Annotated in this window: 108 protein-coding genes and 1 other RNA gene (2 of these 109 only partly in view); 73 read left to right on the forward strand and 36 right to left on the reverse strand. The window is 70.0% G+C overall.

The genetic code is table 11. From position 1 onward, the window contains the following. From DFR74_RS17910 to DFR74_RS17970, 13 genes are all read left to right on the forward strand, one after another. Positions 1-190, forward strand: the end of a protein-coding gene (locus tag DFR74_RS17910; protein ID WP_067511113.1) for an ROK family glucokinase. It extends 824 nt beyond the left edge of the window; the window shows 190 of its 1014 coding nt (coding positions 825-1014); its start codon lies beyond the left edge, outside the window; the stop codon is at positions 188-190. 137 nt (positions 191-327) lie between these two features. Next, complete coding sequence (locus tag DFR74_RS17915; protein ID WP_067511114.1) at positions 328-1071, forward strand: lysophospholipid acyltransferase family protein; 744 nt, start codon at positions 328-330, stop codon at positions 1069-1071. A gap of 354 nt (positions 1072-1425) precedes the next feature. Beyond that, positions 1426-2568, forward strand: a complete 1143-nt coding sequence (locus tag DFR74_RS17920) for a metallophosphoesterase (protein ID WP_113975168.1) — start codon at positions 1426-1428, stop codon at positions 2566-2568. A gap of 146 nt (positions 2569-2714) precedes the next feature. Next, positions 2715-3293 carry a pyridoxamine 5'-phosphate oxidase family protein gene (locus DFR74_RS17925; RefSeq protein WP_067511115.1) on the forward strand — a complete coding sequence of 193 codons (579 nt, stop codon included), beginning with the start codon at positions 2715-2717 and terminating at the stop codon, positions 3291-3293. Between the two features lie 612 nt (positions 3294-3905). After that, positions 3906-5699, forward strand: coding sequence for a BCCT family transporter (locus DFR74_RS17930; protein WP_084537874.1), 1794 nt, complete (start codon positions 3906-3908; stop codon positions 5697-5699). Positions 5700-5862: 163 nt separating this feature from the next. Then, positions 5863-6219, forward strand: a complete 357-nt coding sequence (locus DFR74_RS37645) for a sporulation protein (RefSeq protein WP_084537875.1) — start codon at positions 5863-5865, stop codon at positions 6217-6219. Beyond that, positions 6152-6715: a sporulation protein gene (locus DFR74_RS17940; RefSeq protein WP_170160773.1), complete on the forward strand. Its 564-nt coding sequence runs from the start codon at positions 6152-6154 to the stop codon at positions 6713-6715. Before DFR74_RS37645 ends, DFR74_RS17940 begins: the two co-directional genes overlap by 68 nt. 180 nt (positions 6716-6895) lie before the next feature. Then, a complete protein-coding gene (locus DFR74_RS17945) occupies positions 6896-8419 on the forward strand; it encodes an ABC1 kinase family protein (protein ID WP_067511117.1) in 1524 nt (507 codons plus the stop codon). A gap of 220 nt (positions 8420-8639) precedes the next feature. After that, the gene (locus tag DFR74_RS17950) at positions 8640-10202 is read left to right on the forward strand and encodes an alkaline phosphatase D family protein (protein WP_067511118.1); all 1563 of its coding nucleotides are present in this window, start codon (positions 8640-8642) and stop codon (positions 10200-10202) included. A 174-nt stretch (positions 10203-10376) separates the two neighbouring features. Further along, positions 10377-11651: an FAD-binding oxidoreductase gene (locus DFR74_RS17955; protein WP_067511119.1), complete on the forward strand. Its 1275-nt coding sequence runs from the start codon at positions 10377-10379 to the stop codon at positions 11649-11651. 71 nt (positions 11652-11722) lie between these two features. Continuing rightward, complete coding sequence (locus DFR74_RS17960) at positions 11723-12304, forward strand: hypothetical protein (protein WP_147265848.1); 582 nt, start codon at positions 11723-11725, stop codon at positions 12302-12304. Beyond that, entirely contained in the window at positions 12301-12609 is a 309-nt protein-coding gene (locus DFR74_RS17965) for a transcriptional regulator (protein WP_067511121.1), read from the forward strand. The genes DFR74_RS17960 and DFR74_RS17965 overlap by 4 nt, the downstream gene beginning before the upstream one ends. An 803-nt stretch (positions 12610-13412) precedes the next feature. Beyond that, complete coding sequence (locus DFR74_RS17970; RefSeq protein ID WP_067511122.1) at positions 13413-13913, forward strand: nucleoside deaminase; 501 nt, start codon at positions 13413-13415, stop codon at positions 13911-13913. Positions 13914-13950: 37 nt separating this feature from the next. Here DFR74_RS17970 and DFR74_RS17975 read toward each other — a convergent pair whose 3' ends face one another. From DFR74_RS17975 to ctaC, 3 genes are all read right to left on the reverse strand, one after another. Beyond that, positions 13951-14598 (reverse strand): GntR family transcriptional regulator, encoded by a 648-nt coding sequence (locus DFR74_RS17975; RefSeq protein WP_067511123.1) that lies wholly within the window; start codon positions 14596-14598, stop codon positions 13951-13953. A gap of 83 nt (positions 14599-14681) precedes the next feature. Next, the gene (locus DFR74_RS17980) at positions 14682-15098 is read right to left on the reverse strand and encodes a cytochrome c oxidase subunit 4 (protein WP_067511124.1); all 417 of its coding nucleotides are present in this window, start codon (positions 15096-15098) and stop codon (positions 14682-14684) included. Between the two features lie 13 nt (positions 15099-15111). Next, entirely contained in the window at positions 15112-16224 is a 1113-nt protein-coding gene (ctaC, locus tag DFR74_RS17985) for an aa3-type cytochrome oxidase subunit II (protein WP_084537877.1), read from the reverse strand. Positions 16225-16595: 371 nt separating this feature from the next. On the opposite strand from ctaC, the gene asnB reads away from it, so the two are divergent. Further along, the gene (gene asnB, locus DFR74_RS17990; RefSeq protein ID WP_067511125.1) at positions 16596-18539 is read left to right on the forward strand and encodes an asparagine synthase (glutamine-hydrolyzing); all 1944 of its coding nucleotides are present in this window, start codon (positions 16596-16598) and stop codon (positions 18537-18539) included. A 95-nt stretch (positions 18540-18634) separates the two neighbouring features. Here asnB and DFR74_RS17995 read toward each other — a convergent pair whose 3' ends face one another. Continuing rightward, positions 18635-19603, reverse strand: a complete 969-nt coding sequence (locus DFR74_RS17995; RefSeq protein WP_067511147.1) for a carbohydrate kinase family protein — start codon at positions 19601-19603, stop codon at positions 18635-18637. Positions 19604-19721: 118 nt separating this feature from the next. After that, positions 19722-20063 (reverse strand): HesB/IscA family protein, encoded by a 342-nt coding sequence (locus DFR74_RS18000; RefSeq protein WP_067511126.1) that lies wholly within the window; start codon positions 20061-20063, stop codon positions 19722-19724. A 186-nt stretch (positions 20064-20249) separates the two neighbouring features. Here DFR74_RS18000 and DFR74_RS18005 point away from each other — a divergent pair, with 186 nt between their 5' ends. Then, positions 20250-20921 carry a DUF3043 domain-containing protein gene (locus tag DFR74_RS18005; RefSeq protein ID WP_067511127.1) on the forward strand — a complete coding sequence of 224 codons (672 nt, stop codon included), beginning with the start codon at positions 20250-20252 and terminating at the stop codon, positions 20919-20921. A 57-nt stretch (positions 20922-20978) separates the two neighbouring features. Here the strand turns inward: DFR74_RS18005 and DFR74_RS36025 are convergent, their stop codons facing one another. Continuing rightward, positions 20979-21140 carry a hypothetical protein gene (locus DFR74_RS36025; RefSeq protein WP_157115855.1) on the reverse strand — a complete coding sequence of 54 codons (162 nt, stop codon included), beginning with the start codon at positions 21138-21140 and terminating at the stop codon, positions 20979-20981. Positions 21141-21226: 86 nt separating this feature from the next. On the opposite strand from DFR74_RS36025, the gene DFR74_RS18010 reads away from it, so the two are divergent. From DFR74_RS18010 to DFR74_RS18025, 4 genes are all read left to right on the forward strand, one after another. Further along, positions 21227-22201: a helix-turn-helix domain-containing protein gene (locus DFR74_RS18010; RefSeq protein WP_067511128.1), complete on the forward strand. Its 975-nt coding sequence runs from the start codon at positions 21227-21229 to the stop codon at positions 22199-22201. Between the two features lie 488 nt (positions 22202-22689). After that, positions 22690-23238, forward strand: coding sequence for a bifunctional adenosylcobinamide kinase/adenosylcobinamide-phosphate guanylyltransferase (cobU, locus tag DFR74_RS18015; RefSeq protein ID WP_232331812.1), 549 nt, complete (start codon positions 22690-22692; stop codon positions 23236-23238). 134 nt (positions 23239-23372) lie between these two features. After that, entirely contained in the window at positions 23373-24446 is a 1074-nt protein-coding gene (gene cobT / locus DFR74_RS18020) for a nicotinate-nucleotide--dimethylbenzimidazole phosphoribosyltransferase (RefSeq protein WP_067511129.1), read from the forward strand. Positions 24447-24483: 37 nt separating this feature from the next. Then, the gene (locus tag DFR74_RS18025; protein ID WP_067511149.1) at positions 24484-25236 is read left to right on the forward strand and encodes an adenosylcobinamide-GDP ribazoletransferase; all 753 of its coding nucleotides are present in this window, start codon (positions 24484-24486) and stop codon (positions 25234-25236) included. On the opposite strand, the gene DFR74_RS18030 is transcribed toward DFR74_RS18025, so the two are convergent. Further along, positions 25233-26642, reverse strand: a complete 1410-nt coding sequence (locus tag DFR74_RS18030; RefSeq protein WP_084537878.1) for an MFS transporter — start codon at positions 26640-26642, stop codon at positions 25233-25235. The genes DFR74_RS18025 and DFR74_RS18030 overlap by 4 nt on opposite strands. A gap of 83 nt (positions 26643-26725) precedes the next feature. Between DFR74_RS18030 and DFR74_RS18035 the strand changes: the two genes are divergently transcribed. After that, positions 26726-27118: a winged helix-turn-helix transcriptional regulator gene (locus DFR74_RS18035; protein WP_067511131.1), complete on the forward strand. Its 393-nt coding sequence runs from the start codon at positions 26726-26728 to the stop codon at positions 27116-27118. A 434-nt stretch (positions 27119-27552) separates the two neighbouring features. After that, a complete protein-coding gene (locus DFR74_RS18040) occupies positions 27553-28266 on the forward strand; it encodes an MBL fold metallo-hydrolase (protein WP_067511132.1) in 714 nt (237 codons plus the stop codon). 49 nt (positions 28267-28315) lie between these two features. Here the strand turns inward: DFR74_RS18040 and DFR74_RS18045 are convergent, their stop codons facing one another. From DFR74_RS18045 to DFR74_RS18055, 3 genes are read right to left on the reverse strand one after another with little or no spacing between them, the layout of a single operon-like run. Further along, positions 28316-29416 carry a branched-chain amino acid aminotransferase gene (locus DFR74_RS18045; RefSeq protein WP_067511133.1) on the reverse strand — a complete coding sequence of 367 codons (1101 nt, stop codon included), beginning with the start codon at positions 29414-29416 and terminating at the stop codon, positions 28316-28318. A gap of 27 nt (positions 29417-29443) precedes the next feature. After that, positions 29444-30544 carry a glycine cleavage system aminomethyltransferase GcvT gene (gene gcvT / locus DFR74_RS18050; RefSeq protein ID WP_067511134.1) on the reverse strand — a complete coding sequence of 367 codons (1101 nt, stop codon included), beginning with the start codon at positions 30542-30544 and terminating at the stop codon, positions 29444-29446. A 36-nt stretch (positions 30545-30580) separates the two neighbouring features. Continuing rightward, positions 30581-31192: a GNAT family N-acetyltransferase gene (locus DFR74_RS18055; protein ID WP_067511135.1), complete on the reverse strand. Its 612-nt coding sequence runs from the start codon at positions 31190-31192 to the stop codon at positions 30581-30583. An 89-nt stretch (positions 31193-31281) separates the two neighbouring features. Here DFR74_RS18055 and DFR74_RS18060 point away from each other — a divergent pair, with 89 nt between their 5' ends. Both DFR74_RS18060 and DFR74_RS18065 read left to right on the forward strand, forming a co-directional pair. Beyond that, complete coding sequence (locus DFR74_RS18060) at positions 31282-32097, forward strand: TetR/AcrR family transcriptional regulator (protein WP_067511136.1); 816 nt, start codon at positions 31282-31284, stop codon at positions 32095-32097. Between the two features lie 9 nt (positions 32098-32106). After that, complete coding sequence (locus tag DFR74_RS18065; RefSeq protein WP_067511150.1) at positions 32107-33618, forward strand: leucyl aminopeptidase; 1512 nt, start codon at positions 32107-32109, stop codon at positions 33616-33618. Between the two features lie 91 nt (positions 33619-33709). On the opposite strand, the gene DFR74_RS18070 is transcribed toward DFR74_RS18065, so the two are convergent. After that, positions 33710-34072: an oxidoreductase gene (locus DFR74_RS18070; protein WP_067511137.1), complete on the reverse strand. Its 363-nt coding sequence runs from the start codon at positions 34070-34072 to the stop codon at positions 33710-33712. Positions 34073-34356: 284 nt separating this feature from the next. On the opposite strand from DFR74_RS18070, the gene sucB reads away from it, so the two are divergent. The 7 genes from sucB (at position 34357) to DFR74_RS18105 (ending at position 41014) form a co-directional block, all read left to right on the forward strand. Next, on the forward strand, positions 34357-36147 hold the full coding sequence (gene sucB / locus DFR74_RS18075; RefSeq protein ID WP_113975169.1) for a 2-oxoglutarate dehydrogenase, E2 component, dihydrolipoamide succinyltransferase: 1791 nt from the start codon (positions 34357-34359) through the stop codon (positions 36145-36147). A 24-nt stretch (positions 36148-36171) separates the two neighbouring features. Beyond that, positions 36172-37080 (forward strand): TIGR01777 family oxidoreductase, encoded by a 909-nt coding sequence (locus DFR74_RS18080; RefSeq protein WP_067511300.1) that lies wholly within the window; start codon positions 36172-36174, stop codon positions 37078-37080. A gap of 203 nt (positions 37081-37283) precedes the next feature. Beyond that, a complete protein-coding gene (locus tag DFR74_RS18085; protein ID WP_232331825.1) occupies positions 37284-37823 on the forward strand; it encodes a GNAT family N-acetyltransferase in 540 nt (179 codons plus the stop codon). A 116-nt stretch (positions 37824-37939) separates the two neighbouring features. After that, a complete protein-coding gene (locus tag DFR74_RS18090) occupies positions 37940-38593 on the forward strand; it encodes a hypothetical protein (RefSeq protein ID WP_067511301.1) in 654 nt (217 codons plus the stop codon). A 55-nt stretch (positions 38594-38648) separates the two neighbouring features. Beyond that, positions 38649-39380, forward strand: coding sequence for a lipoyl(octanoyl) transferase LipB (lipB, locus tag DFR74_RS18095; RefSeq protein ID WP_067511302.1), 732 nt, complete (start codon positions 38649-38651; stop codon positions 39378-39380). A 167-nt stretch (positions 39381-39547) separates the two neighbouring features. Further along, positions 39548-40588: a lipoyl synthase gene (gene lipA / locus DFR74_RS18100; protein ID WP_067511361.1), complete on the forward strand. Its 1041-nt coding sequence runs from the start codon at positions 39548-39550 to the stop codon at positions 40586-40588. 204 nt (positions 40589-40792) lie between these two features. After that, positions 40793-41014, forward strand: coding sequence for a hypothetical protein (locus tag DFR74_RS18105; RefSeq protein WP_067511303.1), 222 nt, complete (start codon positions 40793-40795; stop codon positions 41012-41014). A 138-nt stretch (positions 41015-41152) separates the two neighbouring features. On the opposite strand, the gene DFR74_RS18110 is transcribed toward DFR74_RS18105, so the two are convergent. Beyond that, positions 41153-41503, reverse strand: coding sequence for a MerR family transcriptional regulator (locus tag DFR74_RS18110; RefSeq protein WP_067511304.1), 351 nt, complete (start codon positions 41501-41503; stop codon positions 41153-41155). Between the two features lie 93 nt (positions 41504-41596). Between DFR74_RS18110 and DFR74_RS18115 the strand changes: the two genes are divergently transcribed. The 6 genes from DFR74_RS18115 (at position 41597) to DFR74_RS18140 (ending at position 45881) form a co-directional block, all read left to right on the forward strand. Beyond that, positions 41597-42463, forward strand: coding sequence for an aldo/keto reductase (locus DFR74_RS18115; protein WP_067511362.1), 867 nt, complete (start codon positions 41597-41599; stop codon positions 42461-42463). 381 nt (positions 42464-42844) lie between these two features. After that, the gene (gene msrA, locus DFR74_RS18120) at positions 42845-43360 is read left to right on the forward strand and encodes a peptide-methionine (S)-S-oxide reductase MsrA (protein ID WP_067511305.1); all 516 of its coding nucleotides are present in this window, start codon (positions 42845-42847) and stop codon (positions 43358-43360) included. Between the two features lie 353 nt (positions 43361-43713). Then, on the forward strand, positions 43714-44034 hold the full coding sequence (locus DFR74_RS18125; protein WP_067511306.1) for a type VII secretion target: 321 nt from the start codon (positions 43714-43716) through the stop codon (positions 44032-44034). Continuing rightward, a complete protein-coding gene (locus DFR74_RS18130) occupies positions 44031-44762 on the forward strand; it encodes a WXG100 family type VII secretion target (RefSeq protein ID WP_067511307.1) in 732 nt (243 codons plus the stop codon). Before DFR74_RS18125 ends, DFR74_RS18130 begins: the two co-directional genes overlap by 4 nt. Next, complete coding sequence (locus DFR74_RS18135; RefSeq protein WP_067511308.1) at positions 44759-45232, forward strand: hypothetical protein; 474 nt, start codon at positions 44759-44761, stop codon at positions 45230-45232. Before DFR74_RS18130 ends, DFR74_RS18135 begins: the two co-directional genes overlap by 4 nt. Positions 45233-45290: 58 nt before the next feature. After that, entirely contained in the window at positions 45291-45881 is a 591-nt protein-coding gene (locus DFR74_RS18140; protein ID WP_067511309.1) for a hypothetical protein, read from the forward strand. A gap of 62 nt (positions 45882-45943) precedes the next feature. Here the strand turns inward: DFR74_RS18140 and DFR74_RS18145 are convergent, their stop codons facing one another. Then, positions 45944-47332, reverse strand: coding sequence for an outer membrane protein assembly factor BamB family protein (locus tag DFR74_RS18145; RefSeq protein WP_067511363.1), 1389 nt, complete (start codon positions 47330-47332; stop codon positions 45944-45946). Continuing rightward, positions 47332-48387, reverse strand: a complete 1056-nt coding sequence (locus tag DFR74_RS18150; RefSeq protein WP_228791592.1) for a hypothetical protein — start codon at positions 48385-48387, stop codon at positions 47332-47334. The genes DFR74_RS18145 and DFR74_RS18150 overlap by 1 nt, the downstream gene beginning before the upstream one ends. Before the next feature lie 747 nt (positions 48388-49134). Between DFR74_RS18150 and DFR74_RS18155 the strand changes: the two genes are divergently transcribed. Then, the gene (locus DFR74_RS18155) at positions 49135-49551 is read left to right on the forward strand and encodes a hypothetical protein (protein WP_084537913.1); all 417 of its coding nucleotides are present in this window, start codon (positions 49135-49137) and stop codon (positions 49549-49551) included. A 144-nt stretch (positions 49552-49695) separates the two neighbouring features. On the opposite strand, the gene DFR74_RS18160 is transcribed toward DFR74_RS18155, so the two are convergent. After that, positions 49696-51171 carry an AAA family ATPase gene (locus DFR74_RS18160; RefSeq protein WP_067511366.1) on the reverse strand — a complete coding sequence of 492 codons (1476 nt, stop codon included), beginning with the start codon at positions 51169-51171 and terminating at the stop codon, positions 49696-49698. A 156-nt stretch (positions 51172-51327) separates the two neighbouring features. On the opposite strand from DFR74_RS18160, the gene DFR74_RS18165 reads away from it, so the two are divergent. Beyond that, a complete protein-coding gene (locus DFR74_RS18165) occupies positions 51328-51960 on the forward strand; it encodes a DUF2397 family protein (protein WP_113975182.1) in 633 nt (210 codons plus the stop codon). A 122-nt stretch (positions 51961-52082) separates the two neighbouring features. Here DFR74_RS18165 and DFR74_RS18170 read toward each other — a convergent pair whose 3' ends face one another. Beyond that, positions 52083-53612, reverse strand: a complete 1530-nt coding sequence (locus DFR74_RS18170; RefSeq protein ID WP_438944315.1) for an endoglycoceramidase I — start codon at positions 53610-53612, stop codon at positions 52083-52085. Between the two features lie 312 nt (positions 53613-53924). Here DFR74_RS18170 and DFR74_RS18175 point away from each other — a divergent pair, with 312 nt between their 5' ends. From DFR74_RS18175 to DFR74_RS18205, 6 genes are all read left to right on the forward strand, one after another. Then, positions 53925-54173, forward strand: coding sequence for an excalibur calcium-binding domain-containing protein (locus DFR74_RS18175; RefSeq protein ID WP_067511311.1), 249 nt, complete (start codon positions 53925-53927; stop codon positions 54171-54173). A gap of 683 nt (positions 54174-54856) precedes the next feature. Further along, the gene (locus DFR74_RS18185) at positions 54857-55693 is read left to right on the forward strand and encodes a hypothetical protein (RefSeq protein WP_067511312.1); all 837 of its coding nucleotides are present in this window, start codon (positions 54857-54859) and stop codon (positions 55691-55693) included. Continuing rightward, positions 55690-56775 (forward strand): hypothetical protein, encoded by a 1086-nt coding sequence (locus DFR74_RS18190; protein ID WP_067511313.1) that lies wholly within the window; start codon positions 55690-55692, stop codon positions 56773-56775. The genes DFR74_RS18185 and DFR74_RS18190 overlap by 4 nt, the downstream gene beginning before the upstream one ends. Before the next feature lie 100 nt (positions 56776-56875). After that, positions 56876-58360: a hypothetical protein gene (locus DFR74_RS18195; protein WP_067511314.1), complete on the forward strand. Its 1485-nt coding sequence runs from the start codon at positions 56876-56878 to the stop codon at positions 58358-58360. Next, complete coding sequence (locus DFR74_RS18200; protein WP_067511315.1) at positions 58360-59655, forward strand: AAA domain-containing protein; 1296 nt, start codon at positions 58360-58362, stop codon at positions 59653-59655. The genes DFR74_RS18195 and DFR74_RS18200 overlap by 1 nt, the downstream gene beginning before the upstream one ends. Positions 59656-60390: 735 nt before the next feature. Then, positions 60391-61131, forward strand: coding sequence for a GntR family transcriptional regulator (locus DFR74_RS18205; RefSeq protein ID WP_067511316.1), 741 nt, complete (start codon positions 60391-60393; stop codon positions 61129-61131). Between the two features lie 76 nt (positions 61132-61207). On the opposite strand, the gene DFR74_RS18210 is transcribed toward DFR74_RS18205, so the two are convergent. Together DFR74_RS18210 and DFR74_RS18215 are read right to left on the reverse strand one after the other, a co-directional pair. Beyond that, positions 61208-61669, reverse strand: coding sequence for a PTS sugar transporter subunit IIA (locus DFR74_RS18210; RefSeq protein ID WP_067511317.1), 462 nt, complete (start codon positions 61667-61669; stop codon positions 61208-61210). Between the two features lie 40 nt (positions 61670-61709). Then, the gene (locus DFR74_RS18215; protein WP_067511318.1) at positions 61710-61940 is read right to left on the reverse strand and encodes a glucose PTS transporter subunit EIIB; all 231 of its coding nucleotides are present in this window, start codon (positions 61938-61940) and stop codon (positions 61710-61712) included. A gap of 241 nt (positions 61941-62181) precedes the next feature. On the opposite strand from DFR74_RS18215, the gene DFR74_RS18220 reads away from it, so the two are divergent. The 6 genes from DFR74_RS18220 to DFR74_RS18245 all read left to right on the forward strand — a co-directional run bounded on the left by DFR74_RS18220 (position 62182) and on the right by DFR74_RS18245 (position 68141). After that, on the forward strand, positions 62182-63525 hold the full coding sequence (locus DFR74_RS18220; RefSeq protein WP_084537914.1) for a PTS transporter subunit EIIC: 1344 nt from the start codon (positions 62182-62184) through the stop codon (positions 63523-63525). A gap of 2 nt (positions 63526-63527) precedes the next feature. Further along, complete coding sequence (locus tag DFR74_RS18225) at positions 63528-63797, forward strand: HPr family phosphocarrier protein (protein WP_067511319.1); 270 nt, start codon at positions 63528-63530, stop codon at positions 63795-63797. After that, positions 63797-65464, forward strand: coding sequence for a phosphoenolpyruvate--protein phosphotransferase (gene ptsP / locus DFR74_RS18230; RefSeq protein ID WP_067511320.1), 1668 nt, complete (start codon positions 63797-63799; stop codon positions 65462-65464). Before DFR74_RS18225 ends, ptsP begins: the two co-directional genes overlap by 1 nt. Next, positions 65461-66651: an N-acetylglucosamine-6-phosphate deacetylase gene (locus tag DFR74_RS18235; RefSeq protein WP_228791594.1), complete on the forward strand. Its 1191-nt coding sequence runs from the start codon at positions 65461-65463 to the stop codon at positions 66649-66651. Before ptsP ends, DFR74_RS18235 begins: the two co-directional genes overlap by 4 nt. A 112-nt stretch (positions 66652-66763) precedes the next feature. Continuing rightward, positions 66764-67543 carry a glucosamine-6-phosphate deaminase gene (gene nagB, locus DFR74_RS18240; protein WP_067511321.1) on the forward strand — a complete coding sequence of 260 codons (780 nt, stop codon included), beginning with the start codon at positions 66764-66766 and terminating at the stop codon, positions 67541-67543. A 142-nt stretch (positions 67544-67685) separates the two neighbouring features. Then, a complete protein-coding gene (locus DFR74_RS18245) occupies positions 67686-68141 on the forward strand; it encodes a hypothetical protein (RefSeq protein WP_147265849.1) in 456 nt (151 codons plus the stop codon). A 66-nt stretch (positions 68142-68207) separates the two neighbouring features. Here the strand turns inward: DFR74_RS18245 and DFR74_RS18250 are convergent, their stop codons facing one another. Both DFR74_RS18250 and DFR74_RS18255 read right to left on the reverse strand, forming a co-directional pair. Further along, positions 68208-69110 carry a WXG100 family type VII secretion target gene (locus DFR74_RS18250; protein ID WP_067511323.1) on the reverse strand — a complete coding sequence of 301 codons (903 nt, stop codon included), beginning with the start codon at positions 69108-69110 and terminating at the stop codon, positions 68208-68210. Beyond that, complete coding sequence (locus DFR74_RS18255; protein WP_067511324.1) at positions 69107-69460, reverse strand: hypothetical protein; 354 nt, start codon at positions 69458-69460, stop codon at positions 69107-69109. Before DFR74_RS18255 ends, DFR74_RS18250 begins: the two co-directional genes overlap by 4 nt. 232 nt (positions 69461-69692) lie before the next feature. Between DFR74_RS18255 and DFR74_RS18260 the strand changes: the two genes are divergently transcribed. Together DFR74_RS18260 and DFR74_RS18265 are read left to right on the forward strand one after the other, a co-directional pair. Further along, positions 69693-71891: an elongation factor G-like protein EF-G2 gene (locus DFR74_RS18260; protein WP_067511325.1), complete on the forward strand. Its 2199-nt coding sequence runs from the start codon at positions 69693-69695 to the stop codon at positions 71889-71891. A gap of 80 nt (positions 71892-71971) precedes the next feature. Beyond that, on the forward strand, positions 71972-72715 hold the full coding sequence (locus DFR74_RS18265) for a DUF4191 domain-containing protein (protein ID WP_067511326.1): 744 nt from the start codon (positions 71972-71974) through the stop codon (positions 72713-72715). 63 nt (positions 72716-72778) lie between these two features. Here the strand turns inward: DFR74_RS18265 and DFR74_RS18270 are convergent, their stop codons facing one another. Then, positions 72779-73231 (reverse strand): RDD family protein, encoded by a 453-nt coding sequence (locus DFR74_RS18270; protein ID WP_067511327.1) that lies wholly within the window; start codon positions 73229-73231, stop codon positions 72779-72781. Positions 73232-73652: 421 nt separating this feature from the next. Between DFR74_RS18270 and glnA the strand changes: the two genes are divergently transcribed. From glnA to DFR74_RS18310, 7 genes are all read left to right on the forward strand, one after another. Further along, a complete protein-coding gene (gene glnA, locus DFR74_RS18275; protein ID WP_067511328.1) occupies positions 73653-75089 on the forward strand; it encodes a type I glutamate--ammonia ligase in 1437 nt (478 codons plus the stop codon). 416 nt (positions 75090-75505) lie between these two features. Further along, positions 75506-75721 (forward strand): hypothetical protein, encoded by a 216-nt coding sequence (locus DFR74_RS18280; protein ID WP_067511329.1) that lies wholly within the window; start codon positions 75506-75508, stop codon positions 75719-75721. A 427-nt stretch (positions 75722-76148) separates the two neighbouring features. Next, positions 76149-77057 (forward strand): tyrosine-protein phosphatase, encoded by a 909-nt coding sequence (locus DFR74_RS18290; protein ID WP_067511330.1) that lies wholly within the window; start codon positions 76149-76151, stop codon positions 77055-77057. Between the two features lie 347 nt (positions 77058-77404). Next, on the forward strand, positions 77405-79048 hold the full coding sequence (locus tag DFR74_RS18295; protein WP_067511331.1) for a CocE/NonD family hydrolase: 1644 nt from the start codon (positions 77405-77407) through the stop codon (positions 79046-79048). A gap of 95 nt (positions 79049-79143) precedes the next feature. Further along, positions 79144-80523: a M20 family peptidase gene (locus tag DFR74_RS18300; protein WP_067511332.1), complete on the forward strand. Its 1380-nt coding sequence runs from the start codon at positions 79144-79146 to the stop codon at positions 80521-80523. Beyond that, positions 80520-81359 carry an alpha/beta hydrolase gene (locus tag DFR74_RS18305; RefSeq protein ID WP_067511333.1) on the forward strand — a complete coding sequence of 280 codons (840 nt, stop codon included), beginning with the start codon at positions 80520-80522 and terminating at the stop codon, positions 81357-81359. The genes DFR74_RS18300 and DFR74_RS18305 overlap by 4 nt, the downstream gene beginning before the upstream one ends. Positions 81360-81368: 9 nt before the next feature. After that, a complete protein-coding gene (locus DFR74_RS18310) occupies positions 81369-81833 on the forward strand; it encodes a 6,7-dimethyl-8-ribityllumazine synthase (RefSeq protein WP_067511334.1) in 465 nt (154 codons plus the stop codon). Between the two features lie 101 nt (positions 81834-81934). Here DFR74_RS18310 and DFR74_RS18315 read toward each other — a convergent pair whose 3' ends face one another. Continuing rightward, positions 81935-83371: a neutral zinc metallopeptidase gene (locus tag DFR74_RS18315; protein ID WP_067511369.1), complete on the reverse strand. Its 1437-nt coding sequence runs from the start codon at positions 83369-83371 to the stop codon at positions 81935-81937. A gap of 100 nt (positions 83372-83471) precedes the next feature. Then, the gene (locus DFR74_RS18320; RefSeq protein ID WP_067511335.1) at positions 83472-84416 is read right to left on the reverse strand and encodes an endonuclease/exonuclease/phosphatase family protein; all 945 of its coding nucleotides are present in this window, start codon (positions 84414-84416) and stop codon (positions 83472-83474) included. A 182-nt stretch (positions 84417-84598) separates the two neighbouring features. On the opposite strand from DFR74_RS18320, the gene DFR74_RS18325 reads away from it, so the two are divergent. Next, entirely contained in the window at positions 84599-84874 is a 276-nt protein-coding gene (locus DFR74_RS18325; RefSeq protein ID WP_147265850.1) for an HPr family phosphocarrier protein, read from the forward strand. A gap of 14 nt (positions 84875-84888) precedes the next feature. On the opposite strand, the gene DFR74_RS18330 is transcribed toward DFR74_RS18325, so the two are convergent. The 7 genes from DFR74_RS18330 to DFR74_RS18355 form a co-directional block, all read right to left on the reverse strand. Then, positions 84889-87924, reverse strand: a complete 3036-nt coding sequence (locus DFR74_RS18330) for a bifunctional [glutamine synthetase] adenylyltransferase/[glutamine synthetase]-adenylyl-L-tyrosine phosphorylase (RefSeq protein WP_067511337.1) — start codon at positions 87922-87924, stop codon at positions 84889-84891. 36 nt (positions 87925-87960) lie between these two features. Beyond that, positions 87961-89301, reverse strand: a complete 1341-nt coding sequence (locus tag DFR74_RS18335) for a glutamine synthetase family protein (protein WP_067511370.1) — start codon at positions 89299-89301, stop codon at positions 87961-87963. Between the two features lie 124 nt (positions 89302-89425). Then, positions 89426-90949: an alpha/beta hydrolase gene (locus DFR74_RS18340; RefSeq protein ID WP_067511338.1), complete on the reverse strand. Its 1524-nt coding sequence runs from the start codon at positions 90947-90949 to the stop codon at positions 89426-89428. 81 nt (positions 90950-91030) lie between these two features. Then, complete coding sequence (locus DFR74_RS18345; RefSeq protein ID WP_113975171.1) at positions 91031-92956, reverse strand: serine/threonine-protein kinase; 1926 nt, start codon at positions 92954-92956, stop codon at positions 91031-91033. Next, positions 92953-94833: a serine/threonine-protein kinase gene (locus DFR74_RS18350; RefSeq protein ID WP_067511340.1), complete on the reverse strand. Its 1881-nt coding sequence runs from the start codon at positions 94831-94833 to the stop codon at positions 92953-92955. The genes DFR74_RS18345 and DFR74_RS18350 overlap by 4 nt, the downstream gene beginning before the upstream one ends. 22 nt (positions 94834-94855) lie before the next feature. Continuing rightward, positions 94856-96007 carry a DUF7373 family lipoprotein gene (locus DFR74_RS36030; RefSeq protein WP_067511341.1) on the reverse strand — a complete coding sequence of 384 codons (1152 nt, stop codon included), beginning with the start codon at positions 96005-96007 and terminating at the stop codon, positions 94856-94858. A gap of 86 nt (positions 96008-96093) precedes the next feature. Continuing rightward, positions 96094-97950 (reverse strand): serine/threonine-protein kinase, encoded by a 1857-nt coding sequence (locus tag DFR74_RS18355; RefSeq protein WP_147265851.1) that lies wholly within the window; start codon positions 97948-97950, stop codon positions 96094-96096. Positions 97951-98200: 250 nt separating this feature from the next. Here DFR74_RS18355 and panB point away from each other — a divergent pair, with 250 nt between their 5' ends. The 5 genes from panB (at position 98201) to DFR74_RS18380 (ending at position 102299) form a co-directional block, all read left to right on the forward strand. Continuing rightward, positions 98201-99055 carry a 3-methyl-2-oxobutanoate hydroxymethyltransferase gene (panB, locus tag DFR74_RS18360; protein ID WP_067511343.1) on the forward strand — a complete coding sequence of 285 codons (855 nt, stop codon included), beginning with the start codon at positions 98201-98203 and terminating at the stop codon, positions 99053-99055. A gap of 4 nt (positions 99056-99059) precedes the next feature. Continuing rightward, complete coding sequence (locus DFR74_RS18365; RefSeq protein ID WP_067511344.1) at positions 99060-99911, forward strand: hypothetical protein; 852 nt, start codon at positions 99060-99062, stop codon at positions 99909-99911. Positions 99912-100005: 94 nt separating this feature from the next. Further along, entirely contained in the window at positions 100006-100464 is a 459-nt protein-coding gene (locus tag DFR74_RS18370) for a hypothetical protein (protein ID WP_067511345.1), read from the forward strand. After that, positions 100464-101429: a prolyl aminopeptidase gene (gene pip / locus DFR74_RS18375; protein WP_067511346.1), complete on the forward strand. Its 966-nt coding sequence runs from the start codon at positions 100464-100466 to the stop codon at positions 101427-101429. Before DFR74_RS18370 ends, pip begins: the two co-directional genes overlap by 1 nt. Positions 101430-101432: 3 nt before the next feature. After that, entirely contained in the window at positions 101433-102299 is an 867-nt protein-coding gene (locus tag DFR74_RS18380; protein ID WP_067511347.1) for a CHAD domain-containing protein, read from the forward strand. A gap of 197 nt (positions 102300-102496) precedes the next feature. On the opposite strand, the gene DFR74_RS18385 is transcribed toward DFR74_RS18380, so the two are convergent. Together DFR74_RS18385 and DFR74_RS18390 are read right to left on the reverse strand one after the other, a co-directional pair. Then, a complete protein-coding gene (locus DFR74_RS18385) occupies positions 102497-103927 on the reverse strand; it encodes an RNB domain-containing ribonuclease (protein WP_067511348.1) in 1431 nt (476 codons plus the stop codon). 10 nt (positions 103928-103937) lie between these two features. Continuing rightward, positions 103938-104270, reverse strand: coding sequence for a hypothetical protein (locus DFR74_RS18390; RefSeq protein ID WP_067511349.1), 333 nt, complete (start codon positions 104268-104270; stop codon positions 103938-103940). A gap of 423 nt (positions 104271-104693) precedes the next feature. Between DFR74_RS18390 and DFR74_RS18395 the strand changes: the two genes are divergently transcribed. The 5 genes from DFR74_RS18395 (at position 104694) to DFR74_RS18415 (ending at position 109276) form a co-directional block, all read left to right on the forward strand. Continuing rightward, positions 104694-105092 carry a hypothetical protein gene (locus tag DFR74_RS18395; protein ID WP_067511350.1) on the forward strand — a complete coding sequence of 133 codons (399 nt, stop codon included), beginning with the start codon at positions 104694-104696 and terminating at the stop codon, positions 105090-105092. Positions 105093-105352: 260 nt separating this feature from the next. Continuing rightward, on the forward strand, positions 105353-105985 hold the full coding sequence (locus DFR74_RS18400; RefSeq protein WP_067511351.1) for a hypothetical protein: 633 nt from the start codon (positions 105353-105355) through the stop codon (positions 105983-105985). Between the two features lie 161 nt (positions 105986-106146). Next, entirely contained in the window at positions 106147-106884 is a 738-nt protein-coding gene (locus DFR74_RS18405) for a zinc ribbon domain-containing protein (protein WP_067511371.1), read from the forward strand. 13 nt (positions 106885-106897) lie between these two features. Further along, positions 106898-108241, forward strand: coding sequence for a bifunctional RNase H/acid phosphatase (locus tag DFR74_RS18410; RefSeq protein ID WP_067511352.1), 1344 nt, complete (start codon positions 106898-106900; stop codon positions 108239-108241). A gap of 345 nt (positions 108242-108586) precedes the next feature. Then, positions 108587-109276, forward strand: a complete 690-nt coding sequence (locus DFR74_RS18415) for a chymotrypsin family serine protease (RefSeq protein WP_067511372.1) — start codon at positions 108587-108589, stop codon at positions 109274-109276. A gap of 75 nt (positions 109277-109351) precedes the next feature. Here DFR74_RS18415 and DFR74_RS18420 read toward each other — a convergent pair whose 3' ends face one another. Together DFR74_RS18420 and DFR74_RS18425 are read right to left on the reverse strand one after the other, a co-directional pair. Continuing rightward, positions 109352-109870, reverse strand: a complete 519-nt coding sequence (locus DFR74_RS18420) for a TrmH family RNA methyltransferase (RefSeq protein WP_067511353.1) — start codon at positions 109868-109870, stop codon at positions 109352-109354. A gap of 145 nt (positions 109871-110015) precedes the next feature. Further along, positions 110016-110903, reverse strand: coding sequence for an alpha/beta hydrolase (locus tag DFR74_RS18425; RefSeq protein WP_067511354.1), 888 nt, complete (start codon positions 110901-110903; stop codon positions 110016-110018). 75 nt (positions 110904-110978) lie between these two features. Here DFR74_RS18425 and rnpB point away from each other — a divergent pair. After that, positions 110979-111393, forward strand: an RNA gene (rnpB, locus tag DFR74_RS18430) — RNase P RNA component class A. A 211-nt stretch (positions 111394-111604) separates the two neighbouring features. On the opposite strand, the gene DFR74_RS18435 is transcribed toward rnpB, so the two are convergent. Together DFR74_RS18435 and cobC are read right to left on the reverse strand one after the other, a co-directional pair. Then, positions 111605-112726, reverse strand: coding sequence for a Nif3-like dinuclear metal center hexameric protein (locus DFR74_RS18435; protein ID WP_067511355.1), 1122 nt, complete (start codon positions 112724-112726; stop codon positions 111605-111607). A gap of 279 nt (positions 112727-113005) precedes the next feature. Beyond that, positions 113006-114043, reverse strand: a complete 1038-nt coding sequence (gene cobC / locus DFR74_RS18440; protein WP_067511356.1) for an Rv2231c family pyridoxal phosphate-dependent protein CobC — start codon at positions 114041-114043, stop codon at positions 113006-113008. Between the two features lie 103 nt (positions 114044-114146). On the opposite strand from cobC, the gene DFR74_RS18445 reads away from it, so the two are divergent. After that, positions 114147-114653, forward strand: a complete 507-nt coding sequence (locus DFR74_RS18445; RefSeq protein ID WP_067511373.1) for a low molecular weight protein-tyrosine-phosphatase — start codon at positions 114147-114149, stop codon at positions 114651-114653. Beyond that, positions 114653-115343, forward strand: the 5' portion of a protein-coding gene (locus DFR74_RS18450; protein ID WP_067511357.1) for an SURF1 family cytochrome oxidase biogenesis protein. It continues 182 nt past the right edge of the window; only the first 691 of its 873 coding nucleotides appear in the window; it begins with the start codon at positions 114653-114655; the stop codon falls past the right edge of the window. Before DFR74_RS18445 ends, DFR74_RS18450 begins: the two co-directional genes overlap by 1 nt.

A 115343-nucleotide genomic window follows, 5' to 3' on the forward strand; every position in this document is an offset into this window, starting at 1 on the left:
GCTGTTCCTGGACGAGGCGCGCGAGGAGTACGCGCGGTCGGTCACCGGCGCCGGGCACCGCCCGCTGGCCCGCATCCGCACCACCCAGCTCGGGGAGGCGGCGGGCATGATCGGCGCCGCCGAACTGGCGCGCGCGCTGCTCGTGGAGGCGGACCGGCGGCCGCCGAAGGTCGCGCGCAGCGGTCGCTGAGGGACCCGCGCGGAGCCGCCCGGCGCCGATTGTGGTGAGATACAGCGCTGCGCTTGGATGTGATCCACGCCCGGCGGTAGAGTCGCAAACGACGCAGGTTACCCGCCCACTCATCCCGGTCCCGGGGGAAGGACGTCATGTTCTACTGGCTGCTGAAGTTCGTGCTGCTGGGACCGTTCATTCATCTCTACAACCGGCCCACCGTCGAGGGTGTCGAGAACATCCCTGCCGACGGCCCCGCCATCATGGCGGGTAACCATCTGTCCTTCGCCGACTGGTTGTTCGCGCCGCTGCTGAGCCCGCGCCGCATCAACTACCTGGCCAAGGCTGAATACTTCAACACCCCCGGGTTCAAGGGCCGCCTGCAGAAGTTCTTCTTCAGCGGCACCGGGCAGTACCCGATCGACCGCAGCGGCGCCTCGGCCGCCGAGGACGCGCTCAACGCGGCCCGCAAGCTCCTCGACGAGGGCCGCCTCGTCGGCCTCTACCCCGAGGGCACCCGCTCCCCCGACGGCCGCCTCTACAAGGGCAAGACCGGTATGGCGCGCCTGGCGCTGGAGACCGGCGTCCCCGTCATCCCGGTCGCCGTGATCGGCACCGACCAGGTCTCCCCGCCCGGACCGTTCAAGTGGCGCCGCCGCAAGGTCACCCTCAAGTTCGGCGCCCCCATCGACTTCACCCGGTACGAGGGTCTGGCGGGCAACCGCTTCGTCGAGCGCGCCGTCACCGACGAGGTGATGTACGAGCTGATGCGCCTCACCGGCCAGGAGTACGTCGACGTCTACGCCCACAGCCTCAAGGGCGTCCCCTCCGGGTCCAAGCCGGAAGGGGCCAAGGCCGAGCCCACGCCCCGCCGCATCCCCGACACCGCCGCCAGCTGAGCGCTCGCGTTCGACGGCCCCGTGACTTCCAAAAGGTCCGGGGCCGTTGTCGTTCCGGGCGTGTGACGGCGCTCGGCTCGGGTTGTCCGCCGCACGGCGGTGCCGGCGTCCTGGACCACTCGGGCGAGCGTCCCACGCGACGGCGCGGCTCAGCACTCCTCCACCAGACGCGGTCGAGCGATCGGATGCGGCCGCCCGCCGCACGAGCCCACGCGCCTGCTCCGAAGTGGTCACGACGCTCGACTCCACCACCGCATACACTGCTTACATCTGACCGATTCGACACGGCGTCGCGACGCCTCCCCGCGAGTGTTCTCGCGGTGGGAGCCGGGTGCGCCACGAGGACGAAACCCCGTGAAGATCGCTGTGCGCCTGCTCCTCTTGCCGACCATCCCCGCGCTGCTGTTCGCGCTCCCCTGGTGGATCCTGGTCCACGCGCCCACCGGCGGATCCGGTGTGCTGTTCTGGCTCGGCACCGCCGTCTGCGCACTCGGCTTCGCGCTGCTCCCGCTGCTGCTGATCGCCGGGCACGGACCCGCGCACTCGGACCCGGCGTCGATCGTGGGTGACACCCTGCTCGGCATCGTCTGGATCGCGTTCAGCTGGTCGGCGATCGGGGCGCTCCTGCACGCGGTGCTCGCCGTCGCGGGGGTAGGCGACCCGGCTCGATCGCGGATGATCGCGGCCGGCGTCGCGGCTGTCTCGCTCGTGCTCGTCGCCTGGGGAATCGCGGAGGCCCGGCGGGTGCCGAGGGTACGTGCGGTCGACGTCTCGATCCCGGGGCTCGGCGCGGCGTTCGACGGCCTGCGCCTGGTGGTCGTCACCGATACGCACTTCGCCGCGCTCGACCGGTTGCGCTGGTCGGAGCGGGTGGTCGAGGTCGTCAACGCCCAGCGCCCCGACATCGCCTGCCACGCGGGCGATCTCGCCGACGGTCCGGTGCCCAGGCGCCGTCCCCAGGTCGACCCGCTCGGCAAGGTGGAGGCGCCGCTGGGCCGCTTCTACATCACCGGCAACCACGAGTACTTCGGCGACGCCCAAGGCTGGATCGACCACATGACCGGCCTCGGCTGGCAGCCCCTCCACAACGAACACCGCACGCTCACCCGAGGCTCCGACACCTTGGTGATCGCGGGCATCGACGACCCCACCGGCGCCTCCCTGCCCGGCCACGGCCCCGACCTCCCCGCCGCCCTGGCGGGCACACCGACCGAAGCCCCCGTCGTTCTCCTGGCCCACCAACCGAAACAGATCGCCGACAGTGCCGCCGCCGGCGTCGCCCTCCAGATCTCCGGCCACACCCACGGCGGCCAGATCTGGCCGTTCCACTACCTCGTCCGCCTCGATCAACCGGTGGTCGCCGGGCTCTCCACGCACGGGCGCACCCAGCTCTACACCAGTCGCGGCACCGGATTCTGGGGTCCCCAGCTCCGCGTCTTCGCACCGAGTGAGATCACCGTGCTCACTCTGCGGTCCGCCGCCCGGCCCGTCGGGTAATCCCGCCACAACCTTTCGGATCATCCCGATTCCGCCTCGGCGGCCGCCACTCTCGTGACCCGCGGCGACGCCGATCGAGAAAAATCTCACGCCGGCGAGCGAATCCGTCTGGTTACGCTGGAGCCCACACCACGTGGGAGGCGACGATGGGAAAAGTGTTTCCGCACTTGGACGACGCGCTACGCAAGTTCATCGGTGAGCAGGCCATGTTCTTCGTCGCGACCGCGCCGCTCGAAGGCGGGCGGATCAACCTGTCTCCCAAGGGATATCGCGACACCTTCGCGGTGCTGGACGACCACACCGTCGCCTACCTCGACCTGTTCGGCAGCGGCGCGGAAACCATCGCCCACCTGCGCGAGAACGGCCGCATCACGCTGATGTTCTGCTCGTTCACCCGCAACTCCCGCATCCTGCGCCTGTTCGGCACCGGGCGCATCGTCCGCCCCGACAGCGACGAATTCCACCGCCACAAGGGGTCTTTCGGACTCGACCACCCCGGCATCCGCGCCATGATCGTGATCGAGGTCGATCGCATCGCCGACTCCTGCGGGTACTCGGTCCCCTACTACGACCTCGTCGGCGAACGCCCCGTCCTCGACGCCCACCACGCCCGCCAGCCGGACGAGAAATACGCGGGTCGCATAGTCGGCGACAACGCCCACAGCCTCGACGGGCTCCCCGCCCTCGACCCCGACCACCCGCTCCCGTCGACGGTGGTGCGGTAGCTGGGCGAACGCCGGGCCTGACGACGCGGCTCCGACCGTGTCGGAGCCGTACACCGCGCCACCACCGCGCGCGATGTCGACGGTCCCGAGCCGGTGATGACAGACCCCGAGCGCGGGGAACCCGCACTCGACACCTGGCGATCCGCCGTTTCGGTGCCCCGCCAGGTGAAGCCCTCGCGGCCACCAGATGGAAAGGCGAGGTTTCAGTTTCTTCCGATTGGTAACTCTCCCGTCCGGAACGCGGACCGGATACCGCGCTATCGCGCCAGGGTGGCGCGAACGTCCGCAACGCCCATCCGCCTGCCCGGCGCTCGATTCCGAGCCGGGACACAGCTGCTATCTGCAGCACCGACAGCAACCGCCGAGCAATAATCCGAAGGTGCCTACCACCAACCCACCAACCCACACACCCGACGCCGAGCCACGACCCAGACCACACCTGGGGCACCGGCACTGAACGCAGGAAGCACAACCAACCAGCCCCCAACCCGAACGCCCGAGGCCGAGCCAGGACAGGCCACACCTATGGCACCGGCACTGAATGCCGAGCGATACGCCGAAGGCGTTGGCTTTCGCCGAAGGCGTTGGCTTCTCCGAAAGGATTCTGATCCGATGGCAAGCGATGTTTCGGACAGGACCGCAGCGTCTGGCGCCGATCCCGGCGAACCCGCCCGCAAACCCCGGCTGGACTGGTTGATCTTCGGGATCACCGCGCTCGGTTCGGTCGGCTTCGTGCTGTGGGGCGTGTTCGACAAGGAGGGGCTCGCCTCGGCCGCGTCGAACGCGCAGACGTGGGTGATCACCGACACCGGCTGGCTGTTCGTGCTGCTCGCGACGGCGTTCGTGGTCTACGTGATCTGGCTGGCGGCCAGCCGGTACGGCCGCATCCCGCTCGGCGCCGACGACGAGAAGCCCGAGTTCCGCACGGTGTCGTGGATCGCGATGATGTTCAGCGCCGGCATGGGCATCGGCCTGATGTTCTGGGGTGTGGCGGAGCCGTTGTCGCACTTCGTGACTCCGCCGCCGGGGACGGCCGCGCCCGGTTCCCCCGAAGCCGCCGAGATCGCGATGGCCACCACACTGTTCCACTGGACCTTGCACCCGTGGGCCATCTACGCCGTCGCGGGCCTCGCCATCGCCTACAGCACTTTCCGCAAAGGCCGTTCGCAACTGATCTCCTCGGTGTTCCGGCCGCTGCTGGGCCGCAGGGCGAACGGGCTCGGCGGACGGGTCATCGACATGATGGCGATCTTCGCGACCCTGTTCGGGTCGGCGGCCTCACTGGGCTTGGGCGCGTTGCAGATCGGCGCGGGCATGGAGTTCAACGGCTGGATCGATGCCGTCGGCAAGGCCGGGCTGGTCGCGATCATCGCCGGACTGACAGTCGCGTTCGTGATCTCGGCGGTGTCGGGCATCGAACGCGGCATCCAGTGGCTGTCCAATATCAACATGGTGCTGGCACTGGTCATCGCGGCGTTCGTGTTCGTCGCGGGACCGACGCTGTTGATGCTCAATTTGATCCCGACCGCCCTCGGCGACTACGTCAACATGCTGCCCACGATGGCTTCGCGCACCGGCGCCGGTGATACGGCCACGCAAGATTGGCTGTCACTGTGGACGATCTTCTACTGGGCGTGGTGGATCTCCTGGACTCCGTTCGTCGGCATGTTCATCGCCCGGATCAGCCGGGGCCGCACCATCCGCCAATTCGTGACGGGCGTGCTCTTGGTGCCCACCATCGTGAGCCTGGTGTGGTTCGTGGTGTTCGGCGGAGCGGGTATCGCGGAGCAGTCCCAGCACGGCGATCTGACCGAGGCAGACGGGTCGGTGAACGAGAACTTCGCCCTGTTCCACCTGCTGGATCACTACCCGATCGCCACCGCCACGACGATCCTGGTGATGATCCTGGTCGCCATCTTCTTCGTCTCCGGCGCCGACGCCGCCGCTCTGGTGATGGGCACGCTGTCCGAGCGGGGCGGCATCGAACCGTCCCGGCTCACCGTCACGTTCTGGGGCGCGGCCACCGGCGCCGTGGCGGCGATCATGCTGGTGATCGCCGATCCGGACGATCTCGGCGGAGCGCTGCGCGGCCTGCAAGCCCTGACCACCGTCGTAGCGTTGCCCTTCCTGCTGGTCATGGCCGCGATGTGCGTGTCGCTGTACAAGGATTTGCGCGAGGACCCACTCATCCTGCGCGCCGACCGCGGCGTGGAACTGGTGGAGGTCGCGGTGGAACTCGGCACCGAGATGCACGACGGCGACTTCGCCCTCGTCACCGAGCCCGTCCAGGTCGACGAGGCGACCACACTCGTCACCGAAACGCTGAAGACGGACGGGAAGGTCGACGGTCGCACCGGCCCGGGCGAAACACGCCGCGAGGACGAACCGGAACAACCCGCCACCTGACCCGCCCGGAACCCGCTCGCAGACAGCACCTTCGGCGCCGAGATCGCTCGTGGCCACGGGAGATCGTCCTTCGCCCTGACACGAAATCCACTCGCGGACAACGAGATACCCCCGCGTCTGCTTGCGCAGCAGGTACTGTGTCGGCGAAAAAGAAGGTTACTTCATGGTGTTCAGGAAGATGTTGGCGGCGGTCGGTGTCGGGCGCGCCGAGATCGAAGTCGAGATGTTCGCACCGCAGGTGCGGCCGGGCGACGTTCTCGAGGGCGTGATCCGGCTGACCGGCGGGCTGATCGGGCAGGACATCGATTGCGCCGGTATCGAATTCGTCGCCGGAGCCGACGTCGAGCCCGAGCAGCCGGGCCTGCTGGATCGTGCCGAGCAAGCCGAGTACGCCGCGACCTCCGGCCCGGCCGACCTGGTTCGAGAGCATCGTCGACGACGCCTCGGGCGGCGTGGCCGACGACGATGTCTGTTTCGGCAGCAACGTCGTGCACGGTCCGCTGCATCTCGACGGCGGTGACACGCAAGAGCTCCGGTTCACGGCCGGTGTGCCGTTCGAGACACCGATCACCCATCACTACGGTGGGCCGCTGCCCGCCATCTCGGTCGCGCTGCGCGCCGTGGCGGCGATTCCGTCCGCGGCCGACGCGAACGTGACCGTCCCGCTCGTCGTCGCGGCGACACCCGCCCAGGACGCCGTTCTCGAGGCGGTCGGACGTCTCGGATTCCCGCTGCTCGGCACCAGCGTCCGCGCGGGCTCGGACCTCGGCGGTCTCACGCCGGCGATCCAGCAGATCCGATTCGGAGGTTCACCGCAGTTCCCCGGGGCGGACCTGCTGTCGCTCTCCTTGCAGCCCGGATTCGACGTCACCAACGCGTACGTCGTCATCGGCAGTGAAGGCGCGCTGACCAGCCCCCGAAGCAGACCGGGTCATTTGCGCGTCGACCACAACCGCATCCACGGTGTGGACTCGGCACGCGAGCTGCACCACCTGATCAGCGGACTGTCGCGCTGATCGGCGCGGTGCCGGGAGCGTCCGCACGCTCGCCGCGCCAGGTGCGTGGATCGTGGTCGAACCGGTCGGGTCGCTCCGTCACCTTCGCGCGGCGGGGCGGGTTGGTAGCCTTGTTCCGCACGACGCCGGTGCGCGATCGCGGGCAGGGGCGGTCGGCGTCGGCGTCCGAGTGAGGTGAGCATGGTCCGCCGCGACAACGACGGTCGAATCCTGAAGCTGCCGAGGCGTGTCGACGCGGGCGGCGATCCGCCGACGGGCGGCTTCGCCCGCACCACGCGGCTGGCCGGTCTGCCGGTGGCGTTCGCGGGCCGCCGGATGGCCGGGGCGGGCAAGCGCATGCTCGGGCGTTCGGCGGAGGAGATCGACCGGGATATCCAGGCCAGGACCGCACAACACCTGTTCGAAGTGCTGGGGGAACTCAAGGGCTGCGTCGCCAAGCTGGGCCAGTTGATGGCGCTGTACGAGCTGGCGCTGCCCGCCGATTTCGCCGCGCCGTACCGGGACGCGCTCGGCCAACTCCAGGATTCCGCCCCCGCGATGTTGCCGCCGATGGTGCACCGCGTGCTGGCTCAGCAACTCGGCCCCACGTGGCGCACCCGGTTCCTGGAATTCGAGGACCGCCCGGCCGCGGCCGCCTCGGTGGGGCAGGTGCACCGCGCGGTGTGGCACGACGGGCGGCGCGTCGCGGTGAAGATCATGTACCCGGGCGCGCGCGAGGCCGTGCTGAGCGACTTGCAGGCGTTGCGCCGGATCGCGCCGCTGTTCACCGCCCTGCTGCCGGGCGCGGATTCCCGCGCCGTGATCGAGGCCCTGTGCGCCTACATCGGCGAGGAACTGGACTACGAGCTGGAGGCCGCGCACCAGCGCGCCTTCGCCGCCGCCTACGCCGACGATCCCGATTTCGTGGTGCCCGACGTGGTCGCGCGGATCGGCGACGTCCTGATCACCGATTGGCTGGACGGCGTCTCCCTCTCGCGGGTGCTGGGCCAGAACCAGCCGCTGGACCGCGACCGGGCGGGTCTGCTGGTGCTGCGGTTCCTGCTCTCCGGCCCGGTCCGGGCCGGACTGCTCTACGGCGACCCGCACCCCGGCAATTTCCGGATCATGCCCGACGGGCGGCTCGGCGTGGTCGATTTCGGCGCGTGCGCGCCTTTCCCGCCCGGCTACCTCGACGCGCTCACCGATATGGCGCGCGCGATCCTCTCCGAGGACCCGACCGATATCGAAGCGGCGATCCGCAGGCGCGGCTACATGGAACCCGATCGCGCCGTGGACATTCCGCGCGTGCTGCACCAGCTGGCCCCGATCCGCGACGCCATGCTCGACCCCACCTTCCGCATGACCACCACCTGGCTGCGCAAACGCGTCTCGGCGACCGTGGATCTGCGCCTGTCCAACGTCATCCGCCAGCTCACCATGCCCGCCGAGCACACCCCCATGCTGCGCACCTTCCTCGCGGGCATCAGCGTGATGTCGCAACTCCAGCCGGAACTGCCCCTGCGCGAAGAATGCAACCGCTGGTTCCCCGACGTCATCGCTGCCCTCGGACTCGACGACCTCCCTCCGGCCACCAAGCCCCTGCCCGCCTTGGCTTCGATGGAACTGCCTCTCCCCCAAGGCAATCCGCCACCGCCACGCCGAATCTCGGCCGTGCCGAACATTTCTCACGATTCCGCCGTGCCACGGCCGGACGACGATCGCTGACGGCGAACCGCGCGAGCCGATTCCGCAGCCCTCCGCCTGGCACCGCTATGTGCCGCAGAACTCGACGGTCGTTCCGCATCGGCCGCCACCCTCACTGAAAGCGAACGGCGGTTCCCACCGCGCGCCACGAGTTCGCTCGCACCACCCGCCGACCCGGAGTTGGCCAACAGTCCAGCACACGTTCACATCGCATTGGGATTGCTGGGCCAGGGTGGCGCGCATGGTTCACAGCGGTTCTGCATTCGGTATCTCCCGGCGCACGCTGTTGCGCGGGTCCGCGGTCGGGCTGGTCGCCGGTCCGGCGCTGGTGGCGTGCGGGTCGGACGACGGGCCTGCGTTGGTGCGGGCGCGGCCCTCGCTCACCCACGGCGTGGCGGTGGGCGATCCGCGCGTCGACGGCGCGCTGATCTGGGCGCGGTCGGATCAGCCCGCGACGCTGATCGTGGAGACCTCCGCCACCGAATCCTTCACCGACGCACGGCGATTCACCGGCCCGCAACTCACCCCCGACAGCGACGGCACCGGACGGGTGCGCCTGTCCGGCCTGCCCGCGGGCCAGACCGTGCATTATCGCGTCACGCTCGAAGGCGAGGACGGCGCCACCTCCGAACCCGTCACCGGCGTGTTCCGCACCGCGCCCGACAGCCCGTCCGACATCAAGCTGCACTGGTCGGGCGACGTGGCCGGCCAGGGCTACGGCATCAACCCCGACCTCGGCGGCATGACCATCTTCTCCACCATGGCCGCCCGCGACCCGCACCTGTTCCTGCATTCCGGCGACGTCGTATACGCCGACGGCCCGCTGAAGGAATCGGTCACGCTGCCCGACGGGCGGGTGTGGCGTAACACCGTCACCGAAGCCAAGAGCGCGGTCGCGCAGACCCTCGACGAGTTCCGCGGCCAGTACGCCTACAACCTCAGCGACCAGAACTACCGCGCGTTCAACGCCTCGGTGGCGCAGCTGGTGCAGTGGGACGACCACGAGGCGGTGAACAACTGGTACGAGGGCGGCACCGTCGCCGCCGACAAGGGCTACACCGAACGCGATATGAGCACGCTCGCGGCGCGCGGCTGGCAGGCGTTCCACGAGTGGATGCCGCTGGATCCGCGCGAGGCCGTGGACGGCAGGCTGTTCCGCAAGGTCTCCTACGGCCCGCTGCTGGACGTGTTCGTGCTCGACATGCGCACCTACAAGGACGCGAACGGCGCCAACACCTCGCCCGACGGCCGCATCTTCGGCCCGCAGCAGACGCGGTGGCTCATCGACGGGCTGCGCGATTCGCGCGCCACCTGGAAGATCGTGGCGAACGACCTGCCGCTGGGCGTGATCGTGCCCGACGGCAAGACCGCGTTCGAAGGCCCCGCCAACGCCGACCCGGGTGCGCCCTCGGGCCGCGAAACCGAGATCGCGCAGGTGCTTTCGGCGATCAAGGCGAACCGGGTGACGGGCGTGGTGTGGTTGACCGCCGACGTCCATTACACCGCCGCGCACCGCTACTCCCCCGAGCGCGCCGCGTTCACCGACTTCGACGAGTTCTGGGAGTTCGTTTCCGGACCGCTCAACGCGGGCGCGTTCGGCCCCAACGACCTCGACGCGACGTTCGGCCCGGAAGCGGTGTTCGTGCACGCCCCGCCGGAGCCGAACACCTCGCCGCTGGACGCGACGTTCCAACACTTCGGCGAGGTGCTGATCGACGGGCGCTCGGCCGAACTCACCGTGAACCTGTGCGACGGGACCGGCGCGGTGTTGTTCACCCAGAAGCTGCCCGCACCGGGACGGTGACGTTGGGGCCGATGCGGACACCTCGAGAGGTCGCTCGCGGCACCGTGCAGACCGTCCGGTTCGACCCCGATCACACCGCATCGCCGCAGGTCGGAGGGGGTGGGTGACGGGAGTGAAAACGGGGACGAAGTTCGGGTGCACACCACCGCCCGGACTGTGGTTAAGTGTCGTGCCATGAGCACGCCGCAGTCTGTCTCCTCCGAAGAATATCTCCCCCGCGACACGGCGGATGTCGTTCGCACAGTGCGGGATTCACGGGGTCGCTCGGAGCGGTTGACGGTCCGCGGCGGCGAACCGCTCGAGGACGGACTCGGCCTGCCCGATCCGCGGGCGGTGGTCTCGCTGCGGCGGATGAACCAGGTGCTCGACATCAACCTGGGGCGGCGCACGGTGCGGGTGCAGGCGGGCGCGAAGCTCTCCGACATCGACCGCAGGCTCGGCGCGCACGGCCTCGGCCTGCCGGTCGTCGGCGACCACCGCGACATCACCGCGGGCGGATTCGCCTCCGTCGGCGGCGTCAGCAGCGCCTCGCACCGCTACGGACTGTTCATCGACCAGATCGTGGACCTCGAGTACGTGGACACCGACGGCCGCATCGGCACCTGCGGGCGCAACCACCACACCGAGCGCTTCCACCGGATCCTGGGCGCGGGCGGGCGCGCGGGGATCATCACCGCGCTCACCCTGGACGCGATCGATATCGACAAGGACCACACCTGGCTCACCACCGAGGCCGACCGGTTCCTCGACTTCGACTCGTTCGTCGAGCACGCGCACACCGAGATCGTGCGCCCGCGCAACGCGGCGCTACAGGTGGGCCGCTGGGTCGACACCGCACCGCTGAAGGTGGCGCGGCCGGTCGGCACCGGGCACGTGCAGCTGGGGACGGTGCGGTTCGGGCAGTGGTCGAGCCTGTATCCCACCACGCCCACCCGGTCGCTGCGCGCTCGTCGCGAGGTGGGTGCGCGCACGCGTAAGTCGTTGGGCGCCATCGCCTCCCACGCGGGTGGTCGCGCGGGCATGCCGGTGCGCAACGCCGCCGCGGGCGCGCTGATGTTCGCGCCGAAGGTGCTCACCCTGCGCGACGCGGAGTACCTGGCCGACACCGTGATCAGCTCCTCGGAGCGCGGACCCGCCTACCGCGTGGGCGTCTTCGCGCCGCTGTCCACGTACGGGTCGGTGTTCTACCGGCTGCACGACCTGTTCTCCGGGCACCGGGAACGCACCGGCTGCTTCACCGTCATCTCCGCGATGACCTACGGCGTGCGCTCGACCTACCTGCGCGCCGAAGCGGCCGCCCGCAACCTTCCGGCCGAGGACCACGGCCTCATCACCTTCACCTGCCGCCTGCGGCCGTCGGCCCTGCCCTCCGAACTCCTGCGCGACATCGTGTCGGGGATCGACGAGATCTGCGCGTCGGAACACGCCATGCGCTACGACACGGCCTGATCGGAACCGGTACCGCACCGAGATGTGGGCGCCCTTGACGCGCCCTCACTTTGCGATGCAAAGTTGAAGGCATGAACTCTGCATCGCAAAGTTATCCGGATGCCGAGCGGGCGCGGCAACTCGTCGGCGATATCGAAGACCTCACCGCCCGCGGGTGGCGGATGGCGTCGGCGGCCTGGTTTCCGCTGCTGTGCGTGGCGGTGACGATCCTGGCGTCGGTGCCCGCGGGCATCCTGCTCGAAGGGCGGGGCAGCGTGGGGCTGTACTGGCTGTTCGTCGCGCCGCTCACCGCGGTGGCGTCGGGCTGGTACTTCGCCACCGGCCGCACCCAACTGCCCGAGATGCGCGGCCTGGTGCTGGGCGTCACGGGCCTGGCGATGCTCACCGGCACCTTGCTGCTCGGCCTGTTCATCGACGGCGATTGGGGATTCGCCGCGCCGTGGTTGACGATCGGCATCGGCTTCGCCGTGTTCGGTGTGGCGATGCGCTCGGTCACCCTCGCCGTGGTGGGCGCGGTGAGTTTCGTCGCCGCGATCGTCGTGACGCTGACCGACCCGGCCGACGGCTACGTGATCCTCGCCCTGGCGGTCGGCGCGACCGCCGCCCTGGCGACCTTCGCCGAACTGCTCCACACCGATCCCGCCCGCCGATGAGCGATCCGCACCCGACCGTCGGGCTCGACGACACCGTCCACCAGCGCACCCGCCTGGGCATCCTCGCCCTGCTGCGCAGCGGCGTGTCGATGGAGTTCGGCGCCCTGCGCGACACCCTGCACCTCACCGACGGCAACCTCAACCGCCACATCAAGGTCCTCGACGAGGCCGGCCTCATCGAAGGCAGCCGAACCACCGGCCGCGGCCGCCCCCGTACCTGGTTCACCATCACCGAAGCCGGCCGCGCCGCCCTCGACACCGAACTCACCGCCCTGCGCGCCCTCATCGCCGCCGCCGAGGAGTGAAGGGGCGCGGACCGCTCACACCGGCGCACTCATCGCGCGCCGACGAGCGGGTGGTGCCGGACCGATCGCGCGCACCGACCGGCGGCAGGCCCGAACCGAGATCGCCCGCCGCTCACGCGGATCACACTCCTTGTCAGATCACCCGCGGCGAGTCCGCGGGTGGGGAATGTGAGGGCGCGACGCTGTGTGAGAGGGCGCCTATCGGTAGTCAGCGAGGCGGACCGGCGCGGACGGTGGTCGCTGTCGGCACGAGTCGGTTCGCGCGGGCAGCCCTTCGTCACCGACACCGCTTGGCGGACAGTCGGTCCCGGTCGGGCTGGTCTCGGCGACGGCCAAGGGCCGAGCCGCGGTCCGCACAGTTCGGGGTTCGCACGGACGATTCGCCCCGTCGACGCTCCACCACACGGACCACACACCTCCGATGCCGCCCACCGCACGGACGAGCCCCAGCCGCGTCGACCTCGTCTTCGGTCCGAGGTCGGCGGACCGGGCGCGCCCTCGGGACTCTCGGACGTCGACGACCCGGCCGACACAGGCGCCGACACCGAATCCGATACGACCGATTCCCCGCACGCACCGACCGCCGCGGCAACCGCGACGAGAACTACAGCAGCACGGCGACCACGCGACAGCGTCGCACCGACGAGAGAAGGTCTCACTGGCCAACTCCTTTTGGTATGCCATTTCAGCGTGCCCAGACCAACGGACACCGGCAAGTCGCAGTACCAATCGCCCGAATCGACGCCGCCTATAGGTCAGAATCCGAATAATTGGCATACCAAAAGAGGGAGTAGCCTGAACCCATGCCCGACCACACCCACCTCACCGACACCGACCACGCCCACCTCCGGCGCTGCGTCGACCTCGCGCGCGAAGCCCTCGACGCCGGCGACCAGCCGTTCGGCTCCGTCCTCGTCGACGCCGACGGCCGGGTGCTGCGGGAGGCGCGCAACCGCGACAACACCGTCGACCACACCCAGCACCCGGAATTCGAACTGGCGCGGTGGGCCGCCGCCGAACTACCCCCGCAGCGCCGCGCGACCAGTGTCGTCTACACCTCCGGCGAACACTGCCCGATGTGCAGCGCCGCCCACGCCTGGGCCGGCCTCGGCCGCATCGTCTACGTCGCGAGCTCCGCTCAGCTCACCGAGTGGCGCGCCGGCTGGGGCGCCCCGGCGAGCCCGGTCGCCGCCCTCCCCATCAACGCCATCGCGCCGCACATCCCCGTCGCGGGCCCCGACCCGACCCTCACCGACGAGATCAAAGCCCTCCACGCCCGCAGCCTCGGCCTCCCCGAGAACTGACCTACCGGCCCCTCCCCGCTCCCTGCCGGAGAACCCCCTACTCCCCCACCCCTTCCCGCCCCGCCGCCAACTCCCGACTCGTCTCCACATGCTTCGCCGCCAACCGCGCCGCCCGCTCCCCATCCCGCGCCGCGACCGCCAGGAACAACTGCTCGTGCTCCTCCGCCACCAGCAGCAGATCGTCGTGCTGCGCCAATAACCACCGCATCCGGCTGCGCAACGTCCGCTCCAGCTCACCGAGCAGTTCGTTCGCGGCCAGCTCCACCACGATCTCGTGAAAATCCGCGGCCGCCCGTCGCGCCCCCACCGCGTCACCGGCCCGCGCCGCCGCCCACTCGTCGTCCAGCCGGGCGCGCAACCGGCGCAACCCTTCCCGGCTCGCCCGCTCGGCCGCCAACCGGAACGCCATCACCTCGAACGCCGTGCGCACCTCGTACAGATCGGAGATGTCGGCGGCGGTGAACTCCCGCACCACCGCCCAGCTGCGCGGGCGCGGCGTCACCAGCCCCTCGGCCACCAGCTCCCGCAGCGCGTCGCGAATCGGCAGGCGGCTCACGCCCAGTTCGGCGGCCAGCTCGCGTTCGATCAGCTTGCTGCCGGGCCGCCGGACACCCTCGATGATCTCCCCCCGCAACCGCCGGACCACCCGCCGCGACTCGGGCTCGAACACCTCAGCGCCACTCATGGCCGACAGTCTGACACGCCCCCGCACACACGAGAACGCCCGGCCGGAAAGGGGTTCCGGCCGGGCGTTCGCGAGAATTCGGATCAGTGCTTCTCGGGACCCAGGTGGTACTCGAACACCAGGCCCGCGGCGGCGACGATCACGCACACCACGCCGACGGCGATCAGCCAGGGCTCGAAGAACGCCAGGCCCAGCGCGGTGACCGAACCGGCGGCCGCGAGGGTGATCGGCCAGGGGCTGCCCGGGGAGAAGAAGCCCAGGTCGCCCGCGCCGTCGACGATCTCGGCGTCTTCGTAGTCCTCGGGACGCAGGTCGAGGCGGCGCGCGATGAACCGGAAGTAGGTGCCGACGATCAGCGACAGACCCGCGGTGAGCACGATGGCGGTGGTGCCCGCCCACTCCACGCCGGTGCGCGACTGCGCGGTGAAGAAGGCGTAGACGACGCCGACGAGGATGAAGAACACCGTCAGCAGTTCGAAAATGCGCGCTTCGATCTTCATGTCGGATCAGTCCTCACTTGCTCTCGGGCGCGCTCTTGGCCGAGCGATCGGTGTTGAACGGCTGGGTCGAGATGGAGACCGGCGACTCGCCGATCGCCTCGAGCGCCTGGGCGTTGGTCAGACCCGAGCGTCGCGCGTCCAGATACTCGGTGAACCGCTCCGGCGACACCGCCCTGACCTCGAAGTTCATCATCGAGTGGAAGGTACCGCACATCTCGGCGCAGCGGCCGACGAAGGCGCCTTCCTTCTCGATCTTCGTGATCTGGAAGACGTTGTCGGAGTTGTTCTCCTTCGGGTTCGGCATCACGTCGCGCTTGAACAGGAACTCCGGCACCCAGAAGGAGTGGATGACGTCGGTGGCGGCGAGCTCGAACTCGATGATCTTGCCGGTCGGCAGCACCAGGACCGGAACCTCGGTGGAGGTGCCGACGGTCTCGACGGTGTTGTACTTCAGGTAGGAGAGGATGTCCTGCTCCGGCTTGCCGTGCACCGGGCCGGGGTTCGGGTGGCCTTCCGCGTCCGTGCGCTTCTGGTAGCCCTCCAGCTGCGCCTGCGCGGCCGCCTGGCGGTCGGCGTCGACGCCGTCGAACTGGTAGCCGTCCTTGAAGTCGACGGTGCGGTAGCCGAACTTCCAGTTCCACTGGAAGGCGGTGACGTCGACGACCACGTCCGGGTTGTCCACCTTCTCGTGGACGTAGTTCTGCACCACCACGGTGAAGTAGAACAGCACCGCGATGATGACGAACGGGATGGCCGTGTAGGTCAGCTCGAGCGACACGTTGTAGCCGGTCTGGCGGGGGAACTCCGGGGAGTCCTTCTTCTTGCGGTGGAACGCGATGGTCCAGAAGGTCAGGCCCCAGACCAGCACGCCCATCGCCAGCGCGGCGATGACGGACCAGGTCCACAGCTCCCGCATCCGGGTGGCCTGCGGGGTGACACCCGAGGGCCAGCCGAACCGCAGCCAAACATTGTCGATCGAGCAGCCCGAGACGAGCAGCGCGGTGATCCCCAAGGACACCGCCAGCCCGGCCCGCCGAAGGATGCGGCCCTGACCCCGTACGGGTCGTGCCCCGATCTCTTCGCTCGCCTTGTGCGCCACGCTCACGCCTTCCTGGTCGCCACACATTCCGACAGTGTGCCGCCGCGAGCCGTGATCCGCCCCGGCGACACTTTCAAGCACATGTCAGGGCGTTCCCGGCACCGCGTGCGCCACCTGAGAACGACCTGAGTACTACGCAGCGTAGACCAAACCGGCGCCCGGTTCGCCGCCGGGTCACGTTCGACACTCCGCGCGAGCCGATCCCGGCGCGAACACCGGCGCATCCGCGCTGGATACGGTGGGCCCGAGGCGGATAGACCCCCTATGCGGCATACTCGGACGCGATATTCCGGCCGCGCGGCGCGCCGCTCGCGTGCGCGTGCGCCACGCACCATCCCGCAGAACATTTCCGGACGCCGACGCGGCGTCCCGACCGGAGAGACGAGGTTGCCGACACCGTGTGCGGACTGCTCGGATTCCTGACAGCTGACGCGGCGACATCCGATGTGGTCGACCAGGTGTACGACGCGCTGCACTGCATGCGCCACCGCGGCCCGGACGAGCGCGGAACCTGGCACGACGACCACCTGGTCTTCGGCTTCAACCGCCTGTCCATCATCGATATCGAGCATTCGCACCAGCCGCTGCGCTGGGGTCCCGCCGACAACCCGCAGCGCTACGCGCTGACCTTCAACGGCGAGATCTACAACTACATCGAGCTGCGCGAGGAGCTGAGCGCCGCGCACGGCGCCGAGTTCGCCGACGGCGCGATGTTCGCCACCGAGGGCGACAGCGAGACCATCGTCGCGGCCTTCCACTACTGGGGCGCCGACGCGGTGCGCCGCCTGCGCGGCATGTTCGCCTTCGCGATCTGGGACACCGAGACCGGCGAGCTGTTCCTGGCCCGCGACCCGTTCGGCATCAAGCCGCTGTTCCTGGCCACCGGCCCCGGCGGCACGGCGTTCGCCAGCGAGAAGAAGAGCCTGCTGGACCTGCTGCCCGCGCTCGGCCTCACCGACGATCTGGACCCGCGCGCGCTCGAGCACTACACGGTGCTCCAGTACGTGCCCGAGCCCGAAACCCTGCACAAGGCGATCCGCAGGCTCGAGTCCGGCACCTACGCCGTGGTGCGTCCGGGCGCGCGGCCCGAGATCACCCGCTACTTCCGCCCTGAGTTCCCGGTGCGGGCGTTCACCCCCGGCTCCGAGGCCGCTCGCTACCGCGAGATCGCGCAGGCCCTCGAGGACTCGGTCGCCAAGCACATGCGCGCCGATGTCACCGTCGGCTCGTTCCTGTCCGGCGGGATCGACTCCACCGCCGTCGCCGCGCTGGCCATGCGCCACAACCCGAACCTGATCACGTTCACCACCGGGTTCGAGCGCGAGGGCTACTCCGAGGTGGACGTGGCCGCCGAGAGCGCCGCCGCGATCGGCGCGCGCCACGTGGTCAAGGTGGTCTCCCCCGCCGAGTTCGCCGCCGCCATCCCCGAAATCGTCTGGTACCTCGACGATCCCGTGGCCGACCCGGCGCTGGTGCCGCTGTATTTCGTGGCGAAGGAGGCACGCAAGCACGTCAAGGTGGTGCTGTCGGGCGAGGGCGCCGACGAGCTGTTCGGCGGGTACACGATCTATCGGGAGCCGCTGTCGCTCAAGCCTTTCGAGTACCTTCCCGCCGGGCTGCGCAAGCTGGCCGGGCGGCTGTCGGATCGCATCCCCGACGGCAAGCGCGGCAAGAGCCTGCTGCACCGCGGCTCGCTGACGCTCGAGGAGCGCTACTACGGCAACGCCCGCAGCTTCAACGATGCCCAGCTGCGCGCCGTGCTGCGCGAATTCCGGCCCGAATGGACCCATCAGGACGTCACCGCCCCGATCTACGCGCAGTCGCGCGGCTGGGACCCGGTGGCGCGCATGCAGCACCTCGACCTGTTCACCTGGCTGCGCGGCGACATCCTGGTCAAGGCCGACAAGATGACCATGGCCAACTCGCTCGAGCTGCGGGTGCCGTTCCTGGACGCCGAGGTGCTGCGGGTCGCCGAGCAGATCCCGTTCGAGCAGAAGATCACCAAGGACACCACCAAGTACGCGCTGCGCCAGGCGCTGGAGGGCATCGTGCCCCCGCACGTGCTGCACCGCGCCAAGCTGGGATTCCCGGTGCCCCTGCGGCATTGGCTGCGCGGCACCGAACTGTTCGACTGGGCGCAGGCGCAGATCGCCGACTCCCAGACCGATCACCTGCTCGACAAGGCCGCCATCAAGACCATGCTCGACGACCACCGCGCGGGCCGCTCCGATCACAGCCGCCGCCTGTGGACGCTGCTGGTGTTCATGGTCTGGCACGGCATCTTCGTGGAGAACCGGATCAAGCCGGAGATCCAGGAGCCGGTCTACCCGGTCAGCCTGTAGCGCCAGCGAGACGGCGAACGCCCCTTCGTGTCCGGTCACCCGCTCTGGAGAGAGTGCGGCTCGGATTCGAAGGGGCGTTCGCTCGTCTCAGGTGCTTACAGCAGCGGCTTGATATCGGCGGCCGCTTCGGCGCCGTAGGCGGCGGTGAGGCGTTCCAGGGCGTCGTCCTTGTTCAGGGTCCACTCCTGGGTGCCCATGGTCTCCAGCACCAGCACCGCCACCAGCGAACCCAGCTGGGCGGAGCGCTCCAGGCTCAGCCCCGCGGTGTGGCCGGTCAGGAAGCCCGCGCGGAACGCGTCGCCGACGCCGGTGGGCTCGACCTTGGTGCGCTCGGGCACCACGCCGACGCGCACCTCGGTGCCGTCGCGGTCCACCACCAGCACGCCGTCGGCGCCCAGGGTGGTGACGCGGATGCCGACCCGTCGCGCCACCTCGGCCTCGTCGAGCCCGGTCTTCTGCAACAGCAGCGCCCACTCGTACTTGTTGGTGAAAAGGTATGCGGCGCCGTCTATCAGGCGCACGGACTGGTCGCCGTCGAGACGGGCCAGCTGCTGGGAGGGGTCGGCCGCGAACGGGATGCCCAGTTCCCTGGCCTCCTCGGTGTGGCGCAGCATCGCCTCGGGATCGTTCGCGCCGACCAGCACCAGGTCGATCTGCTTGCGCTCGGCCAGCTCGGCCAGGGAGATGTCGCGGGCCTCGCTCATCGCGCCCGGGTAGAACGACGCGATCTGGGCCATGTCGTCATCGGTGGTGCAGACGAAGCGGGCGGTGTGGGCGCGGTCGGAGACGTGCACCACCGAGCAGTCCACGCCGTGCTGTTCCAGCCAGGCACGGTAGTCGGCGAAGTCGGCGCCCACCGCGCCGACCAGCAGGGGTGTGCGATTCAGCACGCCCATGGCGAAGGCGATGTTGCCCGCGACGCCGCCACGGCGGATCTGCAGGTCGTCGACGAGGAAGCTCAGCGAGACGTGGTCGAGCTGATCGGCCAGAAGTGCCTCGGCGAACCGACCGGGGAAGCGCATGAGGTGATCGGTCGCGATGGACGCGGACACGGCGATGGACACGAGAGCGGAGTCCTTCAACGGTAGGCGGCAGACGGAAGAGAGCGGAGATCGAAACCCCCGCTCTCACCGTAGCCGATGCACCACCGCGCCCGGGCCGGTCCGGCCGGGCGAACACGCCTCAGTTGAAGGAGTCGCCGCAGGCGCAGGAGCCGGTGGCGTTCGGGTTGTCGATGGTGAAACCCTGCTTCTCGATGGTGTCGACGAAGTCGATCGAGGCACCCTGCACGTAGGGGGCGCTCATCCGGTCCACGGCCAGCGTCACGCCGCCGAAGTCGACGGTCAGGTCGCCGTCGAGGCTGCGGTCGTCGAAGAAGAGCTGGTAGCGCAGGCCGGCGCAGCCACCCGGCTGCACGGCGATGCGCAGGGCGAGGTCGTCGCGACCTTCCTGGTCCAGCAGGGCCTTCGCCTTGGCGGCGGCGGCATCGGTCAGAGTCACACCGTGGGTGATCGTCTCGGTCATGAAGTCTCCTCGAGGACAGCGTGGTCAACCCGTGAACTGCACGGCTCGTGGGTCAACACCGTCGGGCGGGCTGCTATTCCCCATCTTGCCACTCCCCGGCCGTTCGCGGTCAGCCGACCTCACGGTTCCGTGTCGGCGGGGCGGCCGCGTTTCCGGCACGTGGCGGGATCGAATAGCCTGGTTGCTGTGAAGTTGTTCCGTCGCGGCGAGTCCAGCACCACCGACGCGATCGCCGACACCCCGGCGGACGCGGAGGGCGGCTCGACCGCTACCACCACCAAGACCACCCAGACCGCCACCCCCGGCAAGGGCAGGCCCACGCCGAAACGCCGTGACGCGGAAGGCAAGCGGCGCGGCCCGGTCGCGCCCGCCCCGCTGACGGCGAAGGAGGCGCGGGCCCGGCGCAAGGCCAACCGCGGCAACAAAGAGGAGCGCAAGGCGGCCGCCGCCGAGCGCAGGCTCGCCACCCAGGAGCGCCGCGCGCGCATGCTGGCCGGGGAGGACAAGTACCTGCTGCCGCGCGACAAGGGCCCGGTCCGGGCCTACGTGCGAGATCTGGTCGACGCCCGCCGCAACCTGGTCGGGCTGTTCATGCCGATGGCGCTGGTGCTGATCATGTCGATGTTCGCGGCGCCCGGCCTGCAATCGCTGGTGACACTGATCATGCTGGTCATGATGCTGTTCATGGCCGTCGAGGGCGTGATCCTGGGCCGCATCGTGAACAACCGGGTGCGCGAGCGCTACCCCGACACCACCGACACCGGGTTCCGCCTGGGCTGGTACGCCTTCGTGCGCGCCTCCCAGATCCGCAAGATGCGGGCGCCGAAGCCGCGCGTGAAGCCCGGCGAAGCGGTCTGAGACCTGCCCCGAACTCCCCGTCCGTGACATCGATCACGGGCGGGGAGTTCGGCGCTTTCACCGGTGGTGGGAGATGGCGTCGAGTTCGGCGCGCAGGCGCTGGGCATCGCGGTCGACAACGTCGGACGAGCCGGCGTGGCCTTCGATCCTGGCGAGCAGGACGCCGACGGTGACAAGGAAGGCGAAGATCAGGACGAGGGTGACGATTACTCCGAACATGGCAGTAATTTTTCGCTCGTTGAATTACCGCCGAAAGTGGCAGTAGAGCCATTGTCCGTAAAGATCCGGCCAGCTACGCTGGGACGATGTTGTCCAAGGTCGCGGTGGTGCTCTACGAGCGGCTCGCCATGTTCGAATTCGGCGTCGTGTGCGAGGTGTTCGGCCTGGACCGCACCGCCGACGGGCTGCCCGGTTTCGACTTCAAGGTCTGCGGGGTCGAACCCGGAAAGCCGTTGCGCTCCACCACACCCGGCGTGTCCGTCACACCGGACCACGCGTTGGACGAGCTCGTGCGGGCCGATCTCGTCGCGGTGCCCGCGGCCCCCGCGTTCGCCGTCTCCGAAGGGCTCGACATCCGCATCGTCGAGGCGGTGCGCGCGGCGTCCGACGCGGGGGCGATCATCCTGACCGTGTGCTCGGGCGCATTCGTCGCGGGCGCGGCCGGGCTGCTCGACGGAAGGAAGTGCACGACGCACTGGCGCTATGTCGACCGGCTCGCCGAAATGTATCCGCAGGCGACCGTGGATCCCGACGTGCTGTTCGTCGACGAAGGCAACCTCATCACCAGCGCGGGCACCGCGGCCGGGATCGACGCGTGCCTGCACCTGGTGCGCCGGGAGATCGGCAGCGCCGCCGCCAACGGCATCGCCCGCCGCATGGTGGTGCCGCCGCAGCGCGACGGCGGGCAACGTCAGTTCATCGAACGCCCGGTCGCCCAGTGCTCCTCCGACGGGCTCGCCACCACGCTCCAGTGGATGAACGAGCACCTCGACCTGCCGCACACCGTGGACGAACTGGCCGCCCGCTCGAACATGTCCACCCGCACCTTCGCCCGCCGCTTCGCCGCCGAGACCGGCACCACCCCGGTGAAATGGCTCACCAACCAGCGCGTCCTGCACGCCAAACACCTGCTGGAGGACACCGACCAGGGCCTCGAGCAGATCGCCTCCCGCGCCGGCTTCGGCTCCGGCGCCCTCCTGCGCCACCACTTCCAGCGCCTGGTCGGCATCTCCCCCACCGAATACCGCCGCCGCTTCGGTCGGGCGATGTCGGGGTCCTGAGCGTCAGGCCGCACGGCCGACTGGCTCCCGGTGAACCCGTCCCGTCAGCAGCCGGAGCCGGACATCGGCGGGTTCGATCGCGTGCGGCAGGTCGTACCGGTTGACGTGGTCGAGGGCAGTGGCGGGTGGGTCTGCCGCCGAGCCGGGCGACTATCTCGCTCCGGCGCACGGTCACAGCGCGAGCCGCCCAGGGACCGGCCCCGTGTGCATTGTTCTCTCGCCGGTCCATCCCCGGCCGAAAATCCACGTCTCCCGACCTTCGGACCCACACCATCACGCCGGACAGCCGTGGTCCGACATGCTCGCCCAGCGAGACCGGAAGGTGGCGTGCCGACCTGCACAGCCCGCCGCCGGACCGGGGCTGCGATGGCCAGGGCTGTTCAGGTCGCCGACTTGGTGGCCGTGGTGGAACCTCGATCGCCGGGCACGAGCCGCTGTTCGTGCGCGGTGATGCCGACGTCGGGCCCGCTGTTGGTACCGTCACGCGGGTGTCCGCAGATTCCTCTGGTGCGCGTCCGAGGCGGACGCTGGTGCTCGGCGGGGCGCGGTCGGGCAAGTCCGCGTATGCCGAGAGGCTGGCGGAGGAGTCGGGCGCGGTCCGCTACGTGGCGACGTCGGTGCCCGATCCCGCCGATCTCGACTTCGCCGAGCGCATCGCGCGGCATCGGGAGCGCAGGCCCGCGACGTGGTCGGTGGTCGAAAGTGCCGACGCGGCGGCCGTTCTCGCCGACGCGACGCCCGGCGCGACGCTCGTCGACGATATCGGCACTTGGCTCACGGCCCGCATCGACGCCCTCGGGGCGTGGGAAGCCCCGCGCGGCACCGTCGCGCCCGACGCCGACGCACTCGCCGCCGCCGTCGCGGCGTACGCGCACCGCCTGATCCTGGTGAGTCCGGAGGTGGGGATGGGCGTCGTCCCCGCGACGCGCTCGGGCCGGCTGTTCCGCGACGAGATCGGCATGCTCAACCAGCGTTTGGCCGCCGCGTGCGACGAGGTGGTGCTGGTGGTCGCGGGACTTCCCCTGCGCCTGAAGTGATCCGCACCCGACACGGACGGGTGGGTGCGCCCCGCCGCGGACCGGCCGGGCAAGATTGGGCGCGGTGTTGCTCGCGGCGGACCGGCCGCGCCCCGCGGAGGGCGCCGCCCCCGCCCGACCGGAGAGGCTCGACAGTGACAGACGGATTCGGACCGGTTGCCGCCCCCGACGCGCAGATCCGCGCGGCCGCCGAACAGCGGCAGGCGCAGCTGACGAAGCCCGCCGGGGCGCTGGGACGGCTGGAGGAGCTGGGCAACTGGGTCGCCGCCTGCCAGGGTGTGTGCCCGCCCGCGCAGTTCCGCCGCGCCCGGGTGGTGGTGTTCGCGGGCGATCACGGCGTGGCCGCACACGGCGTCTCGGCGTATCCGAGCGAGGTGACCGCGCAGATGGTCGCCAACTTCCTGAGCGGCGGCGCGGCGGTGAACGCCCTGGCCGCGCTGGCCGGCGCGACGGTGCGAGTGGCCGATATCGCGGTCGACGCCGACACCGATCCGTCGATCTCCGCGCACAAGGTGCGCCGTTCCAGCGGCGCCATCGACCGCGAGGACGCCCTGTCCGACGACGAGGTCGCCACCGCGCTGGCCGCCGGGCGAGCCATCGCCGACGAGGAGATCGACGGCGGCGCGGATCTGCTGATCGCGGGCGATATGGGCATCGGCAACACCACGCCGGCCACCGTCCTGATCGCCTCGCTCACCGACACCGAACCGGTGGTCGCCGTGGGGCGCGGCACCGGCATCGACGATGCGGGCTGGTGCCGCAAGGTCGCGGCCGTGCGCGACGCCATGCGCCGGGCCCGCCCGGTGCTGAAGGATCCGGTCGATCTGCTGCGCGTCGCGGGTGGCGCCGACCTGGCCGCGATGGCCGGCTTCCTCGCCCAGGCGGCGGCGCGGCGGACGCCGGTGATCCTGGACGGCCTCGTCGTCACCGCCGCCGCGCTCGTCGCGGAGGACCTGGCGGCCGGTGCGAAGGCGTGGTGGCTGGCCGGGCACCGTTCCACCGAACCGTCCCACAACCTCGCCCTGAAGCAGTTGCGCCTGGAACCGCTGGTGGACCTGGAGATGCGCCTCGGCGAAGGGTCCGGCGCCCTCACCGCCCTGCCCATCCTCCGGGCCGCCGTCGCGGCACTGGCCGAGATGGCGACCTTCGGCGAAGCGGGGGTCAGCACCAAGGACGCCGAACCGGCCGCGCCGAATTTGCGGAAATGAATTCCACGGCCGGCGCCCCGCTCGAATGCGGTTCGCGGTGAACGGGTTACGCCTCGCGTTCTCCTGGCTGACCGTCCTTCCGGTGCGCGGGCCGGACGACGTGGACCGCCCCGCCGCCGCCCGTGCCATCGCCTTCGCCCCGGTGGTCGGCCTCGTGCTCGGCGCGGCGGCCACCGGGCTGCTGTGGGTGCTGGCGGGGGCCGGGGCGAGCGCTCCCCTGGCCGGGCTGCTCACCGTGGCCGCGCTGGCGCTGATCACACGCGGCATGCACCTGGACGGCCTCTCCGACACCATGGACGGCCTCGGCAGCTACGGTCCGCCGGAACGCGCCAGGGAGATCATGAAGGGCGGCGGCGCGGGACCGTTCGGTGTCGCCGCGATCGTGATCGCCGTTGGCGTCCAAGCGTTCTCGTTCGCCGCGCTGGCCTCGGAGGGGCGCTGGTTCGCGGTCGCGCTGGCGATCACGGGGGGCCGCGTCGTGGTGGTGCTCGCCTGTCTGCGCGGCACGGCCGCGGCTCCGGGCTCCGGATTCGGAACGCTGGTGGCGGGCACCCAGTCACCCCTGACCGCATCCCTGTGGATGCTGGCCGCGCTCCTGGCGGCGATCTTCGCGGTCCCCGACCGACCGTGGCTCGGCCCGGCAACGGTTGTTCTGGCCGTCGCCCTCACGGCGATCCTGGTGCGGCATACGGTAAGCCGGTTCGGCGGCCTCTCCGGCGACGTCCTCGGCGCCACCCTCGAAATCACCGTCGCCGCAACCGCCTTCGGCTTCTCCCTGGGCGGCCACTAGTACCGGCTTCGCACAGCAGACGGTTCAGCATCGACTTCCGCCTTCCGCACACGCGCGCCCCGATGCACGCGGGTGGTCACCCCACCCAGCACCGCGGCCACGGCGCACACGGCGGCCGCCGAAATCCACACGGCCGTGTACGAACCGTCCACTTCCCGGATCAATCCGCCGGTGAGCGCCATCGCGCCCGCGCCGATCTGGTGGAACACGCTGACGAAGCCGAAGGTGAGCGCGCTGTCCTCGGCGAAGTAGTGGCGGCACAGCGCGAGCGTCGGCGGCACGGTCGCGACGTCGAGGATCCCGAACACGACGGCGAACGCGACCAGATCGGGGGCGAGCCCGCTGCCGAACAGGAACGGCAGCGCCGCGAGCGCCACACCCCGCCCGAGGAAGAACACCGCGAGCAGCACCCGCGGCTCCACCCGATCGGTCAACCACCCCGCACCGACGGTGCCGAGGATATTGGCGACACCGATGACGGCGAGCAAGCTGGATGCGGCCGTCGCCCCCATCCCGTGATCGTGCGCGGCCGGCGTGAAGTGACTCCACATCAGCCCATTGGTGGTCGCCCCGCACAGCGCGAACATCACGGCGAGAATCCAGAACCGACGGTCCCGCAGGCTTTTCCCGAACGCCCGCACCGTCCGGGCGAACGGATCGGCGTCGCACTCCACTGCCGCACACGCACCGGAGCTCCGAACCACACCTCTCGCATCCACCCCATACGGATCCACCCCGATCGAATCCGGACTGTCCCGCAAGAACATTCGCACCACGATCAACGCCACCACGGCGAGCCCACCGCACACCAGCACCGGTCCGCGCCACTCGCCGTGTGCCAGTACCAAAGACAGCAGCGGGAGCAGGGCGAACTGCCCGAAGACGCTCGCCGCCGTGAGCAATCCGGTCGCGGTGCCGATCTTGCCGCGGAACCAGCGATTCGCGACCGTCGCGCCGAAAACCATGGTGAGCGAACCGGTTCCGACGCCGACCAGCAGTCCCCACCAGAGCACGAACCAGTACACCGAGGGCATCAGCATCGCCAGCGACAGCGAACTCACGACGAGCAGACCCAGTGCGTAGGAGGTGATCCGGCGCACCCCGTAGCGATCCATCAGCGCCGCGGTGAACGGCGCGACCACCCCGTACAGCACCATGTTGACAGCCACGCCGATCCCGATTCCGGTCCGCGTCCACCCGCGCGACTCGACGAGCGGCTCGGTGATCAGCCCGGCGAGGGTGGTGAACGACCCCGCCGCGACCAGCACGAGCGCCGCGACCCCCACCATCGTCCACGCCGGATGAACGCGCCGCCCGACACCGGCCTGGGTCTTGCTCCCGGAAATACTCACGTGCCTCCCTTCGAGTGCGCGGTGCGCACCTCGCCGACATATCCGGTCTAGCATCAAAGGAGCAGAATCGTGAGTATGCACAATTTCGTCCATATGGATGAGATGGATACTTACCCGCCACGAAGGAGGTGCCCGCGATGACGGTCGAGGACGAGGGCGTGCGCGGCCCGGTACGGCGCGCGATCGCGGTGTGCCCCGTGGAAGTGAGCATCGCGGTCCTGGGCGGGGCATGGAAGATGACCGTCGTCAAACACCTCCTGGACGGACCGCTGCGCTACGGGGAGCTGCGCCGCCGCGTCGGTGACGTCACCCCGCGCGTGCTCACCCGCCAACTGCGCGAACTCGAACAGGACGGCATCGTGTCCCGCCGCACCTTCGCGCAGGTGCCACCCCGCGTGGAGTACTCGCTCACCGCCACCGGCGAGGGACTGCGCGACTTCGTCGACGGACTGAATTCCTGGGGCGCCGCCTACATCGCCGGGCTCGAGGCCGAGGGGGCACACCCACGCCACCACGACATAGTGTTGTAGATCACAAATGCCTCATTCACCGGAATTCGCCGCGCCATTTCCGCACGCCACCGCCTGCGCCGACATATCCGGCCATCGCGGATATGAGCTTCGTCTCTTCGCGGCGCCGCTAATTCTCCGGGCACGGTTCGCCCGGACGAGCACCCGGCCCCGGACCGAAATTCGCGCAGCACCGGACCGGTCCACCACCCCGCGCGCGGGCCCACCACCCCGGAAACCCCCATTGACGTCGGAAAACGACTGGCGGACAACCATATTCGCAAACATCGCCCGCCCGCCGCGGCCCGGCAGAAATACCGGAACCACCGGTATCACCAATCTCGGCCCCGCCGACTGGGCTCCCGGACACCGCTCGCTACCTGTTTGCACAGACCCCGCGGAATATTTCGCACACCGGCGCGCAAACCGTCTGGGTCGGGCTCTACTGTGTGCGTATGTCTTCCGAACGCCTCTATTTTCGTCAGCTGTTGTCCGGACGGGACTACGCGGCCGGTGATCCGATCGCGACACAGATGCGGAATTTCGCGTACCTGATCGGCGATCGGGAGACGGGCGAATGCGTCGTGGTGGACCCGGCCTACGCGGCGGGCGATCTGGCCGACCTCGCCGAGGCCGACGGCCTGCGTCTCACCGGCGTGCTCGCCACCCACCACCACCCCGACCACGTCGGCGGCTCCATGCTCGGCTTCACCCTGCGCGGCGTGCGCGAACTCCTCGAGAAGACCAGCGTCCCCGTGCACGTGAACAAGCAGGAGCTGGACTGGGTCGCCAACGTCACCGGCATCGCGCCGAGCGAGCTGACCGGTCACGAGCACGGCGACAAGATCACGGTCGGCGCGTTCGAGATCGAACTACTACACACGCCCGGCCACACGCCGGGCAGCCAGTGCTTCCTGTTCGACAACCGCCTCATCGCGGGCGACACGCTGTTCGTGGACGGCTGCGGCCGCACCGATTTCCCGGGCGGCGATTCCGACGAGATGTTCCGCAGCCTGCGGTATCTGGCGGGCCTGTCGGGCGACCCGGTGGTGTACCCGGGCCACTGGTACTCGCAGGAACCCAGCGCGGCACTCTCGCACATCCGCGACAACAACTACGTCATGCGCCCGCAGACGCTGGAGCAGTGGCAGATGCTCATGCCCGGCTAGACGAGGCGAAGGCCCGCGCGGACGCTCCGCGCGGGCCATACCCCACCGCTCACATCCCGCGCATCCACCCGTGGATATCGGCGAACGTCCCGCGCTGGATGCCGGTCAACGTGTCCCGCAGCGCCATCGTCACCTCGCCCGGCTCCCCGCCGCCGATGGTGAACTCGCCCTCGGCCGAGCGCACCCAGCCGACGGGCGTGATCACGGCGGCCGTCCCGCACGCGAAAACCTCGGTGATCTCGCCGGATTCGGCGCCCTTGCGCCATTCCTCGACCGTGATCTTGCGCTCCTCCACCGGGTAGCCCGAATCGGCGGCCAGGGTGAGCAGCGAGTCGCGGGTGATACCGGGCAGCAGCGAGCCGGACAGCTCCGGCGTCACCAAGCGGGCCTCCGAACCGGACCCGAACACGAAGAAGAGGTTATTGGTGCCCATCTCCTCGACGTAGCGGCGGTCGCAGGCGTCCAGCCACACCACCTGGTCGCAGCCCTTCTCGGTGGCCTGCGCCTGCGCGAGCAGCGAGGCGGCGTAGTTGCCCGCCACCTTCGCCTCGCCGGTGCCGCCGGGCGCGGCCCGCACGTACTCGGTGGACAGCCACACCCGCACCGGCTTCACACCGCGCGGGAAGTACGCGCCCGCGGGCGAGCCGAGCAGCAGGTACTTGTAGGACTCGGCGGGCTTCACGCCGAGCCCGGCCTCGGTGGCGAACATGAAGGGCCGCAGGTACAGCGACTCCTCACCGCCCGCGGCGGGCACCCAGCGCTCGTCGACCTCGAGCAGCTGGCGCACCGACTCGATGAACAGTTCCTCGGGCAGCTCGGCCATCGCCATGCGGGCGGCGGAGCGGCGGAAGCGGGCGGCATTGGCGTCGATCCGGAAACAGGAGACGCTGCCGTCGGCCTGGCGGTAGGCCTTCAAGCCCTCGAAGATGGCCTGGCCGTAGTGGAACACCATGGTGGCCGGGTCCATCGGCAGCGGTCCGTACGGCTCGACGCGCGCGTTGGACCAGCCCTGGCCCTCGGTGTAGTCGATCGAGACCATGTGGTCGGTGAAGTACCGGCCGAATCCGGGTGCCGCCAAGATCTCCTGTACCCGCTGCGCCGGGACGGGCGCTGGATGGGGAACATGGACGAACTGTGCGGCGGCGGTCATGCGCTAGATCCTATCGGCCCCGGCCGGTCACGCCGTGCGGGCCCGGACGAACGGCGGCTTGACGACCTCGCAGCGCAGGCGGCGCCCGCGCACGTCGACCTCCACCTCGGTCCCCGGTTCCAGATCCGCGCCGGTGTCGAGCAGCGCGAGCGCGATGCCGATCTTGAGCGTCGGGGAGAACGTGCCGGAGGTGGTCTCGCCGACCGGTTCGCCGTCGCGCAGCACGGTCTGGCCCTGCCGCAGCACGCCGCGGTCGAGGGCGCGCAGGCCGAGCAGCGCGCGGCGCGGGCCGGCCACCTTCTCCGCCGTCAGCGCCTCGCGGCCCCAGAACTCGGGCTTCTTCCAGCCGACGGCCCAGCCGGCCCGCGCCTGCACCGGCGAAATGTCCAGGGACAGTTCGTGACCGTGCAGCGGGTAACCCATCTCGGTGCGCAAGGTGTCGCGCGCGCCGAGCCCGGCCGGCTGGCCGTCGGCCGCGCGCACCTGCTCCAGCAGCGCGCGGAACAGCGGGGTGGCGTCGGCCCAGCGCGGCAGCAGTTCGTAGCCGTGTTCGCCCGTGTAGCCCGTGCGGCAGACGCGGACGGGACGGCCGTCCCACTCCGCGTCGGCGTAGGCCATGTACTCCATCTCGGTGGGCAGGCCGAGCGCCGCGAGCACCTCGGCCGAGCGCGGGCCCTGCACGGCGAACACGGCGTAGTCGCGGTGCTCGTCGGTGACCGTGATCCCGTCGGGCGCGGTCTTCGACAGTTCGGCGACGACGGCGGCGGTGTTGGCCGCGTTCGGGACGAGGAAGATCTCGTCCTCGGACACGTAGTAGGCGATCAGGTCGTCGATCACGCCGCCCTCGGGCGTACAGCACAGCGTGTACTGCGCCTTGCCGGGACGGATGCGGTTCAGGTCGTTGGTCAGCGCCGCGTTCACGAACGCCGCCGCGCCGGGACCGCGCACCGTCGCCTTGCCGAGGTGGCTCACGTCGAACAGCCCCACGGCCGTGCGCACCGCCTGGTGCTCACCGACCGTCCCCGCGTACGAGACCGGCATCTCCCATCCGCCGAACGGCGCGAAGGTCGCGCCGAGCTCGACGTGGACGTCATGGATGGGGCCCTGCAGCAGGTTCGTATCGGTCACGCTGCGAAGCTTAGCCCCGCGTCGGGCCGCACGCCGTCAGCCGCGGAACCACATCGGGATGAGCGTCGGGCCGTCCTCGGGCAGGGTGTGGGTAACGCCGGTGCGGGCGAAGCCGTTGCGCGCGTAGAGCCGCGCCGACCGTTCGGTGCTCGCCTCCAGGAACGCCGTCTCCGACGCGTCGGAGTACGCCTTCAGCCGGTCGGCCACGATGGCGCCGCCCGCGCCCTTGCCGCGATGTTCGGGCAGCGTGACGATCGCCTGCAGGTAGCGGTGCGGGAACTCGCGCGGATGGTGCTCGGCCAGCAGCGATGTGACGTAGACGAGTTTGCGCAGCGGCCCCACATCCGGTCCGGCGGCGGCCATCTCGCGCGCCTCGGCCGCCTCGGCCAGCACCCGCTCCTCGGAGGTGACGTGCTGCCACAGCGACACGGCCCAGATCCGGTCCTCCTCCCCCGCGACCCACACCTCGTCGTCGCGCAGCGCCCGCTCCACCACGCGCGGGACGTAGTCCGCGCGATATCCCGCCGCGATATCGGGATGGCCCGCCATCACCCACGCCGCCACCGCCTCGTCGGCGCCGGCCGTCGCGAACGCGTCGGCCACCGCGTCCAGTTCCTCGATACCCGCCTTGCGCACCGTGATCGGCATGTCTTCTCCTCCCGAAGTGAACGATGTCCTCACCGGCCAATCTATGGATCACTCAGCTACGCAGCCATCATTTCGTCACACTTGTTCGTGTGTCGAAAACATCGCCGTGCCAGCACTGCGGCGGCGCCGTCGCACAGCCCGAGCGTGGGCGCCGCCGCCGCTACTGCTCGCGCTCCTGCCAGGCCCGCGCCTATCGCGCCCGCCGCGACCACCGCGCCCCGCAACCGCGCAGGCGCCCGTCGCGCCTGACCGCCGTCGGAATCACGCGCACGGCAGTGGAACTCGCCGACCGCGACGGTCTCGACGGCCTCACCATGCGCCGCCTCGCCGGGGAGCTGGGCGTCGCGACCGCCGCCCTCTACCGGCACTTCCCCGAACGGGAGGCCCTGCTCGGGGCGATGACCGAACTCGTCATCGCCGAAGCGCCCGAACCGCGGGCCGACCCGGCCGACTGGCGCGCGGCGATCACCGCCGAGGCCGAGGCCGAATGGCAGCTCTACCTCCATCACCCCTGGCTGCTGCCGGTGCTGGCCAGGGCGCAACCGCCGCTGGGGCCCGCATTGTTCGACACGTTGGAGCGCTCGTTCGCCGCCCTCGACGGCTTGGGCCTGTCCCACGAGGAGACCCTCACCGTCTACCTGACCTGCTCCGGCCTGGTGCAGGGACTCGCGCTGCTGTGGAGTTCCGAACGCGCGGAGCGGCTTTCCGGCGCGGAGGTCTACCGCCGGACCACGACCCGCGCCGAGGTCGCCGAACTGCTCGATCCGGCACTTCGACCCGCCCTGCACAAAATCTTCACCGCCGACCCGCCCGGCCCGGAACTCGACTTCGACGCCCTGTTGCGCCGCGGGGTGGGCCTGCTGCTGGACGGCGTCGCGCTGCACCACTCGAAGCCGACCGCTTAGCCTGTGCTGATGACCGCTGTTGCAGATCGCTCACTCGGACCGGAATTGGCGCGCACCGTAACTCTCGGGCCGGACACCGACGTGCTGGTGATCGGATTGACCTCCTCCGAGAACGGTCCGTCGATTGCGCCCGACGACCTGTTCGGCGACGTGCTCACCGCCGAGGTGCGCGCGGAACTGCTCGACCAGCTGGGCGCCGTCGGCGCCAAGGGCAAGGCCGAGGAACTCACCCGGGTGCCCGCGCCCGCGCTGCTCGACGGCGTCACCAGCGTGCTCGCCGTCGGTCTCGGCGCGCCCGACAAGGTCGACGCCGAACAGATCCGCCGCAGCGCCGGCGTCGCCGCGCGCTCGCTCAGCGGCACCGAGGTCGTCGCCACCACGCTGGGCGGCCTGGATCTCGGCGCCGCCGCGGAGGGCTTCTACCTCGGCGCGTACACGTTCACCCCGTTCCGTTCCCAGAAGTCCGCGCCCAAGCCCGACGAGCAGCCCGTCACGCGGGTCGAATTCCTGGTGCCCGAACCGGATTTCGGCGAGGAGGCGCTGCAGCGCGCCCAACTCGTCGCCGAAGCCGTCGCCACCGCGCGCGATTTCGTGAACACCCCGCCCAGCCACCTGTTCCCCGCCGAGTTCGCCGCGCGCGCCCAGGTGCTCGCCGAGGGCGCGGGCCTCGAGGTCGAGGTGCTCGACGAGAAGGCGCTGGAGGCCGGCGGTTACGGCGGCGTGCTCGGCGTGGGCAAGGGCTCCTCGCGTCCGCCGCGCCTGGTGCGGATCAGCTACCCCGGCGGCGAGAAGAAGGTCGCGCTGGTCGGCAAGGGCGTCACCTTCGACACCGGCGGCATCTCCATCAAGCCCGCGCAGAACATGGAGAACATGACCTCCGACATGGCGGGCGCGGCGGCGGTCGTGGCCACCGTGCTGCTCGCCGCGCGCCTCGGCGTTTCCGTCACCGTGACGGCGACCGTCCCGATGGCGGAGAACATGCCCTCGGCCACCGCGCAGCGCCCCGGCGACGTGCTCACCCAGTACGGCGGCACCACCGTCGAGGTGATCAACACCGACGCCGAGGGCCGCCTGATCCTGGCCGACGCCATCGTGCGCGCGGGCGAGGACGCGCCCGACTACCTGATCGATGTCGCCACCCTCACCGGCGCGCAGATGGTCGCGCTCGGCACCCGGACCCCCGGCGTGCTCGGCACCGACGATTTCCGCGACCGGGTGGCCCGCATCTCCCGCGAGGTGGGCGAGAACGGCTGGGCCATGCCGTTCCCGGCCGAACTGCGCGCCGACCTCAACTCCAAGATCGCCGACCTGGCCAACGTCACGCCGCACCGCTGGGGCGGCATGCTCTCGGCCGGGCTGTTCCTCGAGGAGTTCGTGCCCGAGGGTGTGCAGTGGGCGCACCTGGACGTGGCCGGGCCCGCGTACAACACCGGCGGACCGTTCGGCTACATCGGCAAGGGCGGCACCGGTGTGCCGGTGCGCACGCTGATCGCCGTGATCGAGGACATCGCCGCAGAATGAGTGATCCGGTGGCGTCGCTCCCGGCCGCGGGGCGACGCTACCGGTACTCCGCGCGCTACCGGTCCTTCGCGCGCTACCGGCCTTTCCGGCGCTACAGGTCCTTCAGCTCGTCTTCGAACGCGCGCTGGCGCTCTATACGCTTGCGCGCGTCGTAGTCGCGCATCCGTTGCGGGTAGCCGGTCTTGGCGACGTCGTACACCGGGATGCCGAGATCGCCCGCGAGCCGCCGCGCGCCGCGCTCGCCGACGATGCGGCGCGTCCATTCGCCGTCGGCCGCCACCAGCACCACGGTCACGTCGGTGATCGTGGTCTTCGGCTCTATGTAACCCTCCACGCCGATGTGGGTGCGCACCCACTCCGCGAGATACCGGGCGTCCTCGTTGCCCGAGGTGGCACGGCGTGTCGCACCGCCACCACCGCGGCCGGCGCCGCGGAAACGATCGAGCAGGCCCATCGGCGCCGACCTCCCTTTCCTCCCGGATTTCCGCTCACATCCGGTCCCTCCATGGTGCCAGCTTCCCGGTCGAACGCCGCGATGTTGCCGACAGAACACTGCCCTGTGCTACACGCCACGCGATCGAGTGCAAGGATGGACCGCGGTACAAGAACCGCACCGATCTCCGGTGCCGCGCGGAATTGTCCGGTGGCTTCCGGGTTCTCACCGCGACCAGTGGTGAGCGGCCCGCCGCGAGATCAACTGTTGTAGAACCCGTCGAGCAGTCAGAGGAGTCAACGGACATGGCCTTCTCCGTCCAGATGCCGGCTCTTGGTGAGAGCGTCACCGAGGGAACGGTGACCAGGTGGCTGAAGCAGGAAGGAGACACGGTCGAGGTCGACGAGCCGCTGCTCGAGGTCTCCACCGACAAGGTCGACACCGAGATCCCGTCCCCCGCGGCGGGCGTGCTGTCGAAGATCGTCGCCCAGGAAGACGATGTGGTCGAGATCGGCGGTGAGCTCGGCGTCATCAGCGAGGCCGGCGAAGCGCCCGCCGCCGCACCGGCTCCCGCTCCCGAAGCCGCCCCCGCCCCCGCGCAGGAAGCACCGGCCCCCGAGCCCGCCCCGGCCCCCGCCGCGCAGGCGCCCGAGCCCGAGCCCGCACCGGCCGCCGCCTCGGGTCCCGCCGAGGGCACCCCGGTGAAGATGCCCGAGCTGGGCGAGTCGGTCACCGAGGGCACCGTGACCCGGTGGCTGAAGTCGGTCGGCGACGACGTCGCGGTCGACGAGCCGCTGCTCGAGGTCTCCACCGACAAGGTCGACACCGAGATCCCCTCGCCCGTCGCCGGCACGCTGCTGGAGATCACCGCGCAGGAGGACGACGTCGTCGCGGTCGGTGGTCAGCTGGGTGTGATCGGCAGTGGCTCGCCGGCCGCCGCCGCGCCTGCTCCGGCACCCGCGCCCGCGCCGGCGCCTGCGCCCGCCCCTGCACCTGCTCCTGCTCCGGCCCCCGCGGCCGCCGCCCCTGCACCGGCGCCAGCACCTGCTCCGGCTCCTGCACCGGCACCCGCGCCTGCTCCGACACCGGCTCCCGCTCCTGCACCCGCCGCCGCGGCTCCGGCCCAGTCGTCGTCCGGCAACGGCGCGACCCCGTACGTCACCCCCTTGGTCCGCAAGCTGGCCGAGGAGAACGGCGTCGACCTGTCCACCCTCACCGGTTCCGGTGTCGGCGGACGCATCCGCAAGCAGGATGTGCTCGCCGCCGCCGAGGCCAAGAAGGCGCCCGCCCCGGCTCCGGCCCCCGCCGCCGCCCCGGCCGCGGCCGCGCCCGCCGCCAAGGCTCCGGCCGCACCGAGCCCGCGTCTGGCGCACCTGCGCGGCACCACGCAGAAGGCCAGCCGCATCCGGCAGATCACGGCCACCAAGACCCGCGAATCGCTGCAGACCACCGCGCAGCTGACCCAGGTCCACGAGGCCGACGTCACCAAGATCGCGGCGCTGCGGGCGCAGGCCAAGGCGGCCTTCTCCGAGCGCGAGGGCGTCAACCTGACGTTCCTGCCGTTCTTCGCCAAGGCGGTCGTCGAGGCGCTGGGTGTGCACCCCAATATCAACGCCTCCTACGACGAGGGCACCAAGGAGATCACCTACCACGCCTCGGTGCACCTCGGCATCGCCGTCGACACCGAGCAGGGCCTGCTCTCGCCGATCATCCACAACGCCAGCGACCTGTCGCTGGCCGGGCTGGCGCGCGCGATCGCCGATATCGCCAACCGCGCGCGCAACGGTGGCCTGAAGCCGGACGAGCTGTCGGGCGGCACCTTCACCATCACCAATATCGGCAGCCAGGGCGCGCTGTTCGACACCCCGATCCTGGTCCCGCCGCAGGCGGCCATGCTCGGCACCGGCGCGATCGTCAAGCGCCCGGTGGTGGTGACCGACGAGACCGGTGGCGAGTCCATCGGCGTGCGGTCGATGACCTACCTGCCGCTCACCTACGATCACCGCCTGATCGACGGCGCCGACGCCGGTCGCTTCCTGACCACCATCCGGCACCGGCTCGAGGAGGCGGCGTTCGAGGCCGATCTGGGCCTGTAACGACTGGGGAGGGTTCGTACCCGTATGAAGGTCGTGATCGCCGGTTCGTCCGGGCTGATCGGGACGGCGCTCGTCGCGGCCCTGCGCCGCGACGGGCACGAGGTGGCCCGTCTGGTGCGCCGTCCCGCCGCCGCCCCCGACGAGTTCGTCTGGGACCCCTCGCGCGCCGAACTCGACGCCAAGGCGTTGCGCGGCGCGGACGCGGTGGTCAACCTGTGCGGGGCCGGACTGGGCAGACGCCGCTGGAACGGCAGCTACAAACAGGAGCTGCGCGACAGCCGCATCACCCCGACCGACGTGCTCGCCGGGAAGGTGGCCGCCGCGGGCGTGCCGGTGCTGGTCAACGCCAGCGGCGTGCACTACTACGGCGGCGCCACCGGCGACCGCGTGGTGGACGAATCCTCGCCCGCCGGAACGGGTTTCCTGGCCACGCTGTGCAGGGACTGGGAAGCCGCGACCGAGCCCGCCGCCGCCGCGGGGGTGCGCACGGTGCTGTTGCGCAGCGCCGTCGTGCTCTCCCGCCACGGCGGGATGCTCGGCATGCTGCAACCCCTGTACTCGCTGGGCCTGGGCGGGCGGCTGGGCAGCGGACGCCAGTACACACCGTGGATCTCCATGGACGACGAGATCGGCGCCATCACCCGCGCCCTCACCGACGACGCGCTGAGCGGCCCCGTCAACGCGGTCGGTCCCGCGCCCGTCACCAACGCCGAATTCAACCGCGCCCTCGGGCGGGCGGTGCGGCGTCCCACGCCGCTGGTGGTGCCCGCGTTCGCGCTGCGCGCGGCGATGGGTGAGTTCGCCGAGGAGGCGATCCTGCGCGGGCCGCGCGCCATCCCGACCGCGCTCGAGGAGGCGGGGTACGAGTTCCGTCATCCGACGATCGGGGCGGCGCTGGCGGCCGCGGTCGGCGCCGACGACGATCACCGCTGAGCGGTCCGTTCGACCCCGGGTGAGCAGGCTCGCATTGCGGGTGGGCGGCCCGGCGCGCCATGATCGGGCTGGAGAATTCGCCTGTCCCGTGCCCGGCACAACCCGGTGCCCCGTGCACGCAGCACCGGACCCGTGCACGCATCACCGGAACGGACCGATCGGTTCGAACCGCTCCCGGCCCACCACCCACCGACGGAGATCCTGTGACCACGCTCGAAACCCGCCCCACCGCCGTGATCCGGGACGCGCGGGAGTCCGATCTCCCCGCGATCCTCGCGATCCACAACGCGAACATCGCCACCTCCACGGCGATCTGGGACGTCGAGCAGGTCGGCCTCGAGGAGCGCGCGGCCTGGTGGCGCGACCGCACCGCCGCGGACATGCCGGTGCTGGTCGCCGCGATCGACGGCGAGGTCGCGGGCTACGCCAGCTACGGGCAGTGGCGGCCCAAGGTCGGCTACCGCCACACGGTCGAGAACTCCGTCTACATCGACGACCGCTTCCAGCGCCGCGGCCTGGCCAAGGCCCTGCTCAGCGAGTTGATCGACCGCGCGCGCACCTCCGGCCGCGTCCACGCCATGGTCGCCGCCATCGAATCCGGCAACACGGCCTCCATCGCCCTGCACGAACGCTTCGGCTTCGTGATCGTCGGGCAACTCCCCGAGGTCGGCCGCAAGTTCGACCGCTGGATGGACCTCACCCTCATGCAGCTGACCCTGCCGATGGACCCCGAGGCGGTCTAGAGGGGCAGTTCGCGACACCGGCTTGCTCGTCACCCCGTGAACAACGCGGTGCTCCGAAGCGAACAGTCCGCCGCGCGAGTTGCGAATCCGCCCCGGCGTCACCAACGATCGGCTCCATGAGGTTGCGCCGCGTACTCGTCACCACCCTCGCCGCCCTGGTCGTCTCGGCCTCCTGGGCGGCCCCGGCCCCCGCCGCCCCACCGGCCGGCGACCTGTCCGCCCTCTGGACCACCCCGGCGAAACCCTCGTCGGAGTTCGATTTCCTCCTCGCCTTCAGTTTCGGCAACCGCATCCCCGAGGGTGTCGACCCACAGCGCACGGTCGGCGCACCGGGCCCGGTGAACGAAGCGCTCGCCGCCGCCGTCGTCGCCACCAGGAACGGCCGTGACATCCCCGTCTACGCGCAGACCGAGATCGCCGAAGTGCTGCGCGACGAGTACGCCCTCCCCGACGTCGTCTCCATCGACCCCGACCGCGCCGACGACGGCACCCTCGTCTACCTGTCCACCGACGGCGTCGCAGCCCGCGCCGCCGAACTCCGTGGCGACACCGACGGGATCGCGGGTGTCATCGCCTTCCACGATCACCTGTGGCGCGCCGTCCACACCACCCGGACGCGCGGGCTCACCGCGTTCGCCCCCGAGGACGTGCCCATGCCCACCGAGTACGACCCGCTGTCCGGCCAGCCCTGGACCACCAGCCGGGAGCGCTACCTGCCCACCGACTACGCGGGCCGCATCCCGTTGCTGCCGGGCCTGCTCGGCCGCTGACGCGCACGCCCGGGCCCGGTGACGGGCACCGTCACCCGGGCGTAACGTCAAGGGCGTGAAAGACACGCGCGCCCGCCTGTCCGCCCGGTTCGACACCACCCCGGTCGAGATCGAGGACCTCGGACTGATCGACTACCACGCCGCCTGGGAGATCCAGCGTTCCATCGCCGCCGACCGCGCCGAGGGCCGCGGCGCCGACCGCCTGCTGCTGCTCGAGCACCCGTCGGTCTACACCGCGGGCCGCCGCACCGAGGCCGAGGATCTGCCGATCGACGGCAGCCCGGTGGTGCAGGTCGATCGCGGCGGCAAGATCACCTGGCACGGTCCGGGCCAGCTCGTCGGGTACCCGATCGTCCGGCTGGCCGAGCCCGTCGACGTGGTGCAGTACGTGCGCCGCCTCGAGGAGGCGCTGATCGCCGTCTGCACCGGGCTCGGCCTGGCATGCGGACGCGTCGAGGGCCGCTCCGGCGTGTGGCTGCCCGCGGCGGGCCTGTTCGCCGAGCGCAAGATCGCGGCCATCGGCGTGCGCGTGCAGCGCGGGGTCGCCCTGCACGGCATCTCGCTGAATTGCAACTCCGCCATGGACGGTTTCCAGGCCATCGTCCCCTGCGGCATCCGCGACGCGGGCGTCACCACCCTCACCCGCGAACTCGGCCGCGAGGTCACGGTCGCGGAGGTGAAGCCCCTGGTCGCCGACGCGATCATCCGCGCACTCGACGGCGACCTCCCGGTCACCGACCACACCCTCGCGCAGGCGCCCGGCGCCGCGGCGGCCTCGGGGACGTGAGCCCGGCGGACCGCACTGTGACCGCCCTCTCACCCGTGCGCCCGGCACCTCGGCACCGTCGGCCGGGCACGGCGTAAGGTCGAGACGTGACCTCAGTCGACACCCCGACATCGCACACCACGCCCGCCGCGGGATCCGCGCCGGCACAACCGGAATCCGCCGTCGCGCTGCCGGTTCCCACGGTCCCGCCGAAGTCCGGCGACCGCGCGGCGAACGGGCGCAAGCTCCTGCGCATCGAGGCGCGCAACGCGCAGACCCCGATCGAGCGCAAACCCAAGTGGATCCGCACCCGTGCCACCATGGGCCCCGAGTACACCGAGCTCAAGGGTTTGGTGAAGCGCGAGGGCCTGCACACGGTGTGCGAGGAGGCGGGCTGCCCCAACATCTTCGAGTGCTGGGAAGACCGCGAGGCCACCTTCCTCATCGGCGGCGAGCAGTGCACCCGCCGCTGCGATTTCTGCCAGATCGACACCGGCAAGCCCGCCGCCCTGGACCGCGACGAGCCCCGCCGCGTGGCCGAGAGCGTCCAGGCCATGGGCCTGCGCTACTCCACCATCACCGGCGTCGCCCGCGACGACCTGGACGACGGCGGCGCCTGGCTCTACGCCGAGACCGTACGCGCCATCAAGCGCCTCAACCCCGGCACCGGCGTCGAGCTGCTCATCCCCGACTTCAACGCCGACCCTGATCAGCTCGCCGAGGTCTTCTCCTCGCGCCCCGAGGTGCTGGCGCACAATCTGGAGACGGTGCCGCGCATCTTCAAGCGCATCCGTCCCGCGTTCCGCTACGAGCGCTCCCTCGCCGTCCTCACCGCCGCCCGCGAAGCCGGCCTGGTCACCAAGTCCAACCTCATCCTCGGCATGGGCGAGACCCCCGAGGAAGTCACCCAGGCCATGCGCGACCTGCACGAGGCCGGCTGCGACATCCTCACCATCACCCAGTACCTGCGCCCCTCCCCCCGCCACCACCCCGTCGACCGCTGGGTGAAGCCGGAGGAGTTCGTCGCCCACTCCAAGACCGCCGAGGAGATCGGCTTCGCCGGCGTCATGGCGGGTCCCCTGGTCCGCTCCTCCTACCGCGCGGGCCGCCTCTACGCGCAGGCGATGGCCCACCACGGCCGGGAGATCGCCCCCGCCATGACCCATCTCGCCGAGGAAGGCACCGCGTCGCAGGAGGCCTCGTCGGTGCTGGCCCGCTTCGGCAGCTGACGCGGTTCATCGCTGACCCCCTCCGGGCCCGGCGCCCGGAGGGGTGTTCCCAGCGCTGGAGCGCGACCACAGGAGCGCCGTGAGGATCGTTCCGCCGGTCGCACCGGGGCCGAACGCCGGTCGCGGTCCCGCGTCAGCACCATCCTGCGGTCCGACAAGAAGCCGGGCGCGGGGACGAAACGCCCACGATCCAGCGTCTCGGCGGTGATCCGGTGGGCGCGGTTGATGGCGGGGCGCTGGGTGCACTCCAGGACGTTGGTCTTCATCCCGCTGATGACGGCCACGTCGACGCTGGCCAGCGAGTGCTTCTCCGTGCGCAATCTCCGCACGCCGGAAAGGAATTCACGCGCCTCGGCCCCCATCGCGCGGGCCGCCCGCACGGTGGAGTCGAAGCGGCGGAGGTCGGCGTACACGTCCGCGGGCTGACGGCGGCCGATGCGCGCGATCAGCTTCGAGATCCGCCGGGTCCGCTCACCTGCCGACCCGTTCCGCGACGGCGACCGTCACCCCGCGCGACCTATCGGACGCCGATCGACGCCCCGGGGCGGCAAACCACCCGCCCACTCAGGCGTCGGCGTGAATCCTCCCGATCAGATCGTTCAGCTCCGCGCGCCGATGCCGCAGATCGTCGAGTTGCCCATCCAGTGCGGACAATTCGGCCCGCAGCGTCGGTTCCATGCACGGCTCCACATCGTCGTCCCCGCCGCACACGCAGGCGAGCACGTCGTTGATCACCCGCACGGGCAGTCCGGCCGCGAGCAGCCGGCGGATCCGCGCCACGTCGCGCACCGCGGACTCCGGGTAGTCGCGGTAGCCGTTGGCGGAGCGGTCCGGGGTGATCAGCCCGCGTTCCTCGTAGTAGCGCAGCAGCCGCTGACTGGTTCCCGTCGCCGCCGCGAGCTCACCGATCCGCACAAGGTCCTCCTTCGTCCGTCCGGTCACAACCACCGAACCGCGCCCACCATTCCGCCTTGACCTTCACACCGTGTGAACGTGGACGGTGGTCCCATGCGAACCGATTACGCCTTCGACACCGACTTCCACGTCCACCGCATCGGCCTCGGCACCATGCGCATGGCCGACCGCCCCGACCAGCGCCACGGCATGACTGCCCCGATCTGGCACCCGCCCACCGACCGCGCCGACCTGATCGACTTCCTGCGCGCCGCCGCCGACGCCGGCGTGAACCACTTCGACACCGCCGACGCCTACGCCCTGGGTGCGGGCGAAGAACTCCTCGCCGAAGCCCTCGCACCGTTCCGTACCGAGGTCACCATCGCCACGAAGATCGGCAATACCCGCCCCTCCCCCGCCGAGTGGGTGCCGCTGGGCCGTCCCGAATTCCTGCGCCAGCAACTGGAATCGAGCCTGCGCCGCCTCCGCACCGACCGCCTCGACCTGCTCTACCTGCACCGCGTCGACCCCACGGTCCCCCTCGCCGATCAACTCGGCGTCCTCGAAAACGCCCGGCGCGAAGGCAAAGTCCGCGCGATCGGCATCTCCGGCGTCGACGCCGCCCAACTCGCCGAGGCCCGAAACATCGCCCCCATCACCGCCGTCCAGAACAACTACTCCCTCGGCGACCGCACCCACGACGACATCGTCGCCCTCACCCGCGCCGCGGGCATCGCCTTCGTCGCCTTCTTCCCCCTCACCCTCGGCCTCGCCGCCACCGACCCCCGCGCCACGAAAATCGCCGCCGCCCACAGCATTTCCCCCACCCGCCTCGCCCTCGCCTGGCTCCTGCACAAGGGCGACCACCTCCTCCCCATCCCCGGCACCACCAACCTCACCCACCTGAAGGACAACCTCGCCGCACTCGACGTGCACCTTTCGGAGGACGAACTCGCCACCCTCGACAGCATTTCGGGGTAGTGCGCCGTTTCGTCGTGGGTGCCGTGCGCGACGGCACCCACGACTCGTCCCACGACGGGTAGCTACCAACCATCGATCGCTCGAGCAGCTCCACCTGGGCACGCGATGGAACTCTTGGTCGGCACCTCCCGAGCTTTTCGCCGTCCAGAAACCGGCCGGCAGAAGCCGCTGGGCGAGATGAGCACGCCAGCACAAGCCTCACTCCGCCGACCACCGACGACACACCGTCCGACCTGATTCCCTGGCGAACGTGTGCCCGACTGCTGGCGGAACCCAGCTCCACTCACCCCACCCCCGGAATCTTCCGAACCCACGTACGGTTGAAACCAGGCAGACGACCGGTGGCGCACCACCGCGCGGGTCCGAGACGAAGGAGGCGGCGTGACCGACACGAAGAAGGCGATCCTGGCCGGGGGCTGCTTCTGGGGCATGCAGGACCTGATCCGCAAACAGCCCGGCGTCCTCGCCACCCGCGTCGGCTACACGGGCGGCGTCAACGACCACCCCACCTACCGCAACCACCCCGGTCACGCGGAGGCCGTCGAGATCATCTACGACCCCGCGCAGACCGACTACCGCGCCCTGCTGGAGTTCTTCTTCCAGATCCACGATCCCACCACCAAGGACCGCCAGGGCAACGACATCGGCACCAGCTACCGCTCGGAGATCTTCTACCTCGACGACGACCAGAAGCGCGTCGCCCTCGACACCATCGCCGACGTCGACGCCTCCGGCCTCTGGCCCGGCAAGGTCGTCACCGAAGTGAGCCCGGCCCCGGAATTCTGGGAAGCCGAACCGGAGCACCAGGACTACCTCCTCCGCTACCCCGACGGCTACACCTGCCACTTCCCCCGCCCGGGCTGGAAGCTCCCCACCAGGCAGACCTCGGGGCAGTAGTCCATTCGACGGCGGGACGCGCCATCGACTCCCCGCCACGTTCGCCGATCGGCCCGCCCTCACGTCCAACCGCAGACGTAGCGGCTCGGCCGGGGTCCGTCGGGCGCCCGACGATCGCGGTCGGCGTACTGCCTCACGCCACAGCTCATCGGAGCGCCCGTTCGCGCGGTCGGCCCCCATCGTCGCCACACGCGCAGCGTCGCGGCGCCCTCCGCGGTGTACCGACGGTGCACCCATGGCAAACTACCTGCGATCTCGAATCCGAGGGAACCGACCGGACCGCCCGTGCGTCTGAACCTGATGAGAGCGGGTTCGAACGACACGGGGCCCGGTAGCGCAAGCGAGGTGGGCACGTGGCAGAGGAACTGAAGGTCGAACCGGACCGGTTGGATACGTTCGCGACCAAACTGAAGGAGCTGGCGAGCGACCACACCCAGGCGACCCCCTACGCCCAGAAGTGGCTGAACGTGGACGATGCGGGCGGCGTGTTCCTCACCGGCGTCGCCGACACGCTGCGTGACATCCTGAGCGACCTGGAGTCCAACTTCAAGACTCTCGCGTCGGTCACCGAGAGCTCGGCCGCGGAACTCGTCAAGGCCGCACAGATGTATCGCACCACCGACGCCGCGCGGGCGGCCGCACTCGACAAGACCTACGTCGAGGAGGGCGAATGACCGTCAACCCGCCGATCTCCGCCCTGACCGAGCCCCAGCCGAGCGATCCGATCCCGGATCTGGTCGAGCTGGTCATCAACGGCAATATCGTCTCGCCCAGCTACTGGATCAACTACGTCCTGGTCAACACGATCGGCGTCGACCCGCTGAGCTACACGACCAACAAGATCGCCGGCGACTGGCAGGCCCTCCAGAAGGCAGGGACAGCGCTGGACAACATGGCCGAATACCTGCGCGACTACGCCCGCACGATCTCGACCGAGAACACCACGGTGCACAACACGTGGAAAGGCAACGCCGCCGACGCCGCCGACGACTATTTCGATGAGCTGACCAAGGCGCTGAACACCCAGGCGGGCGCTCTGCGCGATATCAGCATGACGGTCGAGGAGTATTCCCTCGCGTCCTACTACATGGCGCAATACATCTGCGGTAAGACCCAAGACATCTACGACCTCGCGATCATTCTCGCGATCAAACAGGCGGCGGCCTGGGCGATGGCGAGCACGGGTGTCGGTGCCGTCGGTTCGGTGTTCACCACCGCCTCGGCGGTCTACGAGGTCGCGCAGATCATCAAGACGTGGGGCGAAGTGCTCGGCCAGTTCACCACGTGGGTGTTCCGGGCGGAGGCGGCCATCGGCGTGATCCTCGGCGCCGTGGCGACCGTCAGTTCCACCGACATCCCCTCCCTCGGTGGGGAAACCTATGACCACCAGGGGGTTTCGTGAACGATCCCGAACCGATGCTGGACGTCGCCCGCGGTGACGCCGCCGTGTCCAGACAGGTCGGCGAGGCACTGCGGATCATCGCCCACCACTCGCGGGACGAGGACTTGAAGCGGCAGATCCGGGAGATCCTGGCGGGCAACGGAAGCGTCCGCGACCTGGCGCGCACCGACCCGTTCAACCGCATCCTCGACGGCGTCCTACCCACCGCGATGCAAGAACTCGCCGAACTGTCGGAGGACGAGCGCGAACGGCTGGCCGAAGAGGGTCGCGCCGAACTCGAGCGATACCGGGACACCACCGCACCACCGCCGGCGCCGGAGGCGGACCAGCCACCCGCCGAGCCCGCACCGCAGGATCCGGTGCTGCCCGGGACCCGCAAGCCGAATCGGGACCAGATCGTCACTCCCGACGTCCCCGACTCCGACGACGACTACTTCAGCGAGCGCCGGCAGCGTGGCTGGCTCCAGTAGGCGTGCCGCCGGCCGGCCCCGTGGCGGATCGAGGGCGGCGTTCCGGCGCAAAACCGAAGTGCGCCTGCGACTCACGCACGCCCCGGACCGCAATAACCCGCTCGACCAGCGCGGTATACCGCACTACACGCTGGTGGGATCGTTACCGCCGATCTGCCTTCCTCACGGCCGCCCCGCGATCGACCATTACGAAGCGACCATCCAATTCGAAGGCATCAGCCGGATCACGACGCAGACCCGTATCGAGGACTACCGTTCGCTCGCGCCGAACGGCATGGACTACCTCAGGAAGTCGAGCGAAGCCGACTCGGTGGTGCACGCGAACTGGGCGATCTGCCGCCGGTGCAAGCTCTGGATCAAGGCTCGCGAATTCGCCTTCCTCTTCTCGGTTTTCGCCGCGATGTGTCTCGTCATCGGCCTTTTCGCCGCGGCCCAAGCGGGCTTGCGCGACATCACCGTGTTTCTGGCGTTCGTCGTCAGCTTCGGCACACCGGTGATCCTGCTGGCCATCACCGGATTGTTGACCAGCATCCGTCCGGTCGGCACCGTGACCCGCAGTCCCGACCGCAGGCATCTCGTGGTGCAGGCGCATCCCCGGTTCGCGGAAAGACTCGCTGCGGCAACAGAATCCGACGGCGATGTGCGCTGAGACGAGCCGAGGCCCGATTACCTCGGGCTCGACGGTCGGCCAGCGCAGATCTGGTCACGACTTCACGGCAACGGCCGCAGCCCGATCATCATCCTCCCCGAAACAAACGCATACCGCCCCTCCCCCAACACCACGAGCTCACCATTGTCGAGTAGCGCATGCGGCTCGTCGACAATGGCGTCGAACGGTGTGTCCCAAAGACCGTCACCGCTCGACAGGTCGATAGCCCGCAATCCATCGTAGTCGGTGAGCAGCGCGATGCCGCCCTCCCCGGAACGCACAGCGGCCGGCTGTTCGGAGTCGGTCTGCCACAGACGTTGTCCGGTGCGCAGATCCAGCCCCGACAGGACTCGGTCGAACGGCTCGAAGACGAGAGCGATATCGCCGAGCACGGCGATCGCGGCTCCGCGCGCGCCGGGATCATCCTGAGCGTGGTAGACCAGGTCCGGACTGGTCCAGAGCACCGAACCGTCGCTCCGGTCGTACGCGGTGTCCCCGATGAGCACGGGGATCGATGAGTCCGCAGGTTCGTCGCGCAGGAGGCTGTGCGGGCCGGGCATATCTGCCACGAGGGTGCGCCCGGTGCGGTCGACGACGTCGACACCTGAGATGCCGTTACCCGAGCAGTCGGAGTGCGAGATCAAGACGAGCGCGTCGAATGTCGCTGCGGAACTGGAGCATCCACTCAGTTCGAGCGTCCAGGTCTCCCGGCCGGTCTCGAGTTCGAAGCCCGCCACGTCCACACCCATAGTGAACACACCCTGCCCGTGCTCGACGTCCAGCATGTCGCTCCCGAAGGCGTTCTCCCACGCCGTGCCCATCGCGAACGACCGTGTCCAGCGCGCGTCCGGATCGGCCAACGTCCCCGAATGCACACGCACATCATCGGATTCGACGTCACCTTCCCCGACGTAGATCCGGTCGCCGACGACCTCGAGCGCGAACACCATCCAGTCCACCGGGGTGCGGGTCACCGCCCCGCTGTCGACGTCGTAGCCCACCAGCGCGGGCTCCTCTGCCAAAGCCGATGTGTAGCAGACGATGTGATCGTCCACGGCGCTCGGCGCGCAGCCACCCAAGTCAGCGGCGGGCGCCTGCCAGCGCACCGCACCCGTCTCGGCGTCGAAGCCGTACATCCTCGGTTCGCGCAGATACATCTGCCCGTCCGGCACCGCGATCACCGACACCAACGTGTCACCCGCGGCGATGAATCCCCCACCGCCGGCATCGTATTCGGTGCCGCCCGCAGGATGGCGGAACTGCGCGTCGTCCGCGCCGTAGACCTGGGCCGGGTCGACCGACCACGCGAGACCCGGTGCGGCATCGTTGGTTCCGGTGATCTTGCGCGTCGTGTCCTCCGGCTGCATCAACACCGCGGCCGCACCCGCGGTGGTGAGGGCGGCGACCACGCCCGCGATCACCAGATTCCGCACCTCGGGAGCCCACCCCATCACGACACCTCCAGACCCGGAGCGGTCGCGATCGCTTCGAGTTGTTCCATCGCCACCGGCTCCACAGGCCCTTCGGCGTCGGAGGACACCCGGATCCGCGTGCCGGACGGGTGCGTCACGGTGACCGTTCGCCTGATATTCGATGTGGCGGTTCCTGATTCGCGCACGACACTCGACCGACTCTCCTCGGTCTCGAGTACCGATCCATCGGCCGACCGCCGCACGGTCTTTCGATCTTCCGGAGACGACGACGCCGAATCCGAAGGCAGCTCCTGCCCGGTAGCGACGGTGACGGTCAACCGCGACTGCTGTCCCTCCACACCGACCCGCACCGATTGACACAGACCACCGGAGAACACAGTTGGCCGCAGATCCCCCAAGGGATGGTCGAACACCAGTCCCGACACCGGGACTCGCGCCAGCGCCTCGTTCAAGCGCCGCGCCGCAGCCTCCTCGATCTCCGGCGCGTCGTCCACAGAAAGGGAACACTTCTCGGGCGCGTCCGGTGTACCGGGCGGCACCGGCGCACTCACCCGCAACTCGGGCAACGTCGCCAACGCGACCAACTCCTCGACCGTCAACGGGACGGTACCGGTCGGCTGCTCATCCCCCGGCCTGTCGTCGGCGTTCGCACCGACCACGCTCCCATCGGGCAGGTACACGACAGCGTGGCGCGACAGCGTGCGCACCCCGTCGACCTCCGACCAGGTGTCGTGTGTATCGACCACGGTCCCGTCCGCCAACGTGCGTCGCTCATCCAGCACCCCCGCAACACACGGCGGAATCGGCTCGGCGGACTGCCGGACAGTCACCCACAGCGACCCCGCGTTCTCGCCGCGCCACACCGTGGCACGCGCATCGGTGAAATCACCGAACGAAGTCCCTTCGGGACCGGCGACAATCGGCCCGAACAACAGCGAATCCTCGAGGGGTCCGAATCCGACCACCACCCCATCGGGCAACGCCTCCCGCAGGGCGGTCGACATCGCCATGGCCTTCCGCGCCGAGAACCACGGGAACTCCGGATTGTCATAGCCGAACGCATCGACCGACATCCACCCGAACGCCTGATCGTCCCCAGGCGGATCGACGGTCTCGCACCCGGGAATCTCCGTCGGATAAACCACCGGAGGGGTGCGATACGTGTGCTCCGGCTCCGGTTGCGGCGCAATGGTGGTGGTTGTGGGCGGCGCAGTCGTCAACTCCGGCTCCGGATCGTGCAAGAACCCACCGACGATCACCCCACCCGCCACGATGGAAACGCACACCAATCCGGTGGTCCACGCATCGATCCTCTTCGACCGACCGGACCCGCCGTCACCCACCATCACGCCTCCTTCCGGCCCGACCATTAGACCAGGTGGGAGGTGAATCGAAGCTCAGGTGAGGATAGCGCCCTCAACAGTCAAGGAGGGGCCGCATCATGCGGGTCCGCGCCCCCACGTGAGCGACAGCCGCACAATGCGACGATTCGAGTCGCTCCCGAGCGACAGCCCACATACCGTGCGTCGAAGGAACCCTCCGCCGCGGGACGTCTCGCCGATGCAGACCCGTCGAGAACACGACCCCGCAAAGAAACAATTCGGTGCGAATTTCACCCTGCAACCACAGGATACCCCACAACCCACCGCGCACTCCCCTTCGAAACTATCTGCACTCCAATAATTTTCGCCCCACGAATCCACCTCACGCGTCTCCGACCGGGAAGTTCCCATATCGCAATTCAGAGATCTCCAAAGAGACTGCAAGACAAGCGAATACAATCAGCTCCCAGCGCACGAAACGTGCTGTACCTTCACCGCATGCCAACCGATCCCACTACCCCAGAAGGCGAGTACTTCCGTCAAGTCTTCGGCCGCCCCGAGAATGCCGCCGCCTATCTGCGCGACGTCCTCCCACCCACCCTCGCCGAACGCATCGATTGGGACTGCTTCGAGCGAGTACCGCTCCCCGGCGAGCCCACCGAACAGGACATGGGAACAGCGATCGACCAACTCGGATTCCGAACGAAATTGGCAATCATGACAACAGCCCGACGCATTCGCACCGAAGGCGAAACAATCGGCCGCGCCGAAACCCTCATCGAACTCCTCACCACCAAATTCGGCCCCCTCCCCGATCCCGCCCTCAACACGATCCGCTACGCCACCCTGGACCAACTCCGCGAGTGGACCACCCGATTCCCCACCGCCACCACCCTCGACGACCTGCTCGGATAGACCGCGAAGCCGCCAACTGGTCACACCTGGCGCGCCCGATCGGATCGAGCCCCAGCCGACCGTGCTTCGCACGAATTCACCCGTCACCGAATCCGAAACGCGAGACGCCCGAGCCCCCTCGGGCTTCTCGCCCAACCTTCACCACTACCGGGCGTACATCTCCGCGAGTCCGACGAGCATCACATCCGAATCCTGATCGGCCCGTTGCCGAAGAGCGTCACTGAATCCCGCACCGCTGAAACAGGCGAGGCGGCAGTTCGAGGTGTCCACTCCGCTCCCGGCCAACAGTTCGCGCGCGCGGGCCAATCGATCCACGTGGCCGACGCCCATGGTCACACCCCACTTCGCCTCTCCGAGCATCGCCACAGCGGCGCTGCGCCCGCCGTCCCCCGGTATCTTGACCGCGACATCGACCTGAATCTGCTTTCGCGCGGCCGGATCCGGGACGATCCCGCAACCCACCTCACCGAACACAGCCTCGGCGCCGAGCAGTTCGACACCGTCACCGAGCATGAACTCCCGGCACATCGCCTCGAAGTGCGGTCCCGCGACCTGCGCGGCGAACCGTTCTTTCGACCGGGCCCACACCTGCCGAGCCTGCCCACTCTCGAGCCGCGCCCACGCGGGACGCATCACCGCCTCGTAGAAGTTGATCAACGGTTCGGTGATCCGGTAGACCGACTTCCCGGCCCGGAACACGTCCTGTTCACGCACCAGCAGATGGCAGTCCTCCAGGACCGTCAGCGGGTGCGAGATATCCACAGCCTTCCGGCCGATATAGCCGGCGATCCCGCCCCGGGTGTTGTTGCCTTGGGCGACCGCGGCCAGCACCGAGTGGTACAGCGCGGTATCGCGGATCTCGGCCTCTTCGGCCAGCAGGTAGCGTGCCTCACGAAACAGCGGACTGAGCGGGGACAACACCGTGCGCGACACCCACGAATCGAAGTCGTCCAGCGACGCGGGAACATCGTCGGCCAGGAACTGCCGCCGGTACGCGGGAGTTCCGCCCAGCACGGCGTGCAGTTGGACCGCCAACGGCGGGTCGGCCGCCACACCCCAGAACTGCGCGGCGTCGCGATACCCGAACGGACTGACCACCATCTCCAGCTGAGCCCGGCCACGCAAGGGCGCATTGCTGGCCAGCAAGCCACCCATTACGGACAGTGCGGAACCACAGAGCAACACCCGAATCCCACTCGGCTCCACCTGGTACCGGTCGATCTCCCTTTGCATCAACGAGGGGAGTTCCGGAACCGCCTTCACCAGATACGGAAATTCGTCGATCACCACCAATAGCGGCTCGTCCGCGCGATCGCGACCCAGACCGAACAGATAAGCGATCGCGTGATCCCAGTTGTCGAACGAGATCGGCACCTCGGAGCCGGCGAACGCGGCAACCGCAGCCCCGAACTGCCGTAGCGACTCCCCTCCGGTCGCCGTCGTGGCCCCGAAGTAGAACCCACCCAACCGCTCGACCAACGCCCGTAACAGATACGTCTTCCCCATCCGCCGCCGCCCACTGACGATCCCCAACTGCGCCGTCCGGGCCGGGCGCGACGCGAATGACACCAAGCCGTCCCACTCCACCACCCGGTCGAACAGGCGATCAGGCTTCCGCATGGCCATTGCTCCAAGGTTTTAGGAGTACAGTCCTAAGGAGTGTACTCCTTGCATCCGATCGGATAGGGCCCATGGCGAACGTGTCAGGTCCCAACGTGCGCACCGCGTCCCGCGAAGCGCCGCATCGCCCCCCTCCGGCGAGCTATGGTCGAGTCCGTGACGACCGGGGAGGAGTTTCCGGAGGCCGGGGGAGTCGATCAATGGGCTGCCTACCTACCGGGGCAGGAGCTGATTCCGGCCTACCTCTCATCGCGGTTCGCGGCGCAGTACCGGGCGATCGTCGACGTGATACTGGAAGCACAGGACACGAGCCTCACCGGCATGTCGCACGATGAGGTGTCGACCCAGCTGCAGGCATGGGTGCGCGCCCGCACCGGCTCCCCGGAAACCGCCGACCGGCTCGTGCACGAGGACGTGTTCGCGCTCGACGCGCGTCTGGACCGACTTGTGCAGTGGGGGGTCCTGACGCGATGGCAAGAACCGGCACGCACCGGCGAAGACTTCCTGCGCAGGCGCGACCGGTTCCAGCTGACACCCACCGCCGCACGGCCTCATCGTCCACCTCGGGCCAGCGGCCCCACCGCGTTATGGCCATGGAGGTCGACCGCACCGTTGGACCCGGTTCCGTTTCACCGGTCGAATCGCCGCCTGACGCCCTCCTACCTCGACCGCCGATTCCGAGTCCGCCGCATCATCGCTTCGCTGGCGACGACTCCAGCGAACCCCGTTCGCCCAGCTTTGTCGAATCTCTTGCCGAGCCCAGCGGCTCGACTCGCGCGTCCAACGTGAAGAACAGCCCTCCGACTCGACGGCTCCCGATACGCCCCACGAAATGAGTGTGGGCATGACCGTCGGCGCGCCAGCCCGCTCGAATCAACCAGGGACCGACTACGCCAGCGCGAGCCGGTGTCTCATCGTGCTGAGCCAGAAGTCGAGTCTGTTTCGGAAGACCCGAATCCGGATGAACCCGACGACGATCCCGTACTGATCGGTCCCGACGGCACCTCGGCGCCGTCGGACCCTGGCCTGTGGATACGGACCGTGACCGGTGCCGCGCCGGCGGGTTCGATGGTGACCACACGCGAGCCCGGTGCCGAAGTCACTGTCCCGCCGTCGATTTCGACTTCGCATCCCTCTGGGTAATGCAGGTCGGAGACGTAGATCTCGGTGGGGGCAGTGGCGGGGTGGGGAGTGTAGCGGTAGGCGAAGTCGCCGTTGGTGGAGTCGAAGATCATGCCGTCCGGGGTGCCCGCGGTCGCACGCGGGTAGGTGCGCACGAGTTCGGTGCCGATCGCGCCGGTGAAGGGGTCCGGACCACCGGCGGTCGAGGAGTAGTGCCAGTAGTGCCAGCCGATGAAGCGGGCGTCGGCGCGGGTGAGGGTGTTGTGGAGGACGGTGGGGTCGCCGTCGCCGAATTCGGTGACGAGGGTGGGGATGTCGGCGCGGTGGGTGAAGGAGTCGATATTGGACCAGGTCTTGTCTTGCTGGGGGCCGCAGAGGGCGCGCAGCGCTTCGGGGAGGCCGAGGTAGATGGCGAGTTGGCTGGGAATGCAGTAGTCGTGGGGCGCGAAGACGATGTCCGGGGAAGTGATGGGCGGGTTCTTGCCGAGATTGGTCGGCATGGTCTCGTTCCAGGTGACGTTGGGTTCCCAGAACACCGGGATCGTGGGGTTGTGGGCGCGGACCGCGTCGGTGAGTTTCTGCATCGCGCCTTGGTATTTCGCATCGAAGCGCGGGCAACCGTCGGGGAAGCAGGTGAGGAACGCCGATCCCGGCCACGGCTCGTTCATGAGTTCGATGCCGAGGACGCCGGCGCGGCCGTTCATCGTCGCGGCCAACGCGCCGAGGGCGTCTCCGAGATGGTCGAGGACGCCATTGTCGTTGTTCCACACCTCATCCCAGCCGCGGTTCATGCTGGGCATGAGGTAGTAGAGCGGGAAGCCCGGGTTGGGTTCGGCCGCGCCGGGGCGTGAGCGCAGGGACCATTCAGGAAATCCGTTGCCGCCCCAGATCTTCGACAGGCCGTCCTGATGGTTGTCGAGCAGGGTGTAGATGCCCTCTGCGGCAAGGACATCCACCACCGACGCTATTCGGTTCAGGTAGGCGGTGTCGATGACGCCTCGCTCGGGCATCAATCCGTCGAAGCTGACGCCGAGCCGGACCGTGTTGAAACCGTGGCGGGCCAGGAGCTTCGCGTCCTCGGCGGTGAGCGTGAAGCCGTCGCCCGGCTCGACGTACGGGGCGTCCTTGTCGACGTTGTTCACGCCGTGCAGGAGCACCACTCGGTTGTGGCCGTCCACGAGGTACCTACCCTCAGCGCGGATGGGTGCTAGCGAATTCGGCTCCGCACCAACAGGTATCGCGAGAGAAGCGGCCGCCAAGGCAGCCGACGCGACTATCACGGCGGCGCGAGTCCGCCACTTCATCATCCTTACGACCATCCGCCAACCTCACTTCCCAGCCGACCCGCAGTTAAATGGTCAGCCGTCCAGTTCGCTGGAATGGTAGCGAGGCATGGTGCACCGCGGGCGGTTTCGCCTGTAGCCCACTAGAACATTGTCCCCCTGCCGCGAAACGCGCCTGAGCAGACAACTCCCGGACAACCCTAACGGCCACCTCCCCACGAAGCCTCGTTCCGTAGTCAAGCACACCGAGGCCCCTTCCATCTCGACATGAAATCCCCTCCCCTACCTTGTGATTCACCGATGACGACGTGGCAGACTATGCGGCGCTGAACAACTGAATGGAGCACAATGAAGTACATCGTCACCCTCGCTTCCGCCGCGATCGCCGCCTTCGGCTTCGCCCTCGCTACCCCGCAGGAGGCCGCCGCGGCGCCGTCGGAATGCCACGCTTCCTACACCCCGTGCCTGCCCATCGTCAGCGACGTGGACTGCGAAGGGGGCAGCGGGAACGGACCGGTCTACACCGGTCGCGTCCAGGTGATCGGACCGGATGAGTACGGTCTCGATCGCGACGGCGACGGCATCGGCTGCGAGTGAAGGAGCGGGGTGCTCGGGTTCCGGGCACCCCACCCGCATCTGGTTGTAGCGAGGGCTCGGACCCACGCGATATTCCCGGTGAACGCCCGGTTCGTGATGAAGGAGGCCGCGATGGGCGCGCGGCATGTAGTGGCTGGCACCGCCTGCCTGGCGGTCCTCTTGGGGTGCGCGCTCGATACGGAGTCGCGAGTGGAGCAGTCTCCGACCTCGCGGACGCCCGCCTCGGCTACGACAGCTCGAATGCCTGCCTCCCCCACACTCCCCGCGGTCACCGAACCGCCGTCGCTCACGACGGCTCTGCCTCCGGCCCAACCTCCGCCCGCGCCCGCCACACCTCCTCCTGCGCCCGCCGCACCAGCACCCGCACCCGCACCGAGTTGCCACCCCTCGTACATCCCCTGCCTCCCCATCGTCAGCGACGTCGACTGCGCGGGTGGCAGCGGGAACGGACCGGTCTATACCGGCCGGGTCCAGGTCATCGGGCCCGACGAATACGAACTCGACCGTGATCGCGACGGCATCGGGTGCGAGTGAACTCTCGGACATCTCCCGCCTTGAGACGGGAGTTGTTGTCGGACCGCGCCGCTACGGTGCGCACAACACTCCGACGACACTGCCCGCCACTTTCGGGCAAATACTGGAAAATGCTGGACTTTGCTGGAAGATCTGGATACGCTCGCGCCGTGACCGACACCGCCGAGCAACTGGAGGTGCGCATCGCCGAGCTGCGCACCGGGGTGCGGCGCGCGGTGGCGGCCGGGGATCGGGCGACCGCGCGGCAACTGCGCGCCGAACTGCGGCGGACCGAGGATGCGTGGGATGCGGCGGTGCTGGGGACCACCCAGGACCAGACCGCACCGGGTGCGGAGCCGGATATGGCCGCGCCGAGCACATCTCGGATCGCCGCGCCGGCGGAAGCGTCCGCGATGCCGATTCGCGAGCACGTGCACCGGGCGCTCACCTTGATCGGCGCGCCGGCTTCGCCGAAACTCGTTCTGGCCGTTCATGAGTCGTTCTTCTCGGGCGCGCTGGTGCCCGCCCGGCTGACCAGTCTGCGGCGCGACGAGGAACGGTCGTTCCGCGCGTCGCCGTTCACGCGGCCGTACTACATCTGCGCGGCGCTCACGGCCGATCACCTCGCCCCGGCCCGCGGGCTGATGGCGGTGAGCACGTGGCCGTTGGCGCAGCGGATGATCGGGCCGCTGAGCCCGCGCGTCGACCTGCTCACCGCCACCATCCGGCTCGCCGGGCACCTCGCGGACCGCCCGGACAGTGGCCCCGGGGCGCGGCGGGTGCTGTGGAAGCTCGCGGTTTCCGTTCCCGGCGTGCAGGGTTCGCCGGACACGATCGACCCCGTCGCGGTGATCGACGCCGCCGCAGGGGAACTCGCGGTGCACCGCGAGGAGGACGCGCGCCGGCGCGCCGAAGCGGCGCGGCGCGCGGATCACCAGCTCGACGACGCCGCCCGCTACTTCGGGATACGGCTCGGCGTGGCCCGTGGACGAAATGAGGTGGGATGAACACACTGTCGGCACGACTGGATGAGCTGCGCGGCGCGGCGCCGGCGTGCCGCCACAATGCCCGCACCATCGCGGCGTTGACGGCGAACCCGGGCTGCGCGCGGCGCGCGCTGCTGGACGCGGCGTCCGTCGACAAGGCCGCCATCGCCAGGGAACTCGGGTTCCCACCGCAGTTCGGCCAGTCGCAGTTCGCGATCACACGCGGCAACGCCTTCGAGGCGATGGTGAAGGACAACGGCTGCGCCGAACTGCTGGCGCTGCTGCGCGAGAAGCTGGGGCTCGCCATCCCGGAAGTCGCCTACCACGACTTGAACTCCGTCGGCGACAACGCGGGTAACGCCGTGCGCTACAAGCGCACCCGGCAGTTGCTCGCCCACGCGATCAGCTCCGGTGACGGCACCCTGTTCGACCATCCGATGCTGCGCCTCGAAATCGCCGGGGCCACCGCTTATCTGGAGCCCGATGTGGTCGCTCTGCAGATCGGCGGGCGCTTCCACGTGGTGGAGATCAAATCGTTCCCGGTGGTGGACGGGCAGGCCGATCCGGTGCAGGTGGCCGCCGCCGCACGCCAGTCGGCCGTCTACGTGATCGCGCTGCGCGAACTCATGACCGAGATCGGTGAGTCGCCGGATCTGGTGTCGCACAACGTGATTCTGGTGTGCACGAAGGACTTCACGAACCGGCCGACCGCCGAGCTGGTCGATCTGCGCAAGCAGATCGCGGTGGTGTCGCGTCAGCTGTCGCGGCTCACCTCGATCCACGAGCTGATCGAAACCCTTCCGGACGGAGCGTCTTTCGCGCCCGGCGAGCATCTCGCGAAGACCATCACCGGCATTCCCGCGCGCTACGCGCCGGAATGCATGTCGTCGTGCGAGCTGGCCTTCGCGTGCCGCGCCGCGTCACGGGAAGGCGGCACCGTGGACGCCCTCGGCCGCGGCGTGTGTGACGACCTCGGCGGGCTCGATGACATCGACACGGTGCTCGCTGTCGCCGAGGGCTCCCGCGACCTGGGACCCGAATTCGCCGACATCACCAGGATGTTGCGCGAGGCCGAACGGCTCCGCTCGGAGCTCTCCGCATGAGCGCGTTCGGCGACCGGCTCGCGTTCCGGGCGCGCATCGGGCGAGCGGGAACGGAGTGCCCGCGACGCAATGCCGGGGCAGCGCCATCCGAGGGTGCCGCATGAGCGTCCTGACCGCCCTGGCCCGCCTGCACGCCGTCCGCGACGGCCGCGCCCAGCGCATCGCCGAGGTGCGCCACGTCCACCTCTCGGACCATCCGCTCGTGCTGGTGCCCTTGAAGCTCGCCGGTGAGGCCGCCGCGCCGCTGGCCGTCATGGTGGGCACCGATCCCGCCGAGCCGACGCTGCTCACGGTCCCGCAACCACGAGACCGCGTGCTGCGTTTGCGTTTTCTCGCCGAGCTGGCCGACGTGGTCCTCCCCCACCTCGCGGCCTACGCCGAGAACACCGAGGAGTTGATCAGCAAGTCGGGCGAAACCTACGAGCGCTGCCTCGACGCGCCGCAGCTGTGGGTGCCGAACGCCGGCGGTGTGGGATTCCTGAAGTTGCTGGGGCGCTCGGTGCGCTTCCATCGCACCGAAGGGGAAAACGCTGTCCCCGAGTCGATTCCGTTGCTCGGCCGGTGGTTGACCTGGCTGTGCGACCGCGCCGAACACCCTGGTTCGAGCGCGCTACTGCCCATGACATCGGTGCTCGCGTCGCACTGGGCCACCGGCCAATCATCCCTGGAGGACGCCAATCTGGCAGCTCTGCTCGGATGGATCGCTCCCCCACCGGGAAGTACCGGCCCCGAAGCCGCCGCTCGGGCCGAGGACCCGCTGTCGGTGCCGCCAGCCGGCCCCGCCACCGATCCCGGCTTCGACAACGAGGAACTCGCTCCGCTCATCGCCGCCTACGACGAAGCGGATGACGTGACGAAGGCCGTGGCGGCGCGGCGCATCGAGCGTGCCCTGCGCGCACAGGTGGAGCCGACCTGGCAACTCCTGTGGCAAGGTCTCGCGCTGCTGCGCGAGCTCGAGCCGGGCGCCCGGGTCGCACGCCGGTGGAACGAGGATGTCGGTTCCTTCTCCTACTTCGCCCAGTCGATTCCCGAGGGCGTGCCGCAGGCGCGGCGAGATTCCGCGGTGTCGGCGGTGCGGAAACTCCTGGATCGGGAACGGGCGCTCGAAAAGTACGAAGCGGAAAGGGCTTTCGATGATCCCCGGGTGATGCTCGAACACCGTTTGGCCGGAACGGCTTTCGTCGGAACTGTCGTCGGCGTCGATCCGGAGCGGGTCGTGCGGAGCGAGAAGAACCGAGCGGTGCTGCGCCCCATTCTGCAGGTGCGGACCGGCGATCCGGTGGTTGCCGCCGAGGACGACGAATTCTGCAATGTCGCCAACCCGAGCCAGTCGGGGCGGGTTCTGACGGTCGAGGGCAGCGCACCCGACGTCGTGTCGATGGAACTGTCCGGTGGGATGGGCACGGGGAAAGTCGCGCGCGCCGGATCGATCCCCGAGCTCGGCGACACCGTATGCTTCGCCGGATTCAAGATCGGCGGTGGCGGGCCGCCCGCGAAACTTCCTGCCCGCGAGGAAACTCCGTGGACGCACGGCGGCCCACCACCGGAGTGGACGCCGGAATCCGAACCCCAGGAGGAACTGTGATGCGCACCGCCGACTCGGCTGTCGAAGGCATCCTCGCCGACCTCGCCGACACATCACACCGCGCCGTGGTGGTCGATTCACCACCGGGCGCGGGGAAGTCGACGCTCGTGGTGCGGGCCGCCAGGCAGCTCGCCGAATCCGGTGGGCAGCACATGATCGTGGCGCAGACCAACGAGCAGGTCGACGACCTCATCGACCGGCTCGCCACGGCCGATCCCGCCTTGCGCGTCGGAAGGCTCTCGCGCGCCGGGTATCCCACACCGGAGCGGATCGACCGCCCGAATGTGACGGTGGGACAGAAGATCGGCGACCTCGCCGAGAGCACGATCCTCATCGGCACCGCCGCCAAGTGGGCCACGATCGACGACGGGCGCTGGCCGCACGCCATCGTGGACGAGGCGTATCAGATGCGGTCGGATATGTTGCTGCGCATCGCGAATCGCTTCGACCACGGACTGTTCGTGGGTGATCCCGGTCAGCTCGATCCGTTCGCGACCGTCGAGGTGGATCGGTGGGCGGGGCTGGGTTGGGATCCAACGATGAGCGCGGTCAGCGTGATGTTGGCCAATAACGACGACATTCCCGTGCACAGTCTGCCCGTGTCCTGGCGACTCTCGGCCACGGCGGCTCCGGTGGTGTCGAAGGCGTTCTACCCCTTCAACGAGTTTCGCGCCGGGACCGGAATCCATGATCGCCGTATGGAATTCGCGGCGCGCGGGTTGCGCGGTCCGGTGGACGAGATACTGGACGAGGCGGCCGAACACGGGTGGGGCTGGTACGAATTGCCCGCCCGCCACACGCTGCGCACCGACAGCGAGGCCGTGCGGGCGATCGCGGAGATCACCTGCCGCCTGCTCGAACGCGGCGGCACCGCGCATTCCGAGCAGGGCTCACGGCCGGTGACCGCGGAACGCGTCGCCGTCGGCACCGCCCACCGCGATCAGGCCGAGGCGGTGCGCACCGCCTTGCGCGGCACCGTCGGGGAGACGGTCACCGTCGATACCGCGAATCGCTTGCAGGGCCGCGAATACGACGTCACCGTCGTCCTGCACCCGCTCTCCGGACGCCGCGACGCCAGCGCCTTCCACCTCGAAGCCGGCCGCCTCTGCGTGCTCGCGTCCCGCCACCGCCACGCCTGCATCCTCGTCGGCCGCGCCGGCATCCCCGAACTCCTCGACGCCCACCCCTCCGCCGAACCCGTCCACCTCGGCGTGCCGGTGAAGTTCCCCGACGGATGGGAAGCCAACCAAGCCATCCTCACCCACCTCGCCAACCACCGGGTGGCGGGGCGCTGACCGGACTGTACCAACCGGTACCCGGACATCGGACCAGGTCGCGGCGTCGCCCGCCTGTCCGGACGTGTATAGATGGCGGATTTATAGCTGATCGATATTTGTGGGGATTCGAGGGAACCGGATCGGGGGGCGGGGCGTCCAAGTACGCATGAAGCATTGGAGTATCAACCCGAATCGAAAACCCCGGCCAGCGGTGCAGTCCGAGAATCGGTCGCGGTGCAGGCCGGATCCGCGGTCGACGTCCCAGCCGCGCAACAGTCCTCGGCCGAAGGAGGATCTGTGAGGGGCGGGCTGATGGTGTGACCTTCCGATCGTCGGCACGGCGCGTCACGGCGTGAAGTGTTGACGGGCGGCGCGGTTCGCACCCGACCGCGCCGCCCCTGAGTTGGTCAGCACCAGTGATCCCGGATGCCGACGCCGCACGAGGACGAGCTGCCGCCGAAGATCCAGCCGGGGCAAGACCCGGCCGACCGCCATGGGTCCCGTGGGGACGAGCGGGACGCCCGCATGATTCGACCCGGCGGACGATGGGCCCGCGCGGGCGCGAATGGTCGCCCACGGGCGCCTCGATCTCCGGCGCCGCCGGTCGAGGGGAGGGCGCGTGCGATGCTCTGCCGGATCGCCCCTGTCCTGGATAGGACCGGCCGAGTATTGTCGGAACAGACCGGACCGGACCGGACGGGACCTGTTGCCGGGAGGGGTGCCGACCGGTATGTCGAGCTAGGAGCCGCCGCTATGCCCGCACCTCTGCGTGACAGCGCAGTGCCGAAGCACGAGCAACTGCGGTCCATTCTGCTGCAACGGATCACGCGGGAGTTGCAGCCGGGGGATCTGCTGACCAGTGAGCGGAATCTGATGCAGGACTACGGGGTCAGCCGGATCACGGTGCGCGAGGCCGTGGGTCAGCTGGTGAACGAGGGGCATCTGGTGCGGGTGCGCGGGAAGGGCACGTTCGTGGCGCACCGGCCGGTGCAGTCGCGGCTGCATCTGGCATCGTTCACGGTCGAGATGCGGGCGATGGGGCACGAGCCGACGACGGTGGTGCTGGTCGCGGAGGAGGACGAGGTCCCGGAGGTGACGGCGCGGGTGCTCGGCCTGGCCGAGGGCGCGAAGGCCTACCACGTGAAGCGACTCCGCCTGGCCGACGGCGTGCCCGTGAGCGTGGACGACGGCTGGTTCAACCCGGACCTGCTGCCCGGACTGCTACAGCACGACCTGAGCAAGTCGATCTACCAGATCTGCGCCGACCGCTACGGCAGGCCCATCGAACGCGCCGAGCAGACGGTGAACGCGCGCGCCGCCGACACCGGCATCGCGGCGTTGCTGGGCGCGAAAAAGGGTGCTCCCGTCCTGCATTTCGACCGTGTGTCGTTCAGCGGCGAGCGGCCGATGGAGCACACGGAGAGCTGGTACCGATCGGATCGATACCAGCTACAGATGGAGGTCGGACAGGAGAAGCTCGCGCGCGGGAACTGAGCCGCGAGTTGCGTCGGGGCGAATTGCCCTGCCGCGCAGGATTTTCGACTCACCTGGACCCCGCGTAACAGCCGAACTACCCTGTCCCCCAAGGAAACAGCTCTCCCCCGGCCTCGACCTCCGAGCCCACCACTTCGGTCGGCACAGTGTCCGGCTTCGAATCCATCACCACCACGGGGCAGATCACCGAATACCCGGTCTTCTCGATCTCGGCCGGGTCGAAACGGACCACCGGATCACCCGCCTCGATCTGCGCACCCTCGGCGGCCAGCAGCTCGAACCCCTCCCCCGCGAGCTTCACCGTGTCGATACCCAGGTGGACCAGCACACCGACGCCACCACCGAGGACGACGAAGGCATGCGGGTGGAGTTTGACGATCTTGCCCGCGATAGGTGAGACCACCTCGAGCGCACCCCGGCCGCGAGCGGGATCGATGGCCACACCCGCGCCGACGAGCTGCCCGGCGAACACCGGATCCGGCACGTCGGCGAGGGCGAGAACGCGGCCGGGCAGAGGCGCGAGCACCGACACCGTCATGCCCACACCTCGCCACGAAAAGCATTAGGGCACAAGGAATTCACAGCAGATCCTCGATGTCTTCGGCGAGGGTGTCGGCCTCGGGGCCGACGACCACCTGCACCACCGTGCCCGCCTTGAGCACACCGTGCGCGCCGGCCGCCTTGAGCGCGGCCTCGTCCACCTTGTCGCCGTCGCGCACCTCGGTGCGCAGCCGGGTGATGCACGCTTCGATCTCGACGATATTGCCCGCGCCGCCGAGACCGCTGACGATCGCTTCCGCTTTGGACATGTTTCTTCTCCCTGGTCAGCCGAGGTTGCCGTGCCAAGTATGCGAGCCGGGGATGTTGCCTGGGTCATATTCCGCTGTTGACATCCGGCTGCGACCTGGTCAAACTGACAACTGGTTATGACCGGACAGTACCCGTTGGTTCGCCGGTTCACAACAGTTCACCAGGATCCGCCGGAGCACCCCTGCCGGCGCCTCCGACACGCCGAAACTCGCCGGGAACCGGCGCACGAAGAGGGTCGATATGACTGCCGTAGACACCCCGAAATCCGAATCGACAGTGTTCGCCGGGCTCCAGCGCCTGGGCCGGAGCCTGATGCTGCCGATCGCCGTCCTCCCCGCGGCGGGCATCCTGCTGCGGCTCGGTCAAGACGACCTACTCGGCCGGTTCAGCGCCATGGAGACCGCCGCGTCGGTGATCTCCGCCGCGGGCCAAGCCGTATTCACTTGGCTCCCACTGATCTTCGCGGTCGGCATCGCCATCGGCTGGGCGAAGAAGGCCGACGGGTCGACCGCGCTGGCCGCCGTCGTCGGGTACATGGTGATCGACGGCGTCTTCGACGCGATGTCGCCGGTGGTCCTGGAAGGTAAGACCAATCCGGCGGGCGAACAGGCGATGATCGACTACGGCGTGCTCGCCGGCATCGTGATGGGCCTGCTCTCGGCCATGCTGTGGCAGCGGTTCTATCGCACGAAACTGCCCGAGTACCTGGGCTTCTTCAACGGCCGCAGACTGGTGCCGATCCTGACCGCGGTGACCGGCCTGGTCGTCGGCGTGGGCATGGCGTTCCTGTATCCGCTGTTCAATTCGGCGCTGAGCTGGGTCGGTGAGACCGTCGCGGAGAACTCCGTGGTGGGCGGCGGCGTGTACGGCGCGGCGAACCGGTTGCTGATCCCGACCGGTCTGCACCACATCCTGAACTCGACCGTGTGGTTCCTGATCGGCGACTACCAGACTGCCGACGGCGAGATCGTGCGCGGCGACCTGAACCGCTTCTTCGCGGGCGACCCCGACGCGGGCACCTTCATGACGGGCTTCTTCCCGATCATGATGTTCGCCCTGCCCGCGGCGGCGCTGGCGATCTGGCGGCACGCGCGGCCCTCGCAGAAGAAGGTCGTGGGCGGCATCATGATCTCCACGGCGCTCACCGCGTTCCTCACCGGCATCACCGAACCGCTGGAGTTCTCCTTCATGTTCGTCGCGTGGCCGCTGTTCGTGGTGCACGCGATCCTCACGGGCACCTCGCACGCGCTGGTCAACGCGCTCGGCATCCATGACGGCTTCACCTTCTCGGCCGGATTCATCGACTACGCACTGAATTTCGGCAAGGCGACCAACGCGTGGATGCTCATCCCGATCGGCCTGCTCTACGCGCTGATCTACTACGCGCTGTTCAGTTTCGTGATCAAGCGGTGGAACCTGCGCACGCCGGGCCGCGAGGAGGAGACCGACGCCGAGGAGAACGGCGCCGAAACCACCACGGTGGCAGCCGAATCCGGCGCGCAGGACGCACCCGCCACCGGCACCGAACCGGGCAAGTCCGCCGAACCGGGCGAGAAGCCCGATACCGACAAGAAAGGTCAGTGAGCATGGGTACACGCACGGTCGTCATCGGGTCCACGGTCGGGTTGCACGCCCGCCCCGCCGCGAAGTTCACCCAGGCCGCCGCGGCTGCCGCTGTCCCCGTGCGGATTTCGCTCGGGACGGGTGAGCCGGTGGACGCGAGCAGCATGCTCGCCGTGATGACGCTCGGCGCGGGACAGGGCGCGGAGGTCACCCTGCACGCCGACGGCGACGGCAGCGACGCGGTGCTCGACGCGCTCGCCGACCTGCTCGCCTCCGACCTCGACGCGGCCTGATGCCCGCCGACCAGGTCCTGCGCGGGCTCGGCGTCAGCCAGGGCGTGGTGTGCGCGCCCTGGCTGCGGTTCGGGTCCGCGGTCACCACCTCCCCCGACGACCCGGTCGGCGGCTCCGTCGCCGCGGAGAAGGAGCGGGTGCGCGCCGCGTTGGAGAGCGTGGCGACCGAACTCGACGCGCGCGCAACACGTGTCGAGGGTGTGGCCGCCGAGATCCTCGTGACCTCGGCGGCCCTTGCCCGCGATCCAGGTTTGGTCGCGGCCGCCGAACGTCACCTCGACGACGGCGTGCCCACGGCGCACGCGGTGCACCTGGCGGTCGAGGGATACAGCGAGAAGCTGGAGGCGATCGGCGGGTACATGGCCGAGCGGGCGACCGACCTCCGCGATATCGGAAACCGCGCTGTCGCAGAGCTTTTAGGCGTCCCCACGCCCGGTATTCCCGATCCGGGGTTTCCGTTCATCCTGGTCGCGCGCGATCTCGCGCCCGCCGATACCGCGATGCTCGGCGAGAGCGACGTGGTCGGCTTGCTGACCGAGGAAGGCGGGCCGACCAGCCACACGGCGATCCTCGCGAAGTCGCTGGGTCTGCCCGCCGTGGTGAACTGCCCCGGTACCGAGAAGCTGGTCGAGGGCGCGCCCCTGCTGTTGGACGGCGGCACGGGCGAGGTCGTCATCGATCCCGATCCCCGGCGACAGCGCGAAGCGGCGGAGCGGGCGGAGGCCGCTCAGGCGCGGCTGGCGGCGGCGCACGGTCCGGGGCGCACCGCCGACGGCACGCCGATTCGCTTGCTGGTCAATATCGGCACCACCGAGGACGCCGCGCGGGCGGCCGAGACCGACTCCGAGGGTGTCGGGTTGTTCCGGACCGAGTTCCTGTATCTCGGCAGGCGGACAGCGCCCTCCCTCGAGGAGCAGATCGACTCGTATACAAAGGTTTTCGAGAGCTTCGCCGGACGGCGCGTGGTGGTGCGGACGCTCGACGCCGGTTCGGACAAACCGCTGCCGTTCCTCGAGCTGCCCGCCGAGGAGAATCCGGCGCTCGGCGTGCGCGGGTTGCGCGTCGGCACGGTGCACCCCGACACGCTCGCCACCCAGCTGACCGCACTGGCGCGGGCCGGTGCGGCGACCGGTGCGGACCTGTGGGTGATGGCGCCGATGGTCGCCACCGCCGCCGAAGCCGCCGAATTCGCGGCGCTCGCCAGAGGGCACGGCCTCACGAAGGTGGGGGCGATGATCGAAATCCCTTCGGCCGCACTGCGTGCCGCGGATCTGCTGGCGCACCTGGACTTCGTCAGCATCGGCACCAACGACCTGAGTCAATACACCTGCGCGGCGGACCGCATGGCGGGCGGGCTCGCGCCCCTGCTCGACCCGTGGCAGCCCGCGCTGCTCGATCTGATCGAGATGGTCGGCGCGGCGGGCGCGGCGGCGGGCAAGCCCGTGGGCGTGTGCGGGGAGGCGGCGGCGGATCCGGCGTTGGCTCCCGTGCTCGTCGGGTTGGGCATGACAAGCCTGTCGATGGCGCCGCCCGCGCTCGCCGGTGTGCGAGTATCGTTGGCGGGCAACGATATCGAACGGTGCCGTGATGCGGCCGCCGCGGCGGCGGCGGCGGTCGGGCCGGATGCGGCGCGAGCGGCCGTGGCCGCCGTGCTGGGTACGGCATGAGCGCAGCGGCGATCCTGCTGCGCGGCAGGATAATCGGCGCCCCAGACGGTGAGATCGCCGACGGGGTGGTCGAGATCGAGGGCGAACGGATCACTCGCGTGCGGGATGCGCGCGACTACCCCGACGCCGGACCTGTTCCCGCGCCGACTGATTCGATCATCCTCCCGGGGCTCATCGACCTGCACTGTCACGGCGGTGCCGGGGCCGGCTTCCCGAATGCCGATGCGGCGGGGGCTCGTATCGCGGCCGCGCATCATCGCGCGCACGGCAGCACCGGTCTGTTGGGGAGCCTCGTCTCCGCACCGCCGGCGGATCTGTTGCGGCAGGCGTCCGTTCTGGCTGATCTGGTGGAGGACGGGGACCTGCTCGGCGTGCACTTGGAAGGGCCGTTCCTCAACAGCGTTCGCTGTGGTGCGCAAGACCCCGCGTCGATCATCCCCGGCGATCCCCGGCTGCTGGAGCGGATCTGCGACGCCGCGCGCGACACCGTGCGGTCGATGACGCTCGCACCGGAGACGCCGCGCTTCGGCGAACTGCTCACCGTGCTGCGGGAGCGCGGCATCCTGTCCAGCCTCGGGCACACCGATGCCGACGCCGCCACCACCTCCGCGCGCATCGCGGACGCCGCGGGCGGACGGCTCACCGCGACGCACCTGTTCAACGCCATGCCGCCGCTGCACCATCGGGCGCCGGGACCGGTCGCCGCGTGCCTCGCGGCGGCGGGGCGCGGGGACATGGTGGTCGAATTGATCGCCGACGGCGTGCATCTCGCGGCCGAGACGGTGCGGATGGTGTTCGACACCGTCGGGGCGGATCAGATCGCGCTGGTCAGCGATGCGATGGCGGCGGCGGGGATCAGCGATGGGGCGTACCGGCTCGGACCGCTGGACGTGACGGTGAGCCGGGGCGTCGCGCGGCTCACGACCGGTGACGGGAGCGAAGGCGCGATCGCGGGCGGTACCGCGAGTCTGCTGGATGTGGTGCGGTACACGGTGTTCGAGGCGGGTGTGGATCTCGGCGAGGCGGTCGTGTCCGCCACACGAACGCCGGCGCGGATGCTCGGCCTCGAGGGTGAGCGCGGGGCGCTCGCGCCGGGTTGTCGCGCCGATGTGGTCGTCACCGGTGCGGACCTGCGGCCGCGGAGGGTGCTGGTGGCGGGCGCGGACGTCGCGGGGTGGGTGCGATGAGCGGGGATCACCCCGACCTTGGGGGCCTGGCCCAGCACCTCGACGCTGACACACGGCGAGCAGTGAAGTCATGCCCCCGCCCGCAGAAGTTTCCGGAAACTGAAGGAGACCAATGGAAATCGTGATCCGGGCGACCGCGCACGAGGTCGCCACCACCGTCGCCGACATCGTCGAGAACTACGTGCGAAAGGGTCCGGCGACACTCGGACTGGCGACCGGTTCGTCCCCCCTCGGCAGCTACCGGGAACTCGCGCGCCGGCACCGGGAGGACGGACTCGACTTCGCGCGCTGCCGCGCGTTCCTGCTGGACGAGTACGTGGGCCTGCCGAAATCGCACAGCCAGTCCTACTATTCGGTGATCCGCTCGGAGTTCGTCGACCACGTGAACCTCGACCCGGCGCAGGTGTTCAGCCCGGACGGGGAGGCGGCCGACATCGCCGCAGAGGGGCGCCGCTACGACGCCGCCATCGCCGAGGCGGGTGGGGTGGACGTGCAACTGCTCGGCATCGGAACCGACGGGCACATCGGATTCAACGAGCCCGGCTCCGCGCTGACCTCGCGCACCCGCGTGAAAACCCTGACCGCCCAGACGCGTCGCGATAACGCTCGCTTCTTCGACGGCCCCGACGAGGTGCCGCACCATGTCCTCACCCAGGGCCTCGGCACCATCTCCGAGGCGCGCCACCTGGTGATGATCGCCTTCGGCGCGGGAAAGGCCGACGCGATCGCCGCCGCCGCGGAGGGACCGCTGTCCGCGTTCTGCCCGGCTTCGGTGATGCAGTTGCACCGGCACGTCACGGTCGTCATCGACGAAGCCGCCGCGAGCAAACTGAAACTCGCCGACTACTACCGGTACGCGCTGGAGAACAAGCCGCCCTGGCAGATCTTTTGAGATAGTGCCACTGCATGTCGCGCCGTTCATCCCGTGCCGCAGACCAAAGACAAGCGCGCGGAACGAGGCTGTGGCACGCCGTGGCTCGGCAGGCACGCCAGGCCGGACATGCGAGTTGGCCACCACAGACCGGAGGCGAGTGGTGACGCAGCATGGTCAAGATCGCGTCGAAGCGATCCGACTCGTCGAACACCGGCTCGGCGGTGGGACCGTCGAGTTCAAGGATTTTCTGCGGTCCGGCCCGTGCGTCGACGAACTCGACCTGACACGCTCGCGCGAGACGCCACGCGACCTCGACTGGGCCCCAGGCGATCTCGGCAACCGTCCGGACCCGCTCCGCGATCAAGGCGATACTCGCGATCTCCACGGCCGGGCCGACGCGCAGGGGGCCTGTGTGGATGAGGCTGTGGTCCGCGGCGACCAGCGCACCGATGAGGACGGCGCACAACACGATCAACCCGAAGTGCATCGCCGCCCGTCGACGCCCAGCGCCGTGGCTCTCCTCCCCCGCGAGCACGAGTGCGTGGCTGACAGCATCGGCCGATGCTGTTCACAATGGCGGAACCGCGCCGGACTCACACCGACCTTCCACCCGTAGTTGCCGAAGGGTTGCGAACGCGGAAATCCTACCCCGAAGAACCGTCGGGATGGTTGTCGCGACCATTCACGCGGGCGTCTGCCCGGGCTGGTTCTCTTTCCCGAGGATCGCGTTGAGCACGGCGCCCACCGCCTCCGTCAACGGTTTGATGTCCAGCAGCGCCTTCCCCATGTCGGCGACGATCATCGAGACCCTGACCCCGTCGCGGGCGATGCGCATCTGCGCCGCCGCAGCGACGTGCAACGCCGCGGCGCCGAATGTGACCGCCAGTTCGATCGTGTACCCGATCAGCGCGCCCAGCAGGCTGGACAGGATGTCCTGCACCAGTTTCCGGAACGCTTTGACGACATTCGCGATGAGCTCCATCGCTTCACCCATGCTGGCCGCCGCACCGGAGGCGCCCCCGATCTGATCGACGAGATCGCCCGCGCGGTAGCGGTATGCGTCGCCCGCGTCGCCGGTCCAGGTCGAGATGTCGGCCTTCAGTCCGGTGTCCCAGTTCCGGGCCATCTCGGTCAGCTCCTCGGCGATGTTCCCCCAGGTCTCGGAGTAGGCTGCGATCATCTCGTCGTTGCCCGCGAGCGCGTCCAGCGTCTTGCGGAGGGGCTCGACATCGGTGAGCATCCATCCGGCGACCTGCCCTCCGGCGAAACCGAACGGATCGGAGAAGGCCTCCCATACGGTGGTCGCGGCCATCACGCCACCCGTGATCGCCTCGAACGTCTTACCGTTGCGCAGGTTCGCGTAGGCCTCCCAAGAATCACCCGCGATCGTGCCGTCGAGAAAGCCCGGCACTCCGGTCTCGTCGTCCTGTGCGAGACCGATGTTCGAATGCAGGAACGCCCGCTCCTGGAAATACTCCTTGCGGTAGTCGGTGCCTTCGGCGACGAGGTCGTTGTCCTCCGGTGGCTTCTCGTCGTCGAATCCCGGGGTGTTCTCGTTGAGCCAGCTGCCGATCGGAGTACTCACGCGGCACTCCCACCCGCGTCGACGATCTCGTCGCGCAGCTCTGTCAGCGACTTGCTGAAGGCGGCGTCCTTCTCGTCGAACGTCGTCGCGACGATATTCAGCAGATCCGGCAGCCGGGCGACGTCCTCGCTCAGCTTCCGGATCGCCGTGATCGTGTTCCGGTGATTGTCGTCCATGATCAGTTGCACGATCGGTCGCGGGATCAAGCCGTACCCATCGTCGGCCGACCGCAAGTAGGTCGCCGCCTCCAAACAGCGCGACAGGCTGTCCATCAAGGTCACCAGCTTCGCCGCGTGGTTCCGGACTTCGTCCGGATCAACGGAGATGGCGTTGGGAGCCTGCACGATCACACCCCTTCTCCGCGCGAGCGGTCCCTGATCACCACCGCACGGTGTCCGACGTTCCGAGACCGACGCGATCTCATGTCTGTTCTCTCTGGGTTCGACGCACCGGGTCGCGATTCGGTTCCATCGAATCCACCTCCCCACCGATCCCCGGGATCTGCGGCGATTCGCGGGCGCCGGGCTCGGATCGGTGGGAAGCTCGAAGGAACCGCGGTGTCGAGGCGAGGAAGCGTGACCCATGGTGGACAAAACGAATGGTTCTGCCGGGGGGAACGGTGTCGTGTCGGTGGACCGGCCGGAGCGAATACGGAATGTGGTGCTGGTCGGGCACAGTGGGGCGGGGAAGACGACGCTGGTCGAGGCGATGGCCTTGACCTCGGGGGTGGTCAACAGGGCGGGGCGGGTGGAGGACGGGACCTCCCTGTCCGACTACGACGAGATCGAGCATCGGCAGCACAGATCCGTGCAGCTGTCGGTGGTGCCGCTGGGCTGGGACGGGTTGAAGATCAATCTCGTCGACACTCCGGGCTACGCGGATTTCGTCGGCGAGTTGCGCGCCGGTCTGCGCGCGGCCGACGCGGCGCTGTTCGTCATCTCCTCCGCCGAGGGCGCCGAAGGGGTGAGCGGCGCGACGCGCGCGCTGTGGGAGGAGTGCGCCGCCGTCGGCGTGCCGCGCGCGATCGTGCTGACCCACCTCGACACCGCGCGCACCGAATTCGAGGAGATGGTCGAGACCTGCGGGCTCGTGCTGGGCGGCGGCGCCGCCGACAACATCCTGCCGCTGCACCTGCCGGTCTACGGACCGCGCGCCGCCGACGGGCATCGCCCGGTGACCGGGCTGATCGAACTGTTGCCGAACTGCGTCGTCGACTACTCGTCCGGGGAGGCCGTGCGCCGCGAACCGACACCGGAGGAAGCCGAGCAGCTGACCGCCGCGCGCAACCGGCTCATCGAGGGCATCATCGCCGAGAGCGAGGACGAATCCCTCATGGACCGCTACCTCGGCGGCGAGGACATCGAACTGGAAACGCTGGTCACCGACCTGGAACGAGCGGTCGCGCGGGGCGGATTCCATCCGGTGCTGTTCGGCGCGCCCGCCCCCGAGAACGCGCGCCAAGGGCTCGGCACGCTGGAACTGCTCGACCTCATCGCGGGCGGGTTCCCCTCCCCCACCGAGCACGTGGTGACGGCCGCGCCCGCGTCCAACGGCAGCGGGCCGAGTCCGCTGCCCTGCGATCCGCGCGGGGCGCTGGCCGCGGAGGTGATCCGCACCTCGTCGGACCCGTATGTGGGACGGGTGTCGCTGGTGCGGGTGTTCTCCGGCACCCTGCACGCCGACGACACCGTGCACGTCTGCGGGCACGGCATGGCCGAGCGCGGGCATCCCGATCACGACGTGGACGAACGCGTCGGCTCCGTCACCGCGCCGTTCGGCAAACAGCAGCGCCCGCTCGGCGAGGCCATCGCCGGCGACATCGCCTACGTCACCAAGCTCGGACACGCCGAGACCGGCGACACGCTCTCGGAGACCGGCAAACCGCTGGTCATCGAACCGTGGCCGATGCCGGATCCGTTGCTGCCCATCGCGATTCGCGCGCACAGCAAGGCCGACGAGGACAAGCTCTCGCAAGGGCTCACCCGGCTTGCGGCCGAGGACCCCGCGCTGCGGGTGGAGAACAACCCGCACACCCGGCAGCTGGTGCTGTGGTGCCTGGGCGAGGCGCACCGCGACGTCGCGCTGGAACGGTTGCGCACGCGGTTCGGCGTGCAGGTCGACGTGGAGGACCACCGGGTCGCGCTGCGCGAGACGTTCGCCGGACCGGCGAAGGGGCGCGGCAGGCACGTGAAGCAGTCCGGCGGGCACGGGCAGTACGCGGTGTGCGAGATCGAGGTGGAACCGCTGCCGGGCGGGTCCGGGATCGAGTTCGTGGACAAGGTCGTGGGCGGCGCGGTGCCGCGGCAGTTCATCCCGTCGGTGGAGAAGGGCGTGCGGGCGCAGGCCGCGCGCGGGGTGGCGGCCGGGCACCCGCTGGTGGACGTGCGCGTCACGCTGTTCGACGGCAAGGCGCATTCGGTCGACTCCTCCGACGCCGCGTTCCAGACCGCGGGCGCGCTCGCGCTGCGGGAGGCGGCGAACGCGGCGGGCATCAGCCTGCTCGAGCCATACGCCGAGGTATGGGTGGTGGTGTCCGACGACTATCTCGGGCCGGTGCTCGGTGACCTGTCCAGTCGCCGGGGGCGCGTGCTCGGCACCGAACCGCACGGCACCGGGCGCACCCGCATCCGGGCGGAGGTTCCGGAGCTGGAGCTCAGCCGTTACGCGATCGACCTGCGGTCGCTCTCGCACGGGACGGGTGATTTCAGCCGGACCTACGCGCGGCACGAACCGATGCCGTCGCAGTTGGCGGCGTCGATGCGGGAGGGCGCGGCCGGCTGAGGGGGTGAGCTGCCGCTGTCGGTGAATCGGTCGACCGTCCCGTGTCCGCGGGCCCGTCCCGGCCCACTATCCTGAAACCTATGGCAGCAGGTAAGGGCGGTAAGCCGTCGAAGGAAGCGAAGGCCGCGGCGAAGGCGGCGCGCAAGCAGGCGTCGAAGGAGCGGCGTCAGCAGCTCTGGCAGGCGTTCCAGATGCAGCGCAAGGAAGACAAACTCCTGCTGCCGCTGATGATCGGCGCGCTGGTGGTCATCACCGCCGCGTCCTTCGGGATCGGCCTGCTGTTCGGCGCGCAGTGGTTCATGCTGCCGCTCGGCCTGCTGCTCGGTGTGCTCGTCGCGTTCATCATCTTCGGCCGCCGCGTGCAGAAAAACGTGTACGCCAAGGCGGAGGGCCAGGCGGGCGCGGCCGCGTGGGTGCTCGACAATCTGCGCGGCAAGTGGCGCGTCACCAACGGCGTCGCCGCCACCACCCAGCTCGACGCGGTGCATCGCGTGATCGGCCTGCCCGGCGTGATCTTCGTGGCCGAGGGGTCGCCGCAGCGCCTCAAGCCGCTCATCGCGCAGGAGAAGAAGCGCGCCGCCCGCCTCGTGGGCGACACCCCGATCTACGACATCATCATCGGCAACGAGGAGGGCCAGGTGCCGCTGCGCAACCTGGAACGCCACCTCACCAAGCTGCCCCGCAATATCGACGCCAAGCGCATGGAGAACATCGAGGGCCGCCTCGCCGCGCTCAGCTCGCGCACCGGGCCCGCGCTGCCGAAGGGGCCGATGCCCACCGGCGCGAAGATGCGCGGATTGCAGCGCACGATTCGCCGGCGCTGATCGCCGGACCCCGGCGGCCGGCTTCCTTCGGGGGAGCGGGCCGCGGTCGTTTTCGGGGCGGCGTCAGCGCGAGTGGACCAGCGCGGTCCCCGTCGCCCGGTCGTGCATACCGCGCCCGTCGGCGTCGGTGAACAGGGCGGGGATCACGAACACCAGCAGCACCTGACGGGCCAGCGCGCGCACGAAACCGACCGGGATGGGCCCTTCGATCCGGACCACCCGCAGCCGGAGGAAGTACTGGCCGGGAGTGAACCCGAACAGCGTGACGGCCGCGATACCCGTGACGAACCAGATGCCCAGCGGCAGGTTGGCGTTGATACCGCGCACGATCAGGGCCGAGATGCCGACGGCGATCATCCAGTCCACGAACATCGCCGCGATCCGGCGGCCCATGCCGGCCAGCGAACCGGGGCCCTCCTTCGGCAGCCCGAGCAGTTCGCCGGGGTAGTCGGGACGGGCCGAGTCGCCGGGGTCCGCCTCGGGGCCGGTGAGCCAGGATCCGGTGATACGCGCCATGGGTCCAGGATAGGCGTAGCGCCATCGGCCTCCGCTCCGGCCATCGGCGACGGACGCGGGCGACCCGGCGCTCGGACGCCCGCGCACCGGCCGCCCGGCAACATCACGGCGAACCGGCCGTTTCCCCGTCGTTGCTCCGGTCACACCGGGGTGCGGGCGGACTTCGTCCGGCCGGATCGGCTAGGCGGCGGCAATCGTGGCACTCTTGCCGGATACCGGGTGCTCAGCGCGTCGCGCGGGAGAGAAGTGGCAGGATTAGCATGCTGTTCGAGCCCGGGTGGGCAACCCCACCCGGTCAGCCGCACGTGTAACACTGGCGAAACACAGCCTTGATTGCTGGGAAACACCGGCTCCATAGGTTCACCCACTGACGAACCCATGCAATCGACACTGGCTGGGAACCGATCCGTAAGGAGAACAAGTGACGTTCAGCACGGCCGATGAGGTCATCCAGTACATCAAGGAGCAGGAAGTCGAGTACGTCGACATCCGGTTCAGCGATCTCCCCGGTGTACAGCAGCACTTCTCGATCCCGGCCAAGGCCTTCACGGCGGACCTCGCCGAAGAGGGTCTGGCGTTCGACGGTTCCTCGGTGCGTGGTTTCCAGTCGATCGACGAGTCGGACATGCTCCTGCTGCCCGACTACTCCACCGCGCGCCTGGACCCGTTCCGCGCGGCCAAGACGCTGAACCTGAACTTCTTCGTCCACGACCCGTTCACCCGCGAGGCGTACTCCCGCGACCCGCGCAATATCGCGCGTAAGGCCGAGGAGTACCTGCGCTCCACCGGTATCGCCGACACCGCCTACTTCGGCCCCGAGGCCGAGTTCTACATCTTCGACTCGATTCGCTACGAGTCGAACATGAACGGCGCGTTCTACGAGATCGAGTCGGTGTCGGGTTCGTGGAACACCGGTGCGGAGTTCAACCCGGACGGCACCCTGAACCGCGGCTACAAGGTCCGCAACAAGGGCGGCTACTTCCCCGTCGCGCCCTACGACCACTACGTGGACCTGCGCGACACCATCTCGACCAACCTGCAGAGCGCGGGCTTCGAGCTCGAGCGCGGGCACCACGAGGTCGGCACCGCCGGTCAGGCCGAGATCAACTACCGCTTCAACACCCTGCTGCACGCGGCCGACGATCTGCAGCTGTTCAAGTACATCGTCAAGAACACCGCGTGGGCCGAGGGCAAGACGGTCACCTTCATGCCGAAGCCGCTCTTCGGTGACAACGGCTCGGGCATGCACGTGCACCAGTCGCTGTGGAAGGACGGCAAGCCGCTGTTCCACGACGAGTCCGGCTACGGTGGCCTGTCCGATCTGGCCCGCCACTACATCGGCGGCATCCTGCACCACGCGCCGTCGCTGCTGGCGTTCACCAACCCGACCGTGAACTCCTACCACCGTCTGGTGCCGGGCTACGAGGCCCCGATCAACCTGGTGTACTCGCAGCGCAACCGCTCCGCCGCGGTCCGCATCCCGGTCACCGGCAACAACCCGAAGGCCAAGCGCATCGAGTTCCGCGCGCCGGACTCCTCGGGCAACCCGTACCTGGCCTTCGCCGCCATGCTGATGGCCGGCCTGGACGGCATCAAGAAGAAGATCGAGCCGCTGGCCCCGGTCGACAAGGACCTCTACGAGCTCCCGCCGGAGGAGGCCAAGAACATCCCCCAGGCCCCGACCAGCCTGGCGTCGGTCATCGACCGCCTCGAGGAAGACCACGAGTACCTCACCGAGGGCAACGTCTTCACCGAGGACCTGATCGAGACCTGGATCCAGCTCAAGCGCGACAACGAGATCGCCCCGGTCAACCTGCGCCCGCACCCCTACGAGTTCGAGCTCTACTTCGACGTGTAAGTCGTTGTAGGACAGTGCGATAGCGCGATCCGCGGCCCCGGACGAGGTTCTCCTCGCCGGGGCTTCGGCCTGTCCGGGATGAGTTCGCTCGATGGCGATCGCTGGGCAGCTGGCCTCGGGTAGCCAACTCCGGGGCCCTCGGAGACGTCATTGTGCTCTTTGCTGTCCGTCCACCCGGAGTCGGCGCGACAGCACCGGACGTGATCAGTCGCCGCGACACGGCCGGGCCGAACTATGGGCTGACCGAGAACAGCGGCCATACGCTTGCCCGCCTCATCGGCGGGAAGTGGTGCCAGAGGTGCGCGCGACCCGAGCAGCCGGTCCGACAATCGAAGCGATCGGACACGAGGAAGTCCGCGCTACCGCCAGCGTTACCCCCAGTCGTCGGCGGATGCTCAACGCTTACACTGGGCGATATGAGCGACTCTGCGCACGAGGAGCTGCTGCGGCTCGCCGAGGCCGTGCCCGCGGAGCGGATTCCGGCCGCGACCGCGCTGTTGCGTCAGTTGGTCCGCCCGACCGCCCGGCGCGAGTTCAGCTGCACCGGCACGCTCAGTGCCGAGCCGGATCTGGCGGAGCGTTCCGAGGAAGTTTTGCGCGACGAGATCGGTCGGACAGGATCACCTGAGTGATCGTCGTTGACACGGGGCCACTGGTGGCTCTGATGAACAACCGTGACAATATGCACGCCTAGTGCCGGGAGCTGCTGGAGAACGCGCCCGGACCGCTACTCGTGCCCGCGCCACATGACCCCGGACGATTTGAACCGCATCTACGAGCTGGTCGGCAAGTACGCCGACCTACCCTCGGAACCGTCGACGCCTCCGTCGTAGCGGTCGCCGAACGCTTCCCGATCACTGCCGTCGCGACTCTGGATCGCAAGCACTTCTCTATTATCCGCTCGAAAGCCGGACAGCTACTACTCGTGCCGTGAGGCACCACTCCCGCCCTCGCACCGGAAAGACACGGTCTTGGTGGGTGGGCTCGGGGGTTCGGTGAGTGGGTGGGTTCGGGCGAAGGGGTGGGGGTGGGTGGCACGGGTTTCTAGCGTTGCGCGCCATGAAGATTAAGTTCATTGCCCTCATCGGCGGTGTATTGAGTTCCCTGGCACTGGTTTCCACGGCGATGGTGCCGACGGCGGCGGCGCTGCCCGACTCCGGGCCGGCGTCGGGGTCGTCGCGGCCCGCCACCGGCATCGCGCTGGAAGGCGTGGTCAATTTCCGCGATATCGGCGGACATCGAACCTACGACGGGGAGAAAGTGAAGACCGGCAAGGTGTTCCGGTCGGCTTCACTGGAGAAGCTGACCGACGCGGACCTCCAGAAGGTCGGCGGGCTGAACCTGAGCGCGGCCATCGACTTCCGCACGCCGGCCGAGGTCCAGTTCCTCGGTCCCGATCGGCTGCCCGCCGGGGTGGCCGCCGTCGCGCGGCCGATCGACGACACCGGGCTGTTCGAGCAGATGATCGCCGCGATCCAGTCCGGTGATCCGCAACGGCAGGAGGAGCTGCTCGGCGGCGGGCGCGGCGAGCAGATCATGGCCGGTGTGTACCGGAGCTTCTTCGATCCGGCCTCGCGCACCGCGTTCGGGCAGACCATCCGGGAGATCGCGCAGGCCGACCGCGCCCTGCTCTACCACTGCACGGCGGGTAAGGACCGCACCGGCTGGCTCACCTACGTGGTGCTGCGCGCCGTGGGCGTGCCCGAGCGGACGGCGCGCCAGGACTACCTGCTGTCCAACCAGCTGCGCGCCGAATCGGATGCCAAACTCCGCGAGGACGTGCGCCGCGCCGGACTGATGGAGAACCCCGATCTGCTGATCCCGCTGCAGGAGGTGCGCGACGCCTACCTCGACGCCGCGATCCGCCACATGGAGCAGACCTACGGTGACTTCGGCAAGTACCTCACCCAGGGGCTCGGACTCGACCCGGGCACCATCGTGCAGCTGCGCAAGGCCCTCGTGAGCTGAAATATCCACTCCCGCCCGGGTTCTCGCTGCTGCGGGAGCCCGGGCGCTGTGCTGTTCGAGGGTGCGGCACGCCGTAGGCCCGCCCGGCTACGACGCGCCGCCGCGACCGTGGGCGCCGGAATCGGTGCGGCCACCCGCACCGAGCGCCTTCCTCCGACAGGCCGCCATCCGGACGCCGAGGCCGAGACGATCCGCGTGCGCCGACGCGGGTGGCCGGCCGACCGCTTCGGCGGTCTCCCCGAGGCTCGCCGCCCCGGCATCGTTTGGGCGGGACGCCGCGTCGGCCCCACCCCGGTTCCGGGGTCTGGACTCACCCCCGGTTCGGGCACGATAGTCCAGTGGTGCGTATGGGTGCAGTGGTGTTGCGGGTGCTCGCCGGGGTGGCGTTGCTGGTCGGGCTGGCCGCTCCGGCGGGGGCGGAACGCCCCGATCTGCCGTTCACGTGGTGGCAGACGTTCCTGACCACCCCCGACGGCGCGCGCCTGCACGTGGACATCCTGCGCCCGCCGGGCGTGGCCGACGACGCGAAGACGCCGGTGCTGATGACCGTGAGCCCGTACCGGTCGCACCTGATGTACATCTCGCACCCGCTGATCGAAGGCGGGCCGTCCACCGAGAACCTGCCCGCCGAACAGGCGCTGCGCCGCGGCTACACCTACGTGATCGTGGATCTGCGCGGCTTCGGCGGGTCCAGCGGCTGCCCCGACTTCGGCGGCCCGGCCGAGCGCTCCGATGTGGTGACGGCGGTCGAGTGGGCGGCGTCGCAGCCCTGGTCCACCGGCCGCGTCGGTCTCACAGGCACCTCCTACGAAGCGTGGACGGGCATGCTCGGGCTGGCCGCGAAGCCGAAGGGCCTGGCCGCCGTGGCGGCGTTCGCACCGGTGGTGGACGCCTACTCCTACCTATTCATGCAGGGCGTCTCGTGGAAGTTCTCCGGAAGGCCGGTGACCGACAACGGCGTTCGCCCCGCCGATCAAGTCGGCATCGAACATCTCGCCATCGCCTCCACCCCGGCCCGGCCGGACGCCTTGCCGGAGTACCAGGCCAACGCGCTGAGCATGACGCGGGAATGCGCCGCCGACTACGTCGCGCTCACCACCGATCACAACCCCGCCAACCCCGGCTGGGTCGAGCGCAACGTCTTGGACGACCTGCGCGGCAACACGATTCCGGTGTTCATGGGTCAAGGCTTCGTCGACGTGAACACCCGGCCGAACCGGGTGTTCGAGGCCTGGCAGGCGATGGGCCCCGGCGATCATCGCGCGTGGTTCGGGCAGTGGGGGCACACCGACTGCCACGACCGGTGCGGCACACCGCATTTCGACGACACGCTGATGACATTCTTCGACAAGCACGTGGCGGGCAAGGACGTCGAGGTGCCGGGCCCGCGCGTGACCGTCGGCCAGTTCGACGGCGGCTGGCGCGGTGAACAGACCTGGCCGCCCGCCGATTCGCGGCCGCTGCCGGTCGCGCTGCGCACCGGATCGTATGTGGATCGCGGCCTCATTCCCGGGCGGGATCGCGAAATCTGGTCGGTGTCACAGCCTTTGACGAAGACCGTGCACCTGTCCGGCCTCGCTTCGGCGACGCTGGAACTGGAGGGGCCGCCTACGGCGGCGGTGACCGTCGAGCTGTACGACATCGCCCCGAACGGGCGCGCCACCATCCTCACCCGCGGCGTCGCCCCCGTGCGCTCCGAGACGACCGTGCGCCTGCTCGCGCAGGACTGGCCACTGGCCCCCGGGCACCGCCTCGGCGCCCGCATCACCGACGTGGTGGACGACGTCTGGTCGCATGCCCCCAGCAACGCGCGGGTGACGGTACGGTCGGCACGCCTGGACCTGCCGGTGCTCGCCACCCCGCGCGTCGCCGACATCCCCAACGGCACCCCGGTGATGCACGCGCGGTGGCGCAACGAGAAGGCGTTCCAGCTCGGCCCGGACATCCTCGACGACCCGGCCACGCGCGTCGACCTGCCCGAACCCCGCTGATCCCCCGCGCCGGACGCGCGGAAGGCGACCCATGCGACCCCTCCTCCGGCGCGGGTACTGGAGAATGCAGTGATGCCCACCAACAAGCCCGCCCGATGAGCAGCGACACCGCCGACCTCGGCACCGCCGTCGACGATCAGGTCGCCGAACGGCTGGCCGCCGCCCTGCGCTGCGCGACGGTGTCGACCGAGGACGACACCGCCACCGATCACACCACGTTCGACGCGCTCGCCGCGCACCTCGAGCGGTCCTACCCGCTGGTGCACGAGCATCTCGAGCTGGAGACCTTCGGGCACAGCAGGCTCTACCGCTGGGCGGGCGCGGAGGCGGGGACCGCCGCGATCCTGCTCGCCCACCAGGACGTGGTGCCGGTGGACGATCCGGCGCGCTGGACGCACCCGCCGTTCGACGGCGTGGTGGACGAGGAGTTCATCTGGGGTCGCGGCGCGATCGACGACAAGAGCCGCCTGATCGCGATTCTGGAGGCCGTCGAATCCGCGCTGGCCGCGGGTCTGCGGCCGCGCCGCACCGTGTATCTCGCGTTCGGCCACGACGAAGAGGTCTTCGGCGACGAGGGCGCGGTGCTGATGGCGAAACACCTGCGCGACGCGGGCGTGCGCGCGGACCTGCTGCTGGACGAGGGCGGGGTGATCACCGAGGGCATCGCCGACGGCGTGGATCAGCCGGTGGCGTCGATCATGGTGGGCGAGAAGGGATATGCCACGCTGCGACTCTCGGTGCGCGAGACCGGCGGGCATTCGTCCATGCCGGGCAGGCAGACGGCGGTCGGGCGGATCGCGCGCGCCGTCGCTCGTGTGCAGGACCATCCGATGCCGCTGCGGCTCACACCGGTGATCGCCGACATGCTGGCCCGGCTGCGGGCCGTGATGCCCGAACCCCGCAAACGACTGCTCGGGCTGACGGGGGTGGCCGGACCGGTCATTACCAGGATCATGGCGGCGCGGCCGCAGACCGAGGCGATGGTGCGCACCACGACCGCGCCCACGGTGATCCAGGGCGGCGTGAAGGCGAATGTGCTGCCGCAGCAGGCGGAGGCGCTGGTGAACTTCCGCATTCTGCCGGGCGATTCGGTGGCTTCGGTGATCGCGCACTGCCGCAAGGTGATTCGCGACAACGGCGTGAGCGTCGAACTCTGGGGTATGGCGTCGGAGCCGTCGCGGACCCCGGCGCCGGGCCCGTCGTTCGACACCGTCGCGCGGCTGGCCGAGGCCGTGGTGCCCGGTATCGCGGTCACCACGGGACTCGTTCCCGGCGCGACGGATTCCCGGCACTATGACGACCTCGCCGAGACCCGCTGCAACTTCGCGCCGATCGTGCTCACCCAGGACGATCTGGCCACCATTCACGGAACCGACGAACGCATCTCCCGGGTGAACTACGCTCGGCTCATCGAGTTCAACCGCAGGCTGGTCGGCGAACTCGCTCAGGTTCCCAGCCGAGAGGAGCACAGGTGACCAGTACCGAGGAAGGCCAGTTCGAGGGCAGCACGCCCCGGATCTTCTGGCGCGCTTGGCTTCCCGAGGGCGCGGCGCGCGCGGTGATCGTGCTGGTGCACGGCGTGGCCGAGCACTCGGGGCGCTACGAGCACGTCGGGAAGTTCTTCGCCGACAACGGTTTCGCGGTGTACGCGCTGGATCATCCCGGGCACGGGAAGTCCTCGGGCGACAAGGCGAACATCGGCTCGCTGGACGGTTCCGCCGACAACGTGGCCCGGTTGCTCACCATCGCCGGGCGTGAGCACCCGGGCGTGCCGCGGTTCCTGCTCGCCCATTCGATGGGCAGCCTGATCACGCTGCGGCTGGCCACGCGCGGGCCGGTCGACGTGGCGGGCATCGTGCTGTCCGCGCCCCCGCTGGACATCTCCGCGGGCAACGCCGTGCAGCGCCTGCTGGCGCCGGTGCTCACCAGGCTGACGCCGAATCTCGGTGTGCTGAAGCTGGATTCGTCGCACATCAGCCGCGATCCCGCCGTGGTGGCGGCCTACGACGCCGATCCGCTGGTGTATCGGGGGATGCTGCCCGCGCGCACCGCCACCGAGATCCTCGAGGGCACCCAGTCGGTGAAGCGGAATCTGAGCAAGCTCACCGCCCCGGTGCTGGTCCAGCACGGCACCGCCGACGCGCTGGCCGCGCCGTCCAGCACCGACCTCATCGAGCGGGGTGCGGGGTCGAAGGACCTCACCGCCCTGCGCTACGACGGGCTCTACCACGAGATCTTCAACGAGCCCGAACAGGAGAAGGTGCTGGCCGATGCGCTGGCGTGGCTGGAGTCGCACATTACCCCGCAGTAAACTTCCGCCATGGGACACACATCCACCGGACCGATCGCCTTCATCCGCGCCACCTGGCACAGTTCGATCGTCGGCAAGGCCCTGGAAGGCTTCACCGCCGAGTACACCGACCTCGGTTTCGATCCCGGCACCATCGACGTGTTCGAGGTGCCCGGCGCGTTCGAGATCCCGCTGCACGCCAAACGGCTCGCGCTCAGCGGCAAGTACTCGGCGATCGTGGCGTCGGCGCTGGTCGTGGACGGCGGCATCTACCGTCACGATTTCGTCGCCTCCGCCGTGATCGACGGCCTCATGCGCGTCCAGCTCGACACCGACGTGCCGGTGTTCTCGGTGGTGCTCACCCCGCACCACTTCCACGAGCACAGCGAACACGTCACCTACTTCACCGAGCACTTCGTGACGAAGGGCGCCGAAGCCGCCCGCGCCCTCGCCACCACCCTCAACTCCCTGCGCAGCCTCCCCGCCGCGAAGTAGAGGTCCGCACCCGGTGGTCGGACCGGATAACTGCTTCCGATAGCGCTGTGGCGCACGAGGTCCGGCCGTGTGGGCGAGCGGTGCACCCGCCCACACGGGTGTCAGTTGAAGTCGGACCAACAGGCGGATTCGCCCTCGAGCACGCCGGTGCGGAACGCTTCCAGGCGCTGGTAACCGCTCTGGACCACCTCGCCGTCGACGTCGGCGGCGGCTTTGCCGTCGGCGAGCAGGCCGGACACGGCTTCGTCGAGGTCGTTGGCGGACAGGCGGGGGTCGCTGTCCTCCTCGCTCAGCTTCGTGGTGAAGGCGCCGCTGAGGCAGGCGGTGCGCAAGCCCGCGGTCTGGGCGCCGGTGAGGTCGAGGCCGCGTTCCTGCTGAACGGCGAGCATGTAGCGGGAGACGAACACCACGAAGGCGTTGTAGTCGCCCTGGACGACGGCCGTCAGCGGTTCGTCGGTGCCGTCGAGTGGGCCGCCGCGCTCGGCCAGATCCGGGATGTCGGTGCCGATCGTGTTGGTGTCCGGGCAGTACGACACCGGTTCGGTGGTGGTGACGCCGGAGCAATCGGTGGTCACGCCCGTATAGTCGAAGGTCGGCGCCTCGCGCAGCGGGAAGTTCTTCGCCAGTGCCTGCGCCACGCTCTCCAGCGAATCGCGATCCACCGGCAGCTGCTGGTTCTCCTCGTCGTCCACCTCGAACGTCACCGGGAGGTTGCCGCGCCGCTCCTCGATCTCCTTGCGATCGATCTCCTTGCACGCGCCCGCGCCGTCGGTGTAGCCGAGCTGCACCGCCGTGACCCGCTCGAACGCGGAGCCGTGCACGTTGTCGGGATCGCTGGGGTCGGCGTCGCGTACGGCGATCGTCGCGCCGAGCACGCCGTCCAGACCGTCGGTCATGTTCAGCGTGAAGTGCGCCGAATCGCCTTCGGCGACGTGGCGCAGGAACACCCCGGCCAGGCAGTCGGCCTGCTGCTCCTTCACCAGCGCGCCGGAGAAGAACCCGGTCATCTTCGCCTTGCCCTGGATGGCGTGCCCGTACTCGTGGGCCAGCACCATCACCACGGCCATCGGCCCGAACTTCTCCTCGATCAACGGCAGCAACACACCGCGATCCCAGCCGATGCTGTGGTCCAGTCGGCAGTAGGCGGCGTTGACGAACTTGTAGGTGTCGGTCTTGCAGAAGTCGACGCCCTCATCCTCGCGCGCGTTCCACGAGATGTACTTGCTCGCCGGCTGGAACTCGCCCTCGAAGTGCTTGCCGTACTCCGCCTTCCAGAAGTCCTCGACATCGGCGATGGCGTTGAGGGCCAAGCGGTCGACCGCTCCCCCGTCACCGTTCTCGGCCTGCAACGTGGTGTCGGGCACGCCCGAGCGCGGGCCGCTCGGGCCGGTGCTGGAGGCCGCGCCCGCGACCAGCCACGGATTGTCGGGATCGAGCGCCGGGTCCGTACTCGTCCCGCCGCTCGACGCGCAGCCCGCCAGCGCGACCCCGGCGACCAGCGCGGCCACCGCCGCGAACCGCAGCCGTTTCGTCCTCATCAGGTGTTCCTCCCCGTATCGCGGGCCCGCGCCCGCCGCTGAAGCGTTCACATGGTAATCGGTGGATCCCGGCCGCGCGCATCACCTTCCGCGCGCGGGATCAGTCGTTCAGGCGCAGCGTCGCGTAGAGGGCGCGGTGATCCGAACGCGGAATGGTGACGCTGCTGACCTCGTCGGCGGTGCCGCCCGACACCAGGATGTGGTCGATGCCGAGGACCGGGCCCCAGCGTTTGTCGGTCGGATAGGTGGGCAGCAGGCCCGCGCCGGCCAGTGCCGCGGCGTCGTCGAACGGGCCGGCGATCAGATCGCGGAAGGCCGAATGATCGCGCGTGGCATTGAAATCCGCGCCGACGACGGCGGGACCGCTGTGCCCGTCGAGGATTTCGCGGATGCGCCGCATCTCGGCGCCCCACACCTCGAAGTCGACGACGGGCGGCGGCGGGTGGAAGACGAACACGGCGACCGCGCCCGCTCGCGGATGTTCCACCGTGGCGGACATGTTCGCCATCCAGAAGCCGTCGTATTTCACATTGTCGCGCAACGGGTATCGGCTGAAGATGCCGCTGCCGCCGGCGAAGGATCCCGGTTCCAGGTAGTGGTAGGGCAATTCGTCCGCGAGTTCGGCGGTCAGCCGTTCGGCGGCTTCGGGTGTGAGCTCCTGCAACGTCAGGACGTCGACGCGGCGTTCGCGCACCTCCCGCGCGACGGCGGACAGGTCGGCGGCGCCGACGAGCAGGTTCGACTGCAGCACCCGCAGTTCCGGTCCGGTCGCCGCGCGCCCGTCGGAGACGAAGAACGGCAGCTGCGTCCACAGCACGACCGCCACCGCCACACCGGCGACCGCCGCGCTGCGCCACCCCTTGGCGAGCAGGAACAGCAGCAGTCCGAACACCGCCCCGAGCATCAGGTAGGTCGCGCCCGAGGCCGCCAGCACCGGCAGCTCCCACGGCCACCGTACGAAGTACAGCACGATCCCCGCCACCCCGGCCGCGAGAGCGCACCACCCCAGCCCGAGCGCCACCCGGCTCACCCACACACGCGTCATGCGTTCGACAGTATGCGCCCGGGCTTGCCGGCCGCTTGCACGATCCCTAACGCCGGCGCGCACGAGGGCCGGGCGGGCTCCTGGGGCTGGGTGGCGGAGATCGGTGCCGGCATCCGGACCCGCACGATCACCGTCGCCGGATCCCGCCCCTCCCCTACACTGGCGCCCACACGACGAGCGAGGTGACGATGTATATCGACCAGTTCACGGCGCACGGCCCGCTCACGGAGCGCGAGATCGACGAACTGCTGGACGTCGCGGCGAAGTACACCTCGCGCATCACCGTCACCTGCGGCGACCGCAGTGTGCACGCGCCGGTGCTGCCCTGGTGCTGGGACACCTTGCCCGTGCGCGCGGGCGCGACGGTGTCGATCACGGCCGAGGGCGGACGGCGGGGTGACGAGGAGGATCGGCTGGCCCTGCGCGAATTCGTGCGCCGGTTCCAGCGGGCGGGCTGACGACCAGCCCCGGATCACGCCCCGCCGAAGACCCGCTCCACCACAGCTTTCGCGCGCCGTGTGATGCGCATGTAGTTGTCCAGGAACTCGCTGCCGTCGTCGTTGGGCCAGCCCGCCACGCGCGCGACGGCCGAGAGCAGGCGGCCGGGGCCGGGTAGCTGGTCGCTGGGTTTGCCGCGCACCAGCACCAGCGCGTTGCGGGCCTTGGTGGCGGTGAGCCACGATTCGCGCAGCAGGCTCACGTCCTCGGCGGACAGGAGTTTGGTCTGCTCGATGACGTCGAGCGATTGCAGCGTGGACGTGTTGTGCAGGGCGGAGATCTCGTGGGCGTGGCGCAACTGCATGAGCTGCACGGTCCACTCGATATCGGCCAGGCCGCCGCGCCCCAGTTTGGTGTGGGTGGCGGGGTTGGCGCCGCGCGGCAACCGCTCGGAGTCTACGCGCGCCTTGATGCGCCGGATCTCGCGCACCGCCTCGGGCGAGACGCCGCCCGCCGGATACCGCACCTTGTCGATGGCGTGCAGGAAACGCACGCCCAGCTCCTGATCGCCCGCCACCTGGTGGGCGCGCAGCAGCGCCTGCACCTCCCACGGCTGCGCCCACTGCTCGTAGTAGGCGCGATAGGAGGCCAGCGTGCGCACCAGCGCGCCGCTGCGCCCCTCGGGACGCAGGCCCGCGTCCACGTGCAGCGGCGGATCGGTGCTCGGGGCGCCCAGCAGCTTCTGCACCCGCTCGGCGACGCCGTTGGCCCACTTCACGGCCTTGGTCTCGTCCTCGCCGGGGCGCGGATCGCAGACGAACAGCACATCGGCGTCGGAGCCGTAGCCCAGTTCCATCCCGCCGAGGCGGCCCATGCCGATGACCGCGAAATCGGCGGGCGCGGGCGTGCCGGTCTCCGCCTCCGAGGCCCGGATCACGGCGGCGAGCGCGGCTTCGAGCACCGCCACCCACACCGACGACAGCGCCCGGCACACCTGCGGCACGTCCAGCATGCCCAGCAGGTCGGCCGAGGCGACCCGCGCCAGTTCGTGCCTGCGCAGCGACCGGGCCGCCGCGACCGCGCGGTGCGGGTCGTCGTAGCGGGCGGCGGCGGTGAGGATGCCGCGCGCCACGTCCTCGGGCTGCGGGCCGAGCAGCAGCGGGCCGCTCGGCCCGTCGGCGTACATGCGGATCGTGTCGGGCGCGTTGATGAGCAGGTCGGGCAGGTACTCCGAGGAGCCGAGCACGATCATCAGGCGCTGCGCGACCGCGCCTTCGTCGCGCAGTTCGCGCAGGAACCAGATCTGGTCGTCCAGCCCCTCCGACACGCGGCGGTAGGCGAGCAGGCCGGCGTCGGGATTCGGTGTGTCCCCGAGCCATTCGAGCAGCGTCGGCAACAGCAGCGCCTGGATGCGCCCCTTGCGCGAGACCCCGCCGGTGAGCGCCTTGAGGTGGCTGAGCGCGTGCTCCGGCGCGACGTAGCCCAGCGCGGCCAGCTGGCGCACGGCGGCGTCGGGGCTCAGGCGCAGCGCGTCGGAATCCATGCGCGCCACCGCCTCCAGCAGCGGGCGGTAGAACAGTTTGGCGTGCAGGCGCCGCACGCGCACCGCGTTGCGCCGGATCTCCGAGGCCAGCACGCCGACCGCGTCCTGCCTGCCGTCGGGACGCACGTGCGCGGCGCGGGCCAGCCAGCGCATGCCCTCCTCGTCGTCGAAGGCGGGCAGCGTGTGGGTGCGCTTGAGGCGCTGCAACTGCAAGCGGTGTTCGAGCAGGCGCAGGAACTCGTAGGAGGCGGTGAGATTCGCTGCGTCGTCGCGCCCGACGTAACCGCCCGCCGCCAGCGCCGTCAACGCCTCGACCGTGCCCGCGACATGCAGCGAATCGTCGACGCGACCGTGCACCAATTGCAGGAGCTGCACGGCGAATTCGACATCGCGCAGGCTGCCGTGGCCGAGTTTGAGTTCGCGTTCGCGCAGATCGGCGGGCACCAGATCCTCCACGCGGCGGCGCATGGCCTGCACGTCGGCGACGAAGTCGGGGCGCTCCGAGGCGGTCCACACCATCGGCATCACCGCGGCGCGGTACTGCTCGCCCAGCGCCAGATCGCCGGTCATCGGGCGATTCTTGAGCAGCGCCTGGAACTCCCAGGTGCGCGCCCAGCGCTTGTAGTAGGCCAGGTGCGAGTCCAGCGTGCGCACCAGCGCGCCCTGTTTGCCCTCGGGCCGCAGCGCCGCGTCGACCTCGAAGAACGCCAGGCTGCCCACGCTCATCAGCTCGGCGGCCAGGCGCGTGGCGACCGCGTCGGCGGGTTCGGCGACGAACACCACGTCCACGTCGCTGACGTAGTTCAGTTCGCGCGCACCGGATTTGCCCAGCGCGATCACCGCCAGGCGCACCGGGCACGGCCCGTCCTTGCAGACCCGCGCCACCGCCACCGCGAGCGCCGCGGTGAGCGCGGCGTCGGCCAGATCCGTGAGATGCCTGCCCACCACCTGGTACGGCAGCACCGGCTCGTTCTCGACGGTGGCGGCCAGGTCGGCGGCCGCCAGCAGCATGAGCTGATCGCGATACCGCCTGCGCAGCAAGGGAACCGCTTCGGGACCGGAGATGCCGGCCCGGAACAGCAGCGCGGCGGGCCCTCGACCGTCGGACTCCGCGGCGGGCGAGGGTTCGGGCTCCGCCTCGACGGCGGCGAGCAGATCGGCGAGCAGTTCCGCGCGGTCGGGCAGTGCGGGCCTGCGCAGCACCTGCCACGACGCGGGCTCGGCCACCAGGTGGTCGCCGAACGCGCTGGAGGAACCCACCAGCGCGAACAGCCTGCCGCGCAACGACGTATCGGTGCGCAGCGCCGAATCCACCTCGGCCCACCCGTCTTCCAGCGCCTCGCGCAGGCGCATCAGGGTGGTCAGCGCGAGATCGGCGTCGGGCGCGCGGGACAACGACCACAGCACCGGAATGCTTTCGACGTTGTCCCAGCCCAATTCGCGCAACATCGCGGCGGCCGACGGGTCGAGCAGGCCGAGCCTGCCGACACCGGGGACAGCGGAGCGCGCGGTCGGTGGGCGAACCATGGTCCTAAACTACCTCGCCACCGGCCGCGCCGGGGATCACAGCCCCAGGTACTCCTTGATCTCGTACGGAGTCACCTGGCTGCGGTAATCGGCCCATTCCCGGCGCTTGTTGCGCAGGAAGAAGTCGAACACGTGCTCGCCGAGGGTCTCGGCCACCAGCTCGGAGCGCTCCATCGCCTGCAGGGCCTCGTCCAGCGTGCCCGGCAGCTCGCGGAAGCCCATGGCGCGCCGCTCGGCCGACGTCAGCGACCACACATCGTCCTCGGCCTCCGGCGGCAGCGAGTAGCCCTTCTCGATGCCGCGCATCCCGGCGGCCAGCAGCACCGCGAAGGTGAGGTACGGGTTGCAGGCCGAATCGGGGCTGCGGATCTCGACGCGGCGCGAGGACGCCTTGTTCGGCGTGTACATCGGCACGCGGACCAGCGCCGACCGGTTCGACCGGCCCCATGACGCGGCCGTCGGCGCCTCGCCGCCGTGGATGAGGCGCTTGTAGGAGTTCACCCACTGGTTGGTGATCGCGCTGATCTCCGGGGCGTGCTCGAGGATGCCCGCGATGAACGCGCGCGCGGTGCCGGACAGGTTGTCCGGATCGTCCGGGTCGGCGAACGCGTTGTTCTCGCCCTCGAACAGGCTCATGTGGGTGTGCATGGCCGAGCCCGGGTACTGCGCGAACGGCTTGGGCATGAAGGTGGCGCGCACGCCCTCGTCGATGGCCACCTCCTTGATGAGGTAGCGGAAGGTCATCACGTTGTCGGCCATGGACAGCGCGTCGGCGTAGCGCAGGTCGATCTCCTGCTGGCCGGGCGCGCCCTCGTGGTGGCTGAACTCCACGGAGATGCCCATGGACTCGAGCGCGTCGATGGCGTGGCGGCGGAAGTTCGGCGCGGAGTCGTGCACGGCCTGGTCGAAGAAGCCGCCGTTGTCGGCGGGCTTGGGCGGCGTGCCGTCCTGCGGGCCGTTCTCCAGCAGGAAGAACTCGATCTCGGGGTGCACGTAGCAGCTGAAGCCCACGTCACCGGCTTTGTTCAGCTGGCGGCGCAGCACGTGGCGCGGGTCGGCCCACGACGGCGAGCCGTCGGGCATGGTGATGTCGCAGAACATGCGCGCGGAGTGCTGGTGCCCCTTGCTGGTGGCCCACGGCAGCACCTGGAACGTCGAAGGATCGGGCCGCGCGACCATATCGGCCTCCGACACGCGGGCGAAGCCCTCGATGGCCGATCCGTCGAAGCCGATGCCCTCCTCGAAGGCGCCCTCGAGCTCGGCGGGAGCGATGGCGACGGACTTCAGGTAGCCCAAGACATCGGTGAACCAGAGCCGCACGAAGCGGATGTCCCGCTCTTCGAGCGTCCGCAGTACGAATTCCTTCTGGCGATCCATGCCCGCGAGCGTAAGCACCTGGCGTTAAATCCGTGTTACATCGAAGCTCAGAGTTGCGTTTCGGGTGCGCGCGGGTCTATTCGGAACGAACCTCACCGCCCGCGCGGGCCGCCGGTGAGCCCGCTCAGCAGGTCAGGCCGGGCTCGGGCACGGTGAGGTGCACGAGGTAGGCGATGACGGCGGTGTCCAGGCACCGGTTGCCCGCCACCAGCGCGGCGGTGTGGCGGGTGCCCTCGAAGGTGATCAGCGCGGCGTCGAGCTGGGCGGCCAGATCGACGCCCGCCTGGTACGGGGTGGCGGGGTCGTCGGTGGTGGAGACCACGACGATCTTCGGCACGCCGTCCACGTCGATGCGGTGCGGCTCGCTGGTGTTGGGCACCGGCCAGCTCGCGCACAGCTCCAGCGGGGCCGCGCCGGTGCCGCGGCCGTCGTCCAGGAACGGTGCGGCCCTGCGGTATTCCGCGTCCTGGCGCGCGGCGACCGCGGGGTCGGTGACGCGCGGATCGTCCACGCAGCGGATGGCGTTGAAGGCGTCCTGGGTGTTGGCGTAGGTGCCGTCGGGGCGGCGGCCGTCGTACATGTCGGCCTGTTGCAGCAGGGTGTCGCCGCGCCCCGAGCGCAGTTCGGTGAGGCCGAGGGTGAGGACCGGCCAGGTGGCGTCGGTGTAGAGGGACTGGGTGACGCCGGTGATGGCGTCGTTGTAGCTGAGGCCGCGCGGGTCGTCGGTGGTGGCGGGTTTGTCCCACAGCGGGTCGACCAGGGCGCGGAACCGCTCGACCGCCCGGGCCGGGTCGGTGCCGAGGGGGCAGTCGGACTCCCGCGCGCACGCGGCGGCGTAGGCGTCGAAGGCGGTTTGGAAGCCGGCCGCCTGGCGCAGCGATTCCTGCACCGGGTCCTGGGAGGAGTCGACGGCGCCGTCGAGCACGAGCGCGCGCACGCGGTCGGGGTAGCGCTCGGCGTACAGGGAGCCGATCTTGGTGCCGTAGGAGTAGCCGAGGTAGGTCAGCTTCGGGTCGCCGAGCACGGCGCGGATGACGTCGAGGTCCTGCACCACCTCGCGGGTGCCCACGTGGGCGAGCAGATCGGGACCGGTGCGGGCCACGCAGCGGTCGGTGTATTCCCTGTTCTCCGCCTCGGCGGCCGCGATGCCCTCCGGGGTGTTGTCCAGCGGCGGTTCGGCGCGCTCGGAATCGGCCTCCTGCGGGGTGAGGCAGGTGATCGACGGGGTCGAGGCGCCCACGCCGCGCGGATCGAAGCCGACGCGGTCGAAACGCTCGGAGAGTTCGGTGCGGTTGGCCAAGCCCGCCATCGCCAGGCCGGAGACGCCGGGGCCGCCGGGATTCAGCAGCAGCGAGCCGATCTTCTGGCCCGACGCCGGGATCCGCGTGAGCGCGAGCTGCGCCAGGGGTCCGTCCGGGCGCGAATAGTCCACGGGCACGGTGATCTTCACGCATTCCGCGTTCGGCGGGAACCGGTCGTCAGGCCCCCCGAACCCCACGCAATTCCCCCACGCCGGCGCCTGCTCGTAGAACTTCTCCAATCCCGACGGCGCGGGCGGCATCGGCTCCTGCGCTCGCTCCCCCTCCGCCGCACACCCGGCCGCCACCACCGCGAGCACCGCCACCAACACCCCGCGCCGCAATCCCATACCCGAATCCTGCCAGGGCCGTGGCTCGCGTCGTGCAACCCCCGCGCGAGTTCGGGCCGAGCACCCAGACGGGACCGCCCCTCACCTCGGCAGGTTGCCGACGACGCGCCGCAGCATGGTGACGGCGCTGTCGCAGTGACGATCCGCCTCGCCCTCGGCGCCGGAGAGTCGGAGGGTGACGAGTTCGGCGGTCGTCGCGTCGACCTCGCGGAACCGATAGGCCACGGTGCAGAACGCGCCGTCCTCGCCGGCGAATCGGTAGAGGTCGAGATCGCCCGCGGTGGTGCGGGTGAAGTCCATCGGACCGGGTTCATGACCGCCACGGTCGAAGGTCAGCGTCACGTTCCGTCTGCCTGCCCACTCGCAGGTGTGCGCGTCGCCGATCACGGGGCGCTCGGGCAGCGGGCCGATTTCGGCGTCCAGCGCCTGGCGATCGAGCGCGGCGCAGGGATCGATCGTGGCGAGGCTGGATTTCGCGTCGGCGAGGGTGGGCGCCTCGGCCAAGGTGCGTGCGAGCGTCGCGGCGAGCTGATCGAGCACCGGTTCGCACGGTCGGTCGTCGACGCCGCCGATCTGTTGCAGCACCAGGCCCGCCTCGTCGTTGTCCAGCGCGGCGACGGCACGCCCGCAGGACATCGCGTGCCGGATGGTGACACCGTCCACCACCGTGTCGGCCGGTGTCATGAACTCCAGCTGATCCCCCGGGAAGAGGCCGAACGAGGTGCGCTCGTCGCCCGGAGACGTGCGCTCGAGGCCGGCGTAACAGCCCCAATCGTCGCTCGTGGACAGCTGCCACCGATCGATGGCCGCCGGGCCCGATCGCAGCGGAATCTCCTCGCCCATAGCCGATTTCAGCCAAGCGCAGGCGTCGATACGGCGCAGTTGCTCGAGCGACAGCGCCGTCACCGGCTCCGGCGGCTCCCGCAGCACCGTGACACCCACGGCCGCCACCAGCACCGCCGCCACCGCGAGCGCCAGAGCGATCCTGGTGCGCGGACCCGTGCGGCCCGCGAACCGCCGCACGGCGCCCGCCATGCCCCGGCCGCCCCGCACCGCCCGCCGGAGCGTATCGGCGGCCACCACGCGCGGGCCGCGATCCACCCGCTGGAACTCCGCGCGACAGGCGCCGATCGCCGCCGCGGCAGCACGCTCGCGCCGGTCCGTCTCCACCAGTACCGCCGCGGGCCACGGCGGCGGCGAAACCTCCGGCGCACCCAGGTATTCCAGCACCTGCGCGGCGGTCGGCCGGGTGCGCGGGTCCTTGCGCAGGCACGCGGTGACCAGCGGGCGCAGCGAGGCCGGCACGGTGCCCAGATCGGGTTCGCGCTGCGCGATGGTGAACAGCGTGTAAGGCACCGACGGCGCGCCGAAGGGACGCACCCCGGAAGCCGCGAATGCCAGCACCGCGCCGAAGGCGAACACATCCGAGGCCGGACCGATCTCGGCGCCCACCGTCTGCTCGGGCGAAAGGTAGTCGGGCGGACCGGGAATCGCTTCGGGATGTCGTGCGGCGTGGGGGAACTCGAGCACCGGCGGCAGCCCCGTTCCGGTGACACGTATGCCGTCGCGGGTGAGCGACACCGTGTCGGGTCGCAGGGAACGGTGGACCAGTCCGGCGGCGTGGATCGCGGTGAGCGCCTCGGCCAGCGCCGCCGCCAGGGTCCGCGCCGCGTCCTCCGGCAGCGGGCCGTGCGCGGCGATCTGTTCGTCCAGGGTGACCCCCGCGGCGAAAGGCACGGCCACCCACGGCGTTTCCGCGTCGGCGTCGACGTCGAACACCGGTGTCACGAACCGGTGGGTCAACCGGGTCGCCGCCACCGCGCCGTGCCGCAGGGCGAGCCGGAACTCGGGATCCTCGGCGAGAAAGGCGGGGGCGGTGTACAGCGCGAACACGCCGTCGTCCGGACCGGCGCCGAGATATGCCGGATAGACGACGGTGGGCGCCAGCGCCGCGGCGAGGTGGTAGCGGCCGAAACCGCCCGCGATGGCCAGTGGTTCGAGCATCATGTGGTGGGCAACTTCGGTAGGACGGAACTCATCACCAGCAGGGCGCGATCGCACATGCCCGCCGAGGAGAACCGCGGCTGATGATAGAAGTCGAGGTGGGCGACCTCCGCCAGGTTCTGCCTGGTGGGCCGGATCATGACGGTGACGTAGCAGCGGTACGGGAGTTCTTCGAGATAGACCGTGCGCCCGTCGATCTCGCGGGTGCTGTGCCCGGGGGCGCGGCGCCCGCTCTCCGCATCGGGCCTGACCTTCTCCACCAGCCGCAGGTCCATACCCCATTCCCGGCCCGACACGGTGCAGCTGCGCGGCGTGGCGGGCATCCGTTTGGCGGGATCACCGACGGCGGCCAGATCCGTCGCGGGGTCGAGGACCGAGCACGGGTCTATCCGCAGCACCGAGTCCGCGGGTACGTCGAGCAGCGGCGGATTCACCGCCAACCGGCCGACGACGGCGGCCAGCGCCCGCTCGGCCTGTGGGCACGCGTCCCCCTCTTTCGCGTCCGTCCGCATCCACAACGACAGCGGTATGCCGTTCTGCGCGATCACCGCCCGGTCGCACATCCGCGCGCTCTCCTGGCGCCCGAGAACCGGCATCCAGCCGATCGCGGTGCCCATCGGGTCGTAGGTGGCCAGGGTCTCCTGCGGCCCGATGCCGACCCAGAGGTCGTAGCCGATCCCGCGTCCGTCGGGGCCGGTGTAGGAGGTCCGGCAGTCCGTTCCCGATCGGACGATCTCGCCGGTGGGCTCGCCCAGCTCCCCCAGGACGTCGGGCATGAGCAGCGCGCACGAATCGAGCAGCGAGGCTTCCTCCGCAGTCAGGTCCAGTGCCGGGTCGGCCATCGGGACCGCGTGACCGTCGACCCCCGAACCCCACACCAGCCCTGCTCCGAGGGCGAGCACGGCAACCAGCGCGGCCGCGAGCACGACGCGAATCCTTGGTTCCCGCACTCGCTCTCGCCAGCCCGGCGCACTGTCGGGCGCGGCGGGCGCGCCACCACCGGTGGCCCAGCGGTTCGCCTCCTCGGCGACCTCGGCGATCCGGCGGCGCACCCGCACCGGCCACATCGGCTCGGCGTCGATTCCGCCCGCCACCTCGAGCAGTTCCTCCGGCGTCGGACGCTGCGCCGGATCCTTGGCCAGACACGCGCCGACCACGGCGCGCAACGGTGCGGGCACGGCGCTCAGGTCGGGTGCGGCGTAGAGGACGTTGTAGAGCACCTGCGGTGTCGAAACACCGTGGAACGGACTGATTCCCGAGGCCGCCATGGCGATGATCGCGCCGACCGAGAACACGTCCGCGGCGGGGGTCAGCGGGCGGCATTCGGCCTGTTCCGGCGACATGTACGCGGGCGACCCGATGACGGTGCCGGTCGCGGTGAGGCGCGCGTCGTCCGCCATCGCGCGGGCGATGCCGAAGTCGATGACGCGCGGACCCGCGTCGGTGAGCAGCACATTGCTCGGCTTGAGGTCGCGGTGCACCATGCCGGTGCGGTGGATCTCGATGAGCGCCATGGCCAGCCCGGACGTGAGCAGCTTCAATCCGCCGATGCTCAGCCTGCCGAACTGCTCGATCGCGTCCTGGAGAGACGGACCGGCGATGTATTCCGAGGCGAGCCAAGGACTCTCGGCCTCGGTGTCGAAGTCCACGACGCCCGCCGTGTAGGCGCCGGTGACCTGCTGGGAGGCAAGGACCTCGCGGCGGAACCGATCGCGGAACTCGTCGCTGCCGGTGAGGTGGGCATGGATCTGCTTGATGGCCACCAGGCGGCCCTCGGGCGCCCGGCCCAGCAGCACGCGCCCCATACCTCCCTTGCCGATCACGGCAATCGCCTGATATCGGCCGAGCCGGTCCGGTTCCCCCGGCGCCAGCGGTTTCATGGGGTGCCTCCGTCGACGTTCATCACCACTCCGACAGGACCGATCGCTGGGCCCGCGCGAGCGCGCGGGTATCGGTCTCGTCGATGCCGAATACCTGGGCCACGAATTCACCGTGCACGATCTGGCAGCCGAAACGCCGCGCCTCGATCGTCCGCACCGCCGGGCGCAACGCCCGCACACAACGCGTCCCGGGTGGGCCTGCCATCTCGGCATAATTCGCTGTCGTCATGCGCGCCCTGCCCGCTTCGGCGTAGGCCGCGGCCGACGCCGCGTCGGTGGCGCGGTACAGGAATTTGTTGTGCGAGACCGCGATCGCGCGCACGCCGTGATCGGTGTACTCCCGCAGGTTCTCGCTCGGCCGGTCGTTGAGCAGTGCCATGGCACGCGGCCCGTACACGGCGAACCGGCGGTGGTCGGGGACGTAGTCGGCGGTCTTCACCAGGTGGGTGAGCATCCCGTCGGGGTCCAGGCGCAGCGCGGGCAGATCGGTGACCGGTGTCGGGGTGAAGTCCGCCAGCTCGGCCAGGTGCGCGGCGTAGGTCCGGGCCACCACGTCGGCCAGCGCGGATTCGACCGGATCGATGACCTTCGCGTAGACCCGGATGACGTGGTTGCGCCACACCAGCCAGCTGCCGACGGTCGGGATGCCGGGCCGCCAGTGGGTCAGCGCGGCGGGGAATCCGGGGACCGCGATGCGGGCGTTCTCGGTGTTGGCGGTGAAATCCTGTTCCTCCATCGCCGTGGCGGCCCGCCGCGCGGTCTCCTCGTCGGCGAACGCGAGGATCGCGATGGACAGCCACTTGTTCGCCTGCTCGTTGTGCCGCTCGGTGTTGCCCGCGATGGCGCCGAATCCGGCGTACACGTCGAAGTCCATCAGCGCGGTGCGCTGCACGCCCGAGAGCAGGTCGGTGATCCCGGTGTGGTCGGCGATCACACCGCCACCTCTGCCCTCGGTCAGATCGGGATCGATGCCGTCGGCGAAGGGGAGGTGCTCACCGAGGCGCAACGATTCGACGAGCATGCCCCTGCCCAGGCTCGGCGCGTCGTCGAAGTCGCCGGGGACCACCTGCGACGGGTAGTCGTGCTTCGCGACCGGGCCGGTCCCGGACGAACACGCCACCGTGCCGACGGTCAGCGCGAGCAGCGCCGCGACACAGCGCAACCGGTACCGCACGATTCCCCTCCCCAGCGGCCACCGTGATGACCACTCCTCCCGTGAAAACATCGTGAAGCTACCACCGATTCTCGACACGCGACGACTCATGCCGAGGGCAAGCGGCCGACGACGGGCTTCACCACGCCGTCGGCGATCGAGCACAGGTCGTCGCGCGAGCGCGCCGGAGACTGGAGGCGCACGGTCACCGTCTCGACGAAGGTCTCCCCCACCGGGCGGAATCGGAACAGCAGTGTGCAGGTGTCCGCGCCGTCGTAGTCGTCCCGCGTCACCAGTACACCGCCACCGAGGTCCACGTACCGGGGGAGCACCGGCAGCGACGAGCTGCGGGTCAGCGCGAGCGTGACCCGCAGGCGCGACTCGCCCACCCACTCGCATTGGTGCGCCGACAGCGGCGCGCCCGGCCCCATCGCACCCAGCGCGGCCAGTTCCGCCTCGCCCACCAGCGAGCACGGATCCACCGACGCCAGCGTGGTCATCCCCGGATCAGCCGGCAGCCGGTCGAGCGCGCCCAGCAAGCGCTCGAGGGTGTACTCGGTCAGCCCGCACGCGCGGCCCGAGCCGGTCACGACCAGCCCGAGTCGCGGTGTGGCCCCGCCGTCCACCGCGACGGCGCAGTCACCCTCGCGGCGCAGCAGCGGCAGACCCGCCGTGGTCCCCCCGCTGTCGACGAACCGGTCGGTGGCCGCGCCGAGTTCGACGTTCAGCCTGCCCGCGGACGACGAGCCCTCGCAGCCCCACGCGGGGCCGGGCTGCCACACCCACGAGTCGGTGGTGGTCTCGGCGCCCACCGAGTCGGCGGGCAGCTCGGGGCCGAGCGCGTCGAGCAACCAGGCGCAGGCGTCGACGCCGCGCCAGCGTTCCACGGCGGGCAGTTGCGCCGCCGGGCCCTCCGCCGTCGCGGGCGCGTCGCCGGTGCTCCGCAGGGCGACGGCCGTCACCCCCGCGACCAGCGCCAGGACCGCGGCCGCCACCCCGATGACGAGCCCCCGGTGGCGGCGTGTAGGCGAGGGCGGCGGGCCCAGCGGCGCCGACGCTATGGCGTGCGTCGCGTCCGGATCGGCGACGAGGATCGACAGGCTACGAGTGCGCCGCTCGATCTCGGCGTGCACCGCCTCCGGCCAGGGTCGCGCCCGCGCGGGCAGCACGCCGAGGTGATCGAGGATCTGCGCGGGAGTGGGCCGATCGGCCGGGTCCTTGGCCAGGCACCCGCTCAACAGCGCGCGCAGCTCGGCGGGCGCCCGGTCGAGCTCCACTTCCCGGTGCACGATATTGAACATGGTGTAGGCCACCGAGGCCGCCGCGAACGGGCTCTCCCCGGTCGCGGCCAGGAACAGCAGCGACCCCAGCGAGAAGACGTCGCTCGCGCCGGTCATCGCTTCGCCCGTCGCCTGCTCCGGCGACATGTAGGCGGGCGAGCCGATGAGCGAACCCACCTCGGTGATCACGCCGCCCTCGGCGGACTGCGCGATACCGAAGTCGATCACCCGCGGGCCGTCGGCCGCGAGAATCACGTTGGCGGGCTTGAGATCCCGGTGTATCAGCCCGGTACCGTGGACGGAGTGCAGCGCCGAAGCCAATCCGCTGGCGAGTACGCGCAGCGCGGGCACGGGCAGCGGCCCGAGTTCTTCGACCACGCGGTCCAGCGGCATTCCGGGGATGAACACCGATGCCAGCCAGGGCGCGGGACCGGTCAGCCGATAGTCGACCAGCGCGGCGGTGAACGCGCCCGAGACCCGCATGGAGACGGTGATCTCACGTTCGAATCGGGCACGGTACTCGGCGTCCTCGACCAGGTGCGGATGGATCTGCTTGATCGCGACGAAGCGGCCGTCCGGGCCCGCACCGAGCAACACGCGCCCCATTCCGCCCGCGCCGAGCACGCCGAGCACCCGGTAGCGCCCGATCACCGTCGGATCCGTCGGTGACGGTGGCTCGATCACAGTTGCGCTCCCACTCCCCACCCGCTCGACGCGGGCACTCTGCGTGACGATCCACGCGAGCGCGCCGCGTGGATCGGGTGAAAAGTAACACCCCGCTCGGCGGCCCGCGGCCCAGGACGTACCCGCTCGTGTGAGAAATCGCACCGGCGAAGCCTCTTATTCGGCGTCGGGCCCGGTGGCAGACTAAAAGCGTCAGAAAACCCGGGGACCCGGTCAGGGCCTCGAGGCGACACAGACGAAAGGGACGACGATGTCCGTATCCGATTCGGAAACCCCTGCCTACGGTGCGGCACCTGCCGAGCGCAAGACGCGGCGCAAGACGCGGGTGACGCATCTGCAGCAGAGGAAGGCCGCCGGTGAGCGGTGGGCCATGCTCACCGCCTACGACTACTCGACCGCCAAGCTGTTCGACGAAGCGGGCATCCCGGTGCTGTTGGTCGGCGATTCCGCCGCCAACGTCGTGTACGGCTACGACACCACGGTGCCGGTCACCGTGGACGAGCTGATTCCGCTGGTGCGCGGCGTGGTGCGCGGCGCACCGCACGCGCTGGTGGTGGCCGATCTGCCGTTCGGCACCTACGAATCCTCCCCGCAGCAGGCGCTGGCCACCGCCACCCGGTTCATGAAGGAGGGCGGCGCGCACGCGGTGAAGCTGGAGGGCGGCGAGCGGGTCGCCGAGCAGATCGCGCTGATCACGGCGGCGGGCATCCCCGTCATGGCGCACATCGGCTTCACCCCGCAGAGCGTCAACACCCTGGGCGGTTTCCGGGTGCAGGGCCGCGGCGACGGCGCGGAGCAGCTGATCGCCGACGCGATCGCCGTGCAGGAGGCGGGCGCGTTCTCCGTGGTGATGGAGATGGTGCCGGCCGAACTGGCCGGGCAGGTCACCCGCAAGCTGACCATCCCGACCGTCGGCATCGGCGCCGGCGCGGAGTGCGACGCGCAGGTGCTGGTCTGGCAGGACATGGCCGGCTACACCAGCGGCAAGACCGCCAAGTTCGTCAAGCGGTTCGCCGCGGTGGGCGACACGCTGCGCGAGGCGGCCGCGACCTACGCCGACGAGGTGTCGCGCGGCGTGTTCCCCGCTCCCGAGCACACCTTCTGAGCGCGTGACGACGGCCGACCGGGTGGTGGACGCCCCCGTCACGCTGCTCGGCCGGCCGCTCGCGCCGCTGGTGGGCTGGGCCCGCGCGGAGCTCGAGGCGCAGGGCATCGAGTGCACGGGTGCGGCCGAGGAGACGCGACGGCGTCCGTGGTCACTGCTCGCGCGCATTCCGACCACGGCGGGCACGATGTGGCTGAAGGCGAACGCGCGCGCCTTCGCCCACGAGGGCCCGCTGCTGGCCGAGATCGCACGGCTGTGCCCGGACGCGGTGCCCGAACCCCTTGCGGTGCAACCGGATCGGGGCTGGCTGCTGACCCGCGATGGTGGCGCGACCGGCGGCGGTGACGCCGTGTGGTCCACCGTGGTGCGCTCCTACGCCGATCTCCAGCACACCCTGTCGGCGCACGTGGACCATCTGCGCGCCACGGGAACGCCGTATCTTCCTCCCGCACAACTGATCTCGGTGTACCGCGACTTCGAACACCGGGCGCCCGGACTCGGCGGCCGCATCGAGGACGCGGCGGGCGAGCTGGCGGCGTTCGGCAGGCTGAGCGTGGAACACAACGACCTACGTCCCGGCAACGTGTTCGCGGGCAGCACCCGGTTGTTCGACTGGGGCGACGCCGTGCTCACCCACCCGTTCCTCTCGAAGACGCTGCTGCACAGCCCTTATCGCGCGGACTACGTAGAACGCTGGCGCCGCCGCGGTGAGGTCACCGACGCCGAGATCGCGCTCGCCGAACGCCTCGCGCCCCTGGTCGCGCTGCACCCGTGGCGCACGCTCGACGTGGCGGGATCACGGCTGGACCGCTTCGTCGAGGAACTGGTCGATGAACTGCGGGTAAACTTTCGCTGAGACCCGTTCGCGGCGAAGGATGGCAGACTCGATGCCGACAGTTTCGCCCCGGCAGGGGGCGGAACCGACCCAGCCGAGACGACCAGAGGTACCGATGCCGCACACCCGTTGGACTCCACGCAGCGCCGCGCTCCCCCGCGCCGCCTTCCTCGCGGCCGTCGCGGTCACCGCGGCCGCGCTCACCGCCTGCGGGACCTCCGGCGATCCGAACCCCACCGGCAGCTCGGACACCACCACCTCGGCGCCCGCGTCCGCCACCACCCCGAGCGCGACCACCGCGAAGCCCGCCCCCGAGGTGAGCGACGCCGCCGCCACCGCATTGTGCGACGCGATCCGCCCGGAACTGTCCAACTTCCGCGTGCAGGGGCCCACGCTCGGCCGCGTCGGGCTGAACCTGATCGTGCACCCGTGGGGTCTGCAGCACGGCATCGACGTGCTCGGCAACAAGTCCGTGGTGGACACCGTGACCCTCGAGTCCTGCCCGGACGTGCACCAGCAGGCCATCGAGGCGCTCGAGACGCCCGACCTGGCCTCGATCGTGGTCGGTCTCTGATGCGCCGCCCCCTCTACTCGCCGATCGAGCCGTACGAGACCGGCCTGCTCGACGTGGGTGACGGCCAGTCCGTGCACTGGGAGGTGAGCGGCAACCCCGAGGGCAAACCGGTCGTGTTCCTGCACGGCGGGCCGGGTGGGGGCACCTCGCCGTTGCAGCGCCGGTTCTTCGACCCGAGCGCCTACCGCATCGTGCTGTTCGACCAGCGCGGCTGCGGCCGGTCCACCCCGCACATCGCCGACGGCGCGAGCCTGGAGCACAACACCACCGGGCACCTGGTGGCCGATATCGAAACGCTGCGTACGCATCTCGGCGTCGAGCGCTGGCAGGTGTTCGGCGGATCGTGGGGCTCCACGCTCGCGCTGGCGTACGCGCAGCGGTACCCGGAGCGGGTGACCGAACTGGTGCTGCGCGGGATCTTCCTGTTGCGGCGCAAGGAGATCGACTGGTACTACAACGGCGCGGCGGGCTACGTCTACCCCGACGAGTGGGAGAAGTACCTGGCGCCGATCCCGGCGGCCGAGCGCGACGGCGATCTGGTGGAGGCCTACCACCGGTTGCTGCACTCCCCCGATCCCGAGGTCGCCACCGCGGCCGCGATCGCCTGGTCGGTGTGGGAGGGGTCGACGAGTTCGCTGCTGCCGCAACCGGATCGGGTCGAGGAGACGGGCGAGCCGCGGTTCGCGCTGGCCTTCGCCCGGATCGAGAACCACTACTTCCGCAACGGCGGATTCCTGGAGGAGGGCCAGTTGCTGCGGGACGCACCTCTCATCGCGCACATTCCCACCGTCATCGTGCACGGGCGCCACGACATCGTGTGCCCGGCGGTGAACGCGTGGGATCTGCACCGGGCGCTGCCCGCCTCGACGCTGCACCTGGTCGACGACGCCGGGCACGCCGCCACCGAACCCGGCATCGTGCACCACCTGGTCGAGGCCACCGACCGCTTCGCCAAGGCGGGCTGACCCGTGGCCCCCGACGCCGGCGCCGCCCTCACCGCCGCCCTGCGTGACGACGTGGACCGCCTCTTCGCCGCCGAGCCCGAAGTGCGCAGGGACGCTTGGGATTCGGTGCACCAGATGCGCGTGGCCACCCGGCGCCTGCGCAGCGTGCTGCGCTCCTATCGGAGCCTGCTGCGCAAGGAGCCGGCGGCCACGATGGGCGCCGAACTCAAATGGCTGGCCGGCCTGCTCGGCGTGGCCCGCGACGCCGAGGTGCGCGCCGAACGCTTCGGCGATCTGCTCGCCGTGCACGGCGCCGACGCGCCCGACTCCGTGACGGCGCGACTGGTCACGGCCGAACGCGACCGCTACGCCGCCGCGCACGCCGAGATCCTCACCGCGCTGGAAGGCGAACGTTATCGCGCGCTGCGGGAGGAACTTTCGCGGTGGCGCGAGAAGCCGCCGCTGCGTTCCGCGCGGGCCGCGGTGGCCTCGTCGAAGTTCTTCGGCATCGTGCTGCGCCGCGACCGGGACCGGGTGGAGGCGCTGATCCGCAGCGAGCCGACCGTCCCCGAGGACGAGCGCATCGAGATGCTGCACGATATCCGCAAGAGCGCCAAGCGTTTACGCTATTCCTGCGAGGCCGCCGAGCCCGTCCTCGGCGACGCGGCCCGCAGCCTGGGCTCGCGCGCCAAGCGCTTGCAGACGGTGCTGGGCGACCACCGCGACGCCGTCGAGTCCGCCGAGGCGATCCTGGAGCGGGCCGCCGAAGCCGAGGCGGCGGGCGAGGACCGGGCCGTGTATCAGCGCTTGGCGGATGCCGAAAACGCCGCGGCCGACGCGACTTTGGAGAAGTACCCGGCCGCCGCGGCCGCGCTCCTGGACGCCGAGTGACGCGCGGGCGGATCCGCCGCCCGATGTGGACCGGGCTCTGTGAACGAGCGCCTGAAGTGAGCGCCCTGGCGTACCTTTCCCACCGGGACGTGCCGCGCTCGCTATGTCCCTCGTGCGGCACGTCACCGCGTCGCATGATCGACTGTCGATGAGCGGCGGGGGCACCGCAGGCTGAACACCCGCCGCGGCAACCGAACTCACTCTGCCGTGAACGACACCTTGCGGGTGACCGGGTCGGCCGTGGTGAGGCGGGCGCGGATGGTGGCGCCTTCGGGCGGAGACCCTTCGCACGGCGCGAGCACGGGCGGGTCGGCGATGAAGATCTCGGCCGGGCGGTTGCCGTTGGCCTCGCGGATCACGATCGCGTCGTATACGCCGCCGGGGCGCGCGGCCAGCAGGGTCGCCTCGGTGAGGTCGATACAGGCCCGGTCCACCTTGCCCGCGACGCCGTCGGTGCGCTTCATGGTGTCGGCGGTGGGGCTCAGGCCCTCGCGAACCCACTGCGGCACTTCGGTTCCCGCGCAGCGCGCCAGGCACACCTCGAGGGCGAAGCGATCCGCGAGGCGGCGCAGCGGCGCGGTGACGTGCGCGTAGGGCGCGCCGATCCCGCTGTGCTCGAGGGTGCCGGGCAGCTCCCCGTTCACCACGGTGTAGGTGGCGCCGCGCAGCAAACTCGTGGCTTCGGACATGAGCACCAGCGCGGCCGGGGTGTTCGGATCGAGTCCGGCCAGCATCCGTCCCACGGACTGGTCGGCGGGCCACGGCACGCCCAGCGCGGCGGCGGTGCGGCGCATGGACTCGGCCGCCGACTCGGCGGGCGGCGGCATGGTGCGCAGCAGGCCGATGCGCTGTCCGTCGTCGGGGGCGTCCAGCATGATCCGGGCCGCGCACATCCCGGTGAGCAGCGAGACCTGCTCGTTCCAGTCGTCGGCGGCGGTGCGCGGCTCCAGCACCAGCCGCCAGTGGCCGTCGGCCGCGTCGTCGCGGATCACGCTCTGCGAGGGCAGGCGCAGGCCGATCGCGCCGCGCGCGATACCCGCCTCGATCCGTCGCGTGCCGAAGTCCGGCAGCGCCGCGATCGAGGGGTGCAGGCGGCCCGCGTCGGCGTCGGCCTGCACGCCCGCGTAGTCGAGCCGGGCGCGCGAGCGCACCAGCGCGCGGGCGACGGAGTAGTGCTGGGGTTCGCCGTGCTCGTCGAGTTCGATGGTCCACAGCGCGGCGGGCCGGTCGACGTCCGGCAGCAGACTGGCCGCGCCTTCCGAGAGCACCTCGGGGTGCAGCGGCACGGTGCCGTCGGGCAAGTAGAAGGTCTGACCCCGGGTGCCCGCCTCTTTGGCGAGCGCGCCCTCGGGGTGGATCACGGCGCCGACATCGGCGATCGCGTAATGCAGGAGAAAACCGGAGTCCGTGCGCTCGATATGCAGGGCCTGGTCGAGATCCATGGCTCCGGGGGGATCGATCGTCACCAACGCGAGGTCGGTGCGATCGATCCGGTCGCCCGCGAACGCGTCACGCGCGCCGCGGGCTTCCGCGGTGGCCTCGGCGGGATACGCCGAGGCCAGACCGAATTCGGATCGGATAGCGCCGAAATCGACCGGCGCCGAGGTGATCCGCTGGTGCAGTTCCACGGACGATACGTTACTGCAAGGCCAGCATCGTGCCGTTGAGCTCGTGGAACGGTCCGAACACCGTGAAGGTGACCCGCCCGGTGGGGTAGGTCGAGGAGAGTGCCGCCGCCGCATCCAGCGCCTCACCGAACGAGGGCGCCGACGGATGCGGCAGTCCCGCGACGGTGAGACCGAAGCGGGTGTCGGCCACCCACTTGGTGTCGGCCGGACTGAGGTCGACCTGCACACCGCCGGGGAGCGGAGTCACCGCGACCGCGTTGGCCGAACCGGCGCCCAGCACGGCAAAGAGCGATGCGGCTCCGGCGACGAGCGCGCCGGCGACCAATGAACGAACTACCCGCATAGAGTTGAGACCTGCTTCCGGGATAGAGGGTGAAATCGGCCCGGGGCTCCCCGGCGCCGGACCGTGCCAACGGCGACTACTTTATGACGTCGGTCACGGTCTGGGCCAGTTCCGGACGAATCGCCCGGCCCGGCTCGCCGTGTCGCGCCCGGCTGCTAGGGTTCGGTCCCGGGGCCGCGGGCCACGCGCGTCTCGCCTGTCCCATTCCGGGCCCCGTACGTCGAGAACTGGGAGTACTGCACTGATGTCATCGATCCTCTTCGACTACCTGCTGCCGTTGCTCGGTCCCGAGCAGGCCGCGTACTGGGCGAAGGTCTTCATGATCGACCCGGCGGCCTAGCCTCGAGCGCCGCCACACACCGGTCGCCTTCCGTTCACCGCACGGGAGGCGACTTTCCACCGGGCCGGTTAGCATCCCGCTCCGTGACAAGAACTTCCGCCGCCCTCGCGGTCAGCACCACCCTGTTCGCCCTGCTCGTCGCCGGCTGCAACGGGGACGACACGGCCACCGGCGAGGCCGCGGCGACCTCCGCCCCCGCCGCCTCCTCGGTCGACGATCAGCCCGGCGGGGTCGAGGTGCCCGACAACATCAAGGCGGGCACCTTCGTGGTGAGCTACCGCAGCGCCTTTCCGAAGCTGGCCGAAGGCCGCACCGATGCCGAGATCGCCGACATCCTCACCGGCACCTGCGCCGACATCGACGGCGGCAAGTCCGAGGACGACACCGTGAACGCGATCGTCGACCGCACGAAATCCGGCGACGTGGCCGCGTCGAAGGAAGAGGCGCTCGCCATCTTCAATATCGCGAAGTACATCTGCTGAAACGTCCGCACGTGTAAGGCCCGTCGCCGCGGCGGCGTGCTCTCCCGGCAACGCCGTTCCCCTGGTTCTGCCCGAACCCATCGGGTTCACCTGGCGCGCAACACGACTGGTCGGTTCACTTCGCATCGACACCGTGGTGACCACCCGCCTATCAAACCCCCGTCCCCGCAACGTATCCCGCGCGGCGTGTCGCGGTGTGTCCGCGAAAGTCGCTCGCACTTCACCTGTCTCGGAACGCCGGGAGCGGGTACAACTAGCGCATGAACTTCCCGGTGGATTTCGGGATCGTGCAGATCGGCCTGATCCTGCTGATCCTGGTCGGGGTCGCGCTGCTGATCTCGGCGATCGCGCGCATGCGCAAGAAGGGCGCGAAGGCCGTGCTCGGGCGCGGGGCGGGTGGGGCGGGCTTGCTGATGGTCGCGGTGGTGTTGCTGTGGGTGGCGACCCTGATGCAGACCTATCTCGGACTCACGGGGGAGATCAAGGCCGCGCACGTGGTCGTCAGCGAGGCCGAGGACGGACAACTCCAGGTCGACCTCACCCTCTACGACGACGGCGCACCCGACCGCCGCGAGACCTTCCGCGTCGAGGGTGACCTGTGGGTGCTGCAAGCCAATATCGTCGAGCTCGAGCCGTGGGTGAACGCCCTGGGCTTCCACTCCGGGTACAAGGTCAGCCGCCTCTACGGGCAGAACCTGGACGGTGCCGCGACTTCCCAGGACCACATCTTCCTCAACGGCGACGATCGTGACTTCTTCGCCGACATGCGCGACGGCAAATGGTGGACCGCACCTTTTGTTCGCTCCGCCTATGGCAACGCCGTCATCGCCACCCCGGGCGAGTACGACGTCTATATCTCGCGCGACGCCATCAAAACGCGCCCGGTCGACTGACCATAGCCGCTGCGGGCACCACTGAATCGCCCGTATGTTCGACCACCGACATCCGTCCCCGCCTCGGCACCACCCACCCGGCAGTCGCGGTACGGTTGAGCACTGGTGTTCGCCGCCCGGCGGAGGCCCCACCGTCCACAGTGTTCAGGAGTTTGTTCGCGTTGAATGTCGAACCACCGATCCAGGCCAAGCTGCTCCAGCTCGCCTCCGTCGACGCCGAGCTGACGCGGATCGCCCACCGGCGCACGGTCCTGCCCGAGCAGCAGGAGGTGGCCCGGCTCGAAGGCGAGCGCAACGAGCTCAAGGACGCCGCGGTGGCGGTGGAGATCGTGCTGGACGACCTCGACCGCGACATCCGCAAGCTGGAGGGCGAGATCGAGGCGGTCCGCAAGCGCGAGGAGCGCGACCGCGGCATGCTCACCGCGGGTTCGGTTGGCGCGAAACAGCTTTCGGAGATCCAGCACGAACTCGGCAGCCTGGAGCGGCGGCGCGGCGTGCTGGAGGACGAACTGCTCGAGGTGATGGAGCGCCGCGAGGCCTCGGCCGCCGACCACGACCACGCGGGCGCGCGCCTGAGCAAGGCCGACGACGAACTCGCCGAGGCCCAGCGCCACCGCGACGAGGCGCTGGCCGATCTGGACGTAGCGCAGGGCCGCTGCGAGGGCGACCGCGCGAACCTGGTGCCGCTGTTCCCCGAGGAACTGCTCGCGATCTACGACCGGCAGCGCGCCCAGCGCGGCGTGGGCGCGGCGCTGCTGCAAGCCCGCAAGTGCGGTGCGTGCCGGATCGAACTGGATCGCGGCGAGATCGCCCGCATCGCGAAGACCGCGCCCGACGTGGTGGTGCGCTGCCCGGAATGCGGCGCGATCCTGGTCCGCACCAAGGAATCCGGTCTGTGATCGAGGCGGCGGCGTGAGCCACGAGCAGGTCATCGTCGAAGCCGACGGCGGCTCGCGCGGCAATCCCGGCCCGGCCGGCTACGGCGCGGTGGTGTTCGACGCCGACCACGCGACGGTGCTGGCGGAGCGGCGCGAGAGCATCGGTGTCGCGACGAACAACGTCGCCGAATACCGCGGCCTGATCGCGGGTTTGGAGGCGGCGGCCGAACTGGGCGCGCGCATCGTGTCGGTGCGGATGGACTCCAAACTGGTGGTCGAGCAGATGTCGGGCCGCTGGAAGGTCAAGCACGCGGCCATGATTCCGCTCGCCGACCGGGCCCGCCGCCTGGTCACCGGCTTCGACCGCGTCACCTTCGCCTGGATCCCGCGCGCCCAGAACTCCCACGCCGACCGCCTCGCCAACGAGGCCATGGACGACGCGTCCCTGGTCGACGAGGTGCGCACGGCCCGCGACGCGGGGCACGCGCCGACCGATACGGGCACGAGCGCCGGTGTCTCTCGCGAGCCGAAAACAACGCGCTTCCACGTGGATTCGGCCGAACGCACCGCGAGCGGCGGAGAATCCGGCGAAACCATCGACTCCGATGCCGGCGAAGGCGTCGCACCGGCGCCGGGTACCTGGGACGTCTCCCGACCGCCGAACAGTGAGCGTGTCACCGTCTCCTACGGTGACGATGCCGCGGCCGATCGTGACCGCACCGCCGCAGTCAACCCCACGTCCCCCGGCTGGACCGGAGCCCTCGGCCGCCCCACGCGCTTCCTCCTGCTCCGCCACGGCCAGACGGAACTCTCTGTGCAGCGCCGCTACTCGGGCCGCGGCAACCCCGCTCTCACTCCCCTCGGCCAAGACCAAGCCGACCGCGCCGCGAAAATGCTTGCGGCCAAAGGCGGTATCGCCGCCGTGATCAGCTCCCCGCTCGGCCGCGCGCGGGAGACCGCCGAAGCGGCCGCCGCCGCACTGCGCGTGCCCGTGCACACCCACGACGGACTCATCGAGACCGATTTCGGCGAATGGGAAGGGCTCACCTTCGGGGAGGCCGCCGAGCGCGACCCGGAACTACACGCCCGCTGGCTCGGTGACCCGTCGGTGCCCGCGCCGGGCGGCGAGAGCTTCGACGCGGTGCGCGAGCGCGTGGAGGCGGCGCGGCGCGATCTCACGGGCCTGTACGCGGGCAGCAATATCGTGCTGGTCAGCCACGTGACACCCATCAAGACCCTCCTGCAACTGGCGCTCGGCGTCGGGCCGTCGCTGCTGTACCGGCTGCATCTGGATCTGGCGTCGCTGTCGATCGCGGAGTTCTATCCGGACGGCGGGTCCTCGGTTCGTCTGGTCAACGACACGTCGTATCTGGACTGAACCTATGCCGGTCTCGGAAAGTGGCCGCGCAAAGCGAGGTTTGCACGGCGGATGGCCGGTCGGGAGCGTTGGGCGGCCGAGGCGTCCCCGGTGCGCACGACCCCCTGAATGAACGGGTACTGTGGCTCGGCACACAGCGCTTGCGGCCCGCCGCGCCGGACCCGATGCATCGCTTGCCCATCGGTAGCCACACGCGGGGGAAAGTAATTCACCGGCTCACGCCGCCCCCGGTATGGCAACGTGTGTTCCCCGGCCGGGATCGGTGCGTGACCGGAGTGACGGTCGGCGACCGCTGTCGGTCAACGGTTTGCGAGAAGGAGAGTAACTGCTGTGAGGTTCAGGTGGATGGCGGCCGTGGCGGCCGTCATCGCGGGTGTCGGCGTGAGCGCGGCGGGCGTCGCGCAGGCCGCCCCGGAGAAGGTGGCGCTCGGCGGCGGATCCGGTCTCGTGTTCGCGAACGACTCCGCGTGCTCGCTCACCGCGATCGGCTACGACAACGCCGATCGGCTGGTCGGGCTCACCGCGGGCCACTGCGCCCCCGAGGGCACCCTGCTCGGCGCGGAGCACGCGCTGGAGGCGGGCGCCGTCGGTATCGTCGCCTACTCCGACAACGGGGAGAACCTGGACATCGCGGTCCTCGTTTTCGATCGCGACAAGGTCGCGCCGGTGCGCACCGTCGGAGGCACCACCATCAACGGCATCGGCGCCACCCCCGGCCCCGGCACCACCGTGTGCTCCAACGGACGCACCAGCGGCGCGGGCTGCGGCGTGGTGTGGGGCAATCTGGACGAGACCATCACGCTCAACCAGGCGTGCTCGCAGCCGGGTGATTCCGGCGGCCCGGTGACGGTCGGCGACCAACTGGTCGGCATGAACCAGGGCAGGCTGACCGGGCTGGCCGGCATCCGCTTCGACGTGCCGTGCACCGGTCAGGGCAACCCGGTCCACTCGCCGGCGTACTTCGCGCCGATCGACGTGGTGCTGGCCGCCATCAACGCCGAAGGCGGCCTGGGCGCGGGATTCCGCCCCTTCTGATCCGCTCCGACACCGTTCACCGCCGCGTGCCCGCGCAGGGCCGCGGCGGTGAATTCGTCCAGGGGGTAGAACAATTCAGCTCAGTCCCGCGAGCTTGTAGAGGACCAGGCTGCCCGCCACCGCCACGTTCAGGCTGTGCCCGGTGCCGACCATGGGGATCTCGACGGCGGTGTCGGTGAGTTCGAGCGCTTCCGGTGGGATGCCGTCGATTTCGTGGCCGAGCAGCATGACGGTGCGCCCGCGGGCGACGGGAAGGTCGGCGAGGCGGACGGATTCGTCGGTGAGTTCGACGCCGATGATCGCCGACCCGCTCGCGCGCTGCCGCGCCAGCCAGCGATCGGCGCGGCCGTGCACCCAGTGCACGCACTGGCGGTGGCGCAGAGTGTTGCCCTGGTTCAGCGCGTCGGGGATCCACGGATACCGCGGCACCGCCAAGCACGCACCCACGGCGTCGCACGTGCGCAGCAGCGTACCGAGATTCACGCCGTGCTTGGGCCACAGCGGTGCGGCGATGAGATGGTTCCAGCACCCGTGGGAACGCTGCCTGCGCTGCTTGCGCAGTTCCGGGCGGGTCCGCACCCGCGCGGCGGTCACGAACGAACGGGAATGCCCTTCCCTAGGGAGACAACAGCTTTCACGTCGACGATGCTTCGCGGCGCATCGGGGCCATCGACGGAGTCGAGAAACGAACTCCCTCAGGATACCCCGCGCGACCCACCGGCCGTGCGGGGCGCCCGACTCACGGACGCAGCACCGACACCAGGAATTCGGTCTGGTCGTACACCGCCTGTTCGAAGACGTCGTCGAAGTACACGTCGAAATGCCCCACCGGATACCGCTTCACGACCGCGTGCTTGGTGCGCTCGGCCGCCTTGAGCGTCGGCTTGGGCGGGGCCACCGAATCATCGTCGGCCACGGCGTAGAACACCGGCATCTTCAGCGCTTTGGCGTAGCGGCCCGGTTTGTCGAACAGCACCGAGAACGCCGCGCGCGCGGACACTTTCGGCTCGTAGGTCTCGCTCTCCTCGGCCAGCCGTCCGTAACCCTCCGGTACGTCGGGTGCGCTCATCAGCGCCGCGGCGCGCTTGCGCCCGGCGATCCGCACCCGAACGGGCTTGCGCCGCAACGGTCCCACGAGCAGATCGGTGGCGGCGATGGTGGCCACCTTCACCACGCTGGTCGGCCCCTTCGCCCACGTCGAGGCCCAGCCGCTGGTGAACGGCACCTGCGCGACCACCGCGGCGATGTAGTCGTCCTCCGGCGCCACGGACAGCACGTGCCCGCCCCCGAAAGACGTGCCCCACAGCGCGATCCGCGTCTTGTCGAAACCGCGCAGGGTGCGGGCGTAGGCGATGGCGTTGCGCCAGTCCTCGCGCTGGCGGGCGATGTGCAGCAACTGCCGGGGGTCGCCCTGGCTGGCGCCGAAATGCCGGTAGTCGAACACCAGCACCCCCATTCCCGCCGCGGCGAACCGGCGTGCGTACCTGTCCAACCCCATTTCCCGCGTGCCCCCCAGACCGTGCCCCATGACCACCAGCGGCCGGGGCTTGGGGACGCCTGCGGGAGGGTACAGCCAGGCGGCGCACTGCTGGCCGCCGGAGGGAAAACTGACCTCGAGACGTTCCATGAGCCATTACCGTACTGGCGCGACCGGGCGCGTAGGGGACGGGGCGGTGCGCGGGGGTACGCTGGTGCGCGCGGATGAGTCGGTCGGGCGACCGCGGCGACGGGAACGGGCACGCTGTGCCGCTGCCCGGCGCCGAGGAAAGTCCGGGCTCCACAGAGCAGGGCGGTTGCTAACGGCAACCCGGGGTGACCCGCGGGACAGTGCCACAGAGAACAGACCGCCCACGGCCTTTCGGGGCCGTGCGGTGAGGGTGAAACGGTGCGGTAAGAGCGCACCAGCGCCCCGGGTGACCGGGGCGGCTAGGTAAACCCCGCCCGGAGCAAGGCCGAAGGCCGCACTCGCGAGAGTGCGGCTGCGCAGGTGTTCGAGGGCTGCTCGCCCGAGCCTGCGGGTGGGCCGCTCGAGGTACCCGGTGACGGTGTGCCCAGATGGATGGTCGCCACCCGGTGCGAACCGGGGACAGGACCCGGCTTACAGACCGGCTCATCCGCCTTCCGCTGTCGCGCTCGGCTTCCGGGCGCGACAGCGAGACGGCGATTCGGGCCCAGGTCCTCCTCGGAGGCTCGGGACAACCCACTTGGCACCGGCACGGATACCACGACGTCGACCGGGGGGACCGTTCCCAGCGGCCTCGTGGATTCGGACGATGACGAGAGCGTCCGCATACCACCGCGCTGGTAGTAGTTCCGGTTCCGCCTGGTTCAGCCCTCGGCACCCACCGTCCACGGGTCGGTTCGCAAGGTCGACACCCGGGTCTCCAGATCCGGGAGCGCCTCGCGCACAGACCCTTCCGCCTGGGCGCACCAGGGGAACTCGGTGGCCCAGTGCGCCGCGTCGACGAGGGCGGGACCGTTCTTGCGGAGGTGCTCGTCGGCCGGGTGGTGGCGCAGATCGGAGGTCACGTAGGCGTCGACGCCGCGGCGGATCACGGTGTTCAGGAACGAATCCCCCGCGCCGCCGCAGACCGCGACCCGCTGGATCACACGGTCCGGATCGCCCGCCGCGCGCACACCCCACACCGTCGGCGGGAGGGCGGCCGCGACGCGAGCGGTGAAGTCGCGCAAGGATTCCGGTTCGGGCAGGGTGCCGATGCGGCCGAGACCGAGGGCGGACGGCAGTTCGGCGCGCTCGGTGACGTGGTAGGCGGGCGATTCGTACGGGTGCGCCGCCCGCAGCGCCGCGAGCACGGCGGCGCGCCGGGAGGGCGGCGCGATCACCTCGACGCGATCCTCCTGTACCCGTTCGAGTTCCCCGATCGAGCCGATCGCCGGATCCGCTCCGGGCAGCGGCCGGAACTGGCCGATCGAATCCGCCCGCGACGCGCAGTCGCGGTAGTGCCCGGAACCGCCCGCGCCCGCCGCGAACAGCGCGTCGAGCACCGCGTCGGTGTGGGTGCGCGGCACCTGCACGACCCAGTTGTCCACGGGGCCTTCGGGTTTCGCTTCCAGCGGACCGGTGACGGTGAGTCCGAGCGCCGCGGCGAGCGCGTCGGAGACCCCGGGGTCGGCGGAGTCGGCGTTGGTGTGCGCGGTGAACAGGGCGCACCCGGAGCGGATGAGCCGGTGCAGCAGAGCGCCTTTCGGGGTGTCGGCGGCCACGGTGTCCACCCCGCGCAACAGCAGCGGATGGTGCACCACCAGCGCCTGCGCGCGCCAGTCGATCGCCTCCTCGACCACCTCGGCGGTCGCGTCCACGGCGAACAACACCCGCCGCACCTCGTCGCCCGGATCCCCGCACACCAGCCCCACCGAATCCCACGACTCCGCCAGCCGCGGCGGGTACGCCGCATCCAGTACCCCGATGAGCTCCGCCAGCGTCGCCACGCCGCACCCGCCTTCCCTCGTCACCGATCCGGCACACCACCGACCGCGCGGGGCGGACGGTCAGCCCACGATATCGGCGCGCACCGGGACGGGATCGGGGTGCTCGACGGAGACCGGCAGTAGCAACGCCATGCGCCGGCCTCGAGCACACAGAACACGGCGCCATCGGATCGTCGTGGACTCGATGATTCCGTGACCGCAACGCATCCGAGCCCGGCACAACCGGTCGACCCCGGCGGCCTCCCACACCACTAGTCCCCCGGGCGGTGCAGTTCGGCCCTAACCCGACCGCAGCACGGCCCCGAGCCCGGCACACAACCGGTCGACCGCCGCAGCGTCCCGCACCGCGACGCGGAGGTGGTCGACACTCAACCCCGGAAACGTATCGGCGCGGCGGACCGCGATCCCGTGCGCGGCCAGATGCGCGCGGACTGCGGGCCCGTCAGGGACGCGCAGCAGCAGGAACGGCCCGTGGGCGGGGGTGTGGACGTCCACGCCGAGGGCCGAAAGGCGCGCGACCATCGCCTCGCGCTCGACCGCGATCTCCTCGGCCAGGCGGTGCGACTCCGCGACCGCCGACGGTTCGGCGGTCGCGCGGAACGCTTCCAATTGGAGGGTGCCCAACGCCCAGTGGGGGCGGCCGTGGGCGAGGCGGGCGAGCAGGTCGGGGGTGCCGAGGAAGTACCCGCAGCGCAGGCCCGCGAGCGCCCACGTCTTCGTGAGACTCCGCAGCACCAGGAACCCGGGGTCCGCCGCGACGGATTCGCGTTCGCCGGGGACGGCGTCCATGAACGCCTCGTCCACCACCACGACGCGGCCGGGCCTGCGCAGCGCACGCAACGACGCCGCGGGGTGCAGTACCGAGGTCGGATTGGTGGGGTTGCCGACCACCACCAGGTCCGCGTCCTCGGGCACGGCGGCCGGGTCCAACACGTACGGCGGCTCGAGGAGCACGCGGGTGACCGGCACCCCCGCCTCCCGCAACGCCAGCTCGGGCTCGGTGAACGAGGGATGCACGACGGCGGCCAACCGGGGCGCGAGCTTCGGCAGCAGCGCGAAACCCTCCGCCGCGCCCGCCAGCAGCACCACGTCGTCCGGGTCGCGGCGATGGCGCTCGCCCACGGCCACCCGGGCGGCCAGCTCCTCGCCCGCGTCCGGGTAGCGCCCCAGGTCCGCGAGGCGGGCGGCGAGCCGCGCGCGCAACCAGTCCGGCGGCGCGCAACCCCGCACGTTGACGGCGAAATCGAGCATGCCAGGCCGCGCGTCCACGTCGCCGTGGTGGCGCAGCAGCGCGTGGTCGACTGTGTCGGAGGGCACGGCACCACACCCTACGTGGCGCGCGCGGGGGCGGACCGGCCAGAATGGCTGTCGTGGGTGAGCTGCGTGTGGTCGTCGCCGGGTCCGGGAAGCGGGAGTGCTGATGGAGCGAGCCCGTCTGTCCGTCGCGTTCATCTGCACCGGCAATATCTGCCGTTCGCCGATGGCGGAGAAGATGTTCGCGCACCACTTGGACGAGTCCGGCCTGGCCGACCTGGTCCGGGTGTCCAGCGCGGGCACGGGCTCCTGGCACGCGGGCGACGACGCCGACCCGCGCACCACCGCCACGCTGCGCCGCCACGGCTACCCGACCGGGCACGTCGCGGCCGCCATCGGCCCCGCGCACCGCGACGCCGACCTGCTGGTCGCGCTCGATCGCGGGCACGAACGCGAGCTGGCCCGCCTCGGCGTGCCGTCGGACCGCCGCCGGTTGCTGCGCAGCTTCGACCCTCGCGCCGACGGCCCCGACGTGCCGGACCCTTATTACGGGACGACCGCCGACTTCGAAGAGGTCCACGACCAGATCGCCGCCGCCATCCCCGGCCTGCTGGACTGGGTGCGCGCCGCGCTGGACCTCGACCCCCTGTCCGCCGCGGACGGGCGGCCGTGATGCGCCGCCTCACGTTCCTGCTGCGCCCGAGCTGGCTGATCCTGGCCGTGGTGGTGGCGGGGTTCGCCTATATGTGCTTCACGGTGCTCGCGCCGTGGCAGCTGGGCAAGAACACCGAGACCGAGCACCGCAACCAGCTGATCGCCGACTCGGTGCGCGCCGACCCGGTCGACGTGGTCTCGGTGCTCGACGACAGCGATCCCGAAGCGCACAACGAGTGGCGGCGGGTGAACGCGTCGGGCACGTTCGTGCCGGATTCGACGGTGCTGGTGCGGTTGCGGCATCTCAACGGCGCTCCCGGGTACGCCGTGCTCTCGGCGTTCCGGCTCGAGGACGGCCGGGAGCTGCTGGTGGATCGCGGACTCGTCGCGGGCGTGGAGGGCACCTCGAAACCGCCGCCGGTGGCCGAACCGCCGGCCGGTCCGCAGCGGATCGAAGGTCGTATCCGGGTGTCGGAAGGGGTGAGCCCGGATCGCGTGCCGCTCACCGAAGACGGCTTCCGCCAGGTGTATTCGATCGACACCGGTCAGGCCGCACAGGTGATGGCGCTGTCGCTGACCCCGATCCCCACCGGTGAGCGCGGCGGCTACCTCCAACTGTCGGAAGGCCAGCCCGCCGCCTTCAGCCCCGTCCCGCTCCCCCAGCTCGACGCCGGACCGTACCTGTCGTATGGGTTGCAGTGGCTGGCGT

Source organism: Nocardia puris, from assembly GCF_003315035.1.
In the GTDB taxonomy this organism is placed as follows: Bacteria; Actinomycetota; Actinomycetes; order Mycobacteriales; family Mycobacteriaceae; genus Nocardia; species Nocardia puris.

What these genes read in the sequence shown, in the direction of transcription:
- DFR74_RS17915 (WP_067511114.1), top strand. Translation starts at nt 328, where the DNA reads ATGTTCTACTGGCTGCTGAAGTTCGTGCTGCTGGGACCGTTCATTCAT.
- DFR74_RS17925 (WP_067511115.1), top strand. Translation starts at nt 2,715, where the DNA reads ATGGGAAAAGTGTTTCCGCACTTGGACGACGCGCTACGCAAGTTCATC.
- DFR74_RS17930 (WP_084537874.1), top strand. Translation starts at nt 3,906, where the DNA reads ATGGCAAGCGATGTTTCGGACAGGACCGCAGCGTCTGGCGCCGATCCC.
- DFR74_RS37645 (WP_084537875.1), top strand. Translation starts at nt 5,863, where the DNA reads ATGGTGTTCAGGAAGATGTTGGCGGCGGTCGGTGTCGGGCGCGCCGAG.
- DFR74_RS17945 (WP_067511117.1), top strand. Translation starts at nt 6,896, where the DNA reads ATGGTCCGCCGCGACAACGACGGTCGAATCCTGAAGCTGCCGAGGCGT.
- DFR74_RS17950 (WP_067511118.1), top strand. Translation starts at nt 8,640, where the DNA reads ATGGTTCACAGCGGTTCTGCATTCGGTATCTCCCGGCGCACGCTGTTG.
- DFR74_RS17955 (WP_067511119.1), top strand. Translation starts at nt 10,377, where the DNA reads ATGAGCACGCCGCAGTCTGTCTCCTCCGAAGAATATCTCCCCCGCGAC.
- DFR74_RS17960 (WP_147265848.1), top strand. Translation starts at nt 11,723, where the DNA reads ATGAACTCTGCATCGCAAAGTTATCCGGATGCCGAGCGGGCGCGGCAA.
- DFR74_RS17965 (WP_067511121.1), top strand. Translation starts at nt 12,301, where the DNA reads ATGAGCGATCCGCACCCGACCGTCGGGCTCGACGACACCGTCCACCAG.
- DFR74_RS17970 (WP_067511122.1), top strand. Translation starts at nt 13,413, where the DNA reads ATGCCCGACCACACCCACCTCACCGACACCGACCACGCCCACCTCCGG.
- DFR74_RS17975 (WP_067511123.1), bottom strand. Translation starts at nt 14,598, where the DNA reads ATGAGTGGCGCTGAGGTGTTCGAGCCCGAGTCGCGGCGGGTGGTCCGG.
- DFR74_RS17980 (WP_067511124.1), bottom strand. Translation starts at nt 15,098, where the DNA reads ATGAAGATCGAAGCGCGCATTTTCGAACTGCTGACGGTGTTCTTCATC.
- ctaC (WP_084537877.1), bottom strand. Translation starts at nt 16,224, where the DNA reads ATGTGTGGCGACCAGGAAGGCGTGAGCGTGGCGCACAAGGCGAGCGAA.
- DFR74_RS18000 (WP_067511126.1), bottom strand. Translation starts at nt 20,063, where the DNA reads ATGACCGAGACGATCACCCACGGTGTGACTCTGACCGATGCCGCCGCC.
- DFR74_RS36025 (WP_157115855.1), bottom strand. Translation starts at nt 21,140, where the DNA reads ATGTTCGGAGTAATCGTCACCCTCGTCCTGATCTTCGCCTTCCTTGTC.
- DFR74_RS18010 (WP_067511128.1), top strand. Translation starts at nt 21,227, where the DNA reads ATGTTGTCCAAGGTCGCGGTGGTGCTCTACGAGCGGCTCGCCATGTTC.
- DFR74_RS18030 (WP_084537878.1), bottom strand. Translation starts at nt 26,642, where the DNA reads ATGCTAGACCGGATATGTCGGCGAGGTGCGCACCGCGCACTCGAAGGG.
- DFR74_RS18035 (WP_067511131.1), top strand. Translation starts at nt 26,726, where the DNA reads ATGACGGTCGAGGACGAGGGCGTGCGCGGCCCGGTACGGCGCGCGATC.
- DFR74_RS18040 (WP_067511132.1), top strand. Translation starts at nt 27,553, where the DNA reads ATGTCTTCCGAACGCCTCTATTTTCGTCAGCTGTTGTCCGGACGGGAC.
- DFR74_RS18045 (WP_067511133.1), bottom strand. Translation starts at nt 29,416, where the DNA reads ATGACCGCCGCCGCACAGTTCGTCCATGTTCCCCATCCAGCGCCCGTC.
- DFR74_RS18055 (WP_067511135.1), bottom strand. Translation starts at nt 31,192, where the DNA reads ATGCCGATCACGGTGCGCAAGGCGGGTATCGAGGAACTGGACGCGGTG.
- DFR74_RS18065 (WP_067511150.1), top strand. Translation starts at nt 32,107, where the DNA reads ATGACCGCTGTTGCAGATCGCTCACTCGGACCGGAATTGGCGCGCACC.
- DFR74_RS18070 (WP_067511137.1), bottom strand. Translation starts at nt 34,072, where the DNA reads ATGGGCCTGCTCGATCGTTTCCGCGGCGCCGGCCGCGGTGGTGGCGGT.
- sucB (WP_113975169.1), top strand. Translation starts at nt 34,357, where the DNA reads ATGGCCTTCTCCGTCCAGATGCCGGCTCTTGGTGAGAGCGTCACCGAG.
- DFR74_RS18080 (WP_067511300.1), top strand. Translation starts at nt 36,172, where the DNA reads ATGAAGGTCGTGATCGCCGGTTCGTCCGGGCTGATCGGGACGGCGCTC.
- DFR74_RS18090 (WP_067511301.1), top strand. Translation starts at nt 37,940, where the DNA reads ATGAGGTTGCGCCGCGTACTCGTCACCACCCTCGCCGCCCTGGTCGTC.
- DFR74_RS18115 (WP_067511362.1), top strand. Translation starts at nt 41,597, where the DNA reads ATGCGAACCGATTACGCCTTCGACACCGACTTCCACGTCCACCGCATC.
- DFR74_RS18130 (WP_067511307.1), top strand. Translation starts at nt 44,031, where the DNA reads ATGACCGTCAACCCGCCGATCTCCGCCCTGACCGAGCCCCAGCCGAGC.
- DFR74_RS18145 (WP_067511363.1), bottom strand. Translation starts at nt 47,332, where the DNA reads ATGGGGTGGGCTCCCGAGGTGCGGAATCTGGTGATCGCGGGCGTGGTC.
- DFR74_RS18150 (WP_228791592.1), bottom strand. Translation starts at nt 48,387, where the DNA reads ATGTCGGTCGATGCGTTCGGCTATGACAATCCGGAGTTCCCGTGGTTC.
- DFR74_RS18155 (WP_084537913.1), top strand. Translation starts at nt 49,135, where the DNA reads ATGCCAACCGATCCCACTACCCCAGAAGGCGAGTACTTCCGTCAAGTC.
- DFR74_RS18160 (WP_067511366.1), bottom strand. Translation starts at nt 51,171, where the DNA reads ATGCGGAAGCCTGATCGCCTGTTCGACCGGGTGGTGGAGTGGGACGGC.
- DFR74_RS18170 (WP_438944315.1), bottom strand. Translation starts at nt 53,612, where the DNA reads ATGGTCGTAAGGATGATGAAGTGGCGGACTCGCGCCGCCGTGATAGTC.
- DFR74_RS18175 (WP_067511311.1), top strand. Translation starts at nt 53,925, where the DNA reads ATGAAGTACATCGTCACCCTCGCTTCCGCCGCGATCGCCGCCTTCGGC.
- DFR74_RS18190 (WP_067511313.1), top strand. Translation starts at nt 55,690, where the DNA reads ATGAACACACTGTCGGCACGACTGGATGAGCTGCGCGGCGCGGCGCCG.
- DFR74_RS18195 (WP_067511314.1), top strand. Translation starts at nt 56,876, where the DNA reads ATGAGCGTCCTGACCGCCCTGGCCCGCCTGCACGCCGTCCGCGACGGC.
- DFR74_RS18200 (WP_067511315.1), top strand. Translation starts at nt 58,360, where the DNA reads ATGCGCACCGCCGACTCGGCTGTCGAAGGCATCCTCGCCGACCTCGCC.
- DFR74_RS18205 (WP_067511316.1), top strand. Translation starts at nt 60,391, where the DNA reads ATGCCCGCACCTCTGCGTGACAGCGCAGTGCCGAAGCACGAGCAACTG.
- DFR74_RS18210 (WP_067511317.1), bottom strand. Translation starts at nt 61,669, where the DNA reads ATGACGGTGTCGGTGCTCGCGCCTCTGCCCGGCCGCGTTCTCGCCCTC.
- DFR74_RS18215 (WP_067511318.1), bottom strand. Translation starts at nt 61,940, where the DNA reads ATGTCCAAAGCGGAAGCGATCGTCAGCGGTCTCGGCGGCGCGGGCAAT.
- DFR74_RS18220 (WP_084537914.1), top strand. Translation starts at nt 62,182, where the DNA reads ATGACTGCCGTAGACACCCCGAAATCCGAATCGACAGTGTTCGCCGGG.
- DFR74_RS18225 (WP_067511319.1), top strand. Translation starts at nt 63,528, where the DNA reads ATGGGTACACGCACGGTCGTCATCGGGTCCACGGTCGGGTTGCACGCC.
- ptsP (WP_067511320.1), top strand. Translation starts at nt 63,797, where the DNA reads ATGCCCGCCGACCAGGTCCTGCGCGGGCTCGGCGTCAGCCAGGGCGTG.
- DFR74_RS18235 (WP_228791594.1), top strand. Translation starts at nt 65,461, where the DNA reads ATGAGCGCAGCGGCGATCCTGCTGCGCGGCAGGATAATCGGCGCCCCA.
- nagB (WP_067511321.1), top strand. Translation starts at nt 66,764, where the DNA reads ATGGAAATCGTGATCCGGGCGACCGCGCACGAGGTCGCCACCACCGTC.
- DFR74_RS18260 (WP_067511325.1), top strand. Translation starts at nt 69,693, where the DNA reads ATGGTGGACAAAACGAATGGTTCTGCCGGGGGGAACGGTGTCGTGTCG.
- DFR74_RS18265 (WP_067511326.1), top strand. Translation starts at nt 71,972, where the DNA reads ATGGCAGCAGGTAAGGGCGGTAAGCCGTCGAAGGAAGCGAAGGCCGCG.
- DFR74_RS18270 (WP_067511327.1), bottom strand. Translation starts at nt 73,231, where the DNA reads ATGGCGCGTATCACCGGATCCTGGCTCACCGGCCCCGAGGCGGACCCC.
- DFR74_RS18280 (WP_067511329.1), top strand. Translation starts at nt 75,506, where the DNA reads ATGAGCGACTCTGCGCACGAGGAGCTGCTGCGGCTCGCCGAGGCCGTG.
- DFR74_RS18290 (WP_067511330.1), top strand. Translation starts at nt 76,149, where the DNA reads ATGAAGATTAAGTTCATTGCCCTCATCGGCGGTGTATTGAGTTCCCTG.
- DFR74_RS18295 (WP_067511331.1), top strand. Translation starts at nt 77,405, where the DNA reads ATGGGTGCAGTGGTGTTGCGGGTGCTCGCCGGGGTGGCGTTGCTGGTC.
- DFR74_RS18300 (WP_067511332.1), top strand. Translation starts at nt 79,144, where the DNA reads ATGAGCAGCGACACCGCCGACCTCGGCACCGCCGTCGACGATCAGGTC.
- DFR74_RS18310 (WP_067511334.1), top strand. Translation starts at nt 81,369, where the DNA reads ATGGGACACACATCCACCGGACCGATCGCCTTCATCCGCGCCACCTGG.
- DFR74_RS18315 (WP_067511369.1), bottom strand. Translation starts at nt 83,371, where the DNA reads ATGAGGACGAAACGGCTGCGGTTCGCGGCGGTGGCCGCGCTGGTCGCC.
- DFR74_RS18320 (WP_067511335.1), bottom strand. Translation starts at nt 84,416, where the DNA reads ATGACGCGTGTGTGGGTGAGCCGGGTGGCGCTCGGGCTGGGGTGGTGC.
- DFR74_RS18330 (WP_067511337.1), bottom strand. Translation starts at nt 87,924, where the DNA reads ATGGTTCGCCCACCGACCGCGCGCTCCGCTGTCCCCGGTGTCGGCAGG.
- DFR74_RS18335 (WP_067511370.1), bottom strand. Translation starts at nt 89,301, where the DNA reads ATGGATCGCCAGAAGGAATTCGTACTGCGGACGCTCGAAGAGCGGGAC.
- DFR74_RS18340 (WP_067511338.1), bottom strand. Translation starts at nt 90,949, where the DNA reads ATGGGATTGCGGCGCGGGGTGTTGGTGGCGGTGCTCGCGGTGGTGGCG.
- DFR74_RS18345 (WP_113975171.1), bottom strand. Translation starts at nt 92,956, where the DNA reads ATGATGCTCGAACCACTGGCCATCGCGGGCGGTTTCGGCCGCTACCAC.
- DFR74_RS18350 (WP_067511340.1), bottom strand. Translation starts at nt 94,833, where the DNA reads ATGAAACCGCTGGCGCCGGGGGAACCGGACCGGCTCGGCCGATATCAG.
- panB (WP_067511343.1), top strand. Translation starts at nt 98,201, where the DNA reads ATGTCCGTATCCGATTCGGAAACCCCTGCCTACGGTGCGGCACCTGCC.
- DFR74_RS18370 (WP_067511345.1), top strand. Translation starts at nt 100,006, where the DNA reads ATGCCGCACACCCGTTGGACTCCACGCAGCGCCGCGCTCCCCCGCGCC.
- pip (WP_067511346.1), top strand. Translation starts at nt 100,464, where the DNA reads ATGCGCCGCCCCCTCTACTCGCCGATCGAGCCGTACGAGACCGGCCTG.
- DFR74_RS18390 (WP_067511349.1), bottom strand. Translation starts at nt 104,270, where the DNA reads ATGCGGGTAGTTCGTTCATTGGTCGCCGGCGCGCTCGTCGCCGGAGCC.
- DFR74_RS18400 (WP_067511351.1), top strand. Translation starts at nt 105,353, where the DNA reads ATGAACTTCCCGGTGGATTTCGGGATCGTGCAGATCGGCCTGATCCTG.
- DFR74_RS18415 (WP_067511372.1), top strand. Translation starts at nt 108,587, where the DNA reads ATGGCGGCCGTGGCGGCCGTCATCGCGGGTGTCGGCGTGAGCGCGGCG.
- DFR74_RS18425 (WP_067511354.1), bottom strand. Translation starts at nt 110,903, where the DNA reads ATGGAACGTCTCGAGGTCAGTTTTCCCTCCGGCGGCCAGCAGTGCGCC.
- DFR74_RS18445 (WP_067511373.1), top strand. Translation starts at nt 114,147, where the DNA reads ATGGAGCGAGCCCGTCTGTCCGTCGCGTTCATCTGCACCGGCAATATC.